The following is a 115,343-nucleotide window of genomic DNA, read 5'->3' as shown; positions in this document are numbered from 1 at the left end:
GAGCTTGCGCATCAGGGCGACGATCTGGATGTTGGCCGGGCAGGAAACCTCGCATTTGCCGCACATCGTGCACTTCCACGGCCACTGGCTGTCAACCAGTTCCCGGTCCATGCCGAGGACCGCCATGCGGACGACCTTCCGGGGATCGAGACCGTCGACACCGGCAATCGGACAGGCGCTGGCGCAGGTGCCGCAGGTCAGACAGGCATCGGCCCAACTCGGGTCGATGGCGATCTCGCTGTGATGCCCATCCAGTTCCATCGGTGCGATCTGCTGCTCGGCCCTGGCCTCCATCGTCTTGACAGTGGCGAGATCAATATAGCTGTCCGGCCGGATATGCGGTTCGCGGCCGAACTTCTGACACAGGGACTGGTAATCGTCGAACTTCATAAGATACTTGCGCCCCGGCCCTTCCTTGGCAGGAAGAGTCCCGGCGGCGATCCAGTTTCGTATGGTGTTCCGATGCACACCAAACTCCTCTGCCATTTCGCTGACTCTAAATTCGTACATCATGCAGGATCACCTCATTGAACTTATTCAGAAAGAATTTGTAACACCTTCTCACACGCTACAGGAATGGCAGCCGACATCGCCGGCGAGAGTCCCGGGGTGATTTCTTCGGGAATGCTTTCGACCTGGGCAGCCAGGATAAAGACGCGCACACCGGTATGCTGTTCCAGTTCGACCAGCAGGTTGACGGTGGGAAACTGATGGAGGGAAAAATCGTGAATTTTCTTCGGAGGAATTGCCGAGGTGTCCATGAGAAAGACATCGCCCGGCTGCCGGTCGGGAAAATCGACCGCATCGAGGACGATGATCCGGTCAGGCCGGCCCTCTGCCGTCAGGATATAATCAAAAAGATACTCGCGGATGCCGGTGCCGGCGTCGATCGCCTCCACTCCCGGCGGCAATTGATATTGGGAGTTGAGGGCGTCAATCACTGCCGGACCGTAGCCGTCGTCACCCATGACGACGTTGCCGCAACCAAAGATCACAGTCGAGATATTTTGTTGTGCCATTGTGCAAACAGTGCCTCTTGTTAATTTTAAAGCGACGTTACCATTGCTCCATACCAATATCAAGCGAAATTATCAGTATTGATCCGAACCATATATTTTACTGATATCGAGGTCGTTTGTTTCCCGGAAAGAGCGAATAAGCAGCTGAACCTGCAACAGAAAGGTGAAGACATGACCGCAACCGACGGTGTCCGGCAGAACTTCCACCCGCCGCCAGCCGCCCGCTACCTGATGGAATAACCACCAAATAATTCAATCAGTTACATTTTAGTCCGATTATTTAGACGGTATTTTCGATAGATCCGGAAAAACCGGCTCCGGGAGGGGAGAGAAGAGAAACGGCGGCATGACACATCGGTGCGATAGGCACCGGCTTCTACCCGAGCGGGCACATGACCACGAAGGAGACGATGCAGGGACGACGCGACCGGCGACAGGGCCGGTTCGCCCTGCCGTCGCTCGGCCTCAGCGATAGCCGGAGGGGTTGGCGATCTGCCAGCGCCAGGTGTCCTCGCACATCTGCCTGACATCCCGTTCGGCTTGCCACCCCAGTTCTCTCGCCGCCCTGGCCGGATCGGCGTAGCAGACGGCGACATCTCCGGCCCGGCGGGGGGCGATGCGGTAGGGGATCTTCCTGCCGCTGGCCTGCTCGAAGGTGGCGATCATTTCGAGCACGCTGCAGCCACGGCCGGTGCCGAGATTGTAGACGACGACGCCGGGCCGCCGCCGGAGCCGGAGCAGGGCCTTTTCATGTCCGAGGGCGAGATCGACCACATGGATGTAATCACGAACCCCGGTGCCGTCCGCAGTGGGATAGTCGTCGCCGAACACCGACAGGCACTCCCGCCGCCCCACCGCCACCTGGGCGATATAGGGCACCAGATTGTTGGGGATGCCGAGCGGGTCCTCGCCGATCCGCCCGCTTCCATGGGCCCCGACCGGATTGAAATAGCGGAGGAGGATCACGTTCCAGCGGGGGTCGGCGACGTGGAGATCGCGCAGGATCTCCTCGGTCATCAACTTGGTCCGGCCGTAGGGGTTGGTGCAGGAGAGGGGAAAGTCCTCGGTGATCGGCACCGTGGCCGGATCGCCGTAAACGGTCGCCGACGAGCTGAAGACGATGTCCCTGACCCCGTGGGCGGCCATGACCTCGCACAGCGCCACGGTGGCGCCGAGGTTGTTGCTGTAATAGCGCAGCGGCTGGTCGACCGATTCGCCGACCGCCTTCAGCCCGGCGAAGTGGATGACCGCGTCGAACCGCGTCGGGGTCGCGCGGAAGATGGCATCCACCGCTCCCCGGTCGCAGAGATCGGCCCGGTGGAAAACCAGGTCCCGGCCGCTCAGCTCCACGACCCGACGCAGTGATTCCTCGTTGGAGTTGCAGAGATTGTCGATCACCGTAACCTGATACCCTGCCTGCAGCAATGCAAGACAGGTATGGCTGCCGATGTACCCCGCCCCTCCGGTCACCAAGATATGCATGTTTCCCCCACCGGTTTCTGCGTGATCGATCCCTGCCGCCGACGTGGATGCCGGATCAGATCCTCATAGTTCACTTCAATCACAGGAAGGCCATCATAGCCGGATCCCCGCCGGCGGGCAACAGGAAAGCCGGACAGCTCAGTGCCGGCCCATGTTTAGGCCGGGCCATGTCAAAATAGTTTAGCCAGGGTCGGCGAATGAGGTATATAATTCAATCGATGGCCACTTTGCCGGAATTTACCTACCCTATATTGGAGAGGAATATGCCGCGGCCCGGCAGGATCCTCGAACCACCAGAATAACAGCGACATGCAGGACGCCCAGCGCATACTCGAACTTCGCCGGCTGCTCAACGAGCACAGCCACCGCTATCACACCCTCGACGCGCCGATCATCTCGGATGCGGAATACGACCGGCTGTTCCGGGAACTGCTCGAACTCGAGTCCCGCCATCCGGACCTGGTCACCGAGGACTCGCCGAGCCGGCGGATCGGCGGCGTCCCCTCAGACAGCTTCACCCAGGTCCGGCACCGTATTCCGATGCTCAGCCTGGAGAACGCCTTCACCGCTGCCGATATCCTCGCCTTCGAGGAACGGCTGCTGCGCTTCCTCAACCTGAGCGAGGCGCCGGCCTATGTCATCGAACCCAAGCTCGACGGCCTCGCCGTCGAGCTGGTGTATCAGGACGGCCTGCTGACCCGGGGCTCGACCCGCGGCGATGGCCAGACCGGCGAGGATATCACCGACCAGATCCGCACCGTCAAGTCGATCCCGCTGCGCCTGCATCGCCCGATCAACGGCATGCTCGAGGTCCGGGGCGAGGTCTACATGGAAAACGACGGCCTGGCGCAACTGAACGAACAGCAGCTGCAGGCCGGCCGCCCCCCCTTCGCCAACCCGCGCAACGCCGCCGCCGGCTCCCTGCGCCAGCTCGACCCGGCGATCACCGCCAGGCGGCCGCTCAAGTTCTTCACCTACGGGGTTGCGACCCCGCAAAACACCGGCTGCAGCGGCCAGTACGACCTCCTCGACTACCTCGCCGACCTGGGCCTGCCGGTCAACCGCCTCACCCGCCGCTGCCCGACGATCGCCGAGGTCATCGCCGGTTTCGCCGAATTCGCCGCCCTCCGTCACAGCCTGCCGTATGAGATCGACGGGATGGTGATCAAGGTCGACTCCTTCCAGCTCCAGGAACGGCTCGGCAGCAAGGTCCGGGCCCCGCGCTGGGCCATCGCCTGCAAGTTTGCGCCCAAGCAGGAGACCACCCGCCTGGTCGACGTCGAATTCCAGGTGGGACGGACCGGGGCGATCACCCCGGTCGCCATCCTTGAACCGGTCAACGTCGGCGGGGTCACGGTCAGCCGGGCCACCCTCCACAACCAGGACGAACTGACCCGCAAGGACCTGCGGATCGGCGATACCGTCCTGATCCAGCGGGCCGGCGACGTCATCCCCGAGATCGTCATGGCGATCACCGAACAACGCGATGGCTCGGAAGCACCCGTCGTCATGCCCACCCTCTGCCCGGCATGCGGCCAGCCCCTGACCCGGCCGGCGGGCGAAGCGGTGACCCGCTGCCAGAACCTTCACTGCACCGCCCAGCGGCTGCAGGCATTGATCCACTTCGCCTCGAAGGCCGGCCTCGATATCGAGGGACTCGGCAAGAAAAATGTCGAACAGCTCCTCGACCGGGGGCTGATCAACGACATTCCCGACATCTACACCCTCGATCAGGGTTCGCTGGAAAACCTCGACGGCTGGGGAGCCAGGTCGGCGGAAAACCTGATCGCCGCGATCAGGGCCAAGACCCGGCCGCCGCTCGGTCGTTTCCTCGCCGCCCTCGGCATCCGCTATATCGGCGAGATCAGCGCCGCGGTCCTGGAGGCCCACTTCCCCTCGCTGGCCCGATTGCGCGAGGCGAGCCGGGAACAGCTTCTCGAGATCGAGGGCATCGGCGAGCAGGCGGCCGCGAGCATCATCGACTTCTTCGACAGCCGGCGCGGCCGGGAGCTGCTGCAGCGCCTCGAGGCCATCGGCGTCGAGCCGGTGCCGGCGGTCGTCGACACCTCCAGCCAACCGCTGGCCGGCCATGTCATCCTGTTCACCGGCAGTCTCCAATCGATGTCTCGGGATGAGGCGAAGAAGCTGGTCAAGGAGCATGGCGGCCAGATCGCGACAGCGGTGACTCAGAAGACCACCCACATCGTTGCCGGCGACAAACCCGGTTCGAAAATCAAAAAGGCGGAAGAGCTTGGCAAACAGATCCTGAGCGAGCAACAGTTTCTGTCCCTGATCGGATCCAGATAGATCCATCCCCCGAGGTTCGTCTCAGGGCGGGAAATAGAGCTGGGCTCGGCACTTCCCTGGAGGAGACAGTGAAAAGTTCTGCGACCCGATGGCAGTACTGGAAGAACGTTCTTTTCCCCTTCCTCCACTGGCGGCACCTGATCACCCCCCGGACCCTCAAGGCCGATATCCAGGCCGGCCTGATCGGCGCGGTCATCGCCCTCCCCCAGGGCGTGGCCTTCGCCGCCATTGCCGGCATGCCGCCGCAATACGGCCTCTATGCCGGGATGGTGCCGGCGATCGTCGCCGCCCTGTTCGGGTCGTCCTGGCACCTGGTCTCGGGCCCCACCACCGCCGCCTCGATCGTCATGTTCTCGGTCCTCAGCGAGCATGCCGCGCCGGGCAGCCCCCATTACATCGAGCTGGCGCTGACCCTGACGATCATGGTCGGCCTGATCCAGCTGAGCATGGGCCTGGTCCGTTTCGGCGCCATCGTCAACTTCATCTCCCACTCCGTCGTCGTCGGGTTCACCGCCGGGGCGGCGATCCTCATCATCGTCAGTCAGCTGAAGCACTTTCTCGGCCTCCAGCTGCCCCGCACCACCGATCTGCCGCACACGCTCGGAGCTGTGGTCAGTCATCTCAACGAGCTCAATCCCGCCACCCTGGCGACGGGATGCGCCACCATCGCCGCCGGCCTCCTTGCCAAACGTTTCGCCCCCCGATGGCCCTACATCATCATCTCCATGCTCTGCGGCTGCGCCACCGGGCTGTTGATCCAGCGGATCGCCGGGGCGGAAACGGCCAACATCGCCTTTGCCGAGGCCCTGCCGGCATCGCTGCCGCCGCTCTCGGCGCCGGTGATCACCCTGGAGAACATCCGCCTCCTCGCCCCCGCCGCCCTGGCAACGACCCTCTTCGCCCTGACCGAGGCGGTCTCGATCGCCCGCTCGCTGGCCGACAAGACCGGCCAGGATCTCGACGGCAACCAGGAGTTCATCGGCCAGGGGCTGTCCAATATCGTCGGCAGCTTCTTCTCCGGCTACGTCGCCACCGGCTCCTTCAATCGCTCAGGCCTCAACTTCCAGGCCGGGGCCAAAACGCCGCTCTCGGCGATCATTGCCGGATTGGCGCTGATCGTCATCGTCATCCTCGTCGCCCCGCTGACGGCCTACCTCCCCCTCTCGGTGATGGCCGGCATCCTGCTGCTCGTCGCCTGGGGCCTGATCGATGTCGTCCATATCCGCAAGATCCTGCAGGCCAGCACCTATGAAAGTCTGATCCTCATTTCGACCTTCATCGCCACCCTCTTTCTCGAACTCGAATTCGCGATCTTCCTCGGTGTCATGCTGTCGCTGGTCCTCTACCTCAACCGGACATCCCACCCCCACATCCGTATCCGGGTGCCGGACCCGCGGCTGCCGACCCGCCCGTTCACCACCGACACCCGCCTGCCGGAATGCCCGCAGTTCAAGATCGTGCGGATCGACGGCTCCCTCTATTTCGGGGCGATCAGCCATGTCCGCCAGGTCCTGCAGGCGATGCTGCGGGAAAATCCCGGCCAGATCCACATGCTGATCGTCGCCAGCGGCATGAACCTGATCGACATGACCGGCGCCGAACTACTGCTCGACCTCGACCGGACCCTCCACGCCAAGGGCGGCCACCTCTACCTCTACAACGTCAAGGAAGGGGTCTGCGATCACTTCAAGTTTGTCGAATATCTCCTTGAAATCGGAGCGGAGAACATCTATGAATCAAAGGCCGAGGCCATTGCCGGGATTTTCGACGCCCTCGACCGCGATATCTGCATGCGCTGCCGGGCCAGGATCTTTCTCGAATGCACAAACGTCCCCTATATTGCCGACGAACCGGTGGTTATCGATCCGGGACCATTGTCGTCGTGAGTTGCGGCAGGGATCACCCCCGGACAACGAACAACGGAGACGCGATGAAAACGATTGATTTACGCAGCGATACGGTAACCAGGCCGACCCCGGCGATGCGCCGGGCGATGGCCGCCGCCGAGGTCGGCGACGACGTCTACGGCGACGACCCGACCGTCAACCGGCTCGAGGCGACCGCCGCCGAGCGGCTCGGGTTCGAGGCCGCCCTCTTCACCTGCAGCGGCACCCAGGCCAATCTCGTCAGCATCATGACCCACTGCGCCAGGGGCGAGGAATATATCGTCGGCCAGCAGGCCCATACCTATAAATATGAAGGCGGCGGCGCCGCCGTGCTGGGCAGCATCCAGCCGCAGCCGCTGGACTTCGAGGCCGACGGGACGCTCGATCTCGAGCGGGTGGCCAGGGCGATCAAACCCGCTGACTTCCATTTCGCCCGGACCCGGCTGCTGTGTCTGGAAAATACCCAGGGAGGCAAGGTCCTGCCCCTCGATTATCTGAAAAGGGCCGGGGAATTTGCCAGGGCGAGGAAACTGCGACTGCACCTCGACGGCGCCCGCATCTTCAATGCGGCGGTACAACTGGGGATGGATGTGCGGGAACTGACGGCACCCTTCGATTCGGTGTCGGTCTGTCTGTCAAAAGGGCTTGGGGCCCCCGTCGGATCGATGGTCTGCGGCGGCAGGGAGTTTATCGGGGAGGCGAGGCGATGGCGCAAGGTCTGCGGCGGCGGCATGCGGCAGGCCGGCATCCTGGCGGCGGCTGGGCTGTACGCCCTCGACCACCATGTCGACCGACTGGCCGATGACCATCACAACGCCGGCCTTCTGGCCAGGGGACTGCGGAAGTTTGCTGCGATACGGGTGGATCCGGCCACGGTGCAGACCAACATGGTCTTTGTCGGCATCGAGGTCGATCTCTGTCGGAAACTGGCTGGCCACCTGCAGGCCGAGGGAATTCTCATCAGCCCCGGCAACCCGCTCCGGCTGGTGACCCATCTCGATATCAACCGTCGCGATATCGGCCGTGTACTCAAGGCCGCCGCCACGTTCTTCCACCGCCAGGCCTGAACAGGTCCGGTCCGTCGCCAGAGTGACGAAGGCCTCGAGTCAGGATTTTTCCCATCAATGCGCACATCCCCCCTCAAGGGGGATATGCGCAGGGATGTGTTATTTCACTTTCTTGACGTTTGCTGCAGCCGGTCCTTTCGCCCCGGAAACAATGTCAAAGGTCACCCGATTACCTTCCTCAAGCGACTTGAACCCGTCTCCCTGGATTGCCGAATGGTGGACGAAAACGTCGTTGCCGCCATCCTGAGCGATAAAACCAAAGCCTTTTGCATCATTAAACCACTTCACTGTTCCTTCAGCCATTGTACTGCTCCCTTGTACTCGGTCACTCGGTGACCTCTTTGTTCTCAAACCGGCCGATCTGCGATCTTCCGGCAAGCCGCCCGGAACGCCCGGACAGCCATTTCTCCCAGCGATTACAGGCCGAAATCAAACGATCTCGCCCGTCCCCGCCTGGTCTTTCCCCGCGTATCGCCACCGCCCACCGGGGCGATCGGGGATGCTTTTTTCACTGCCTCGACCGCAACCGCCGGTTGTCGGGTCGGACGTGCAACCTTTTTGATGGACACCGCGGTGCCAAGCGTCTTCTGGATCTGCCTCACCAGTTGGGTATCGTCACCGGTGGCGAAGGTAAACGCATCGCCGACGCAGGTGGCCCGACCGGTCCGGCCGGTGCGGTGGGTGTAGGCCTCGAAGGTATCCGGCATATCGAAATTGATCACATGGGACAGCCCGGACACATCGATGCCCCTGGCGGCGATGTCGGTGGCGACCATGATGGTGAAGGTCCCCCGCTTGAAGCCTTCCAGGGCCTGCTGTCGCTTCGGCTGCGACATGTTCCCCTGCAGGGCGGTGGCCTTGAAACCGGCCTTGTCGAGGGCCTGGGCCAGGCTCCGGGCCTTATGCTTGGTCCTGGTGAAGACCAGGGCGTTACGGATCTCGGGCCGGCTGAGGATTTCCTGCAACAGGGCGGACTTGCCGGTCTGCTCGACCTGAAAGATCGAGTGGCTGACCGTATCGATCGGCCGCTGGTGATCAATCTGCACCGTTACGGCGTCGGCGAGGATATCCTCGACCAGATGGCGCACCTCGTGCGGCATGGTGGCCGAAAAGACCAGAGTCTGCCGTTGCTGCGGCACCTGCTTGATGATCCGGCGGATATCCGGTAGAAACCCCTTGTCGAACATGTGATCGGCCTCATCGAGTACCAGCATCTCGACATGGCGCAGATCGACGGCCTTGTCCTGCAGGTGGTCGAGGAGTCGGCCGGGACAGGCGACAATGATCTCCACGCCCTCCCGCAACTTCCGTGCCTGCACGGATTTGCTCACCCCACCGTAGATGACGGCGCTGCGGATCTTGGTCCCTGCCGCCATCTGGGCGAAATACTCGTGGGTCTGCTCAGCCAATTCGCGGGTCGGGGCGATGACCAGGGCCCGGACTCCGTTCTTACGATGCTCGAGGCAACGCTGCAGGATCGGCAGGACAAAGGCTGCCGTCTTACCGGTACCGGTCTGGGCCAGGCCCAGGACGTCGCGTCCGGCAAGAACGGGGGGAATAGCCTGCTGTTGAATCGGGGTTGGACTGGAATAGCCGCAGGTCTTGATGGCGGCGGTGATGTGGGGGTGAAACTGAAATACTGAAAAACTCATTCAAACTCCTGGCACCCTTTCGTGGTGCTGTATATATGCTTTTCCCGCTTCCATCCCGAATGGAAGGAAAAGGGACGCCATCTCATTCTCAAAAATTGAAAAAGAAAAATGTTTTCAGCACAATCGATCATCAACGGGGAAGCGGGACATCCGTTCTGCATTGCAATCCGTGCCGATGGCAGATGGTTGTATGGTGAAGGAGGCAAGCGCTGCGGATCAGAAACGTCGCCCCTTTTTCTTCGGGGGCTTGGCTTCATTGCAGACGAGGGTCCGGTGTTTATAGACCTTGCCGTTGAGATCCTCCATGGCCTTGTGGCCTTCTGATCTGGTCGACATCTCGACAAAGGCAAAGCCCTTGGAACGACCGGAAAAATGATCGGTAACCAGATTTGCGGCAACAACGCTGCCATAGGTCCCGAACAGGGTCACGAGTTCCGGTTCGGTGATATCGAAGGGAAGACTACCGACAAAAAGTTTCATACTGGATCTCCTTTAACGTAGTCAGCAGAAACTTTGGCGGCATCAGACGGTGTAATATCGAGACACTGCTGGAGGCGGGAAAGAGTATGCTCAGAATAATTGGAAGGTTCTCAATATAAAAGGGTTGATCAATTAATGCAAGATAATTCGGCAGTCGGGATTACAACTCGCTGCCGGCGGGAATTCCGCCCCAGGACCCGCCGCAGTCTCCACCAGGAATGCTGATCATTTCGCCGCGAACAACCGCAGGAACGACTGGGGCACAGCGCTCTCAAACCGGCAGGGGGCGTTGTCGACGGGATGGATGAAGGCCAGGACCTGGGCATGCAGACCGAGACGCCTGAGGGGATTGGCCGTCGCCCCGTACTTCTTGTCCCCCACCACCGGATGACCGATATCCTGCAGGTGGACCCGGATCTGATGCTTTCGTCCGGTCTCGAGGGAAAGACTGAGCAACGAGTAATCGCGATTACCCTTGATCGTCCGGTAATGGGTGACCGCCCGCTTCCCCTGATCCGGTTTCCGGCTCGAATAGACTTTGAACGCGGCACTTTCCGTCAGCCAGGAGATGACGGTCCCCTCCGGCTGTTCCATCTGTCCCTCCACCACCGCCACGTATGTCCGCTCGGTGATCGTCGACATCCAGGTCTCCTGGATCCTGTCCCGGATGCCCTCGTTTTTGGCGAAGAGCAGCAACCCCGAGGTTTCCCGGTCGATGCGGTGAACGATGAATATCTTGGCGGCAGGGTCCTGTTCCTTGACATACTCACTGAGGATACTGTACGCCGTTCGGCGTTTTTCCGTCTCAGTGGCAACCGTCAGCAACCCCGCCGGCTTGTCGATGACAATCAGATCGCGATCCTCGAAGACGATTCGGATCCCGTGGTAGAGCCGGTTAAAGGGGATTTTCTCCCAGCGCACCCTGACCTGCTGCCCCCCATGGAGGGGATGGTCGAATTGCGTGACGACCTTGCCGTCGACCGAGACCTGCCTGTCGCGCAGGACGGCCTTGATGGCGTTCCGGCGCTTCGCCGGGACACTGTCGACCAGGTATTTCAACAACTCCGTCTCGCCCTTGACGATCAGGAGAAGCTCTTCCTTATCTTTCACACTACTATGATGTGGACTTCCAGGTTTTTTTATCATCACGTCCATGAGGTGGTTGGAGGGGAACTACGGCGACGCGCCTTGAGCGGTATCACCGTATTGATGAGGCGTGTCGGATGGAACAGACGGCGCAGACGGAAGCGCCCCCATCCTTATCCAGCCTCTCGGCGAAACATTCGACGATATCGACCATCCATGCCTGCCGGAGGGAACACCAGTCGCCGCTCCAGAGCCAGTGTATCTCCCGCAAAAAGACCGAGGGGAGGCAGAATTCCCGCTCGATGGTGGGGGGGCGGAGGATGGTCAGCAACTCCGGCAGGGTCGGCAACCGCCAGTCGCTCCGGCCGGCCCAGCCCTGCCGGTTCAGCTGCTCCACATACTCTCCCGCCTGTCTCCAGTCAAGCGGGAATTCCGAGCCCTGCCCCTGCCACAGCAGCCTGGTCAGGGGATCGAGCACGAGCCGGTCGCCCCCTGACCGCAACTGATGCGCCCGGTAAACGAGCGGCCGCATCAACCGGTCGAGGCCGACTTCCACCTGCGCCTGGCAATAGCGGATCCGTCGAGCCTCCCGGCGCACGACCACCGCCGGGCCCCGGTCATCCTCGTCCTCCTCGAACCGGCACCCCTCCGCCGAGGTCGCCTTCCAGGCGGCAAAGACATCCTCCAGGGCCAAACGCATCTGCCTGGCTGTGGCGAACCGGTGCGACGGCTCGGGGGCGAGGCCGGACATGATCCACTCGTCCCAGCCTGTTCCCAAGTCCGGCCGCAGGCGGCCCGGCAGCGGTACATGCCCCTGCCCCGGGACGGCCAGTCGACCGGTCAGGAGCCGGTAGCCGAGCATCGCGGCGCTGTAGAGATCGGCCCGCTCATCGGCCGCCTCCGGCCGGACCCCCTGTTCCGGGGCGGCGTAGAAGGGTGAGCCGACCTGCAGCCCCTTGATCCCCATCCGCTCTTCTCCGCGAACCCGGGAAAGGCCGAAGTCGATGATCTTGACCCGGTCGTCACCGGTCAGCATCAGGTTGAAGGGCTTCAGATCCCGGTGCACAATCCCGGCGAAATGAAGGCGCTCCAGTCCCTTCAAGGTCTGCCGCAGGTAGCGGGTGGTCTTGGCGACTGAGATGGCGCGCGAGGGTCGCTCGACTTCGTAAGCTTCCCCGATCATTGTACCGAGCGAATGGGCGTAGTATTCGAGGACGATGAAAGGGTGGCCGCCCTCCTCGTCGCAGTCCACCACCTCGGCGACGTGGGCATGGGCGATGCCGCCCATGATCCGGGCTTCCTCGAAAAAGACCTGCCGCAGCAGGTCCTCACCGGCCAGATCGACCAGCAGTTCGTCCCGGGGGGCAAGGATCTTCAAGGCGACGATCCTGCCGGTGCGCGGCGCCCTCACCTTGTATACCGTGCTCATGCCGCCCCGGCCGAGACGGCCGATAACCTCGTATTTGCCGATACGATTCATGACCGACACACCCTCTCGGCATAGGCGTCGGGGAACCCCAAGCGACGGATCTTGTCGGCAGTGATCCGGCAATCGTAAGGAACAAAGAGCACCTCGAGCATCCGGGTTACCGAGTCCCACACCAGGTACTTGGCCCTCCTGTCGCCGTCGCGCGGCTGGCCGACACTGCCGGCATTGACGATATGCCCCATTTCCGCCGGGAGCCGGATCGCCCCTTCGGCCAGCGGCACCCGCACCGTCTCTCCCTCCGCCTGCCGCACCAGCCGCAGGCCGTGGGTATGGCCGACAAAATAGAGTGTTGCCGGGGAGGAGGCAAAGAGGTGGGCGATCCTCCGATCGGATTGATTGAACAGGTAAAGAAAGACCGATTCGGGCGGAAATCCGTGGACGAAGACCGCATCGGCCAACTGCAGCGAACGCGGCAGGCTGCGGCAGTAGGCCAGACTCTCAGCGGAGAGCAGCTGCTCGGTCCTGACGCTGTTCTCCCGGGCCTGAAAATTCATCCACTGTCTCGCCGCCGCCGAGAGCAGTGCCGCCTCGTGGTTGCCGAGTATCGACCGGCATCCCAACCGTCGCACCAGCTGGACCACTCCTTCCGGATCGGGGCCATAGCCGATCATATCCCCCAGGCAGACGATCCGTTCCACCTCCCGGGTCCGGATCTCGGCCGCAACCGCTTCCAAGGCCTCCAAATTTCCATGGATATCTGAAAGAACCGCGATCCGCATAGCCCTGCCGATTGGTTGTCGATGTTGTCGAGGCGCACCTTCCATCTCCAGACTAGACCAAAGCAAAGTCGAGAGGCAAGCCTTTTCCCCGCCTGCGAGCCCCGCCGAATCACGATACATCCCACTTTGCGGGACTTGACACGCAGGGAAGGCCATCTTATCTTCTATCTCCAAAATGAGATTTAATTATAATTTCAATCCACTGCAAACATTCACAATGGGTCTGGCCAGACAATGGGTCTGGCCAGCTATCCAACAGTCCATCCATAACCAACAGGAGGTGCAGCTATGCGAACACGATTTCATGATCTGCAGCGGATGTTATCTTCAATGGATACCCTGCGGGACACCTTCAGTCTGCTGACCGGCGAGGCACATGACCGTCTGCCGCGTCTGGAAGGCGATTGGGGCATCCCTGACGGCTGGCCCAGGATGAACCTCTACGATACCGGGGAACAGCTGGAAATGCGTATCGAACTCCCCGGATTCTCCCGGGAAGACATCCAGATCAAGGTCCAGGGCAATTATCTCGAGATCAGCGGCTCACGCAAGGCCGCCGGCCCGGAAGGCTATACCGTCCACCGCCAGGAACGGGAAAACCCGACCTTCACCCGAAGCATGACGCTTCCGATCGAAGTGGACAGCGGTCTGGCTTCCGCTACGATCAAGAACGGCATACTCAGTCTTGTCCTGCCGAAAAGCGTTGCGGCACGACCGCAGCAGATAACCATCCGCTGATGCAACAAGATGATCTGAACAGGAGATCTGCCATGACACAGAAAAATCCCATCGCCCAGACTGATAAGACTGCCGTGGAGAAACCGGAAAAGCTCACCGTGCTTATCCCCAGCGTCGATATCTACGAAAACAACGATGAATATCTCGTTTATGCCGACCTGCCGGGAGTGAAGAAGGAGGATGTCAACATCGATCTCGACAACGGCCAGCTGACCCTGGTCGGCAACCGGTACGTCGAGGCGGTCAAGGGACAGCTGATGGAAGAATTCAGTTCCGCCCAGTATCGCCGGGTTTTCTCCGTCCCCCAGGGAATCGATCTTGCCCGAGTCGATGCCGAACTCACCGACGGCGTCCTCAAGCTGCACCTGCCTAAATCGGAGGCGGTCAAACCGAAAAAGATCGAGATTCGCGAAGGATAACCGGCGGCAACAGTCTCCCGCACCGGGCGGGTGTCGATTTCGTCAGGGCACCCGCCCGCCCCGGCGCCGGATCAGGTTCCGGTGTTTTTTTTCGCGTCGAGTTCGTCCCAGCGGCTGTACAAGCCATCAATCTCCTGCCGGATCTGCTCGAGATTCTCCCAGCACTCGGCCAGACGGGCGGGATCGGCGACCGTCTCCGGCAGCCCCATCGTCTCCTGCAGTCCTTCCTGCACGGTCTCGGCGGCTTCAATCCGTTCCTCGATCTGATCATACTCGCGCTGTTCCAGGTATGAAAGCCGGCCGGCCTTCTTCGGCACCGGTTCGTCGGCCCCCCTGACCTTCGCCGGTGCCGCCGGGGGACGGTCGGCCCTCTCGATCTCCTCGATATGGGACAGCCACTGTTCATAGTCGGCATACCAGGCCACCCCGCCTCTTCCGTCGAAACCGAGGATCTGGTCGCAGACCGAGTTGAGCAGAAACCGGTCATGAGTGACCAGGACGAGGGCCCCGGAAAACTCCTGCAGGCTTTCCTCGAGGACATCGAGCGAGGGGATGTCGAGATCGTTGGTCGGTTCGTCGAGGAGCAGGATATCGGCCGGTTCCCGCATCAGCGCGGCGATCAGGATGCGGGCCTGTTCACCACCCGAGAGTTGCCCCACCGGCGTCTCCAACTGGTCGACGCGAAAGAGAAATTTCTTCGCCCAGGACACTACATGGAGGGATCGCCCCTGATAGACGACGGCGTCGCCATCCGGGGCCAGGGCTCGGCGCAGCGTGATCTCCGGGTCGATCGTCTCGCGCCGTTGGTCGAAGCTGACGATACGAACTCCGTCGGCCGGCGCCAGGACCCCGACATCCGGCCGCAGGCCCGAAGGATCTGCGGAGGAGGCGAGGATCTGCATCAGGGTAGACTTGCCGCAGCCGTTTCTACCCAGCAGACCGATCCGCGAACCCGGCGAGAGCTGGATATCGAGGCCGGAGAACAGCGTTTTTCCGGCAATTGATTTGGCCAGGTTCGAACCCTCAAGCAGTTTCTTCGTTTTCCGGCCTGTCGCCTCGAAATCGATCTGCACCGCCGATGAGGCGCGGTTCCGCATCCTGACCTGACTGAGTTCGCCCTGGAGCCTGCCGGCCTCGTCAATCCGGTACTTGGCCTTGGTCGCCCGCGCCTTGGGTCCGCGACGAAGCCATTCCATCTCGCGCCGGACCTTGTTGGCAAGGCGCTCCTCCTCCTGGGTCTGGAGCGCTACAAAGGCCGCCCTTGCCTCCAGAAACCGCGAGTAGCTGCCATCAACCTGAAAAATCCCGTCCGGGTACATGGCCGAGAGCTCAATCACCCGGTTGGTGCAGTTTTCGAGGAACTGGCGATCATGGCTGACCAGCAGGAAGGCGGATACCCCCATCCCCTGCATGCCATTGAGCAGGCCCTCGAGCCAGAGGATGCCCTCGATATCGAGGTGGTTGGTCGGCTCATCCATCACCAGCACGTCCGGGGAGACAAGGAGCGACCGACAGATGGAGAGCCGCTTGCGCCAGCCCCCGGACAGCTCACCGACCGGGACCGTGTCCGCCCTGAACCCGGCAAGACTGAGCAGGGTCTGCACCCTGGTATATCGTTCCGTCTCGGTGGAATGGCCATCCTGCAGTGCTTTGAGCAGATTATCGGTGGCGGTCGCTTGCTCGTCAAATATATCGGCCTGGGCAAGATAGCCGATCCGTGCATGTTTCTGCCGGACCACCTGACCAGAATCCGCATCTTCAACACCGCAGAAGATCCGCAGCAGCGTTGATTTCCCCGAACCGTTGGGGCCGACCAGCCCAATCCTTTCCCCCGTCGCGATCGACAGGTTGATATTCTGAAAAAGCCTGCGGGCGCCATACGATTTGCTCAGGCCTTTGCCGATGATCAGATTGGCCATTGTCGCCTCTTGTCGATCGATTGGAGGTCGGCATCGGTGATGATTTTCACCGATGCCGACACAGGGGCGCGGTCGGCATTCACCGGCCGCAACAGGTCATACTGGAAGATAACCAGATTCAATTTTAACATGGTCCCACCCGGGTGGGTTCGTTGTCCAGTCACGCATCGGTCCTTTTATTGTTGAACTATCGGCCTGTCAAGAGTATAAACTATGGAATTTTCCTGGCGACCCCTATCCTGTTGATGGTATAGGTTATTCAATCATCACACCTGATTGTGTGGTAGATACATGCTAACCAGTACGGAATTAATGAATGAGCAGTCATTTTTACATCATCCTCACCAGCGACAGCGGCAAGACCTGCCGCCTCCCCATCCATAGAAAAAGTTTCACCGTCATCAGCGGCATGGCCCTGCTGACACTTGCGGCTCTGGTTGTTTCATCTTCTTTGACCATGGGCCTCTTGGGCACCAACCGTCACTACGCCCAAAAGATCGGCCATCTCAACGAGCAGCTCCGGCACAGCACACAGCTCCTTGCCCGCCAACAGCAGAACTCGGAGCAGCTGAAGCAGCAGATGAGCCTTGAAATTGCCAATCTGGAGATGGCCAAGGCAAGGCAGGCCGCCTCGTTTTCCGAGGAAAAAGACGAGATCATCGCCTCCACCGTCTCAGAATTGAATACCCGGACCGAATACATCAAAGAGGTCATGGATTCACTCGGCCTCAAGATCAAAAGGAGCTCTTACGCCCGGAAGGACAGCGGCGGCCCCTTCGTCCCCAGCGGCAACAGCGAACAGAACCAGCTGATGGTCAAGACGGACAAGTATCTCGAGACAATCCGTTATACTCCCTTGGGCAAACCGGTTCCCGGCTCCATTTCCTCCGGCTTCGGCTCTCGTCTGGACCCTGTCAACAATGACGGCGCCTATCACACCGGCCTCGATTTCCGGGCCGGCAAAGGCGACAAGATCTTCGCGACCGGCGCCGGGATTGTCACCATGGCCGGTTGGAATGGAAATTATGGAAATAATGTCCAGATCGACCATGGCAACGGCTATATCTCGAGTTTTGCTCACCTCGACCGCTTCAGGGTCAAGAAGGGGGATCGAGTCGAACGAGGACAGATCATCGGCCTGGTCGGCAGCAGCGGCAGAACCACCGGCGCCCATCTCCACTATGAAGTTTCACTCAACAGCAAGACGATCAATCCGGAAAAGTTGATCAAAGTCGCCGGAGTTACCCTCCCCGCCCCTCGCCCTTCGATCAAGAAATAACATGAGCTTATTCGGCAAAAAACACGAAATCGACCAGAACCTGAACCAGGCGGCCGATGCGGAGGCCATATCCTCGCTCTTTGACAAAAATATGGTCATCACCGGGACAATTTCCTTCAAGGGTAAAGCCCGTATCGACGGTACCATCAACGGCGATATCACAGAAGGAGATCATCTCATACTCAGCGAGAGCGGAAAAATCACCGGCAACATCAGGACGATCTCCTTCAACTGCTACGGCACCCTCGAAGGTGATGTCCAGGCCAGCAGCGTTATTGCCAGAAAGACCTGTTCGATTCACGGCAGAATCGAAGCAGCGAGCCTGACGGTCGAACCTGGTGCGGCGATCGATGGCGAGATCAGAGCTACAGCCAAAGACAGAGGCCAAGGCGAAGAGAGAGTGCAGGGCTCATCGTCGACTTCATCTGCCGTCACCGTCGATTCCGACACCCCATGAGCAGCATCCCCCGCAAACCTCCGGGCACCCGTACGTTGACCGAGATGGCATTCATCCCGCGCATCAAGTGTCCTCATTGCGGCAACGATCTCGAATTCTTTGAAATCAGTGAAGATGCGGTAGTCGTTACGCACTACGTCCAGAATCCGGACAGCAGTTTTTCCATCGAAAACAGGAGCATTCAGTCAACAGGAGGCAGCCGACTCTTCTGTGGAAGCTGCGAGGAAGATCTGAGCGAGTTGCATGAACGTTTCTCCAATATGATATTCTAGCCGGTCGTAAAAAAGCAAAAAGGGGACAGATTTATTTTCATCAGTAAAAATAAATCTGTCCCCTTTTTGCTTTGGCATAAAAAAGGGCTGCCGAAAGGCAGCCCTTTTTTATATTCTTATCGCTCTGATTCTGGAATCAGACGCAACCGGTCGGTTTCGGAAGACCAGCCATTTTGCAGGCTCCCTTGCCAGGTCCCGACGGGAAGAGCTCATAGATCCGCTTGAGCGGGAATCCAGTGGTTTTGGAGAGAATACGGACCATCGGAGCAATACCGTTCTTCTTATAGTATTCCTGAAGGGCATCGATAACCTTGTGATGCTCATCGGTCAGTTCGGCAATACCTTCAGAACTTTTTACGTAGTCTACCCAATTGTCATTCCACTCTTCCATTCCCTTGAGCAGGAATCCATCCTCATCTACCTGGAAGGTCGAACCGTTGTGTTCAAGCGTTGGCATTTTAAAACCTCCTTAAATATTTTTCTGTGGCTCTCACCGTTGTTTGAGTCGGCTGAAAACTAATTACGCCTTATTACTATAGGCATAAAAGTTTGTCAAGTGAATGGAGAATCATTTATGATTTCGCCGCCTCTCGAAACAGGACCTCGAAATTGTTGATTTTCCAACAGTCCGTTGCCTGGTTTCGAGCCCGTGGTGCGGCGTAAATCCGGACGGATGGGATCGAAGGCATCCTGTTGTCCCATGAAGACTTGTGAAGCCACATTAATCGATATCTTGCATATGTTCAAATGCTTTTCCGCATTTTCCCGAGCCTCTTCACGAAGCTGTAAGATCTGTGTTCCTCTCTCCACCGTCTTGAACCCGGCTCTTGAGCCGGTTTTCCTTGCATGGAGGAAGAAGAAAGGGTAAATCCATGACCATCTGCGAAAAACGACCTAGGAGAAACTTCTCACTCCCCCTATTCAACGCCTGCATATCTGCCATTCCACAACAACCATGCTCCAGATACTTCGCAACAAGGCTCAATCGACATTCATACAGGTCATCGTCGTCATTATCGCCCTCGTGTTCATTTTCTGGGGGGTCGGCACCAACATGCTGAATACCAGGGAGGTTGCCCTTACCGTCAACGACGAAGAAATCACCTTCCAGCAATTCCAGGAGGCCTACGACCAGGCCATCGGCAACCTCGGCGGCCAGTTCGGAGGCGCCCTGCCGAAGGGTCTGGAAGAATCTCTCGGGATCAAGCAACAGGTGATCGAGCAGTTGATTCAATCTTCGCTGCTGCGCCAGGGTGCGGCTGATATGGGGATCAGGATCAGCGCCGAGGAAGTCCGCGACAGAATCACTTCCCTGCCCCAGTTCCAGCAGGCCGGTCAGTTTAATATGGAGCGGTACCAGGCCCTGCTCGCCGCCAACCGGCTCACCCCGACCACCTTCGAGTCATCCATGCGGCACGATATGCTTTCCGACCGGACCGTGCAGGATATCGGCAAGTTTGTCACCCTGGTCCCCCAAACCGACATCGAGGATCTCTACAGTCAGCAGAATGAAACGGTTTCCGTCCAGTTTGTCAGGATAGATTCCGCCTCGTTCAAAAAGGATATAAAGGTGGAAAAGTCTGATCTGCAGAAGTGGTTCGATTCGGTCAAGGACAACTACCGGACGGCCCCGGAGATCAAACTGAGATATCTCGCCTATACATTTGACGATCTCGGCCAGAAAATTACCGTCGACGACAAACAGATCCAGGCCCATTACGCCGACAATATCGATTCGTACAAGACACCGGAACAACGTCGCGCCAGACATATCCTGCTTACCGCAAGCGCAGAGGACAGTCCCGAACGCCACCAGGAACAGCAGAAGAAAGCTGCAGAAATTATTGGTACTCTCAAAAAGAACAACGACTTTGCATCGATCGCGAATAAATACTCCGACGATTCGAGCAAAGAGAACGGCGGCGACCTCGGCTTTTTCTCCCGCGGGAGCATGGTGCCGGAGTTCGACGCCAAGGTCTTTTCCATGCAGCCCGGAGAAATCAGTGATATCGTCAAGACCGAATTCGGCTATCACATAATCAAACTCGAGGAGGTCAAGCCTTCCGCCACCCGTCCTCTCGAGGAGGTTCGGGCAGAAATCGTTCAGACTATCAAAAATCGAGAGGCGAAACGGATGGCCTTTCAACTTGCCAACGCCGCCTACGAAGGGATCATCAAAGCCGGTAGTCTCAAGACCTACACCGACGCCCACCCGGACGCCGACCTGAAGGAGACGGATTTCTTCGTCCAGAAGCAGCCGCCGAAAGAGATCGGGGCCAACCAGAAGCTGCTGGACGCCGCCTTCGCCCTGAATAAGGGGGAATTGAGCTCACTGATCGAAACCGACACCGGCTATGCGATCCTGTTCGCCGTCGATAAAAAGCCACCCGTGGTTCCACCGCTGGAAACGGTCGAGGAAAAGGTCAAGGCGGACTTTATCTCCAGCAAAGCGCAGGAGAAGGCACGCGCCACGGCGGCCTCGATGATCGAGCAGCTCAAAAAGGGCAAAACCCTCGAACAGCTCACCACCGGGACCGCATTTCAGGTCACCGCATCCGGAGATCTCAGTCGCAGCGCTGCCAACCAGACCTCCTCCTTCCCCACAGACCTGCATGCCCAGGCTTTCACGCTGTCAAAATCTTCCCCCTTGCCCAAGGAGGTAGCCCAGGTCGGGGGGGCCTTCTATGTGTATGTCTTCCAGGAACGCAAACCGCCGGCAAAAAAAGCCGACGATCAGGCGATCCAGCAATACCGGGAGGCCCTTGTCCGTTTCAATCAGCAGCAGCTGTTGATCGCATGGATCCGCAATCTGGAAAATCAGGCCAAGATACGTCGTCATAAAAACCTGTAGCTATTGATGGACAAGGCGGGACACCACCTTGTCCGTCGCCTTCCTGCCTCGCCGCTCCTACCTGACAGGATGTCAGCGGCCTTCGAGCCGTCAACGGTCTGATTCTGCGGTCCTGGTGCCTGGCGAGCCGATACACGCTCCTCCCACTGGCGCCCGCCCCACCTCTGGTTCAACAGGGTCTTGGGGGGATCAAGGCCACTCCGCCTTTCCTGTAACCCATTGCCCTCTCCGCCGGAAATCGCAGAGACAGACTGTTGCAGGCCGGTCTGATCGCTTTTTCATTCTCTTGCCGGTGCTCCGATGATATAGTACTGTGTTCGCCTTTTCGCCCCTCCCGTGCAGCAGAAACTTCTACGCCCGGTTGCGGGCATTCACGTCTTCCGAGAATCAGCGCAATCATGCCGAAAGAGACAGAACTCCCTGACCAGTTCACCAGGCTATCACCCTTCGAGCAGTCTCTCCTCCATCTCCTATCCATCGTCTACGAGCCAGCCCATACCACCCTCCTGGTCAACTGCCTGCGAAAGATCGAACTCCATAACCCGCGAGGAAACCGGGCTACACCCGTCAACCTCAACCATTACCTCGCCAAGTTCGAACAACTCGGATTCCTGACCGCCGATCACCGGCTGGTGCCTGGGCTGGTGGAAATCGTCGCGAGAAAAACGCTGGCTGACGGAAATTTCTGCCGATATGCCGATATTATTCGAGAAGAGGCACCGGCATCGTACTACTATGGCAAATGGTCCACCCGCTGCTGGCGGGCGATGAGAGAACTGCGCATCGGCATCTACTGCCAGGATTTCGATCTCATTGAAGAGGCCGCATCATTCATCTCCAGCCAGTGTCGTGATCTGGTCTGTTCTTCCCCACCCATCGTCCAGGTCGTGACCGAGCCCTTCGACCCGGACTGGTTTGCCGGCCTGCCACTTTCCTTCAGGTTCTATCTTCTCAACGCGGTCCTCCGCCATGGTCAGGCAGCCCTGACGGGATTTCCGCAGATCCACTCCTACCTCGAAACGGAACACCAATCTCCGGTGCTCAGCCTGGATGAGCAATTGCCATTCAAACGTCTCCTCTTCAACCAGTACCTCCTGCAGGGAGATTTCGACCAGGCGGATATGCTGCTGCAGGCCAGCGAGACTTCATTCCAGGGGACAGGCGCCCGGGGCACCCTGCTCTTCCTCCGAGGCAGAAGCGAGGAGGCACTCACCCTGTTCGACCTGGATCTTCGCTTTCTTCAGGAGCTCAATCCGGGGACCGGCGCCGCATTTTTCGGCCCCTGCGGGCTGTTCCACATTCTCGCCCTGCTGCATGCATCGGATGGTAGCGACGACCATACCATCGCCGCTCAGATCGCCGCCGCCCTCACGCTCTTTCACACCGCGCCGGAAAACGATGCCTATGCCTTCCTCGCCGCCTTCGTCCATTCACGGATTGACGCCAACAGCGACCAGTCCCAGATCATCCTCTCCGATCAGGACAACCCGCACAGCCTCACCCTGGCCTTTGCCGCCCTCTGCCAGTACTGGATGACCAGCACCATTCAGCCGGATGTTGAGGCCAAACTGGTCACCGGCTACAATCGGGCGATCGATAGCGGATATTTTCTGCCGGCAATGATATATGCCGAAATCCTAGCAAAACTGGGCAACGCGCCGAATCCGGCCTTGTTCGATATCGTCGGACTGCGGACCACGACCGGAATGACCGGGCTGCTGGCCCTTTTTGAACCGGAAGAACCGTGGAAGCGGGCCCTCCAGGCCCTCATCAGCATCACATCGACTGAGGAGGAGGCCTCATCGCAGGAAAAGACCAGGCTCGTCTGGATGGTCGATACCGCCGGGACATCGATCTCCATCACTCCAAGGGAGCAGAAGCTGAGCCTGCCCGGAGGATGGGGCAAGGGGCGGCCGATCTCTCTCGCCCGTCTGCACCAGGCAAAACTCGGCTATCTGACACCGAAGGACCGCAAAATCTGCGCCGCGATCAAACGCATTCACAATCCCGAAACGAACAGCGCCAGCTACCATTTCGATCTCGAAAAGGCCCTGCTGGCAATGGTCGGCCATCCGCTGCTCTTTCTATCCAAGTCTCCGACGACACCGGTCGAATTCCTTGCCGGCGAGCCGGAGTTGCTGATCGAGGAAAAGGGGCAGAATCTCCTTATCCGTTTCGCCCAGCCGATAGGCACCGACAGCTATTCAATCTTTCAGGAAACCCCGAGCCGGATCAGGATCATCAGCATCAATGACAAGCATCGGGATATTGCCCGCCAGATCGGCAATGACGGCCTGCTGGTGCCGATATCCGCCAGCGAGCACGTGCTCAAGCTGATCGGCAACAGTTCCTCCTTCATGACCGTCCACTCGGCTATCGCCGGCGACAGGGCGGCAGGCAAAGAGAGCGATATTGAATTTGTCGAGGCCGATTCAACCATTTACATGCACCTGCTGCCCTATGGCACCGGTTTCCGGATCGAAATGTTCGTCAAGCCTTTTGCCAACGGCATGCACTATCTCAAACCGGGACAGGGCGTGGAAAACATCATGACCGAGATCCAGGGCCGGCGCATGCAGACCAAAAGAGATCTGGCCCTTGAGGAGGAAAAGGCCCGTGATGTCGAGGAGCTCTGTCCGATTCTCGACCTAGCCATCGATTTGGAACATGAGACCGATCGGGAGTGGCATCTGCAGGACCCGGAGGACTGCCTGCAGGCCCTGCTCGAACTCCAGGCGATCCGTGACAAGGTGGTCATCGAATGGCCGGAAGGGGAAAAGCTGAGTATCGCCTACCAGGCCTCGTTTGAAAACCTCAATCTCAAGGTGCGGACCAACCGCCAGAACTGGCTGGCCATCGACGGCAGCCTGCGGCTCGACCAGGATCATGTGATCAGGTTGAAGGATCTGCTCTCAACCATCAAGTCCACCACTGGACGGTTCGTCGAGATCGGTGCCGGCCAGTTCGTCACCCTCACCCAGGAGTTCAGGAAACGACTGGAGGACCTCAGCATCTATGCCCACGGATTCGACAATGACGAGTTGCTGATCCATCCGCTGGCCGCCCTGCCGCTCGAAGACCTGATCAGCCAGACCGCGATCAGCACCGACAACGGCTGGAAACAGCAATTGGAGAAGATCCGCGCCTGCAGCGACTTTCACCCGGAGGTGCCCTCCACCCTGCAGGCGGAATTGCGCGACTACCAGAAGGAGGGCTTCTATTGGCTGGCCCGCCTCGCCCAGTGGGGGGTAGGCGGCTGCCTGGCCGACGACATGGGGCTCGGCAAGACCCTGCAATCACTGGCGATCATCCTCCGTTTCGCCGCCGACGGACCATCGCTCGTGGTCGCCCCGACCTCGGTCTCGACCAACTGGATGTCAGAGGTCACCCGTTTCACCCCGACGCTGCAGATCAGGACGCTCTGCACCAAAGACCGGAACGGGGTCATCAGCGACCTCGGACCGTTCGATCTGGTGATCACGACCTATACGATGCTGCAGCAGGAAATGGATCTGCTCTCCGCCGTTTCCTGGCAGGCCATCATCCTCGACGAGGCCCAGGCGATCAAGAACGCCGCGACCAAGCGATCAAAGGCGGCGATGGCCCTGCAGGCCCGGTTCAAACTGATCACCACCGGCACCCCGATCGAAAACCACCTCGGCGAACTCTGGAACCTCTTTCATTTCATCAATCCCGGCCTTCTCGGTTCGGTCAACAGTTTCAACGAACGTTTTGCCATCCCGATCGAGAGGTATCAGGACCGGGATGCCCGTCTGAAGCTGAAGAAGCTGATCCGACCGTTCATCCTCCGGCGGATCAAGTCCGAGGTGCTCGAAGAACTGCCTGCGCGAACCGAAATCACGCTTGAAGTGGAAATGAGCGAGTACGAGACCCACTTCTATGAGGCATTGCGTCAAAACGCGCTGGAAATTCTGGAAAACAACAAGGACAAGAAAAAACGACACCTGCAGATCCTGACCGAAATCATGCGCTTGCGCCAGGCCTGCTGCAGCCCGCGGCTGCTCGATCCCCACAGCCGGATCGTCAGTTCCAAGCTGAGGGTCTTCACCGAGATCGTCGAGGAGTTGATCGAGAGCCGCCACAAGGTGCTGGTCTTCAGCCAGTTCATCGGCCATCTCCAGCTTATCAGGGAATATCTCGACAAGCGGAAAATCTCTTACCAATACCTCGATGGAAGCACCAGCACCCGGCTGAGAAAAGAGCGGGTCGAGGCCTTTCAGGCGGGAGAAGGCGATCTCTTTCTCATCAGCCTGAAGGCCGGCGGGCTCGGGCTCAACCTGACCGCCGCCGATTACGTGATCCACATGGATCCATGGTGGAATCCGGCCATCGAGGACCAGGCCTCGGATCGCGCCCACCGCATCGGTCAGACACGCCCGGTAACGATCTATCGGCTGGTGTGCAAGGACTCGATCGAGGAGAAGATCGTCAGACTGCATCAGGAAAAACGCGATCTGGCCGGCAGTCTCCTCGAGGGCAGCGATCTGAGCGCCAGGATGAGCACGGAAGATCTGCTCGATCTGATCCGGCTGGCGTAGACCTCAGCCCTCCGCCGCTCCGTTCCGCAAAGCCATCGAACAGGCCCCTTGTCATCCGTTCTTCAAATTCGCCAGGATGAGACTGAAAAATGCATGATCCACTTTTTCAAACCGCCAGCCGAGATGGCCGGCACAACGGGCGCAGAAGGCCGGCCGCCAGGAATAACCCGCGAACCAGGTAAACTGATTGCTGGCCTCGCTGCTGACCAGACAACCCGGAGCCCGGCGGAAGCAGCCCAGCTCAAAGACCAGGCCGGCGGGATTGAAAAAGGTATGGGTATGCGAACCGTTGACGGCGATCCGGTCGTTATCGCTGGAGATACGATGGGCGCAGGTTCGACAGAAGATACCCGGGTTCTCTCCCTCCCGTTCCTCCTCCCGGTCATCGGAGAGCACCGTTTCATCCCGACGGCCGGCCGGTTCCCCCCGCAGGAGATACCGCCTCGGGTCCTCTCCGCAAAACGGCTCGTACGGCCGTCCGGCACCGCCGATCACGGCTTCTCCTTCACGTGGCCGTCACCTTCGAAATCTCAGGCCCGGTCCTCGGCATAGTAGCGGACAATCGCCTGGATAAGCTCGGGGATGGTATAGATCGGCGGCTGGACATCCACCTTCAGACCGCTGTCGGTCACGGTCTTGGCCGTGATCGGCCCGATCGCGGCGATCTTGACGTTGTGCATGAGCCGCTCGAGTTCCTGCTGATCGGCCGCATCGACCATGGTCAGGAAATTCTTGACCGTCGACGAACTGGTAAAGGTCACCATATTGACCTTGCCGTTTTCGAGCTCGGCGCGCAGGACATCCTTACGCCCCTGCGGCGGGACATTCTTGTAGACCGGGGCCACGGTCACCCGGGCCCCGGCGCCGCGCAGCGTCTCCGGCAGAATCTCCCGGCTCAGTTCGGCCCGCGGGATAAGGATGTTGCGCCCCTCCACCCCCTGGTCGAGGAGGCTCTCCGCCAATCCCTCGCCGGTGTAGGAGGCAGAGGGGATCAGGTCGGCCTTGACGCCGTACTTGAGCAGCAGTTCGGCGGTGCTCTTGCCGACCACTGCTATCCCCGGTCCCTTGAGATTGCGGGCATCCATCCCCCGGGCGTACAGCCGCTGGAAAAAATAGTCCACCCCGTTGAGCGAGGTAAAGACGATCCAGTGGTACTCGTCGAGGCGTTCGAGCTCACTGTCAAGGATCTCGTAGGAGTCGGTGGGCTGAATATTGATGGTGGAATACTCGAGACAGTCGGCACCGGCCTCCTCGAGCCCGGCGACCAGGTCGCTGGCCTGCTCGCGGGTACGGGTGACGATGATGCGTTTGCCGAACAGCGGCCGTTTTTCAAACCAGTCGATGGTGTCCCGGAGTTTGACCACTTCGCCCACAATCACCAGCGATGGCGGCTTGATCCCGTTTGCCCTGACGACCTCGACGATCGTGTCAAGGGTCGCCACCACCGACTGCTGCTCCGGAGTCGAGGCCCAGCGAACGACCGCCACCGGGGTCTTGGGATCGCGCCCGTTGTTGATCAGGTGGTCGACGATGATCGGCAGGTTCTTGATCCCCATATAGATGACCAGGGTCCCCGCCCCTGTCGCCAGACGGGCCCAGTCGATATTCGAGTTTTCCTTGGTCGGATCCTCATGGCCGGTGATGAAGGCCACCGAGGCGGTATAATCGCGATGGGTGATCGGGATACCGGCATAGGTGGCGGCGGCCGTGGCGGAGGTCACCCCCGGCACGACCTCAAAGGGCACGCCGGCGGCCGCCAGCTGCTGCACCTCCTCGCCGCCTCGGCCGAAGATGAAGGGATCGCCTCCCTTCAGCCGGACCACCATCTTGCCCTGCATGGCGTAGTCCACCAGCATCTGGTTGATCTCTTCCTGGGTATGGGTGTGCTGCACGCCGCCCTTCTTACCCGCATAGACCAGTTCGGCGTCCTTCGGGATATGGCGGAGCAGCCTGGTGCTGGCCAGGTAATCATAGATGACGACTTCCGCCCGCTCGAGCAGCTGCCTGCCCCGGACCGTAATCAGGCCGGGATCCCCCGGGCCTGCCCCAACCAGATAGACCTTCCCCGGTCCGTGTTTTTTCGCTTGATCTTCCATACCTGACTCGAATAGCGACAAGATGTCGCAGTTGTATGTTCCCTGTCCGCCGACTGCCCTGGAAACCGAGCAAAAAAGGGGGCATCCCTTCACGCAGGCATGCCCCCTTCCACTCTTTCGATTTGATATCCCCGGTTTCCGGTGATTACACTCCGGCGAGATTACAGTTCCTTCATGATCAATTCAGTGACAGCCCCGATCGACACCGAACCATCAACCGAGATCACCTTCGGTCCCTTGGTCTGCTTGAAGTAGTTGACCGCAGCCATGGTGCCGGTGTTGGTATCATAGTAGATGTTGTGGCGCTTGTTGATCGCCTCCTCATCCTGATCATCGGCACGGGTCTTGAGGTCACCGCCGCAGACACGGCAGACCAGCTTGCCGTCTTTTTCCACCGGTTTGATCGCCTCGAAGGCGATGTGATTGGGATGATTGTTGTCGTTGACGCAGAGCCGGCGTCCCATGATGCGTTCCTTGGCGATCTGGCGATCGAGAACAATCTCGATGACGTAATCCAAGGCCAGGCCGTTCTCTTCCAGGGTCTTGGCCAGGGTGATGGCCTGATCCTTGGACCGCGGGAAGCCGTCGAGGATCCAGCCGTTCTTGCAGTCATCCTTCTGGAGACGGGCAACCATCATCGGGATGGTGATATCGTCCGGTACGAGGTCGCCGCGATCGATATATTCCTTGGCCTTCTTCCCGAGTTCCGTTCCGCCGCCGATATGCTCACGGAAGATGGCACCGGACTCGATATGCGGGATGTTATATTTTTTCTGCACAATGGCTCCCTGAGTCCCCTTGCCGCTGCCATTCGGTCCGAAGAAAAGAATATTCTTGCCCATGATCGTTCTCCTTTTTTCCATTGATGATAAAATATCTTTCGAATGCTCTCAGAGCAACACAACCGGTGATCTTCACACGGAGGGAACGACGGTCGCTGATCAGCCGTGGCATACTGCCCAGCTCCATCCCGCGGCATACGAATTCCCGGCCCCGAAGCGGCCTGATGAAGAATTCGAGCAATCGGGAAATATAGCCGATAATCCGAGGCGAGGCGAGAAAAATATCGTTCGAAGATTTTGACTTTCAACGGCAAAGCGGGTATTTTCGACGTTTACAACTGACCGACCATCGACACCGCGATGCCGTCATCCACAGCAATGCGTTGATTCCGGAACAACGGTATCCCGGAAGCATCGGCACATCTCATCTCTAGCATACAGAATCGAATGAAACAAATTCGTGTAGGTCTTATCGGCTTTGGCACCGTCGGCAGCGGTCTTGCCCAGACTCTGTTCGAACAGCAGGAGCGGCTGCGCCGGAAGGTCGGCACCGACATCATCCTCGCCCGGGTCGCCGACATCAATATCAATACGCTCCCCGACCACTTCAGCAACGTCATCCTCAGCCGGGATGCCAACGACATCTTCGCCGACCCCGCCATCGATATCGTCGTCGAACTGATCGGCGGCATCGAACCGGCCAGGACCTTCATCCTCAAGGCGATCGCCAGCGGCAAGCATGTCGTCACCGCCAACAAGGCCCTGCTCTCCATCCATGGCCGGGAGATCTTCGACGCCGCGGGGGCCAAGGGAGTGGAGGTCGGCTTCGAGGCCAGCGTCGGCGGCGGCATCCCGGTCATCAAATCGCTGAAGGAAGGGCTGGTGGCCAACCGTATCGAGGCGATCCAGGGAATCATGAACGGCACCGCCAACTATATCCTCACCCAGATGACCGATCACGGCACCCCCTTTGCCGAGGTGCTGAAAGACGCCCAGGCCAAAGGCTTCGCCGAAGCCGACCCCACCTACGACGTCGAAGGGATCGACACCGCCCACAAGCTGGCGATCCTGATGACCATCGCCTACGGCCTGCATGTCAAGCTTGATGACATCACGATCGAGGGGATCAGCAACATCCGCCCGATCGACATCGACTTCGCCCGTGAATTCGGCTATCGGATCAAGCTCCTCGCCATCAGCCGCAACCACGGCGACCATGTCGAGGCCCGGGTCCACCCGACCATGGTCCCGGTCGACCACATGCTCGCCAATATCAACGGCGCCTTCAACGCCATCCAGTTCACCGGCGACACCGTCGGCGACGTCCTGCTCTACGGTCTCGGCGCCGGCATGATGCCGACCGGCAGCGCCGTGGCGGCCGACGTCGTCGACATCGGCCGCGACATCATCGCCGGGTCGATCAACCGGGTGCCGGCCCTGTCGTATCTGCCGCAGTTCATCGGCGAACCCACCATCACCCCGATGAGCCGGCTGACCTGCCCCTACTATTTCCGGGTAACGGCCCTGGACCAGCCCGGCGTCCTCTCGACCATCTCCGGCATCTTCGGCAAATACCGGATCTCGCTCAAGTCGGTGATGCAGAAGGGCCGTCAGAACGATGAACCGGTACATATCGTCTTCCGCTCGCATCGCGCTTCCGAGGAGGCGGTCGAAAAGGCGATCGCCGAGATCGATGCCCTGGCCTGCTGCACCGTTCCGACCGTCAAGATCCGCATCCTCGTTGAAGACAAATAACCGCTCGGAGTATCGATGAAATACCTGATCCTGGTCGGCGATGGCATGGGCGACCACCCCCTCGACGAACTGGGCGGCCGGACCCCGCTCGAGGTTGCCGCGACCCCGATGATCGACGAACTCTGCCGCAATGGCGAATTCTTCCTCAACCGCACCGTTCCCGAGGGATTCCCTCCCGGCAGTGATGTCGCCAACCTGTCGCTGCTCGGCTATGCGCCGGAACGCTATTACACCGGTCGCGCCCCGCTGGAGGCCGCGGCGATGGGGATCCGTCTGGCCGATGACGAAACGGCATTCCGCTGCAACTTCGTGACCCTCGACCGGTCGGACGACGACAACGTCACCATGGTCGATTTTGCCGCCGGCCATATCTCCACCACCGAGGGACATGAACTGATCGCCGCCTTGGAGAGGGAATGCGCCGACGAGACCTTTCATTTTCATCCCGGAGTCAGTTACCGCAATCTGGTCGTCGTCAGGGGCGCGTACCCCGAACTCGCCACCGTCCCGCCCCATGACTGGATCGAAAAGGATGTCACCGCCCATTGGCAGCGCTATCTGGCCGATACCACATGGCGGAATCTGCTGCAGCGGGTGACGGCCACCCTCGCCGCCCATCCGGTCAACCGGCAGCGGATCCGGGACGGGAAGAACCCGGCCAATGCCGTCTGGCTGTGGGGCGAGGGGCGGATGCCGACGGCCCCGACGCTGCAGGATCGCTTCCAGATCCGCGGCAGCATGATCAGCGCCGTCGACCTGCTGAAGGGGCTGGGAGTCATCGCCGGGCTGGCGGTGATCAACATCCCCGGCGCGACCGGCTATCTCGACACCAACTACGAGGGCAAGGCGCAAGCGGCCATCTCCGCCCTGGCGAGCGGCGAGGATTTCGTCTTCGTCCATCTCGAGGCCCCGGACGAGGCCGGCCACCAGGGGTCGGCCATGGCCAAGATCCAGGCGATCGAGGATTTCGACCGCCGGATCGTCGGGCCGATCATCAGCGCCCTGCGAACCGCCGGCACCGATTTTCGCGTCGTTGTCACCATGGACCACTTCACCCCTATCGCCCTGCGGACACATACGTCGGACCCTGTGCCCACTCTGCTGTACGATTCCAGAGAGACCCAGCCGAAATCGGGCCGCCCTTTCACGGAAAAGGAGTGCCTGATCCACGACCAACACCAGCGAAACTCACTGTCGGGGGCTGAAATGTTCATGAACAAGCTGTTCTGCCGGTAATACTGCATTATGATTGAAGCAAAGCACAAACATATCCATCGCTGCACCTGTCGTGTGCTCTATGGCGATACCGACGCCGCCGGCATCGTTTACAACGCCAACTATCTCAGGTACTTCGAGATCGGTCGGACCGAACTGATGCGGGAATGGGTCTGCTCGTATCGCGAGATCGAACGGATGGGCATCGTCCTGCCGGTCACTGAATGCTACTCGCGCTTCAAGGCCCCTGCCTACTACGACGATCTGCTGACCATCGAGACCACGGTCAGTGAATTGAAAAAGCTGACCTGCCGCTTCAACTACCGGATCTGCCGCCACGCCCCGCAGGCCGAGCGGCCACAGCTGCTGGTCAAGGGCTACAGCGTCCATGCCTCCGTCACCCGCGACGGCAAACTGACCCCCTTGCCGGTGGATATCGTCGAAAAGCTGCAGTCAGTCCTGGCGTGAACGGAGGGGCGGATTGACGGCAAGCGGTCCCGGCATTCGATCAGGCCCAAATTAGCCATTGACATTCCAGGCTGACGAAGTATATTGATACCTCTCAACGCGGGGTGGAGCAGTCTGGTAGCTCGTCGGGCTCATAACCCGAAGGTCAGAGGTTCAAATCCTCTCCCCGCTACCAACAAATTCAAGGGGTTACAAGTTAAATGCTTGTAACCCCTTTTTTGTTTCAAAAATCTGTAACCGCATTGTAACCGTATTTGTTTGACGACCTCCGAAGCAAAAGGTCGGGCGTTTGAATCGCCTCCCGTCCACAAAATAAATTAAAGGGGTTAAGTCCTTAGAGGCTTGACCCCTTTTTTGTGCATATGAATTTTGTAAGCATTTTGTAGGCAGATTTTATCAATACCGATCAATCTCTTTTTTTCAGTGCAAAGAATTCCTTCTTCTTCGTATCCACCGAAATGACGGGTTGTTTTCGCTGTTGAAAGGCAACCGCCTGCTCATTGATGTAGGCGAACTGCTGGTCTCGATCAGGGTGATTTGCCGAGCCTTCTTTGGTCTTTCGTTTCGCTTGTAAGCTATAACCCAACTCCGCCAACAGGTCGGCAACTTTCTGCCTTCCCACCACATGACCTTGCTCAACAAGCGCAGCAGCGAGTTGTCGGGTGCTTTTACATGTCCAGCGAAGCGGGGACTCCGGGTCACCCCGTGTGACCGGGTCTACCAACAGCTCAAGATCCCGACGCAACGTGGGGTCGTACTCGTCAATTGGCTTGCGCCCGCCACCCACCGCACGAATTCGTTTCTTCTTCTCCAAACCTTTCGTTTCGCGCAACTCGACAAGGTCTTTTAGCCCTTGATGAATTGTCGTGCGTGACAGCCCTGTCGCCCGTGCAACGAGTGAGATTCCGCTACGACCCAGTACTTGGGCTTCGGCTGCAGCCCAAAGCCGACGAGTTTGTTCGTCAAAGAGAGGCGCAAGTAAATCCAGCTTTTCGCGTACCGATGTTTCTGTGTGAATATCCATCTTCACAGCATAACCGTCAATCCGTGTTTGTTCAAGTTATATGTGGACAGACACTAATTGAGCATGGTGCCGAGAGTTCGACCATAATCCTGGCATGCCTTTCTCCCCTCGTCGGAGTCGACGCCGCTCTCACGCAGGTCGAATGGGCCGAGGTTGGTCATGTCCATGGCAAAGACATGTTCCATCGTGTCAAAGATGACTCCGGGCGCCTCGCCACTGTGGGTACTTGATCCGAAGGCCCCACCAACCTTCCCCTTGAGCCCCGCTTTCTCAGCCAGGAAAAGGAACGTCTCGAAGTTCCTTGTCATGCTCTTATGATAGGTTGGGCAGCCGAAGATATACCCATCAAACCCTTCGAGGTCTTTTTCACTTTTGATATCGACGATTTTCTTCATTTCCACGACATTTCCACTCAGGCGTACCCCCTCCGCGATGTACTCCCCCATGGTTTCTGTCTTACCGGTCCTGCTGTAATACGCTACGAGTACCTTCTTCATACGATCTCCCCTTGTTGAGTGTGGGCACGATACTTTTTCGTGCGGTGACGGCTTGATTTCTCTTGATACGGGTGGACGACGTTTTGATTATAATCGATAATGATTTTCATTATGATCTATTTACCAAAAATAGCAACGAATCTCAAATGCAAAAAATTCCTGCTATTATTTTTTTTGACAATATATTGTAAAATCAAATCACTAGATTACCTAATTATACACATCATTTGTGAAATTTCATTCTGGCATCAAACACCCCCATCGCGGCCAGGTCGAGCCGCATGACAGCGAACGCATCGGCGCCAGGCACCATCCGGCTGCCGATGACGATGGAAGATCTTGATCGCCGGTGGTACATTGTCTGATGTTGAATGCGTTTCAATCAGGGGTTGGTGCATGGCGCCAGGACCAAACCGAACAGTGGCTCAGCCCAGGGAGGACTGAATGTCGAACGACGAAATATATGACGTGATCATCATCGGTGGCGGACCGGCCGGGCTTACCGCCGGCATTTATGCCAAACGCGCCGCGCTGAAGACCGTTCTCATCGAACGCGGGGTCTTCGGCGGGCAGGTGGCCATCACCAAGGGGGTAGAGAACTATCCTGGATTTATCGAGATCGGCGGATTCGAACTGTGCGAGAAATTTCTCGACCATGCCAAGGCATATGACCTCGAGATACTGCAGAGGGAAGTCGTGGCAACGGAACCGGGAGTTGAATACCATTCGGTTCGCCTGGACGACGGGACGGTTTTACAGGCCCATGCCGTCATCCTGGCGGCAGGAGGTACCGCCAAAAAGTTGAACACGCCGGGAGAACTGGAAAACTTCGGCAAAGGGGTATCCTATTGCGCGACCTGCGACGGCTTCTTTTTCCGGGGCAAGACCGTCGCTGTCGTCGGCGGCGGCGATACCGCCCTCGAAGATGCGCTGTATCTGGCAAAGATCACCGAGAAGGTCTATCTCATCCATCGCCGCGATGCCTTTCGGGGCAGCCGCATCCTGCAACAGCGGGTGTTTGCCGAGCCGCGGATTGAACTGATCCTGGATACGGTGGTCACCCGAATCAATGCCGACGCCGCCGGGGTGTGCGGCATTTCGCTGCAGAACCGGCAGACCGGAGCGGAAAGAGAAGTGGCGATCGAGGGGGTGTTCATCTTCGTCGGTTTTGCGCCGAACAACCAGCTGGTCCCCGCCGGCATCAAAATCAACACCGCCGGTTATGTCATCACCGATGAAAAATGCGAAACCAGTATCGCCGGGGTGTTTGCAGTGGGGGATCTCCGCCAGAAGTATGCCAACCAGATCGTGCTCGCCGCGGCCGACGGCTGCACTGCGGCCCTGGCGGCGGCCCATTACGTGGAAACCCGCAAAGGGGCGGCGAAGTGAATTCGATTGTCGAGCGGGACTGATCGCGACGGCAATGCCGGTCAACCGGCATTGCCCGCCGCAACGCGGGCGGGCGGGCCGGCGACAAGCGACCGCAGAGGCTGTCGGCAATCACTCATGGGTCACCCTGTAGACTTCTTCAATCGTGGTGATTCCCTGGAGCACCTTCATCGCCCCATCCTGACGCAGCGTGATCATCCCCTCGGCAACCGCCTGCTGTTTGATGAGATTGGCGTCGGCGGTGTTCAGGACCAGACTTTTCATTGACTGACTCATCAGCAGCAATTCAAAGATGCCGCAGCGCCCCCGGAAACCGGTATGGTGGCATTTGCTGCAGCCGCGCCCCCGATAGACCTTCCGCCCCGAGCCGACAATGCTGTCATCGAGGCCGAGTTTGGCCAGTTCTTCCGGCAGCGGGGTGTATTCCTCCTTGCACTGAATGCAGATCATCCGCACCAGTCGCTGAGCGAGGATGGCGTTGATCGACGATGACAGGAGGAAGGGCTCGATACCCATGTCGATCAACCGGGTAATGGCGCTGGCGGAATCATTGGTATGGAGGGTCGAAAACACCAGATGTCCGGTCAGGGCCGACTGGATGGCGATTTCCGCCGTTTCCAGATCGCGGATCTCACCGATCAGGATAACATCCGGGTCCTGCCGGACGATGGAACGTAGGCCGGAGGCAAAGGTCAGATCGATCGCCGGGTTGACCTGGACCTGACCGATGCCGCTGATCTTGTACTCGACCGGATCCTCGATGGTGATGATATTGATGTCGGTCTTGTGAATCGTGGTCAAGGCGGCATACAGGGTCGTGGTCTTGCCGGAGCCGGTCGGGCCGGTTACCAGGACAATACCGTGGGCCGCATGTATTTCTTCGGTGAACGGCTGCAGCCGGTCATCCGGCATGCCGAGTTCGGAAAGGGATATCAGCACCGACGATTTATCGAGCAGACGCATGACCACCCGTTCCCCGGCCGAGGTCGGCAGGGTCGAGACACGCACGTCGATTTCCTTGTTGCCGATCTTCAACTCGATCCTGCCGTCCTGGGGCAGCATCTTGACATCGATCTTCAGCTTGGCCAGGATCTTGATGCGCGACACCAGGGCCGACTGGACATGCTTGGGCGGACTGAGCATGTCGTAGAGGATCCCGTCGATCCGCTGCCGGATCTTGAGGCTGTTGGCATACGGTTCGATATGGATATCGGAGGCATTGCTCCGCACCGCCTGCGAGAACATGAAATTCACCAGGCGGATGACCGGTTCCTCGCTGGTATCGTCGAGCAGGTCGCCAACCTCCTCGATCGCTGAAAACAGGGCCTCGGGATCTTCGTCATGAATATCCTGCATCACCTCTTCAGCGGTATTATGACTCATGTCATAGGCGTAATTGATGCTGTTCAGAATCGACTGGGAGGGGCAGAGGACCGCCCGGGCCGCCTCCCAACCGAGTATCCGCCGTACATCATCCAGTTCCTGATAGAGGAAGGGATCATTGATGGCGATATAGGCATCATCGCCATAGGCAACCGGCACTATCTTGAATTTTTTCAGGAAACCGATGGTCAACCTGGAAGTGAAGTCGCTCTGGATCTCGGTGGGGAGCACCGGGACATATTCCATATCGAACTGGATTGCCAGGGCCTCCAGCAGATCAGCTTCATCGATCTCCTTATGCCTGATGAGGATATCGCCGATCCGGCCGCCACCGGATGCCTGGTCTTCCAGGGCGGCCTGGAGGGCGGAGGAGGAGATATATCCCCTGTCCACGAGTTGCTCTCCAAGCCTCTTGGCCTGATATGAAGCCGCCACCGGTGGTTCTTCACCGGCGACAGTTTCAGCTCGCGACTGCCCCCCGATCTCCTCGACGACAACGGTGGTGTCGATCTCACACAAAAATATGTTTTTGCATTTCGGACACTTGACATGCCTGCCGACATACAGGTCATCGACCGAACCTTTCAATCCACAGTGGGGGCATTGCATTTTCATCGCCAGACTCCCGCTCGGCCAGGCGTCCTGACACCCCTCACCGACAGGCCCCGTAAACCGCAGGCCACAGTCGATTCAGCCAAATTGTGTCGTATATTCAATTGAACAGCCATACGCTATACATATCCTTCCGTCCCTTTCTTTCAGGTGCATCGAGAGATTGAGGCCGCAATTTCACATCGCCCCGCCCGTGGTTGGATCATGTTGACGAGGCATCATCTTTCTCTGACTGCTCTTCTGCAATTTCTCAATATTGTCCTGGGCAATCCGCACCAAAGGCAGTCCTGCCTTACTGGGGTCGGTCGAGGTGGGTGCGATCGATGCCGTTCCCGTGGCAATGACCGCCTGATACATCTTGAGTGCCTCTGCCGGTTTCTTTTCCGATTCGTAGACGACGCCGAGGTTCAACAAGGCATAGGGGTTCTTCGGATCATTGTCCAGAGCCTTGACGAAAAATTCCTTCGCCACCTGATAATTGCCCTTCACCAGCTTCTCAAAGCCCATTTCGGTCAGCGCCATGCTGTGCTCGGTATTCACCACCTTTCGGCCCTTGTCATGGAGCTGCGGCACCTCTCTGCCGACCTCGCCTTCCTTCTTCAAGGTCATGCCGGACAAGTCCGCAGGGTTGCGGATGATATGCGGGGTGATGAAGATAAACATGTTGGTCATAGTGCTGTTTTTGCTCGAAGACTTGAAAAGTCGACCGAGCAGCGGGATATCACCGAGAAGCGGCACACTCGTTTCGCCGTCGGAAGAATCCTGACCGATGATGCCGCCAATGACCACCGTATCGGTATCGTTGAGGATAACGGTGGTGTCGGCCGTCCGTTTAAGGGTGGTCGGACGGAAATCACCAGCGTCACCGCCTTTCAGCTTGATCACCTCGGTCTGGATCTCAAGACGCAGGGTATCCGCCTGGTTTATATGCGGAGTGATCGTCATTTTCGTCGAGACATCCTTGTATTCATACGAGTTGAAAACCTGGTTGTCCGTGCCCTGGGTCTGTTCTTCCCTGGTGAGATAGGGAATATTTTCACCGACACTGATCTCAGCCTTTTTATTGTCGGTGGTAAGTATCTGCGGGGTCGATATGATGTCGACAGCGCTATCGTTTTTATAGGCTCGCAATATTGCAGCAATGTTGGGAAAAGTGACCCCGCCAATCTTGATTCCCTGCTTCAGGACACCGAGGGAAAAGCCGCTTGCCAGACTGGGGTCAGTACCGTCTATACCGCCGATCAAATCGAATGGTGCATCTGCATTGCCGCTGAACCCCGTCACTGCCTGTCCTGTGCCGTCGGCGAATATTCCACCGGTTATCCACTCAACCCCGACCTCAAAGGATTTAGTGGTATCTACCTCCATGATCAATGCCTCGAGGTAGACCATGCGCCGCGGGATATCGAGCTTTTTGATCACGTCCTCGATGACCTGGTACTCTTCCTTCGAGGCAGTGATGACGAGGGAATTGGTTTCGGGATCGGCGGTGATCTTGACATCCTTGGAGATCGCCGGCATCTGCACGGCTGTGGCGTCATCCTTGCCGCCGGATTTGGTGCCCTCGGGCAGGACATTGAGGACTTTGATCAGCTCCGCGGCACTGGCATTCTGGAGATAAAACACATGAATATTGCCTTCTCCCCGTTCAACCTCCGTATCGAGCATCGCAACCAGACCTTTTATTCGTTCAATATCGGTGGTGCTTGCGACCACGACCAGGGAATTGATCCTCTCGTACGGCACAACCTTGATCGATGCCGCCACTGAAGCCGCGTCTTTTCTGGCCCCACTCTGCTGGTAAATGGAGCCGATTACCTTGGCAACCGCCTCGGAGGTCGCGTGTTTCAAGGGGATGACCGCCATATCCTCCTTGAAGAACTCCACATCGATGGCCTCGATGATGGCGAGAAGCCTCTGCATGTTGGACAGTGTTTCAGTGACGATCAAGATTCCGGATTGTGTGTGGGCAACCATCACGGAGGTTTTGGAAACCAGCGGGGTCAACACTTTTTTCATTTCTTCCGGCGAGCTGTATTTCAACGGGATCAACTGGGTCACCACCCGGTCCTCCGGCGCCGCGGTGATTCCATCCAGCTGGGTCTCGATGTTCTGGGACCTGGCATCCGCCGAAGGCAATATCTTGATGATCGAACCGGCAGTGACAGTGGTGTAGCCATGAACGTCGAGAACGGATTCAAAGACACGATAGGCCTCATCTTCCGAGATCTTGGTCGGGGAAACGATTGTCACATTTCCCTGCACCGATTTATCGACAACAAAATTTTTACCTGTTAATTCACTAATATACTTTATAAACACCCGAATATCGACATTATCGAAATCAATGGTGATAAACCGCTGATGGCCACTTTCGCCCGCCGGTTGATCAATTTCGGCCGTTTCCTCAACCCCATACACCGGCGCGCTTGTCAGACCGATAAAGATGATGAAAACGAGAAGTCGCTCAATGAGTAATCGATTCATAACGGTTTTGAATTATTGTGAAGGTTGTCCCGGAAGAGGAGTATATGTTCTCCGATTCGGCCGGATTATCCTGGGGCGTCTTCCAGGTGGAGCTGGCTGGGGGTTCTCGAACTGCTGCGGCTCTGCCCCCTGCAACTCCGGCTCGACGGTCCGGGGTGCCATCCCCGGCAACATCTGGCCCTGTCGCGCTGCAGAAGCAGCCGCTGGAGTTGGTGTCATCGGCGTATATTTGGCAGCTTCGGTCATGTCAAGGACTTCATCCCTGCCATTGGAGGTCAGGACAACCTTTTTTCTCAGTATTTCTTTGACCTCCGCCCCCTGCACAACATCACCCTGCTGATATATATCCTGATTTTTCGTTTCTTTTTCGAGGATAATCGCCCTGCTCTCCTCACCGGCGCTGACTATGGTTCCCATCAGAACAAGCGAGAGAGATGTCGGCTGCAGATCTGCGGCCGACTGCCCGCCGGCTGATTTCGTTTTGTCGGCGGAAGGCGGGGGCCCGAAGAGATTGCGTTCGAGGACCTTGCGGACATTTTCGTCGGCGGTGCGTTGAGTTGAAGAAGCCTCTACCTGCTTCTTTTGCGGCACCTGGGGAACAACGGCGGTTTTTTCGACCGGGGCTCGCAGCTTCCTCTCAACCACAGTATAAAACCCCTCAACCGCCAATACACAAGCCAGGGTGATCAGCAACAGAGGAAGAAAGGTTGAGATCCGGATTTTCATTATGCTGAACCTCAATAGCCAAACTGGAATGCCGGGTTCTGTAAATTTCCGGCAACCTGAAAGGGAATTGTCGTTTTTTTAAACTGTTTTTGTAAATATATCAACTCATTACGAGCTGAAATATTATCTCTCGTATAGGCTGCCTGCAGCGCAAAATCTCCCTTGGCGGTCACATTGCTCAGGTACCATGGGGTGATCATTTGTACCATGCCGGTAAAATCGGCAGTCATTTCAATCCCATTTGCCTTCCCTCTCACGATTTGCAATCGATGTTTATCATACTGGATATTCATCTCGACCTGCTGCAGGTCGATCTCCTTCATGGCAAGCACAGGCTGCAACAGAGCGATTTTTCCTTCCCGCAGTTTGACTTTGCCAACCGCCTTTCCATCAAGGTACTGATTTACCACGGCCGAATAGGTTCCGGTGTAATCAAGTCGACCTGAGAGATTCCGCCCCAGCGTTTCATTGACAGGCTTCATCGCCGACAGGTCCAGATTCTGTATCGTCAACGGATCAAGGGAAAATTGACGGTTGCCCTGCCCGGCCTGCAAAATCCCGCTGAAATTACTGGAATAACTCTGTCCGCTCAAAACGAATATACTGCCGAAATCTCGCCATGGGGAAGAGAGATTGAGCGAACTCAGTTCAAACAACGGCGTATTCGGCCCGTCCGGCAACAGGAATGCAACTTTATCAAAACGGATTCCGAACGGGAATTCATAGGTGATTTTTCCTATCGTGCACTTGGTGCCATTGAACAGACTCTCAGCTTTTCTTATGCAATACTCTTTGAATTCCTTCTCCGGAAAGCGGACATAGAGCAACACTGCACTCAAAACAACCGCATAGCTGCAATAGAGGAACCATCGAATACTCGCCGCCGATCCTGTTGTCATGTCCCAGCCTTTTCGATATAGGTGACAATCTGCATGGTCACATCGATATATCCTTTGGTCTTGCCGCTTTCCTGAATCGCAATTCGCCGAAGGCTGACGACATTTTCAGTCGATTCAACCAGTTTGAGGAAATTTACGAGCCCTTCCAACGTGGCTTCCTGCAATTTCAATTCAACCAGCGATTCCTGCAGAGGACCTTCGCCGGTTGCGACCGAAGGCTTCATGTACTGGATGGCATCCTTGATTTTTGCCTGATCCGCCATTCTGTCCACATACGTAAAAAGTGCAAAATCGCGGGATCTTTTTGCCAACCGGTCCTTGATTCCCCCTTCCCGTTTTTTGACCAGCAGATAATCCTGCCGTAATTTCTTTATCTGCTCCAGATCCTCCTGCCTTTGCTCAACGGAATTCTGCAGCCGGGCCCGGGCATCAACGTATGGGGAAACGAGTAATTGATAGACAAAAAAGAGCAGCAGAACGATCGACACGCCCAGCAGCAGTATTTTCTGCCGGTACTCCAGCTGATCGAATCCGCTTTTCTCGCGGAGAGTCTGCAGGTCCGGAAATGACGGGCGCGTTCCCATTCTGTTACTGCCTCAGTACAAGTTTTATCTCGAAATCGATCGTCCCGCTTTTCACCGATGAATTGGCAGAGCTGATTTCCACCTTCGAAAAATATGGGGATTTTTCCAGTTCCTTTTGAATCGAATCGACAATATTGAACGTTTCGGTTGTTCCTCTCAGGCGGACATCACTCTGGTCGGCGGTCAATTTGACGATCTGCACCTGCAAAGCGGGTGGAATCCGAGCGGATATCTCGGCCAGAAGATCCAGCAGTCCCAACCCGCCATTGGTTGCGCCTCCGGCCATATACGCATTTTTGGCCTCGTCGATCCGTACCTGTATCTGCTGCACAGGATTGACAATCCGCTTCACATCCGGCAGGGTCTGGGTGAAGATTTCACGTATCTGGGTGTCCAAGGCCCTTTGTTTCTTCTTCAACTGGGCATGATCATGCCAGATGAAGGCGACGATCAGCAGTGCCAGCACAGCCAGCGGTATCGCGGCAAGCCGTGTATATCTGCGCAGTTGTTGAGTCGATCCTTTCTTCCTGAATGCATCCTTTCTGAAATTGAACTCCCGGCCCTGTTTCCCTGGCGACAGAGCGAGGGCCAAGGCTCTGTGCATCACCCCCTGGTGCCGGCAGGAGATCGCTTCATCCGCCACTTTCAGCAACGGTAATGCCAGCAGATCGCAGCTTTTGACCTCGAGACTCAAGGTCGTCTGCAGCGCCTCAGCCAACCCGGGATACGTCACGAGAGGGCCGGCGAGATACAGCGGGATATCCTGGCCCCGCATGCCGATCCTTGCCGCCTGGATCGCCTGCCGCACAGACCGGACAAAGGTTGCGAAAACGGTCGAGAGGTTCTCGGGGCGGAGCACGGAGATCCCGCGACCGTCTTCCGTCAGCCCGAAACCTGCCTGGAGTGCGGTATCGAAGACCAGCGGCCGCATGACGGCAATCTTCCCTGCCAGGATCACCACCAGCACCGCCCGACGGAAGCCGACATCGAGGTAATAGTAATCTTCCGGAACGTCGGCAAGACCGCTGATCGCGTTGGCGCCGAATGTCCCGCTGATCCCGATGATCTCCGGATCACACGACTGACCTTGCAGAAACTGCAGTTGCCCGGCAAGAAAGGATTTCTCGGCCATTGCCGTGATTATCCCTGCTTCGCGCTCTTTACCGCTGGCAAACAGATAGTCGAACACCATCCTGTCCGCCTCGACAGGAGCATTTTCGGCGAGTTCTCCCGGCAGGATCTTGTTGATCTTGCGGGCATCGGTGAAAGGAAAATTGAAGTTGCGGTAGTAAAAATATTCCGCCCCCAGGGCGACCCGACATTCCCCTGTGGTGTATCCGACCTGGGCGATAACCTCGGCGACCGCCGTTTCAACGGATTGCAGCCCGACATCGGCACATCCGCAGGCCGTCACCTCAAGGGACTTGGCCACCGGCCGCACCAGTACCCCGGTTACGAGATCATCGTGAATATCAAGGGCAAAAACCGTATTCGCCATCAGTTCACTCTACCCTTCGGTTCAATTCAATAATTTTTCCCTGCTGTGCCCTGCGGATCACTGCGGTAACCTTCCGTTTCATCGTATCAAAACTCCCCTCAGCTACAATGGAAAAATAACTGCTTGCCATGGTTAAGGATGCAGCATCAATCACCACATCCCCAGGCCATGACGGTACGTTCAGATACCATGCGGCGGCCTCCGACAGGAGATCCTGATTTTCCTTCTGCCGCCGGAACTCGTCCAGACTTGCGGCCAGTTCCCTGGTAATCTGAGGATTCAACGCCTGTATCACCTCCGGCGCTGCCGTATTGAGGTTGATTTTGCCGTCGTCGCCGTACACCGTCACATAATCTTTCAAGGCTTTTTTGCCTTCAACCCCATAGAACAGGGCCCGGGTGATACCCTTGACCAGCAGTAGATCGTCGATAAAATTCATGGGACCGTTCTGACAGGCATATCCGGGGGAGAGTAACTGATAGTAGCTGCTCTCGGCCCCGAATTCCAACTCCATGTCATCGGTGTCGAGCCAGTCGACGAGTGAATCGACGATTCCCCTCGCCTCAGTCTCGTCCTGGACGGCGAATTCACCTGATATCAGCAGGTTGGTCAATATCTCCCGGGTGCCGGTGCCGATCGCGCCGCTCGCGATGAGGCTGTTGATCTGCACCTTTCCCGACAGATCGATGACCGACAGTTTCAAGCCCCCCTCCTCGAACAGGCCAGAAAAATCGGTTAGCTCGAGCGTCGCCCAGCCATCGAGGAAGGTGTCAAACGAGGCGTCCTTCCCATCCTGCTCAAGCAGAGCAGACGCAATGGCAATTCCCGAGCGGGCAATCGCTCCGAGCTGCTCACCGCTCTTCAGATTGGCCGCGGCCAGGTAATGCTGCCGCATCGACCGGCCGAACTCAAAGGTCACCACAATCAGCAGACTGATGATGATGATCGTGACAAGCAGGGCCATGCCCCGGTCATCCCCCAGGGGAGTCCGTCGTCTTCCGGTCACGGCGTTTCCGCTCCATGCGGCAAGGGGAGGGCGACTGCGGTTGTAAAAACGGTATTCTCTTCGGTATCGGCCGATTTCGCAAACCGCAGGGTCAGTCGGATCATCACCGGGAAATTTCCGGTCCGCGTACCATCCTCCTCAACCATCCCCCTCTCGCCGCTGTCCCATTCCTCATGTTCATTCCCCTCCGTATCAACATAACTGTACTGTATTTCAGCAAGACTGTCACAAAGGAGAAATCCTTTCTCCTCATCAATCTCCGGCCCGACACCAGGACGCACAGGCACATCGATGCGATACAGCTGCAACAGGCCGCTCTCTTCGTCCACCTCGGTCGCGTACCGGATCATTGCATAGCCCGCTGCCCGCTCCGTCCTGCTGAAGACCAGATGTGCCGCCGAGGTGAAGGTCAACCGGTCGGATCGACCGGTTGCCCCCTCATTCCGTTCTCCCTGCAGCGAGCCGCCATTGCCGAGGTGCACCGACTCCAGGTCGCCGGTTATTCGTTCCAGGGCGATGCGGGCCATGTTGCTGAATTCCACCACGGACTCCGTGCTGTCCGTCACCCGGAAGGTCGACCTGTAGGCGCCATACACCGAGGAGATGACAATGGCGAAAATGAATATCGCCATCAGCAGCTCCAGAAGAGTGAAGCCGTCCTGGCGTGTCTGTCGAGGCCGAGGGTTCAGCGGGTGTTCTCCTTTTTGATGTAGCATCTGAGTGTGTAGCTGAGAACTGCATTGTCCTGCGAAACGGTCAGGTCAAGGCGCTGCAGCGGTTCTACCGGATCCGCCGATGTGGGCAGAAACTCCGACAGATCGGCATCCTGGACTTCAACCTTCCAGACAAAACCTGGAAAATCGTCGCCGAAATCGCCGTCTCCATCTTCGAGAGGGGTTACGCCGCTCTCATACTCCGCCAGTTTGGCTTTCGCCAGGGTGGCGGCATGGATATTGAATTGAGCTTCGGTTGCAAGGGACAGGCTTTGCGCCTGGGATCCAAGGATGGCGGAAAGGCTGATCGCCAGGATCGCGATCGCGATCAGGACTTCAAGAAGAGTAAACCCCTGTTGTTCCGACAGGGGCGGGTGGGACACCGGTATCTTCGAAGGAGGGTTCACGCCGTTAATCTATCACTCCATCTCCACATAGCTGTCGGTAATCCGGACATTCCCGAGAAAAGGAGAGAACAGCATGGTCAGGACCTCGTCTTCGTCATTTTCCAGGTGGATCATGGTTTCGTCGATGTATCCCTGTCGGCTGACCCAGAGCTGCGGTCGGCCTTCATCCATTTTCCCTTCGGATTTGGTCCAGATATCGACGATCCGAACGGGTTGCGTCAATTGCAGCGCATCGGTCTGGACCTCATCCGGATCCTCCGGTGCCGCTGCCGTCTCCTGGCGATACCAGATGCGGTTTTCCGATAGGTCAAAGGTGATGACGTAGGCCTGCTGGTCCCGAATCGCTTTTTCCCGCACCGCCTTGATCAGCCCGATCACCTGCCGGGAGGAGGCCTTGAGCGGATCGGTCAGGATTGAATTTTTCAAGGTCGGCGCCGCAACCGCCAGCATCACGGATATAAGGGCACAGACCACCAGTAATTCAAAGAGCGTAAAGCCCGAATCGTCGCGGCCAATTCCTGTCCGCCACGACTCGGCGGCCCACCTCCCCGCCAGCGGCTTCACCAGCACCGGCTATTCAATTTCCCAGTTATTGATATCGGCGCTGTCGCCCTCGCCCTCAGCCTCCCCGTCGATGCCGTAGGAACTGAGATCGTAATCGCCATGCACCCCGGGACTGAGATAGACAAAATCATTTCCCCACGGATCCAGAGGGACCTTGCTCTTTTCGAGATAACCGCCGTCTCTCCATTTCGGCGGCAGTATGCCGGCGGTCGGCGGTTCAACCAACGCCTGCAACCCCTGTTCCGTCGAGGGATATGTGCCGTTATCGAGTTTATAAAGATTCAAGGCGGTTTCAATCCCCTGTATCTGCATCGCCGCCTTGGTTCGCTTGGCCTCCTCCGGATGACCCATGATCTTCGGGCCGACATAGCCGGCAAGAATACCAATGATGACGAGGACAACCAGAAGTTCAATCAGGGTAAATCCAGCTTCGGCAGAATGGCGCCTCAGCCCTTGCAACGTGGGGAGAGATCGATTGGTCATGTTATGTTTCTTGGTTTTACGTTTGATTTCAAGGAATACACCGCTACGCCGCAGATCAGCGCGGCGAGCAGCATCAGGGTAATTTTCACCCAGATGGCGAACTCCAGCATCAGATAGCTGAAGGCAACCCAAGGCCACAGGCATACCCTGACGACCTGCTTCAGGACGTCGTTGCCTTCGATGACTTCGGCAATCATTGGTGAAAACTGGTAATACCGGTCGATCAAGGCCTGTCCCAGCCCATTGCCGCGCAGGTAACGGTCACGGAAATTCCGCAGCACGACCACATGCGCATCGAGCACCGAACCGTAGGCCGCAGTGGCGATGAAACAGGCATCGCTGGTTTCGAACGACAACTCGTTGCCGTAGATGACCGTCTCGTCGGAAAGTACCGCATAGGCCCTGACATAATATCTCGTATTCGGGGTAATTTCGACAATATTGCTGCCGAACGTTCCCACTCCGGACCCGTCACTGGTCTGACCGTAAAGAACAGTCTTGTAATTGAAGGAATTTTCCTTGGTTACCGGCGGCAGTATCGAATCAGTCGAGTCGTCGTCCGTCGTGTCGGTCGTATCCGTCGTCTCGGCAGGCCGGTACACCGGATGCCGGGCCGTACCATAGCATACCCCTCGCTCCGTGACCGTCGGAATGGTACTGGCCGAACCGCCTGCGATCTGGACAATCTCCCCGCCCGATATTGCACTGTTCCGGCCAATGTTGGTGATCGGGGTCGTAGCGATGTGATAGTAGGTCGAGGAGACACCGCCAGCCGTCAAGGCTGTCGATTCGGCAAGGGCCGACATCGCCACCGCACTGTATTGCAGCAGGACGAAATCGTTGTCGTCCCCGTTGCTGGAATAACCGGCGGCGAGGACCTTCCCGTCCGGCAGCACTGCCAGTGCCCGGCCGGCATCGTCATACAACGACACCGTATCGGCGATATAGGTGGCGATGGCTTCATCGACGGCGGTTTCCGGGGAAATCCCGTCCCCGGTTTCCGACGAAGCGCCCTCTTCCACGGCCGTCGCTGCCTGATTCCCGACCGCGGTGTTCGAGGGTGATGCGGCAGCGTCGGAATCTGTGGTCGTGCCGGCAGTTTCTGTCGCCGTGCCAGTCGCTCCCGTCGTGGATGCCTCATCGGCCGTATTTTCAGCACCGTAGCGTAGCAGTATGAAATCCTTGCCTTTCACCGTTTCAGTATAGCCGGTCACCAGGATGGCGCCGTCCTTCTGCACCGCCACACCGTACCCGACGCTGTCGTAGCCCAGATCGCTGCGTACCATCCCGACGGTGCCGAAGCTCGTGTCTATCTGCCCGCTGGTGAGGAACCGTCCCATGATCACCTCTCGATATTCACCATTATCGTAGGTGCCGACCACGACCAGCCGGCCGTCATCCTGGGCGGCCATATCATAGATTATCGCCTCTCCTTCCATGTCGGTGATCCGGACTTCGCCATTGGTGCCAAACGATTCATCGATAGCCCCATCGGCCTTGAGCCGGAAAAGGCTGGGGCCGGCAACCCCCTCCGGTTTGCTGTAACCGGCAAGCAGGATCGAAGTATCGCTCTGCACCACCAGGGAATGCGCTGCGGTCTCATACCCGCGGTCGATAAGCACGAAGCCATCCGTGCCGAAGGCGGTGTCCAACTTTCCAGACGGGTCGACCCGGGCGATCATCGCCTGCAGACCGGTGCTGCCGCCGGCCGTCCCCGCCACCACAATATCGCCATCCGGGGCAACCTGCAGGTCATGGGCATTACCGGATTTGCCGTCCAGCGGCAGGACGAGTCTCCCGGATGTGCCGAAGGAAGTGTCCAGAGAGCCGCTATCGGTGAGGCGAACCAGGAAAACTGCCGAGCTTGCCTCATTCGCTCCATTGTCAGCGGTGCCGGCGATAACGATCTTGCCGTCCTCCTGCACCACAATGGCCTGCGCCATGGCATTCCCGTCGCCGGGGTTGAAGGTGGTATAACCGGTGGAGTGAAACGAGGTATCGAGCTTGCCGTCCGGCTGATACCTGGCAACCGCAACATCCTTCAACACGGAATTCGTGCTGAAACCGGCCAGCAGGATCTTACCGTCGGGTTGGACCGCGAGGGCCAGGGCCTCATCATCGTCAATACCAAAATCGGTAACGACCCTGCCCTGGTCCCCGAAGGCGGGATCGAGATTGCCCCCTGCATGAGCGGATACGATCGACAGAAAAACCGTCACCACCAGCAGCATGACTATCCGCCGGAATTCAGTTTTGATTTCGCACATATTCATCCCACCTTCGATTCCAGTATTGGAAAACGTTCTGATATCGTCCACAAACAGCCGCATTTCAGCTCTATGGATGATATCAAAAAGTCACCTGCCCAGGCAAGGATGTTGAACACCTTTTATCGAGTGCTGATCGCAGGATAACAGCCTGATACGACAACAATGGCGCATGGCGTGATCCGCTCATGACATTACTACCCATTGATATCACTAAATATAATCTGTCATTGACGGCAACGCCGCAGCTCCTGAATGATACATACACTACCTAATATATATAAACAAATCCATTATTGTGGTTTTTCGTTTCACGCATAATTCTATGTACAGACACAGTCGTCACCGGTCCACACGTGTTTCACTTTCAGCCGCGGCAAATCATCGCGGCAGGAGGGCCCGACGCGTCAGCAGCATCGACTGAAGCCATTGCAAAACACCCCGCATCCAATGATATGATCGTACAACGATCCTGTCGCATCGCGCATGACCATATTTCCTCAAGGAGGAGGCACTATGAAACACATCTCATTCGTCCTGTTTCTCATCGTGGCGGTGCTGTTGCATCTGCCACCGACGGCAACAGCCGCCCCCCCGGAGCGGTTGAGGTACATCGTGGTTCTGCATGACGACGAGCAGTTACCGGCAACGACGGCCAGAGACATCGCCGGCAAGGTCGGCGGCGAGGTCGGCTTCATCTACCAGCATGCGTTGAAAGGTTTTTCGATCACCGTGCCCGAGCAGGCGGTGGCCGGCCTGGAGAAGAACCCCAGGGTCAAGTATGTGGAGACCGACAACCTCAGGTACACCTTTGCCCAGACAATCCCCACCGGCGTGCAGCGGATTTTCGCCGCCGCCAATCCGGACATCGATATTGACGGCAACGACGACGCTCGGGTCGACGCCGATGTGGCCGTCATCGATACCGGGATTGACCTGCAGCATCCGGATCTGCAGGTGATGAACGGCGTCAATTGCACCGGCACCCTGTTCAATACCAAATGCGTTGCCGGCGGCGATGACGACCACTACCACGGGACCCATGTGGCCGGCATCATCGGGGCTCTCGATAACGGCATCCAATCTGAGCAGTGACCTGGAATGGTTCGACAATGGGGTAAAATTCGGCACCGGCGGCTCATCCGGCATCGTTCCGAGTCCCGGCACGCATTCCATCACCGCCACGGTCACCGATTCCGGCGGCCTCGTCGGCAACGACAACATCACCGTCACTGCGACCGACACGACCGGAATCACCCTGGACGTCCGGGCCTACAAGGTCAGGTCGGTCAAACACGCCGACCTGACCTGGAGCGGTTCCGGCTCCGACCAGGTCGACATCAAACGCAACAACACCATCTTCACGATCACAAACGTAGGCGCCTACAAGGACACCCTTACCAAAAGCACGGTCTCCGCCACCTATCAGGTATCCGAGAAAGGAACCGCTGCCTGTTCGAACAGCGTGACGGTCGGTTGGTAACGAGCGCCGCCGGTCCAGGCCTTGAAAAGGTCGGCGGCAAAAATTACGGCCTCCCTTCCCATGGCAGCGAAAGCGCCACGGGCCGGGAGGCCTGTTTTTTCTTCAATCCGTCAAACCTCGCATGTCCCCGGCGGCGCCGGGGCCATGCAGTCGGGCTTGATCAATTCACACTGGGAAAGGTATGACATTTGGTGCAGTCCAGACCTTTCGCGATGTGGGTCTTGTGGGCGCCGCTGCTCCACGATTTGCTGTCATGGCAGCTGCTGCAGAGTTGACTCTGGGGCTGCACCAGACCGGTCGGCGTCGGGGTATGGCAGCTGTTGCAGGAGATATTCCTGTTCCGATGATTCTGATGCATGGTTTCAAACGGCTGACTCTTGCTCTCATGACAGAGGGTACATGAACTGACCTTCGCCGGCATCTCGTGGTAGCCAAGGGCGGCGAACGGGATCATGCCCTTGCCGTCGGGAGTGGCCCCCGTATTGTCGTGGCACGAGGTGCAGGACGGGGCCTTGCTCTTCGGATCGACGCCGTGGGTGATCAGCATCTCGGCATCGGCCTCGACCAGGGTGTAATTACCGGTCATACCCTGATCTTTCATGCCCTCCTCGACGGCGGTATCGAAATTGCCGGTCATGAACATCCACATGATCGCCGGCGGGATGATCTGGCCGCTTTCATGCAGCGGCATGATGGTGAAATGGCGCTTGATCGGCACGATCTTCGATTTGCCGTCGAACGGCGCGCCATTGGCCTTGGCCATCGGATAGATGCCCTGGGCGTCGGCCTTGATGGTCTCGCCGACATTGTAGACATTCGAGGTGCCGTCAAACCACGCGTATTCCGGTTTGACGTTGGCCTGTTTGACCTCCTCGCCGACAAAGCCGCCCTGGCCCGAGCAGAAGGCCCGATTCCAGACCGGGACCCGCCAGTCACGGGACATCTCGGTCGCCCCGCCCTTGGCATAGGTCTGGATATGACAGGTCTGACAACTCACCTGGCCTTGGGCATGCCGGTTCAGGGTGGTGTTGGAGTGCGGCGCCGCGGTGTGACACGACTGGCAGGTGGGATTCGGCGCCTCGGTCGCCCGCAGGTCGATGCCGCGGCCGCCGATCTTGTGGTTGGCCGATGCGTGACAGCTGACACAGGTCAGGTTGGCGCCGGCCTTGGAAAGATGGACATCCTGGTCGACGGTGGCATCTTTGCTGTTGACCCCCATGTCGCCGCGTTTGACCCAGTCGCCGCCGCCGGCGGTGGCATGACAGCGCAGACAGGACTGGTTGGTCGGCAGATGGACCGTCCGGGCGAGGTTGACCATGGTCGTGCCGGCCGGCATCTTGGCGTAGTCAGGCACGGTGGTATAGTTGCCCTGGGCATCCTGCTTCCCGAAAATATAGGTCTTTACCTGTTTCAACACATTCGTCACCGTGACCGAATTATTGGGGTCCTCAACGGTCTTGCGCTGATAGGTGTCACTGTGACACATCAGACAATCGACATCGGCGGCCTCCGGCGGATGCGGGGCATTACCGTCGGCCCGGACATGACAGGAGTAACAGGCCCCTTTCGACGACACCGCGTAGGTGCAGAAGGTGTTGATGCCGCCGACGCCCTTGCCGAGTTCTTCGCCATTGGTATTGGTCAGATCCGGCGTCGGCCCCGCCCATTTCATGTGCACGCTGCTGAGCATGTCATTGGCTTCCTCCTGGTGACAGCTGATGCAGGTCGACGGGCCGTTGTAGGCGGTGATGGTGTTATGGGCCGGAATCGGCCCGTCCACCAGTCCACCGCCGGGCGGAGGAGTGCCGGGATCCGGAGGCGGTTCGGTGCCGACATCGGATGACTCCTTGACGGTAAACTGGGCACTCTGTCTGACCTTGCCCGATCTGTCCTGCAGGACACAGGTATAACTCCAATTTCCCGCCGGCTCGTTGGCCGGGATAGTGTAATCGAAGTCGGCGGTCAAGCCATTGATCGTCATTTTCTGTTTGGTCACCTCTGTGCTGCCCGACTGTCTCTGCGGATTATTGATAATAATCTGCGCTGAGCTCAGTGGAGAACGCCAGCCTCCGACCCCGGTACATTCGAACTGTACCGGTTGGCCGAGCGTCGCCTCAACTGGAGTCGTTGTCATCTGGATGGATCTGTCCGCAGCGAGACAGCTGCTCCCCACCAAGATGCACAAGGATGCCATGACCAAGGTTTTTTTCTTCATTGATCCTCCCCGTGATCGTTGTCGATTGATGCCAAAGGCGCATTCTCGCCAATGACTCTGTGAAATCTGGACAGTACGTTTCTGACTGCAAGATAGATGCCACGGCGTGGCACCTCACCTCGTGCGGACCCGAAAGACCCTATTGATATTATTAATAATCAATGCGTTACACGATCAACTTTGCATGTATCCACACCTTCGCTCTCGCGACAATTTCGATTTGTTATTTTTTCCTTTATTATCAGTACGATTACCGACCATGACAAACAATTGCCCCACCATTGTTCTCATGTGAATTTAAGACGTTAAGTATTTAATGATTTTCTGACACTCGTACGCGGGACCGACCGGTCAAAATCCTGATTTTTAACCGTGATAATTCATAAATTTGTACGGAACAGGTGCATCATCTCCGACCACCGGGCGGAGAGACAATCTTCACATATCTGAAATTGTAGTGTTTCCAACATGAATGGGGATAAGCAAGCCGGCAAGAAAACGATATTGCGATCGTTTTTGAATATACATCCGGACCAAATCGAGCGCCGGTGCCGTGACACTCCCGACACCATTCTTCGGCCACCGGGAACAGTAAAACCTGAGAGGCAATGTCATGAAAAACAGGACGGTGATCGTTCGATGAACCTCGAAGCGCGATCACGATGGTGTTGGCTATGCAGAAATTCTGTTTATCAGGTAATTATATGGAAATAGACGATCAATTCAAAAATTGAAGACAACTGATTTATAACAGCCGAAGATTGTCAATGGATCATCTGGTTCATCTCAAAGATAGGCAAGAGAATGGAAATGACGATAAATCCGACCGCCAGACCCATGGCCGTAATCATCAGCGGCTCGAGCAGCGAGGTCATACCTTTGACCGCCGCTTCGACATCACGTTCATAGGCATCGGCGATCTTGTTGAGCATCACCTCGAGGCTGCCGCTCTGCTCTCCGACGGCAATCATCTGGACGAACATCGGCGGAAACCAGGGAGAGGCGGCCAGCGCGACAGTCATGCTCTGTCCCCGCTGCACATGTTCCATCGCCGAATCGACAACCTCGGCGATGCGGACGTTGTCGACCAGCGTCCGTACAATCCGCATCGCCACCATGAACTCGACGCCGCTGCGGTTCATGCTGGCAAGGGTCGAGGCGAACCGCGCCAGGATGATCTTCTGCGCCACCGGCCCGATGACCGGCGTCCTGAGTTTGATGAGATCCCACAGGGATCGCCCCTTGGCCGTCTTCACGAACATGCGCAACAAGATGACCACCGCCAGGCCCACGCCCAGCAGCACCCACCAGTAGTTTTTCAAAAACGAACTGGTGCCGATCAGAAACAGGGTGGGCAGGGGCAGGGTCTGCTCCATGTCCTTGAAGACCTGGGTGATATTGGGAACGATATAGGTGATGAGGATGAACAGGATGGCGGTGCCGATGATGGCCATGAACACCGGATAGTACATCGCCGCCCGCAGACGCCCCTTCAATTCCTGCTGTTTCTCACTGAAATCGGCCAGTTGCTCGAGAACGACATCGAGCGACCCCGATTCCTCCCCGGCCCGGATCATGTTGATATAGAGGTGGGGAAAGAGTTTCGGATGCTCGCCCATGGACTGGGCCAGGGTCTTCCCCTCGCTCACCTTGCCCTTGATCTGGGCCAGGACCTTCTTCAAGGCGGTGTTGCGGGTCTGCTCGACGAGCGAGGACAGGGCTGTATCCAACGGGATGCCGGCGCCATGCAGGGTGGAGAGCTGCCGGGTGATGACGTACACTTCCTCAGGGGTTATGCGGTTGAACAGGCTGGTCGAGAACCAGGACTGGGAAGCTCCGCCCACCCTTGCCTTACTTTCCTTTAGTGATACCGGGTAGTTGCCCCCTGAGCGCAATTTCGCCCTGGCCTGGGACTCACTATCGGCTTCAATGATCCCTTTCAGATTCTTGCCTCGCTGGTCGAGGGCATTGTATTCGTAGACAGGCATGACACTCCGGGATATCGTTATGATTATCCAAAGCGGAGCGATTGATTTCAGCCTTCACTGCCGCTTGCAGGGCACCTCTGCGCCCCTTTTCCTGGGACAGGTTGATACGGAGAAGAATCCGCCATCCGGCAGGAACCGTCAAACTCTTTTTTCTGCCACCATGACCAAGGGTTTACCTTAAGGAAATTATTTCCTATACTGATGCATCAAGTTCAACAAAAATCAGCATCCCAGGCCCGAGGCGTACACTCACTCTGCAGTGGCACTATGCCAGTTTGACACATACCGTCCCGAATGTATACACACTATTTCGGCCTGAACGAAAAACCCTTCGCCATCACCCCAAACCCGCGCTATCTCTATATGAGCGAGCTCCACCGGGAGGCGTTGGCCCATCTCATCTACGGCATCCAGCGCGACGGCTGCTTCATCCTGCTGACCGGGGATGTCGGCACGGGGAAGACCACCGTCTGCCGCTGCCTCCTCGAGCAACTGCCGGAAGATACGGATATCGCCATAATTCTCAACCCCAAGCTCACCGCCATCGACCTGCTCAAAACCATCTGCGAGGAGCTGTCCATTCCGGTACCGCTCGAGTCTCCCACCAGCAAGAGCTATATCGATGCGCTCAATCGTCATCTGTTGCGGACCCATGCCGAAGGGAGAAGCACGGCGCTGGTCATCGACGAAGCGCAGAATCTCGAGGCCGATGTCCTGGAGCAGCTGCGGCTGCTCACCAACCTTGAAACCAATACCCAGAAACTGCTGAAGATCATACTCCTCGGCCAGCCTGAACTGCGCACCCTGCTCGCCGGTCCGCTGATGAGCCAGGTGAATCAGCGGATTACGAGCCGATATCACCTCCAGCCGTTGCAGCCAGCCGATGTCCGGATCTATATCCAGCACCGCCTCAGGGTGGCAGGGGGCGGAACCCGGCGCCTGTTCACGGACCGGGCGATAAAGCTCGTTGCCCGGCTTTCCAAAGGCATCCCGCGGCTGATCAATCTCATCTGCGACCGGGCGCTGCTCGGCGCCTACGCCGAAAATGCCGATCGGGTCAGCTGGAAGATCATGCGGAAGGCCGGCCGGGAATTGCTCGAGAGCGGCCGGACATCGATGTTCTCCCGCCGGTTTATCCTGATCACGGCGATCACCCTGGTTCTAATCGGCATCGGCATGCCGGCAGCTTATCACTATCTGAAGATGCCTTCGATGGAGACCTTCATGAAGGTATGGCAGCCGCAGAACAATACAACCCCGGAGGGAACCAAACCGAATACGGACCGGAAGTCGAGTGACACGTCAACTACCGAGACCAGCAATCGGCAACCTGCCCCGAAGACGGATCAAGACGAAAAACAGCAGTCCTCGTCGATTTCGATTGAACAGACCGTATCGAAAATGGAGATAAAACCTGACCAGAAAACGGTTCGGGACAAATAGGTAGAGAACGCCATGTCATACATACTCGATGCTTTGAAAAAATCGGACCAGGAAAGGAAACAGGGCGAGATACCCACCCTGGAAAGCATCCATACCGATCTGACCTCCTCCCGCATCCAGAGGTCGGCGAGGCAACGAAAACGGTTCCTCCTGCTCTTCTCCGCATCTCTTGTATTGATCGGCGTCGGTCTGTGGCAATGGCGTTCTCCATTATTCACTTCGCAGACTGCCGAGCAAACAGCTCCGGCAGAGCAGACTGCCGAGGTCGGGAATCCGACCCTGCCGCCGCCTCAAAACGCCGGGCCAAACACCACCCGCCAGCCTGCCGAACCGGCACAGAATCCGGTGGCGGAGGTTGCGGCGCCGGCTCGGGAGGTTGCACCGCCGCAACCACAGGTGCCGGTCCAGGTCAGGAAACCATCGACGTCGGTGACTGTCGCCAAGCGCATCGTGGTTCCGCCGGCCGAGCAGATTCAGCCCGCCACGCCGTCCCGGGTTGTTCGACCATCCTCCCCGCCCCCTTCCGAGACCACTGCAACCCAGGATGACAGCCCACCGTTGTTGAAGGAATTACCGATCGAGATCCGGAAATCGATCCCGGAAATTTCCATGGCCGGCCATGTCTACTCCGAGATCCCGGCCCGGCGGATGATCATGATCAACAACAAGATCGTCCGCGAAGGTGAGCGGGTGGGCGATCAGCTCAAGCTTCTTCGCATCACCTGGGACGGGGTCATCCTCCGCCACGTAAGTACGGATTTTCAGATAAAACTCTAACTACGGTCTGAAAATCTTCTACACCGAGGGGCCGTTCCGGAATACCGAAAACCACGCAGGGTATTTCGAACGGCCCTTTTGTTTTGCAGGACACCGAAGCATGCAACCGGGGTGGACAGCGCACATCCCATCCACCGTCACAGGCCGGAGACGGACCATTCAACCACAAGGAGGGAACATGAAAAGAGGGATTCTGTCTGTCGCACTGATCGCATTCCTGTTGTCCTTAGCTGGTGTCTGTCCATAAATCGTGAATTTCGAGTAAGCGTCGCCACACCCTGACTTACTATATGCGCATCAATTCACCATCGACTATGCCGATAGTTTTTCCCTGTTGTCGGGCGCATATTTGTCGGCCCCAATGGCCTGCTCAAGACGCACTTCTCCCAAACAAGTCGAGATCGGACAGTGCGCCTGCGTCTTCAGGCCAATTGTTTGCGGGCCAATGTCAATAAATTTGCCGAAACGATCGAGGCCCAGACAGGAGTTTCGGAGATAACCACTTCCCTTCCGGCAAATCCAAATAAAACCAGCGAGTTGTCGCACTCGGTCTCGTAAGACCCTCCAATAAAATCAAATTGCCCGTGCGTATTGCCCATAAATACTGGGGTTACGCAATATTTTGCTTGACATGTAAGACCCTACTGTTAGTATACCAGTATGGCGCATTTTCACATAAAAACCAAAAAGGGAAGACCCTACCTCTACGTCCGGGAAATTGCCAGGGTCGATGGCAAGCCCAAGGTCATCTCCCAGATCTACATCGGCTCGCCGGAAAAGGTTGCCGGCTTGCTTGGCGGCAAAGAGGCCGATGTCCTGAGCTTGAAGGTCGAAGAGTTCGGCTCTCTCTGGTTGGCGTATCAGATCGACCGGGATATTGATCTCTGCGGCATCGTCGACAATGTCGTTCCCAAGGCAGAGAGGGAGACGGGGCCTTCGGTCGGCGAGTATTTTCTCTATTGCGTGCTGAACCGGATGGTGCAGGCCGTCAGTAAAAACAAACTTGCCGATTGGTTCAGAAAGACAGCCATTCAACATATCCGGCCGGTCGAGTTGGACGAACTGACCAGCAAGCGCTACTGGGAAAAATGGGAGCGGGTGAACGAAACCGACCTCCACACGATTGCCCATAAGTTTTTCGAGCGCATCTGCCAGGCCGAGGCGCCGGCCGCCGACTGCCTGCTCTTCGACACCACCAATTACTACACCTACATGGCCAGTCAAACCGAATCGCAACTCGCCAGGCGCGGCAAGAACAAGGCCGGCAAGCATCATCTGCGCCAGATCGGCCTGGGACTGCTGGTCGCCCGGGATTCGCGGTTGCCGCTCTATTATAGCGTCTATCCCGGCAATATCCATGACAGCAAGCATTTTGAGGCGGTGATGGACGATATGTTCGGTGTTGTCTGTGGCTTGAACAAAACGAAAGAACGGCTCACCGTGGTTATCGACAAGGGCATGAATGCCGATGACAATTATGCCTGGATTGACGGGCATCCCCGGATTCATTTTATCACCAGCTATTCGACATATTTCGCCCAGGACCTGGCGGCAACTCCGCTGGATCGTTTTGAACCTGCCGATACGGCGGAAAATCGTCGACTTCTCGAGGAGGGTCGGTCAGATGAATGTCTGCTCGCCTTTCGGACCAAGGGCGAGTACTGGGGTAAAGAGCGAACCGTGATCGTTACCCATAACCCGGCGTCTGCCCGTAAGCAGGCCTACACCTTTGCCGATAAACTTGAGGCCATGCGTCAGGAACTCTTGGCCATACGGGCCAAGGTGAGAGACCACGCGCCGCACTGGCGGAACGAGGAGACCGTGCGAGAGCGGTATGTTCGGTTCTGCGAACAGCTCCATATGGCGCCGCAACTGTACGAACTGGAATTCAGCCAATCACCGGACGGCCTGGCGCTGACCTTTCGCAAAAATGTCTATCTGGTCAGCCGGAAACAGGCGATGTTCGGCAAAAACATCATTATTACCGATAATACGGATTGGCCCACCGGCGATATCATCGAAGCGAGTCTTGCCCGCTGGCAGGTGGAGGACCGGTTCCGTCTCAGCAAGGACAACGATCTGGTGGGCACCAGCCCGGTCCGGCATTGGACTGACAGCAAGATCAGATGTCATCTTTTCACCTGTGTGGTGGCTATGACCTATTTGCGCCGGATCGAGTTGAAGATGGCTGCTGCCGGACGAAAACGTTCGATCGAGGAGGTTATGGACGACATGCGGCATCTGCATTATGTCCTGAGGGTAAAGAAGGGGGGCCGGACACCTGAGCGGCGCTTGGAAACTCCCAGTAAGACCCAAAGTGAAGTCCTATCGGCATTTGGCTACCACGTTGACGAGAGTGGGGTCTTACAGGGTCCCGTTGGCTAAACCCTTATTCAACGCGGGCTCGCGGCCATTCGTGCCGATTATCCCCGAAACTCCTGCCATACATTCACGCGCAAAGCGGTGTATTCGATTATCGGAAAGAGTCTTGTGTAAAATGATCTGCGACAGGTTCTGTCATTTCGACCGGGAGAAATCTCATCGCCTTGAAAACCGAGATTTCTCGCTATCGTTCGAAATGACAGGGTGGACGCTCGAAATGACAGCGGCGGCGGCATCTCGGCCTTCGCCCTTCCGGGAACAGCGAGGTTTCTCGCTGCCGCTCGAAATGACAGCGACGACGGCAGGTCGGTCGGTCCTCCGGTGTCCCTGAGATCTCCAGACAGGATCACCCCCTACAGAAGAATCTTTACAACCCCGGCGGCGGATGGTATCACTGGGGCCGATTGCCCCGGCAGTCTGAGCCCCCGCTTCAGGGCGGATCAGGCGAATGCCCCGCCCCATCGACGTAACGCACCACCAGGATCGAAACCGATTATCGGGAAACGCCCATGTCACAATCGAAAACAACAGCACCGAATGCCCCCCCGGCTCAACCGATGCTCCAGGCCATGGTCTGGTATCGGGAAGAACACTGGGAGACCTTGAAGAAACTCTTCACCGACGCCGATCGCCTGCCGAAGACATACGGCGATTGGCTGCAGAGAGCGGAAGAGATGAAGACTCAGGTTCAGGCGGCCGGGGATATCGTCATCAAGGTGTATATCGATCCGGAGACCTTCCCGGCCTGGTGCCGGCACAAGGGACTGGCGATGGATGCCGAAGCCCGGTCGCAGCTGGCCATCGAGGTCGCCCAGAGCCAGTCGTTCAGCCTCTGAACCGCCCGAGCGCCCGCCCCCGGGCCGCCCTAGCGGCCGTACCCCCTGTCGGGGGGAAGATTGTGTCCCCTCGCGGTCGAGGTGGCGAGGACATCGCAGCGTTCGTTACGGCTGTTGCCGGCATGGCCTTTCACCCAGACGAAACGTACCGCCATCGCCTCCGCAAGCCTGAGAAGCTCCGCCCACAGATCGGCGTTGAGGGCCGGATGACCGTCCGACCGGCGCCAGCCCCTGTTTCTCCAGCTGCGCGCCCAGCCCTTTTCGATGCCGTTGACGACATAGCTCGAATCCGAGTGGACGACCACCGGCCGGCCTGACCCCTCGAGCTGCTGCAGGGCAACGATGCAGGCCATCAGCTCCATGCGGTTGTTGGTCGTCAGGCTGAAGCCGCCGCAGTATTCCTGTTCCTCGGCGCCATCGACGATGATGACGCCATACCCGCCCGGGCCGGGGTTGTTGATGCAGCCGCCATCGGTGAAGACGATCACCGTATCGGCAGCGGCAGCAGCGTTCTCTGCCGCGGCAGCCACAGGTCGCGGTGTTCGCGCCGACCGCGGCGCATACAGGGGCGCCTCCAGCCAGGCCTCGGCCTCGGCGCGCGAGGCGAACCCCTTGAATTTCGCGCCTGGAAAGCCCTTCACCTGCCGCTCGGCCTCCGGCCACTGGCTATAGACGCCCGGCTCCCGCCCGGCCGCCACCGCATAAAATTTCTTTCCCATTCCGTCCTGAACTCTCCTTCGTTTCCTGTTCCGTCATCCGCCCTGCCCCTATCTGGCGACAACTCCGACAACCTCGTTTCCCCGCTCATTGAAGACCAGCGAGTCGAAACAGAGCGTGTTGGCCATGGCGATCCCGCGGCCATGGTTGTCGGTTGCCCGGGCCGGATCGAATTCCAGGTACCGCCGCCAGTCGAACCCCTCCCCGTCGTCGGTGATCCGGATTGAGCAGGCATCCTCCCGGCGCTCAAACACGACCTCGACCTTGCGACCGCTGTAGCGCGGATCGGAGAGACGCCTGGCTATCTCGTCATCCCAGGCATTCTCCCTGATCAAGCTGCCCTTGACCTCGTAATCTATGGCGAGATTGCCGTGTTCGACGGCATTGATCAGCATTTCCGATATGCCGGTGAGGGCCCGCTCCGGCACGGGAAAAAAATTGGCCAGCAGGGCCGCCAGGCTCTCCCCCTCTTCGATCGTCCGGAACGTGCAGTTGAGGGCCTGAACGAGTCCGAAGCCGACCTTCCACTGGTTCATTTCGCTCCGCAGTTGCCTGAAGAGCTTCACCCGTTTGGCGGCGGCCCCGACGACCGACAGCAGGGTATCGTTGTCCAGCGGTTTGGTCAGGTAGTAAAATACCCCCGCCCGTATGCCCTCGACGATCTCTTCCGGCCGGTCCGCCGCCGTCTGCATGATGACCGGGATGTAGTGCAGCCGCTCATCGGCCTTCATCGCGGCGCAGACGGCGAGACCATCCATCTCCGGCATCATCCGGTCGAGCAGGACGATGTCGATCGAGCCGGGCTCACTGTGCAGTTGATCGAGCGCGTCCCTGCCGTTGACCGCCGTCCGGACCACGTACGCATCATGGCGACCGAGCAGGTTCTCGAGCAGCAGCAGCGAGACGGGATTGTCATCGACGGCCAGGATCTTGATCCGTTCCCCGCCATAATGCTCAATTTTCATCTCAGCCTCCTTGGCCATCTCCGCCTGATGGTGAACCAAAGGGAACGGAATCGGCACGATATCGATCCCCACCGCCGGAGAAACCGACCGCAGCCCCGGTCAACGGAGCGAGTGGTTCTGTATCGTCCATATTCAAGCGACACAGAGGGACAGCCAACAAAAAGGCTGCATCGCCCGGTTGGACGTGCAGCCTCGTCATTGCTCCTGCACACTGCAGGCACTCAGCATCCCTTGATGCCTCAGCCGCCGATTTTCTTGGCCTCGCTCTTGTCGGACTCCGGGACACCTTCCTTGGTCAGCGCCCCGGCGATGGCGTCACGGGAAACCTTGATCTCCACGCCTTTCGCCACCTCGAGGGTCACGACCTTGTCCGTCAGGCCGGTGATCTCGCCATGAATTCCGCCCTTGGTGACGATCTTGTAGCCTTTTTTCAGATCACTCAGAAACGCCTGGTGCTGTTTTGCCTGTTTCTGCTGCGGCCGGATAAGCAGAAAATAGAAGACGACAAAGATGAGAATCAACGGGATGAACTGGCCGAATGCGCCCAAGCCCCCGCCTGCGGCAGCCCCGGCAACGGGATCGGCCGCAAAAGCAACTCCTGTCATGGTATTTCCTCCGAAGATTGAAATGAAATGCGGACGTGACCAGCAATATCGCCGCAACAGACCGAAAATCTATTGTCCTGGTGGTCGGGCAATGATAATCACTGATCGGTCAGCCTGCTATAAAAATCTTTCCTGAACCGGCCATAACAGTCGGCCTCAATCGCCTTGCGGATCCGGTCCATGAGGTCGATGTAGTAATGGAGGTTGTGGATGGTGTTGAGATGGTAGCTGAGGATCTCCCGGCTGACGAACAGGTGCCGGAGGTAGGCCCGCGAATAGTTCCTGCAGGTATAGCAGGTGCAGGACGGATCGAGCGGCGCCGGGTCGTCCCGGTAGCGTGAATTCTTGATCACGACCTTGCCGTGGGAGGTGAACAGGGTGCCGTTCCTGGCGTTCCGGGTCGGCATCACGCAGTCGAACATGTCGATGCCGCGCCACACCCCCTCCACCAGATCGGCCGGGGTCCCCACACCCATCAGGTACACCGGATGGTCGGCGGGCAGGGCCGGGACCGTCGCCTCGGTCATCTCGTACATCAACGTCTTCGATTCGCCGACGCTGAGCCCGCCGATGGCATAGCCGTCGAAACCGATATCGACGAGGGCCGCCGCCGCCGACTGCCGCATGTCGGCATACATCCCGCCCTGGACGATGCCGAACAGCAACTGGTCCCTCCTGCTGTGCGCCTGGCGGCAACGCCGGGCCCAGCGGGTGGTCAGGTCGGTGGACACCCGGGCCTGCTGCCGGTCGGCGGGATAGGGGATGCAGGTGTCGAGGCACATCATGATGTCGGAACCGAGACTCTCCTGCACCTGCACCGCCCCTTCTGGGCTGAGGAACAGCTTCGAGCCGTCGAGGTGCGAACGGAAGGCCGCCCCTTCCTCGGTGATCGTCGCCAGATCCTTGAGGCTGAAGATCTGGAAGCCGCCGCTGTCGGTCAGGATCGATCCGGGCCAGTTCATGAAGCCGTGGAGACCGCCGAAGCGCTCGATCAGTTGATGGCCGGGCCGGATGAAGAGATGGTAGGTGTTGCCGAGGATGATTTGGGCCCCCATCTCCAGCAGATTCTCCGGGGTCACCGCCTTGACGGTGGCCTGGGTGCCGACCGGCATGAAGACCGGCGTCTGGAAGATGCCGTGCCTGGTCCGGACCTCGCCGCGCCTGGCGGCACATTCGCTGGATCGGGAATGAAGGGTGAATGGGTTCATGGAGTTCCTGGTATTCTGGCGGACAGCGATCGGCGTCAGGGCCACTCGGCAGAAGAGGGCTAAGCCTGGCGCCGGCTGATCGGTTGTTCATGGTTATCGGCCGGAATGGCCGATCTTACCTGACAGGCGGCCGGCCGTAAACTTTTTTCCAGCCAGGGTCGAAATTCAGCCGGCCGAGCGCCCTTCAGTCTTTTGTTTTGCCTTTGCGCCGTGTATTAAGCATACTCTGTCGATCCAGATCAACCTCAAAACGGAATACCTGCCGGCCATGAAGACCATAGTCCTGATTGAAAACGATATTGTCGAGTTGGAATCACTCGTGGCCATCTTCAAGAAGTGGCAGAAGGAAATCAATGTCCTGACTGCCCGTGAAGAAGAGGCGGCGATCAACATCATTTCCTCCCAGCAGGTCGATCTCGTCATCTGCAATCTGTCCCTGCCCGGGAAAAATGAACTCCAGGACATCTCCCGCCTCACCGCCTCCTTTCCCTTTGTCCCCTGCATCGCCATCGCCAGCAAGGGCAAGGACACTTCCAGCCAGGCGGTGAAGATGGGGGCCAGCCGCTGCCTGGAGAGCCCCATCGAAACGGAACGGCTGCTGGACCAGGTGACCGAGTTGCTTGAGCTCAGTTCCAGCGGCACCGTCAAGGGCATCCCGATCCACAGTTTCCTGCAGATGCTGGAGAGTGAACGCAAGACCTGCACCCTGCCGATCCACAGCAAAAAGGAGACCGGCATCCTCTACATCCGGGACGGTGAGCTGATCGGCGCCGAGCCCCCGACCCTGCGAAACGAAGAGGCCGCCCTCGCGATCATGAACTGGGACGAGGCGGTGATCGAGATCAAATACCTCAACGATCTCAGGGAGAACATCGATCGCTACCTGTTCTCGATCGAGAATATATCCACCTGACGGCCGGCCCCGGTTATCTCCCGGCAAAAATCCGGCGTATCGTCTCCTCCTGGCTGACGATGCTGTGCATCAGGGCGAACTGGGTCACGGCCCGCTCCAGGTTTTCCCCCCGCCGGCGGACCCGGAAATAGGTGTCGCCGCGCAGATGGTCGGTGAAAAAGCGCAGCCCCAGCTCGAAGGTGATCAGGGTGATCGCCGGGCCGGCCAGGTCGCGATCGTGCCGGCCCAGCAGTCCGCCCATCTCGGCCGAGTAGCCTTCGAACCACGCCCGGCAGGTACCGACATCGAAGCCGACGGCCGCGGCTGCACCGCCCTCCCCGCCCCGGTTGCAGCACGATCGCAGACAATCGCCGAGATCGTGGTGCAGCAGGCCGGACCCGACGGTATCGAGATCGATGAGGCTGACGACCTCGCCGTGGTCGTCGAACAGAAAATTTTCCACCTTGGGGTCGCCGTGGACGATACGGGCGGATAACCGCCCGTCGGCGCAGGCCTCCTGCAACAGCGCGGCCTGCGGCCGCATGATCTCCACCTCCATCATGCACCGGCGTTCCAGGGCGGCGGGGCGGTCGTCCCGGCCGGCCACCACCCGGTCGTATTCCGCCAGGTAGCCGGGCAGGACGTGGAAACCGGGCAAGGCGATCTCGAGGCCGTCGCTGCGCAGGTCGTCGGTGAAGCGGTGGAACCAGCCGAGACAGCGGCCGATCGCCGCCGCCTGAGAAGGTCGGGCAAGGCGGCTGACCGCCCGGCCGTCGATCCAGGTCTGGGCCCGCCACACCCCGCCGGACGCATCGGTCCACCAGTCGTGTCCGGCCCGCGTCTTAATGAGAGTGGGAAATCGGAAGGGGCCGCCGGCCTGCCCGGATTTCTCGGCCAGGCATTCGGTAACCAGGGAAAAATTACGGACCACGGCGCGGGGATCGGCGAAGACCGCCGGATTGATGCGCTGGAGGACGAAGGGGGTGCCGGTCGTTGCCACCAGATAGGTGCAATTGATGTTTCCCCGGCCAAGTTCCCGCACCTCCACCATATCCCCGGCAAACTGCACGGCAACGGCGGTCGCTTCGAGCATCGCCGCCTGCCCCTTGCCCGTCAGGTCCGCGGCTGGCCGGCTGCCGCTCGTCGCCAATCAGGCCGTCCGGGTGCCGGCGAGCGCTGCCCGGCCGTAATGGACCGCCCCGAGCAATGCGGCGTTGCCCCTGGTAATGAGCCGGACGGGGATGGCCGTCATCAGCTCCTCCATCTTGTCCTTGCGGCGGAACGCCTCGAGCAGGCCGGCGAACGAAACGTGCCCGGCCAGGCGGGGGACGATGCCGCCGCCGATATAGAGACCGCCCCGGGCATAGGTTTTGAGCGCCAGGTTGCCGGCCTCGCTGCCGAGAATGGAGAGAAACAGCTCGATGGTGCGACGGCAGAGCGGGCATGGCGCCTGGGCCAGGGCGGCATCGGCAACGACCGGGGTCCGGTCGACAGCCCCGGCAAGCGCTTCGGCCACGGCGTCGCTCTCCTGCCCGCGCCCCGTCTCCTTGAGAAAATCATAGAGGCGGGCGATACCCGGACCGGCGATCAGGTCCTCGTAACTCACCGGCCCTCCCCGCCGCATCATCCAGCGCAGCAGGTCGAGTTGCTCGGCGTCGACCGGGGCAAAATCGGCGTGGCCGCCTTCGCTGCCCCGGGGCATAAACGCCGTGTCTGTCCGGACGAGCAGCCCTTCGCCGAGCCCGGTGCCGGGGGCGATGACCGCGATCATCTCCCCGCCTTGACCGTCCCCCGGCTGCAGTTCGATCCAATCCTCATCCCCGAGAATGGGGATCGAGGCACAGACGGCGGTCAGGTCGTTGAGCAGGACCACGCCGGCAAAGCCGAAGGCAGCCTCCAGCCGCTTCGCCTCGATGATCCACGGCAGGTTGGTGACGGTCGCCTTGTCCTTCCCGGTCACCCCGGCGACGGCAAGACAGGCGAATCGGGGCCGGAGACCGCACTCTCCCAGGAACCGGGCGATGATCTCCTCGATCCCGGCATGGTCGCGGCTGGGATAGCGCCGGCTGGCCAGGGGTCGGCAGTCATCGCCCGCCAGGGCGAACACCGCCAGTTCGCATTTGGTGCCGCCGATATCGGCAGCGAGAAGCGTCGTCATATGCTGGGGCCTGTCTCCATGCCGGGAGTCCCGCGACGGAATGCTGCCGATTCCGCCGTCAACCGTCCAGGGCGCGGATATCCCAGGCCTCGGTCCGGCTGTTGTTGTCGGGGTTTTTGACGATGGTGAACTCGAAGATCTGCGAGGTGTCGAGAAACATGGCGTCATTGACATCGGCGGCCTTCGAGCAGTGGAAGAACACCGATTCCGGGATCAACCCTTCCGGCCGCAGGCGGTAATAGCGCATGAAGCCGAAGCCCCGATCGGGGTTGTAGTTGATCGGGATGCCGCGCTGGCGGTTCTCCCCCGGCGGCGCCTGAATGGGCAGCAGGCCCGGGATCAGATAGCCGGAAAGATAGCTGTCGGCGGCCTCCTTCAGCTCGGAGCTGACATACTTGAAACCGATGACCTCCACCCGGCAGCCCATGTTCTGCAGGGCCAGCACCAGGCGGATGAAATCGCCGTCGCCGGTCAGCAGGATGACCCGATCGAGGTTGCGGGCCTGATGCAGGGCATCGATGGCCAGATCCATGTCGGCGTTGGCCTTGGTGGTGAGGATGCCCTCGTCGTCGACGAAATGCTTGACATATTTCTTGATCACCCGGAACCCGCACTGGCGCAGGACCTCGTGGTAGCGGTAGAGCTTCTGCCGGTACTCTGCGTCCTCCTTGGTCCGGGCCCGGTCTTCGGCCAGATAGGAGTTGGCCCGCAGCAGCACCGATTTGCCGACGCCGGCCAACTCCACCAGGACGTCGTAGCGCATCCCATAGCCGCCGCACAGCCGGATGTTCTCGGCATCGACATAGATTCCAGTCTTCAGCATCGGGTTCTATCCGCTCCGCCTTCGGTTATTCCCATTCGATCGTCGCCGGAGGCTTCGAGGAGATGTCGTAGACGACCCGGTTCACCCCCCGCACCTCATTGATGATCCGGCTCGAGATCGTCCCCAGCAGTTCGTAGGGGAGTTTCGACCAGTCGGCGGTCATCGCGTCCCGCGAGTCGACGGCGCGCAGGGCGATGACGTTCTCGTAGGTCCGGCCGTCACCCATGACCCCGACCGTCTGGATCGGCAGCAGGACCGCGAACGACTGCCAGACCTGGCGGTACCAGCCGCTCTTCTTCATCTCCTCGAGGACGATGACATCCGCCTGGCGCAGGACCCGCAGCCGCTCGGCCGTGACCTCGCCCATGATCCTGATCCCGAGGCCGGGACCGGGAAAGGGCTGGCGATAAATGGCCTCCTCGGGCAGGCCGAGCTCGAGGCCGAGTTCGCGGACCTCGTCCTTGAACAGCTCGCGCAGCGGCTCGATCAAGTGGAGCTTCATGATCTCCGGCAGGCCACCGACGTTGTGGTGCGACTTGATCGGGGCCTCGCCGCGGAAGGACACCGATTCGATGACATCCGGGTACAGCGTGCCCTGGGCCAGGTAACGGACCTCACCGATCTTGTGGGCCTCGTCCTCGAAGATTTTGATAAAGCCGAGACCGATCCGCTTGCGCTTGATCTCCGGGTCGACCACCCCCTGCAGTTCGCCGAGAAAGTAGTCGGTGGCATCGACATCGATGACGTTGAGTTTGCTCTTCTCCTTGAAGAAGCGCAGGATCGTCTCCGATTCGCCGGTCCGCATCAGGCCGTTGTTGACATGGATGCAGGTCAACTGATCGCCGATGGCCCGGTGGACGATGGCGGCCACCACCGACGAATCGACACCGCCGGACAGGGCGCAGAGGACCCGGTCGCCGCCGACCCGATCCTTGATCGCCGCCACCGTCAACTCGATGAAGGAATGCATGGTCCACGACGGGCTGCAGTTGCAGATGCCGAAGATGAAGTTGCGGAGGACGTCGTTGCCGATCAGGGTATGGGCCACCTCCGGGTGGAACTGCACGGCGACGAAGGGTTTGGTCCGATGCCTGAGAGCGGCGTAGGGCGAATGGGCGCTGGTGGCGGTGACGGTGAAATCATCGGGCAGCAGCTCGATGCGATCACCATGGCTCATCCATACCTGGTAATGGATCTCTTCGGATTCAAGGCCGGCGAACAGGCCATCCGTCTGGTGGATCACCAGGTCGGCCTTGCCGAACTCGCGCTTTTCCGCCCTCTCGACCCGGCCGCCCATCTGCTGCATCATCAGCTGGGCCCCGTAGCAGATCCCGAGGATGGGAATCCCCAGATCGAACAGCGCGGGATCCGAATGCGGGGCGTCGGTATCGTAGACCGAGCAGGGACCGCCGGAGAGGACAATCCCCGACGGCTTGAGGGCCTTGATCTTCTCCAGCGGGATCGAGAAGGGGTGAATCTCGCTGTAGACCTTCTGCTCCCTGATCCGTCGGGCGATCAGCTGGGTGGTCTGCGACCCGAAATCGAGGATGAGTATCTTTTCGCTGTGGATATCCATGGTTCTCACATTTCCCATGTGGGAGAGGCGACAGCCGGCGTTGGACGACGGCGGCACCGCTCCCGCGGTTGATGAAGATCAGGCTGTCCGGTAGTTCGGCGCCTCTTTGGTGATGATGACATCGTGGACATGCGACTCGCGCAGGCCGGCGGCGGAGATGCGGACGAACTTGGCCTTCTGCTGCAGGTCGGCGATCGTCGCCGCGCCGACATAGCCCATGCCCGAACGCAGACCGCCCAGCAATTGGTAGATGACGGAGATGATCGAACCGCGGTACGGCACCTTGCCCTCGATGCCTTCGGGCACCAGTTTCGAGGTCGAGGTGATCTCCGACTGGAAATAGCGGTCGGAGGAACCCTGGCTCATCGCCCCGAGCGACCCCATGCCGCGGTAACTCTTGTAGGTCCGGCCCTGGTAGAGGAAGGTCTCGCCCGGGGTCTCGTCGGTGCCGGCCAGCAGGCTGCCGATCATCACCGAATGGGCGCCGGCGCCGATGGCCTTGGTCAATTCCCCGGAATGCTTGATTCCGCCGTCGGCGATAATCGGGATGCCATGCTTGATCGCCTCGCGGACGCAGCGCTGGATCGCTGTCATCTGCGGGACGCCGACGCCGGCGACGATCCGGGTGGTGCAGATCGAACCGGGGCCGACCCCCACCTTGACCGCATTGGCGCCGGCCTTGATCAGGTCGGCGGTCGCCTCGCCGGTGGCGACGTTGCCGGCGATGATCGACAGGTGCGGGAAGGCCGCCCGCACCATCTCGACCGCCCGCAGCACGCCGGCGGAATGGCCGTGGGCCGAGTCGATGGCGACGACATCGACGCCGGCTTTGACCAGCCGCTCCGCATGCTCCTCGATCGTCGGCCCGACCCCGAGGGCCGCCCCGACGATCAGCCGGCCGTACGTATCCTTGGCCGCCAGCGGGTATTTCTTGATCTTCTCCAGGTCCTTGATCGTGATCAACCCCTTGAGCTGGCCCTCGTCATCGACCACCAGCAGCTTTTCGATGCGGTGCTCATGCAGCAGGGCCTTGGAGTGTTCGAGATCGATGCCGACCTTGGCCGTCACCAGGTTCTTGCTGGTCATGACATCGGAGACCCGCAGGTCGTTATCGGAGACGAAGCGCAGGTCGCGGTTGGTGACGATCCCCACCAGCCGCCCCTCGTGCAGCACGGGCAGACCGGAGATCTTGTAGGTGCTCATGATCTCCTGCACCTCGGCCACCGACTGGTCCTGGCGGACGGTGATCGGGTCGATGATCATCCCGGATTCCGACTTCTTGACCTTCTCGACCTCGAGGACCTGCTGATCGATGCTCATGTTCTTGTGGATAATGCCGATCCCGCCCTCCCTGGCCATGGCGATCGCGGTCCGATGCTCGGTCACCGTGTCCATCGCCGAACTGACGAGCGGGGTGTTGAGGGCGATGCTGTCGGTGAGCATCGTCGCCAGCGACACCTCGGTCGGCAGGACGTCGGAGGCATCCGGCAGCAGCAGCAGATCATCGAAAGTGAGTGCCATCTCAACTGTATCTGGTAACATAGTCCCTCCTTTTGCGGGATTACCGGCTCAGGTCTGCGGCATCCGGCGGCGTCTTTCTCTGCCGTCCGCTTCGACCTTCCGCCTTCGATAAGGCTTTTTGAAGTAAAGCATACTTCAACGAAATCTCAAACCCCCGGTGCAATCATCCGTATTCAAGGGGCCAGGGAGTGAGTATAATTGTACTAGCAACCGTCCGGAATCTTCCGTGCCCTACAGGACATCATATGCTTTTGGAAATAAATCCAGAAAACCCGCAGCTCCGGCTGATCCAGCAGGTCGTGGAAAAGCTGCACAACGGAGCGGTCATCGTGTCGCCGACCGACACCGGCTACGGCATCGGCTGCGATATCTTCAATCCGAAGGCGATCAGGCGGGTCCAGCAGATCACCGGGCGGCCGGAAAACAAGCCGTTCTCCTTCATGTGTTCCGATCTCCGGCATATCAGCGAATACGCCCACGTCTCGAACACCGCCTATCGTCTGCTGAAAAAATGCCTCCCCGGCCCCTACACCTTCGTCCTGCCGGGGACCAAGCTGGTCCCCAAGATCATGCTCACCAAGCAGAAGACCGTCGGCATCAGGGTGCCCGGCCATCCCATCAGCCGTCTCCTCATCGCGACGCTCGGCCATCCGCTGCTCAACGCCAGCGTCCCGACCGCCGACGACCAGCCGGCCCCCGGCGAACCCTTCCTGATCGACGAACTCATCGGCAACCGGGTTGACCTGATTATAGATGGGGGCCAGATCATTCCCGACCCCTCCTCGGTGGTCGACCTGACCCATGATACCCCGGAGATTCTCCGGGTCGGCAAGGGCGATATCAGTCTTTTTCGCTGATCAGCCGTTCTTTCAGCGACTTGCTCATGGTAAAGTGGAGCGTCCGCCGCTCCGGAATATCCATTACTACGCCGGTTCGGGGATTCTTGGTATTGCGCGGCCTTCGTTCCCTGGTGGAAAATGACCCGAACCCCCGCAGTTCGATCCGTCGTCCCTCCTTGAGGGCCTCGGCCATGGTCTCGAGGATAATGTCAACCGCCAGCCCGACATCCTGTTTCTGCTGGCCGAGTTCCACGCTCACCTTGTCGACGATATCTTTTTTCAACATTTCAGTCTCTCTCTCTCGTCATCCTTCCAACATCCCGCAACGCCCCGTCCAGGTATAAAAAAAGGTTGTTCCACCATTCTCTCTCCGGTGGAACAACCTTTTACCGACGGTTGCCTGCAGCCCGCAAATTGCGATTATTCTCCTTCCGACTGATTGCCGCTTTCCGCGGCAGCCTTCAACAGGTCGCCGAAGGTCGAGGGCGAGCTGTCCGTCTGATCCTTTTCGTGCTGTTTATAGCTTCCCACCGCCAGCGCTTCGCCATCTCCCTCGAGGGTCTTGACGGAGAGGCCGATCTTGCGGTCCTTCGCCGAGACGTTAATGACGATGGCCTTCAGCGTGTCGCCGACCTGGTACATGCCGACCGGGGTCTTGACCTTGTCCTTGCTGATCTCGGAGACATGGACCAGCCCCTCGATGCCTTCTTCGAGTTTGACGAAAATCCCGAAGTCGGTGACATTGGTGATCGTTCCCTCGACCACCGTTCCCGACGGATACTTATTATAGGCAGCCTGCCACGGATCGGGGACCATCTGCTTGATACCCAGCGAGAAGCGCTCGTTTTCCTTGTCGATCTTCAGCACGACGGCCTGGATGGTCTCGCCTTTGGTGTATTTTTCGGAAGGATGCTTGATGCGCTCGGTCCAGGACAGGTCGGAGACATGGATAAGGCCGTCGATCCCCTCCTCGATGCCGATGAAGACGCCGAAGTCGGTGATGTTCTTGATCTTGCCCTCGATGATCGAGCCGACCGGATAGTTCTCGGTGACCAGATCCCACGGGTTCGGCTGGAGCTGTTTCATGCCGAGCGAAATGCGTTTGGTCTCGGTCTCGATATTGAGCACCATGACTTCGACCTCGTCGCCGACCGCAACCATCTTGGAGGGATGACGGGGCTTTTTCGACCAGGTCATCTCGGAGACATGGATCAGGCCCTCGACACCCTCTTCCAGTTCGACGAAAACACCGTAGTCGGTGATCGATACCACTCTGCCGGTGGTCTTCTGGCCGACCGGATAGCGGGAGATCACCGTCTCCCACGGGTCCTCGCGCAGCTGTTTGACGCCCAGCGATACCCGGTCGTGCTCCTTGTCATATTTCAGAACCTTGACCTCGAGCTCCTGGCCGACCTTGTACAGCTTCGACGGATGCGAGACGCGCCCCCAGGACAGGTCGGTGATATGACAGAGACCGTCCATGCCGCCCATGTCGATGAACAGACCGTAATCGGTGATATTGGTGACGGCGCCCTTGATGATCTGACCCTCCTGGAGCCTGGACCGCATCTTCTCGCGCAGCTTGTTGCGCTCCTCCTCAAGGATGGCGCGGCGGGAGATGACGACGTTGTTGCGCTTGCGGTTGAACTTGAGGATCTTGAACTCGAAACTCTGACCGATCAGGCCATCGAGGTCCTTGACCGGGCGGAGGTCGATCTGCGAATAGGGCAGAAATGCCGGAACGCCGATGTCGACGGACATGCCGCCCTTGACCCTGCTTTCCACCTTGCCCTCGATCGTCCCATCATTTTCCTGGATCTTGGCGATATCCTCCCAGACCTTGATGGCGATCGCCTTTTCACGTGACAGCAGCAGACCGCCCTCTTCCTTGCGCCGCTCGACGAATACCTCGAAAGCATCTCCTATCTTGATCTCGGATTCACCATCCAGGCGGAATTCGGATTTGGCGATATAGCTCTCCGCCTTGTCACCGACATCCACAAGGAAAAAGTCGTCGACACTGCCAATGATGGTTCCTAACGCCACATCACCGACAGCGATCACCTTGTTGTTCTCTTCCATCTCGAAAAGCTCGGCAAAGCTCAGCTCTTCACTGCCATTATCCAGGGTTGATTGGTTCAGATCTGTCATGGATTCGCTCGTTTTTCGGCCAACTGGGCCAATGCGTTGAGGTTGCGACACACCCTGTCCCAGACAGGATGCATCAAACAAAGAGAGGTCGCGCTCCGGAAAGAAGGCAACCTCCGCTCTACAGTGGAACACTATTTTATACCAAAAAAAACATCGGCAGACAAGTACTACTTGCCCAATCCCTCATCTATTGCCGAGGCCTGGTTTCGAGGAACCGTTATGCCGAACTGCTGCCGGACGCGCCACCCTGCGAACCCGGCCGTCTTCTTCTCCGGCCCGATGGCTGCCGGCGCGGTGCCTGTTCCCCCCGCTCCTGACGAGGGGCCGCGGCGCCTTTGGGCGGCGGCTGGAGAAGCCACTCGTCGGGCATCACGCACTCCAGCTTCCTGCCGATATACTCTTCGATGGCCGGAAGATAGAACGCCCCTTCCTCACAGGCAAAACTGACTGCGGTGCCGACCGCCCCGGCCCTCCCCGTCCGGCCGATGCGGTGGACATAATCTTCCGGCTCATACGGCAGGGTATAGTTGACGACGTAGGTGATCCCCTCGATATGAATGCCGCGACCGGCAACATCGGTCGCCACCAGGACATTGGTCCGACCGGTCCGGAAGTTTTCCAGACGGCTGGTCCGCTTGACCTGCGGCACCTCGCCGGACAACAGCAGACATTCGACGCCATTGCGCTGCAGGCGGTCGCTGAGCCGCTTGGCCTCGTTCTTCATATTGGTAAAGACGATGATGCGTTCGTCCCGATGCCTGGCTATGAGGTTGTACAGCACGGTATATTTTTCATCGGCCGTAACCAGGTAAACGATCTGCTCGACCGTGGCGACGACGACCTGCTCGACCTCTGCCTCGACCGTTCGCGGATGGACGCACCACTGTGATGCCAGGTGCTTTACGTCTTCGGACACCGTGGCCGAGAAGAGCAGGGTCTGGCGCTCCTCCTTTTTCGGCATGCGGCCCATGATCCGGCGGACATCGGGGATGAAGCCCATGTCGAGCATGCGGTCGGCCTCATCGATGACCATGATCCCGCAGCCGTCGAGGGAGAGAATGCCCTTGCCGAGGAAATCGAGGAGCCGGCCGGGGGTCGCGACGACGATATCGGTTCTCCCCCGCGTCAGGTCGTTCATCTGGGCCTGGTAGTCCGTCCCGCCAAATACCGCGGTGACCCGGAGTCCCGTATACTTTGCCAATGCCGCCCCGTCCTTGGCGATCTGCAGCACCAGCTCGCGGGTCGGCGCGATCACCAGCGCCCGCGGCCGCTTCCCCTCGCCCGCATGGCCGTCCCGCAGCAGGCGGGCAAGAATGGCCACGAGGAACACCGCACTCTTGCCGGTGCCGGTGTTGGCCTTGCCGATCAGGTCATGTCCGGCCAGCACATCGGGCAGGGATTTCTCCTGGATCGGCGTGCAGTAACGAAAATCGAGCTCGGCGATCCCGTGCATGACTTCGAGGGGGATATCGAAATCATGGAACCGGCTCTGCCCGGCGATCGGCTCGACTGCAAACTGGTCGATGGTCCAGGCGACCGCCGTCTCGGCGGCCACAGGCAGTTGATCGGCCCGTCTTTTCCTTCTCCGGCCCGGCCGACCCTGCCTCTCGATCTGCTGATTGTCCAGGTCGACCTGCCCGGCCGGAACCGTCAGGGTCGACAGATCTTCAGCCGGTCTCTCGACAGACTGCCGGCGACCAAACAGTCGCTTTGATTGCAGGCGGCCAGCCCGCGCCAGATTCCGTATTTTTCTCCCCGCAGAGAGAATGATTTTTTTTATCATATCGGGTGATTATTACCAAAAAATGAAATTCGGGCGACACACCCTGGGGCCATCCCCCTTTGCTCCGGCCTTACCAGCCCGAGCCAGGAAAGACAGTTCGGCAATCAATGAGCAACGGCCGAAGTCGTCAGGCTCATTCGCCTCAGATCGACTCCAGCCGTGGAAAAAAACGCAATTGAGACTGCTATCTCCCGGCCAGGCGCAACTCCTCCATCAGTGGGCCGAAAAGTGTCTCATATTCCGGGATCGTCTTTCGCAGCAGCAGGGAAAAGCGCTGGATGTCCTTGTCGTTGACCACGAGGTTGGCCGAACAGGCCAGTGCCTGCAGATTATACATGGTGTTGAACTCGCTGCCGATCAGAACATAGAAGATATACCTCCTCTTCGCCATGTTCATCGTTCTCATATAACTATGGAACGTCCCCTCGAGTCCGGATTTTTCAAACTGTGAATGGAGTACCACCGAGGCGTAATTGACGAACTGCATCCTGGTCATCCCACCCTCGGCCGATTCCCCCAGTTCCACCTTGTAGCCGAGTTTTTCGAGATCGGCGACGACAATATCACGTGCCGGCACGCCGGCCATCAGCACCAGGGCCCGCGGCACCTCCTCGACCGTTTCGGTCTCTTCATAATCGCCTTCCTTGAGCCAGGAGATATCCGGTGGATCAGGAGGTCGGATGGCGGTTTTTTTCTGACTGACCGGAACCGAAGCCCCCGCCATCGACGCATCGATACCGAACGGTTGCGCGCATTGGATGCACTTGACTCGCAGTTGCTGACCCGGCGCCAGGGCCTCGAGGCCGCTCTGGATCTTGCCGCCGAGTTTCATCTGTTTTCCGCAGTGCGGACAGTTCACATTCATATCGCCCTCTCCTCCGGCCCCTTGTGGACTTCATCCTCGTTTACCATAAGCTGCTCAACCCCATCTACCTTCGAAACCTGCCGGCCTGCTGTTCTTCCTCCTCCATCGCCAGACCGGTCAGCGACGTGGTCGCCTCGCCGCGTTCCGCCTTCACCCGGTCGAGGCCGCGATTCATCTCGTTGCGATGCGAACAGTAGGTGATCGCGGTCTGCTCGGTCACCAGGTTCCGGCTGTACAACTCGAGGATGTGCTGGTCAAAGGTGCGCATGTCGAGGGCCGAACCTTCCCTGACGATGTTGTAGAACGTCTTTTCTTCAGTCTCGCCGTTGACGATGAGGTCTTTAACCCGCAGACCGGTGCAGAGGATCTCCATCGCCGCCACCCGGCCGCCGCCGACCTTCGGCAGCAGGCGCTGACTGACGATCCAGCGGATGGTATCGACCAGGCGGTTGCGGATCTGCGGCTGTTCCTCCTGCTGGAACATGCTGAGGATACGGTTGATCGTCTGGCCGGCATCGATGGTATGCAGGGTCGAGAGGACCAGATGGCCGGTCTCCGCCGCGGTCATCGCTATCTCCATGGTCTCGCGGTCACGCATCTCGCCGACCAGGATGACCTTCGGCGCCTGGCGCAGGGCGGCGCGCAGACCGACGGCGAAGGCGCTGAAGTCGCTGCCCAGCTCGCGCTGGTTGAAGGTCGCCTTGCGCTGGGGATGGACGTACTCGATCGGATCCTCGAGCGTCACCACGTGCACGGCCCGCTCCTGGTTGATCCGGTCGAGCAGCGCCGCCAGCGACGTCGTCTTGCCGGTGCCGGTGGCGCCGGTGAACAGGATCAGGCCGTTGATCTCCCGCGCCATCTTGTCGAATGCCGGCGGGAAATTCATGTTCTCGATGGTCGGGATCTCGGATTCGAGCTTGCGCAGGACGGTGGTGTAGTAGCCCTTCTGGCTGAAGATGTTGACCCGGAAGCGCGCCTTGTTGCCCAGCGCATACGGCAGGTCGCACGACCCGTGCTCCACCAGGTCGGTCAGCAGCCGTTTGTTGTTGCCGATCAGGTTGAGGGCAAAGGTCTCGGTCTGGAACGGGGTGAGTTCGCGCACCGGCGGCTCGACCGCCACCGGGACCAGTTGGCCCGCCGACTCGACCTGCAGGGTTTTTCCCACCGTGATGTTGAGGTCGGACACGTTGCCGTGGGACTCGAGCATCGCGGTAATCCAGTAATCGATTTCTGTCTTTTTCATCGCCGCCTCCTGAAAAAATGTGCAATACCACTAATTTTCATAGTATATTGCGGACAAAGAAACAAGAAATATACCGCATGTTCATTTATTTTCTGCTGTTTCCGGCCGAAATCACGACCGGATCGGCAGACCGCACAGGGAGTCCAGCATGGCAATTCCACTCCGCAGCGCCACCACCACCCAGGGCCGGAGGATGGCCGGCGCCCGCAGTCTGTGGCGGGCCAACGGCATGACCGAGGACCAGATCGGCCAACCGGTCATCGCCATCGTCAATTCCTTCACCCAGTTCGTCCCGGGTCACGTTCACCTGCATGACATCGGCCAGGAGCTGAAGAAGATCGTCGCCCAACACGGCTGTTTCGCCGCCGAATTCAACACCATCGCCATCGACGACGGCATCGCCATGGGCCATGACGGGATGCTCTATTCCCTGCCGTCGCGCGAGCTGATCGCCGACAGCGTCGAGTACATGTGCAACGCCCACACCGTCGACGCGATGATCTGCATCAGCAACTGCGACAAGATCACCCCCGGGATGCTGATGGCGGCGATGCGCCTCGACATCCCGGCCATCTTCGTCTCCGGCGGGCCGATGGAGGCCGGCGTCGACGGCGACAAGCGCTACGACCTGATCGATGCGATGGTCATGGCCGCCGACCGCAACATCGACGACGCGACGGTCGAGCGGGTCGAGCGTTGCGCCTGTCCGACCTGCGGCTGCTGCTCGGGGATGTTCACCGCCAACTCGATGAACTGCCTCAACGAGGCCCTGGGCCTGGCCCTGCCGGGCAACGGGACGGTGCTGGCGACCCACGCCGACCGCCGCCGCCTGTTCCGCACGGCCGCCGGACGCATCGTCGAGATGGCCCGGGCCTGGTACGACGACGAGGACGCCTCGGTCCTGCCGCGGACCATCGCCAGCCGCGCCGCCTTCCTCAACGCCATGGCGCTCGACATCGCCATGGGGGGGTCGTCGAACACCGTCCTCCACCTGCTGGCGATCGCCCAGGAGGCCGGCGTCGATTTCACCATGCAGGACATCGACCAGCTGTCGCGGCGGGTGCCCAACCTCTGCAAGGTCGCCCCGACCTCTCACTTCCACATGGAGGACGTCAACCGGGCCGGCGGCATCATGGCCATCCTCGGCGAACTCGACCGGGCCGGACTCCTCGACACGAACGTGTCCCGGGTCGACAGCCCGACACTGGCGGCCACCCTGAACACCTGGGACATCATGCGGCCCTCGCACAGCGAGGCGGCGGACACCCTCTACCGCGGCGCCCCCGGCGGCCGGATCAACCTGACTCTCGGTTCCCAGGACAACCGCTACCCCGAGGCCGATCGCGATCGCGAAGGCGGCTGCATCCGCGACCTTCCCCACTGCTACAGCCGGGACGGCGGCCTGGCGGTGCTGTTCGGCAACATCGCCGAGCGCGGCTGCATCGTCAAGACCGCCGGGGTCGACCCCTCGATCTTCGTCTTCAGCGGCACGGCCCGGGTCTTCGACTCCCAGGAGGCCGCCTGCGACGCCATTCTCGGCGGCGGCATCACCGCCGGCGATGTGGTGATCATCCGCTACGAGGGACCGAAGGGCGGACCGGGGATGCAGGAGATGCTCTACCCGACCTCCTACCTCAAATCGGTCCATCTCGGCAAAGCCTGCGCCCTGGTCACCGACGGCCGTTTCTCGGGCGGTACCTCCGGCCTGTCGATCGGCCACGTGTCGCCGGAAGCGGCGGCGGGAGGGGCGATCGCCCTGGTGCAGGACGGCGACCTCATCGACATCGACATCCCGCAACGGACGATCAACGTCAGGGTCGCAGCGGATGTTCTCGTCGCCCGCCGGCAGGAAGAAGAACAGAAAGATCGCCGGGCCTACACCCCGGCCGACCGCAACCGTACGATCTCCAAGGCCCTGATGGCCTATGCCCTGTTCGCGGCGTCGGCGGACAAGGGGGCGGTCCGTATTTTACCAGAGAATTGAACCATGAAGATTATCGATTGCCGGGGCCTGAACTGCCCCGAACCGGTCCTGCAGACCAGGAAGGCCATGGAGGCCGGGGCGCCGGAGGGGCTGGCGGTCATCATCGACAACGAGGGCTCGAAAGACAACGTCGAGCGCTTCGCCCGCAGCCAGGGCTGCACCACCGCCGTCACGGTCCTTCCCGACGGCCAGTTCCGGGTCGAGATCAGCGGTGTCGAGACGAAAGCACCCTCCGCCGAGGTCGACCCCGCCGCCTTCACCTGCACCCCGGCCGCCATCGGCCCGGTGTGCATCATCCCGGCCGATTCGATGGGCCGGGGCAGCGAGGAACTGGGTTGGGCCCTGCTCCAGAACTACGTCAAGACCCTCGGGGAGCTGTCGCCGCTGCCGAGCAAAATCTTCTTCTACAACGGCGGAGTGAAGATCGTCGCCACCGACAACAAGGCGGTCGAGGCGGTGATCGAGATGGAGAAACGCGGGGTCGAAATCTGGGCCTGCGGTACCTGCCTCGAGTACTTCCACCTGGAAAAGGAGCTGAAGGTCGGGAGAATCACCAATATGTTCGACATCGTCAACACCATGGCCACCGCCGGCCGGATCATGAGCCCGTATTGAGCAGGTCCCGGAAGACGTCCTCGCCAAGTCCCGCCCGACCTGGCCGGTTGAGCAGCCATTCCAGCCAGGTCATGGTCCGGTCGTACCCTCCCCGGTCAAAATTCACCGACAGCCGGTTCATATACCCGTGCCGCCAGGGAACGGCGGCACAGTGCACCCCCGGTCTGCCCTGCAGCCGGCTGATCAGCCCCGGCACCGAGAAATGCGGCTCATCCTCCGGGAAGATCAGCAGACAAGGGCAGCGGGGAGCGGCCGTCACGGCATGCCGGATCTGGCCGCCGTAAAAGCCGACGGCGAGTGGCACGGCCTCGCCGGCAGCGGCAACCACCTGCCACAGGGCCGCGGCCCCGGCGCTGAAACCGATGCAGACGGGCATGTCCGCCCGCCCTTCCAGGTGCCCCCGCACCTTGTCGGCATAGGCGGCAACGCCGCCCTGGCCCAGGAAGAACCCATAGGCCCGTCCCTCATCGTCAAACCAGGCGGCATCGGCATACGGACCGATGATCTCCGCTTGATGTCCCCACTCGTTGCATTGAGCGGCGATCGTCCTCAGGGGCTCGGTCGTGCCGAAGATATCGGCCGCTACCAGGATGCGCATCGCATTTTCCTTTATCGGGCTTGATGCCGTCCCGCCATATCCTGGATTGGCCGACGGAGGATTGACAGACACATTTTGTTTATACTACCATTAACCTCGACTCGTCTCCACACTGCCGGCGGCATGAACCGCCATCCTCCCAAGCCCCAAATTCCTTGAGGTATTCCGGCTGCAAATCGAATACAATATCCCATGCTCAATACAGACCGCCTCTCGTTCTCCAGTGAAGGGATGACCCTGTGAAACCGACAAAAACTGAAAACCCGGAATATTTCCATCACGTTATCGACTGCCAATATGCCTGTCCGGCCCACACCCAGGTGCCCGAGTATATCCGCCTGATCACCGAAGGCCGCTACGATGACGCCTATATGGTCAACTGGATTTCCAACGTCTTTCCCGGCATCCTCGGGCGGATCTGCGACCGCCCCTGCGAGCCGGCCTGCCGTCGCGGCCGGGTGGAAAAGGAACCGGTGGCCATCTGCCGCCTCAAGCGGGTGGCGGCAGACTACAAGGAATCGATCAAGGCCCGCCTGCCGGTCGCCCCGGCGGCGAAGAACGGCCGCCGGATCGCCCTGATCGGCGGCGGCCCGGCATCGCTGACGGTCGCCCGCGACCTGCTGCCGCTCGGCTACCAGGTCGACCTCTTCGACAACCAGAGCGCCGCCGGCGGCTTCATCCGCACCCAGGTCCCCTCCTTCCGGCTCCCCAAGGAGGTTCTCGACGAGGAGGTCAACCAGATCCTCGACATGGGCGTCACCTGTCATTTCGATCACTACGTCGGCAGCATGAAGAAGATGCTCGGCCAGGGCTACGACGCGATCTTCGTCGGCACCGGCGCCCCCCGCGGCCGCGACCTGGCCGACCTGCCCGGCCGCCGGGAGGGGGACCCCTTCATCCACATCGGCATCGACTGGCTGGCGGCGGTGCTCTACCGCCATGTCCACCGGATCGGCACACGGGTCCTGGTCATCGGCGGCGGCAACACCGCCATGGACTGCTGCCGCACCGCCCGGCGACTGGGCGGCGAGAAGGTCAAGGTCGTGGTCCGCAGCCCGCGGGCCGAGATGAAGGCCTCGCCGTGGGAGATCGAGGACGCCCTGCACGAGGACATCCCGATCCACGACCAGCTCTCCCCCCTGGAGTTCGTCATCAAGGACGGCCGCCTGGCCGGCATGCTGTTCGAGCGGGTCGAGGGCCGGGTGGACGATCAGGGCCGGCGCCGGCTGCTCCCAACCGGCGAGGCCCCGGTCTTTCTGCCCTGCGACGAGGTCCTGCTGGCGGTCGGCCAGCAGAACGCCTTTCCATGGATCGAGCGGGACATCGGCATCGCCTTCGGCCGCAACGGTCTGCCGGTGCTCGACGAGATCACCCACCAATCGACACTGCCCCGGGTCTTCTTCGGCGGCGACGCCGCCTTCGGCCCCAAAAACGTCATTACCGCCGTCGCCCAGGGACACCGGGCGGCGATCTCGATCCACCTTTTGTGCGAGGGCCGCGACCTCCATCAGCGGCCGCACCCGCGGGTCAACCTGACCGGCCAGAAGATGGGATACCACGATTGGATCTACGACAGCCATGTCACCGACGACGAGCGCCAGATCGTCCCGACCGTCGAAAAGGTCAAGTCCCTGAAGGACCGGCTGCTCGAGGTGGAACTGGGATTCGACCGGGATCGGGGCCAACTGGAATCGAGGCGCTGCCTCAACTGCGATGTGCAGACGATCTTCATCGCCCAGACCTGTATCGAGTGCGACGCCTGCACCGACATCTGTCCGGTGACCTGCATCAACTTCATCGCAGGCGGCGACGAGGACGATCTCCGCCGCCGCCTCCAGATCCCCGCCGACAACCGCGAGCAGACCCTCTACGTCTCGCCGGTGCTGCCCACCGGCCGGGTCATGGTCAAGGACGAAAACGTCTGCCTGCACTGCGGCCTGTGCGCCGAACGCTGCCCGACCGCGTCATGGGAGATGTCGAAATTCACCTATCACGAGGCCCAGGCGGAGGATGTATGAGCAGGATTGAAAAAATCAACGATTTCGTCGTCCGTTTCGCCAACGTCAACGGCACGGGTTCGGCCAGCGCCAACAACCTCTTCGCCATGGCGATCTACCGGATGGGCGTGCCGGTCACCCCGAAGAACATCTTCCCCTCGAATATCCAGGGACTGCCGACCTGGTACGAGGTCCGGGTCAGCGGCCGCGGCTGGCTCGCCCGCCGCGGCGGCATCGACCTGACGGTGGCCGTCAACGGCCAGACCCTGGTCCAGGACTATAACGAAGTCCTGCCGGGAGGTTATTTCCTCTACGATTCGACCAAGCGGCTGCCCGACGACTGCCGGCGCGACGATCTCACCATCATCGCCATCCCGCTGACCCAGCTCTGCAACGATGCCTTCACCGATCCCCGGCTGCGCCAGTTGCTGAAAAACATCATCTACATCGGCGCCCTGGCCCGCCTGCTCGCCATCGACCATGCAGTGCTGACCGCGGCGATCAGCAGCCAGTTCGCCAAGAAACCGCAGCTGGCCGAATCGAACCTGCTGGCCCTGGAGATCGGCTCCACCTACGTCCGCGACCACTTCGACGGCGCCTGCGGCCTGCGGGTCGAACCGCTGCCGGCGCGCGGCGAGACGATCCTGATGGACGGCAACAGCGCCCTCGCCCTCGGTGCCATCTACGCCGGGGCGACGGTGGCCGGCTGGTATCCGATCACCCCCTCGACCACCATCGTCGAGGCCTTCGAGCGCTACGCCAACCGTTATCGGATCGAACCGGAGACCGGCCGCAAACGCTTCGCCGTCATCCAGGCCGAGGACGAACTGGCGGCGATCGGCATCGCCATCGGCGCCTCGTGGAACGGGGCGCGGGGCTTCACCGCCACCTCCGGTCCGGGACTGTCACTGATGGCCGAGTTCCTGGGGCTCGCCTACTACGCCGAGATCCCGGTGGTGCTGATGGATGTCCAGCGCGCCGGCCCGAGCACCGGGATGCCGACCCGCACCCAGCAGTCCGATATTCTCGACGCCGCCTACGCCTCGCATGGCGACACCAGACACGTCCTGCTCTTTCCCGGCGACCCGAAAGAATGCTTCGAGATGGCCGTCGACGCCTTCGACCTCGCCGACCGGCTGCAGACCCCGATCATCGTCATGAGCGATCTCGATCTCGGCATGAACGATCATCTCAGCGCCCCGCTGGTCTGGGACGACAACCGCCGCTACGATCGTGGCAAGGTCCTCGACGCCGCCGCCCTCGATGCCCTGAAAACGCAGTGGGGCCGCTATCTCGATGTCGACGGCGACGCCATCTGCTACCGCACGTATCCCGGCACCCATCCGGGCAAGGGGGCCTATTTCACCCGCGGCACCTCGCATAACGAGTATTCGGCCTACACCGAGGACAACACCATCTACCGCCGGGGCATGGAGCGACTGGCACGCAAGTGGGAAACGGCCAAGCGCCTGATGCCGGCCGCGCAGGCAACGATCCGCGACGCCGCCGCCGCGATCGGCGCCGTATTCTACGGCACCACTACCCCCGCCGCCGCCGAGGCGATCGATATTCTTGCCGCCGAGGGTCTGGCGATCAACATGCTGCGCCTCAAGGCCTTCCCCTTCGGGCCGGAGGTGGCGGCGTTCATCGACCGTCACGAGCGGATTCTGGTCATCGAGCAGAACCGCGACGGCCAGATGCGCCTGCTGCTGCTCAACGAGGGCAATTTCCCGCCCGCCAAGCTGCAGTCGGTCGTCAATTTCGACGGCCTGCCGATCACCGCCGCCACCATCGTCAACCAGATCAGGTCCCTGCTGTCGAGACCGGCGACGGCCGGTGACGGCAACGCCAACCGAGGAGAGAGACCATGACCTTTGTCCGCCCCAGTTTCCGCCACCCCAGCCAGCCGACCAACGCCCTCGGCTATACCAGAAAGGACTACGAGGGGGCGATCTCCACCCTCTGCGCCGGCTGCGGCCACGATTCGATCAGCAACGCCATCATCCAGGCCTGCTTCGAGATCCCGCTCGAACCGCACAAGGTAGTCAAGATGTCCGGCATCGGCTGCTCGTCGAAGACCCCGGCCTATTATCTCGGCCGCTCGCACGGGTTCAACTCGGTGCACGGGCGGATGCCGTCGATCGCCACCGGCGCCAACATGGCCAACCGCGACCTCGTCTACCTCGGGGTCTCGGGCGACGGCGACACCGCCTCGATCGGCATGGGCCAGTTCATTCACGTCCTGCGGCGCGATCTCAACCTGACCTACGTGGTGATGAACAACGGCTGCTACGGCCTGACCAAGGGCCAGGACTCGGCCACCGCCGACCGTGGTTCCAAGAGCAAGAAGGGGATCCCCAACCCCTTCGAATCGATCGACCTGTGCGAGATGGCGATCCAGCTCGGCGCCGGCTTCGTCGCCAGGGGCTTTTCCGGCGACAAGCAGCAGCTGGTGCCGCTGCTGAAAGCGGCCCTGCTGCACCAGGGCATCGCCCTGATCGATGTCATCTCCCCCTGCGTCACCTTCAACAACACCTCTGGGTCGACCAAGAGCTACCAGTACGTCCGCGATCATATCGAGGCCACCGGCACCTTCGACTTCATCCCGCTGCGCCAGGAGATCGTCGTCGAATACGACGAGGGCGCCACCCAGGCCGTCACCATGCACGACGGCAGCGTCATCACCCTGCACAAGAGCGTCAGCGGTATCGATGTCACCAGCCGCCGCCATGCCCTCGACCTGCTCGAGGCCGAGCGGGAGCAGGGCCGGCTGCTGACCGGCATCCTCTTCCTCGACCCGGAGAGCGAGGACACCCACGCCATCCTCAAGACCTCGCTGACCCCGCTCAACCAACTGTCCCGGGAGGACCTCTGCCCCGGCGCCGCCGCCCTCGACGAGGTCAACGGTCATTTTCGCTGAGGATCTTCCCAGTAACCAATCCATACCATTACATAAACCGCTCTGCATGTCTCTTCTCACCCTCATCGGCATCGCCGTCGCCCTGGCGATGGACGCCTTCGCCGTCGCCATCGCCGTCGGCATCAGCCTCAAATCGATCCACTATCGTCAGGTCTTCCGCCTCGCCTGGCACTTCGGTCTGTTTCAGGCGATGATGCCGGTGATCGGCTGGGCCGCCGGAACGACGGTCCGGTCCCACATCCAGGACTACGACCACTGGATCGCCTTCGCCCTGCTGACACTCGTCGGCGGCAATATGCTGCGGGAGGCCTTTTTCGGCGACGAAGAGGAGAACGGGGCCGGGAAGGATGCCACCCGCGGCCTGACCCTGGTGGTCCTGTCGGTGGCGACCAGCATCGATGCCCTGGCGGTCGGTTTTTCCATGTCGCTCCTCAACCTGGCGATTGCCACCCCGGCGCTGGTCATCGGTCTGGTGGCCGCCGTCTTCACCGTCAGCGGTCTCTACCTCGGCAACCGGGTGGCCAATTTCAAACGGTTGAGCAGCTACGCCGAAATCCTCGGCGGCCTGGTCCTGCTCGCCATCGGCGTCAATATCCTCCACGACCACGGGGTGTTCTGAACCCGCCCGGCGACAACGGCACACCGATCCGTAATGCAATCGGGGCCCGAATCCGGTACACTGTGTCCTGCAGCAATTCGGCGCGGCAAATATGCCGCCGCCGGCCTCGTACCTCTCCGAACACCGACGACGGCACCACGTGAACATATTCCCGGCCTTCCGCCTCCTTCTGCTCTTCATTATCGTCCTGCCGACCTCGACCGCAGACGTGGAAGCGGCAGCGATCAAGGATACCGTCTCTACCACGACCCTCGAGATGTACGCCAAGCTCCCCGGCGCCGGGACCCTGCCGGCCGCCGAGGATGAACGCCTCATCCGGGCCCTGTCCTACACAGGGATGCGGGCCTTCCGGGCCATCTGTTCCCTGCCGGCGATGACCAGGGACCAGGCGGCCGCTGCCCTGCGCCGGCTGCCGACCCGGAAAATCCGCTATGACCACATGCCGCTGCTCGAGAAGTTGGTCACGATTGACGGGGTGACCGTCGACGACTGCCGGCGGCTGATCGAGCGGCTGGCTCCGGTCGATTTCGTCACCGCCAGGGCCCTCGCCGGCCTGGCCCACGTTGCCGCGATGTCGGTCGACGACCTGTTCCGGCTGATCGACCGAGTCGAGCGCCTCGACGAACCCGGCCGCTGGGCGGCGGGCGGGCTGTTTGCGGTGACCGCGATCACCGCCGCCGAGACCGAACGGGGGCTCGAGCTGATCGACGAGTTGCGGGAGCGGCAGCGCTGGGCCGCCGAGCAGCAGTGCCGGATCAAAGGGATCACCGCGCCGGAGGCGCTGGCCGGGCTGGCACGGCTCCGGTTCCTGAGCGAGAGCGAGGCCTGGAACGCTCGCGCCCTGTTCATGCAGCCGGACATGACCGCCGCCCTCGCCGCCGCCTGGCTGCGGGGATATTTCACCATCCCCCGGCAGGAGCGGGAACGGGCCTTCCTCCAGATGTCGCCCGCCGACCGGACGACCCTCCTCCGGATCTTCGCCGCTGCCGCCGATTATCCGCTGTGGCGGATCAACAACCTGCACGACATCACCGACGACCGCGGCCGGGAGATCGGCAGCGGGATGCTGGCCGGCTCTTCCGGCGACCGCCTCCTCGGCCTGCTGCACCGGCTGCAGCCGGCGGTGCAGCAGCAGTACGGGGCCGGGATGCGCCGGTTGCTTGCGGCCGGCAGCCGCGGCGAGGCGATCGCCGTCCTCCGCCGGGCGACGGCGGCGGCGAGAAAGCAGGCGGCCGTCGACCTCACCAGCGCCAATATCTATGTCCTCCTCGCCCATGGCAGCGACCTCTACGACTCCTCCTTCCGTGACATCCTGGTCCCGGTGCTGAAAGAGCGGATCGTCGCCGGCTTCGGCGGTGACCTGCTGGCGTTTCTCGTCGCCACCGACCCCGAGAGCGTCTTCGCCTCCGACTGCATCGCCAGCCTGGCCCAGAAGGGCAAACTGACCGTCTTTCTCCCGGCGAACCCGGTGAAGCAGAAGCAGGTCCTCGACCTGGTCGCCCGCTCGGCGCTGCACAACGAGTTCAGCCTGATCCTGTTCTCGGCGACCTTCGGCCATATCCTCGAAACGATCGCCCCGCCCGCCCGGTCCTACCTCATCGACCTGCTGCTCGACGCCGCCAACAGCACCAACGGCCTCTTCTCCCGCCAGGTGCGGATCATCCTCCAGTACTATCTCCACGAATACCCGGCCCTGCTGTCGCCGGCCGACAGGACCGGAATCGGGGCGATGGTCGCGACCCTCGGGCCGATCGATCTCGCCCCCTACACCCGCCCGCCCTTCGCCGAGTGGATCGCCGACGGCCGCCTCCAGAGCCTGTCGGTGTTCCAGGACGATGATGACGGCCGCTCCTCCTACCTCTCCAACAGCCGGACCCTCGCCGCCGGCGGTTACCGGCCGCGCCTGTCGGTCACCTACTCCCTGCCCGGCCTGTCGGCCCCCGCCGCCGCCGCGGCCCATTCGGCCATAGCGGCGGTCGCCACCGGCGGCGCGGGACTGGGCCGGCTGCTGCAGCTCGCCGCCGCCCACCCCGTGGTCATCGACTGGACCAGGTCGATGAACGGGGTCGCGATCAGCCATTCGGTCTTCGTCTACCAGGGCGAGGCGACCCAGCGGCACCTGCTCGCCCGGTTCCTCAAGAGCGGCAGCGAGATGTTCGCCCAGCGCGGCCACAGCTACTGGCGCCGGGAACAGCTGCTCGATCCGATCCAGGATCTCCTTGCCGCCGGCACCGTCACCGCCGCCGACCTCCGGGCCAAGCAGCGTTTCCTCAGCATCGGCTCCTGCGGCGGCATCCGCGCCTATTCCGAGCTCAACCGGATGTTCCATAACCATGTCGACATCCTGGCCACCATCGGCACCGGCAAGACAACCATCAACAACCCCTACAACCGCCAGTTGTTCGAGGTCATCGCCCGCCACCGGGGCCGACTGAGCTGGGAGGAACTGGCCCGGCAATCGGCCGCCATCATCAGCGCCAATCTCGGCGACGACTACCTGCAGCCGGGTTCGCTGCCGGCGATCCTTCATAAAATCATGGACCGGAAACCGCAAACCGATGCCCCTGATCAAACGCGCCGAACTGCCGCCACTGCTCGCTGACCTGCAGGGCCAGGAGCCGCCCCGGGTCTGCCTCTGCCTCGGCGAACGCTACCTCGCCCGCGAGGCGGCCGACCTGCTGCAGCAGGCGATCGTCGCCGCCGCGCCGGCGACGGTGCACAGCATCGACGGCGACGTCGAGGATCCGGCGGTGACCCTGATCAAGCTCACCAGCTTCTCGCTGCTGCCGGGGCGGCAGATCTTCCGGGTCGGCGACAGCCGGATCTTCCAGTCGAAGACCACGGCCGCGGCGGTCTGGAACCGGGCCGTCCAGGCGAAAGAGAGCGGCCATCCCGAATCGGCCGTCCGGCCGCTGCTCTCCCTGCTGCAGATCGGCGGCATCGACCGTGAATCGGCCACCCCGATCACCGATATCGACGCCGGCCAGTGGCAGACCGCCTTCGGTTTCGCCCGGCCGGTCGGCGACCTGAGCTGGGCCGACGGCCTGGCGGCCGGGGCCGAGCGCGGCGCTGGAGCCGGCGGCAGGGAGGCCGGCATCGCCGAGCGGTACATCGCCGCGATCGAAAAGGGCCTGCCGCCGGCGAATATCCTGATCCTCACGGTCGAGGAGGCCGACCGGCGCCAGAAACTCTTCACCACGATCAAGAAACACGGACTGGTGGTCGATTGCGCCGTCGCCACGGGCTCGGGGGCCGCTGCCCAGGGGGAGCAGAAGGATGTCCTGCGCCGGCTGGTGCAGCAGACTGTCGCTGAATTCGGCAAGAAGATCGAACCGCGGGCCCTCGAGCTCCTGTTCGAACGGGTCGGCTTCCAGCCGGTGGCGGTGGTCATGGAGACCGAAAAACTGGCCCTTTACGCCGAGGATCGCCCGCTCATCACCGTTGCCGACCTCGACGCGATGGTCGGCAGGAGCCGGGAAGACGCCCTCTACGAACTGACCGACGCCTTCGGCAAAGGCCAGGCGGGACGGACGCTGGAGATCTTGAACCGCCTCCAGGACAGCGGCACCCATGGTCTGGCGATCCTCGCCACGATGCGCAACTACCTCCGCCGCCTGCTGATCTTCCGCTCCCTGCAGCTGCGGACCGAGCCTCGCTGGCACCACGGCATGAACCCCCGCCAGTTCCAGAACGACTACCTCCCGGCGCTGAAGGAGACGGGGCAATGGCCGGAGCTGTTCAAGGGCCACCCCTACGCCCTCTTCATGGCCTTCACCACCGCCGCCGGTTTCTCCTGCCAAGTCCTCCGGGATATTCTGGAGATGCTGCTGGCGGCGGAGTACCGCCTCAAGGGGTCGCCGCTGCCGCCGCGTCTGGTCCTCGAGGAACTGTTCCTCGCCATGCTGCGGGCGAAAGAGCACGGCAGGGAGAGAGGCTGAAGGCGGGACCGGAGGTCTGCGCCCTCTTTCGATGTTGAAAATGTCTTTTTCGTTATTATGATAGAAAAAGACTGGACGGATTTACCGGCAACCACGCCTATTCGACAACAGACCACTATCGATGTCAGGAAAGAAAGAAGCGCTGCAGGGCTCGGTCGCGACCAAGGACCGGACGGAGATCACCGAACCGCCGCTGTACAAGGTGCTGCTGCACAACGATGACTACACGTCGATGGAATTTGTCGTGTCGATCTTGATCGGGATATTTCATAAATCCCCGGCCGAGGCGACGAGGATCATGCTCAATGTCCATGAACAGGGGATTGGCATCGCCGGAATATATACCCAGGAGATCTGCGAAACGAAGATAGATAAGGTACACAGCCTGGCGCGGCTGAAGGAATTCCCGCTGCGCTGCTCGATGGAGAGGGCCTGAGCGTACAAGATAAACCGCAGCACAGACGGTATGCATATGCTGAGTAAAACATTGGAAAAGGCCCTCATACGGGCGATCAGGGAAGCCAAGAACCACAATCACGAGTACGTCACCGTCGAGCACCTGCTCTACGGCCTGCTCCATGACGAGCTGACGTCGTTTATCATCAGCGAATGCGGCGGCTCGACCGACACCCTCAAGGAAAAGCTCGAGCAGTATTTCGCCGCCGAGATCCCGAAGCTGTCGTCGACCGGGTCGGCCGAACCGGCCCAGACCATCGCCTTCAACCGCGTCCTGCAACGGGCCGTCGCCCACGTCCAGAGCTGCGGCAAGCAGGAGGTCGACAGCGGCGATGTCCTCGTCTCGATCTTCGCCGAGACCGAATCGCACGCCGTCTATTTCCTCAGTTCGGTCGGCGTCGGACGGATGGCGGTGGTCAACTTCATCTCCCACGAACTGCCCGAGGGGCTGCAGAAGGAGCCCCTGCCGCGGCCGCCGGAAGGGCCGGACACCAGGGAACAGGTGGCGGCGGAGAAATCGCTCAAGGACTTCACCGTCAACCTGGCCCAGCTGGCCGCCGAAGGCCGGCTCGATCCGCTGATCGGCCGCGAACTGGAGATCGGCCGGATCATGCAGGTGCTGTGCCGGCGCAAGAAGAACAACCCGCTCCTGGTCGGCGAACCGGGAGTCGGCAAGACGGCGATGGCCGAAGGGCTGGCCCTGCGCATCCATGAGGACAAGGTCGCCCGGGCCGAGGGCCGCAGGGCCATCGTCCCCGACCTGCTGCAGGATGTCGAGATCCACCTCCTCGACATGGGGGGACTGGTGGCCGGCACCAAGTACCGGGGCGATTTCGAAAAGCGGCTGAAGGGTGTCATCCAGGCCATCGAGAACAAGGACAACGCCATCCTCTTCATCGACGAAATCCACACCATCGTCGGCGCCGGGGCGACCAGCGGCGGTTCGATGGACGCCTCGAACCTGCTCAAGCCGGCCCTGCAGTCGGGCCTCCTGCGCTGCATCGGCTCGACCACCTACGAGGAGTACAAAAACCAGATCGAAAAGGACCGGGCCCTGTCCCGCCGTTTCCAGAAGATCGATATCGAGGAGCCCTCGGTCGATGACACCTGCCTGATCCTCAAGGGACTGCGGGGAAAATATGAAAAGCACCACCAGGTCCGCTACTCGAAGGGCGCGGTCCGGGCCATGGCCGAGTTGGCCGACCGCTACATCAACGAACGCTTCCTGCCCGACAAGGCCATCGACGTCATGGACGAGGTCGGGTCGATGTTCCGTCTCGAGGGCCGCAAAGGGGCGATGGTCAGGGTCGTCGATGTCGAAAAGGTGGTATCGAAGATCGCCCGGATCCCGGCCAAGACCACCACCACCTCGGACATCGGCTCGCTGAAGGAGCTCGGCACGGGACTGCGCCAGGTCGTCTTCGGCCAGGACGAGGCCATCGATGCGGTGGTCGCCGCCGTCAAGCGGTCGCGGGCGGGCTTGGGCAACCCCGATTCGCCGACCGGCAGCTTCATCTTCGCCGGCCCCACCGGCGTCGGCAAGACCGAGGTCGCCCGCCAGCTGGCCCGGGTGCTGAATGTCCACTTCGAGCGTTTCGACATGAGCGAGTACATGGAGAAGCACGCGGTCTCCCGCCTCATCGGCTCGCCCCCCGGCTATGTCGGTTTCGACCAGGGCGGTCTGCTGACCGAGGCGATCCGCAAGCACCCGCACACCGTGCTGCTGCTCGACGAGATCGAAAAGGCCCACCCGGACATCTACTCGATCCTGCTGCAGGTCATGGACCATTCGACCCTGACCGACAACTCGGGACGCAAGGCCGATTTCCGCAATGTCATCCTGATCATGACCACCAACGCCGGAGCGCGGGAACTGACGACCCGGAGCATCGGCTTCGTCACCGGCAAAAAGGGCCGCGACCAGTCGGCGATCAACCGCGTCTTCGCCCCCGAGTTCCGCAACCGGCTCGACGCCATCGTCACCTTCCGGGCCCTGAATCACGAGGCGATGGAGAATGTGGTCGACAAGCTGATCCGGGAACTGGAAGGCCAGCTGGCCGAGAAACGGGTCAGCATCAAGCTGTCGGCAGCGGCCAAGTCCTGGCTCGCCGAGAAGGGCTACGACCCGGATTTCGGCGCCCGGCCGCTGCGCCGCCTGATCATGGCCGAGATCGGCGATGTCCTGACCGAGCAGATCCTGTTCGGCGAACTGACCCGGGGCGGCGAGGCCCGGGTCGACCTGGACGATGGGCGCCTGCACTTCATCTATACGCATTGACGCAAGACAACGCCACAGGGCCGTCCCCCCGGACGGCCCTTTCCTTTTCCCCCGCCAGGAGCACGCCCATGACCGACTGTCTCTTCTGCAAAATCGCCGTCGGCCAGATTCCGGCCGAGATCGTTTACGAGGACGACGATCTGGTGGCCTTCCGGGATATCGCCCCGGTGGCCCCGCAGCACATCCTGCTCATCCCCAGGAAACATATCGTCGGACCGTCATCGATCGCCGAAGAGGACGACCAGCTGATCGGCAGGATGATGCGGATTGCCGGCAAGGTGGCGGCGGACAACGGCATCGGCAACGCCTTCCGGCTGGTACTGAGCAACGGGGCGGATGCCGGGCAGCTCGTCTTCCACATCCACATGCATATCATCGGCGGCCGGCCGCTGCACTGGCCGCCGGGTTGATGAGCCGCCCGACCCGGGCTCAGGTCTCGGATTCGGACCGATCCCGGCGATAGCCGACGATATCCTCGATCGTCAGGACACTCATCCGATGCCGCCGGGCAAAATCGACGATCTGCGGCAGGCGCGCCATGGTCCCGTCCGGGCTGGTGAGTTCACACAATACCCCGGCAGGACCGAGACCGGCCAACTGCATCAGGTCGACGGTTCCCTCGGTATGACCGCGCCGGGCCAGCACCCCGCCGTTTTTCGCCCGCAACGGGAAGACGTGGCCGGGTCGGCTGAGATCGGTGGGCCGGCTGTCTTCGGCGGCGGCGACCTTGATCGTCCGCACCCGGTCCCGGGCCGAAACCCCGGTGGTCACCCCGGTTTTCGCCTCGATCGAGACGGTGAAGGCAGTCCCATGACGGCTCTCATTGGCAACAACCATCGGCGGCAGGTCGAGGCTGTCGGCCTTTTCCTCGGTCAGGCAGAGGCAGACGATGCCGCTGCACTCGCGGATCAGCATCGCCATCTGTTCCTCGGTCAGATGTCTGGCCGAAAAGATCAGATCCCCTTCGTTTTCACGGTCCTCGTCATCGACGAGCAGTATCCCCCGACCCGCCTGCAGAGCGGCCAGGGCTTGATCCACCCGCTGTCGCGGGTCACCGAATTGACTCAATAACGACTGATTCATGGTAGATTGCTCCTTCTTTGTTACCTGAACCAGGGCATACCAGGAAGGCGGCCGATGCGGACGCACGGCCGTACAGTGAAGCGGAACGCGACTGCGCCCCACCGTGTCATTCTCTTCCATCCGGACTGTCACCGTCGGCTCTGGCCTTGCACCAGATCTGCTTGACCCTGTCTTTCGCAACAGGCGCTCGCGGGCTCTCCGGACCAGCCGGAATACCGCCGGTGGGGAATCGCACCCCGCCCTGAGAATTGCAGTATCTGCAGCCAATGGCCCCTGGTCTTCCAACCTGCCCGGGCTCATCGGATGCGTGGATGTTGTTCGATCGTCAAATCATGTCATTTTCCCATAGGCAGTTCCCCCCGCAGATCAATTTTTTGTTCAGACGTCGTGCAGATCACCACGCCGTTGGGCACCTCCCAGCATAAAGACATTCGCCGCAAAGTCAAGAGCCACAAAGTATCCCCGACGGGCCTGCCCCGGCGTTTCCGCCGGAAGACGCCGAACTGGCTGTTGCCCATTCCGCCGCTGGCGGGTATACATTGCCCATGCAGACTCAATCGACCGCACCTTCCCTCATCGATCTCCTCACCCCGCTGCTCCCGGACGTCCCGCTGCCGCTGCTCCTGCTCCTCCTCACGGCTGCCCTGGTCCTCCTCCTGGCACTGCTCGCGGCGATGCTGTTCCGCCATCGCCGCCTGCAGCGGCGCCATCAGGCCCTGGCAGAAGACCTGGCGGCGCTGCAGTCCACGGCCGGCGACGCGGAACGGCGGATCGTCGAGCAGAAGCTGCGGATCGTCGAACTGGAGACCCGACTCGCCGGCGAGCGGCAAAACGCCGGCGACAAGCTGAGCCTGCTGGAAGAGGCGCGGGAGGAACTCCGCCTGCAGTTCGAATCGCTCGCCCACCGGATCTTCGAGGAAAAAAGCGAAAAATTCGGCAGCCAGAGCCGGGAGCGGCTCGAGGCGATCCTCCAGCCCTTTCACCATCAGCTGACCGCGTTCAAGAAGGAGATCGGCGACATCTACGCCAACGACACCCGGGAGCGGACCTCGCTGAAGGACGAGATCCTCCGTCTCCGCGACCTCAACCGGCAGATCAGCACCGAGGCGGTCAACCTCACCCGCGCCCTCAAGGGCGACAAGAAGATCCAGGGCAACTGGGGGGAGATGGTGCTGGAGAGGGTGCTCGAGCAATCCGGCCTCCGCCGCGGCCAGGAATACGACTGCCAGGAGAGTCTGCGCGACCGGGACAGCCGCCTTTTCCGCCCCGATGTCGTCGTCCACCTGCCGGAGGGCCGGGACATCGTCATCGACTCGAAGGTGTCGCTGGTGAGTTGGGAACGGTACGTCGGCGCCGAAGAGGAGCCGGCCCGCCAGCGGGCCCTGAGCGAGCTGGCCGCCGCGGTCCGCGACCACCTGACCTCCCTCGGCGGCAAGAATTACAGCGACCTGGAGGGGATCAGGTCACTCGATTTCGTCATCATGTTCATGCCGATCGAGGCCGCCTTCGTCGCCGCCATGCAGCAGGACGAACGGCTCTTTGACGAGGCCTTCCGCCGGGGGATCATCGTCACCACCCCGACCACCCTGCTGGCCACCCTGCGCACGGTCGAAAACATCTGGCGCTACGAGCACCAGAGCCGCAACGCCCAGGAGATCGCCAGGCGGGCGGGGCTGATCCATGACAAGCTGTGCAGCTTCGTCGAGGATATGGAAAAGATCGGCCGCCAGCTCGGCAGCTGCCACCACACCTACGAGGCGGCGATGGCCAAGTTGAGCCAGGGGCGGGGCAATCTGATCGCCCAGGCCGGCCAGCTGACCGAACTCGGGGTCAAGGCGCGAAAGGAGCTCTCGCGCGCCGTCATCGACAGGACCGATCTCGAGTTGAAAAACTGACCCTCCCGCCGAAAACGCCATCCATCCTCAGTCGATGGCATGGGCCATCAGCCGCAGGTACTCGTCGCGCAGCCCGTCCCGGTCGGAGAGCAGCCGGTTCTTGGCGAAGCCGCAGAGGTTCTCGCGGCAGTACTGTCCCTGGGACAGATAGTCGAGGATGATCTTCGGCACATCGTAATGGTGGATGGTGGCATGGGTCTTGACCTTGCCGTCCTCGATGAACAGGATGCGGTTGAGATGGAGGCTGTCCTTGCGGTTGTCGAGATACCGCAGCTTCTTGTAGGTCGTCAGCCCCTGCAGCGGCGGCACGTGATCGCTGACGAGGATGATCAGGCTGTGGGGATCGATCTTCACCAGCCGTTTGACATAGGCGGCGACCGCCTGTGACCGGTAGTAGAACAGGTTGGCCACCCGTTCGAGGGTGGGATCGCGATAGCGGGAGAGCAGCTTCAGCAGGTAGGGCCGCTTGTCCTGGTTCAGCACATACGGCAGGTGACCGAACATCGTCAGCACGTAGTTGAACAGCGGCGGCGCGTCCTTATCGCTCAGGGCCTCCTCGACGAACTGCAGGTTCTGGCGGAACAGCTCGCCGTCGAACATGTAGATCTCGCCGGTGGTATCGCCGGTCGACAGGTAGGTGGTGGCATCGTCGACATACTCCCTGGGGAAGTACATCTCGCCGAACCCTATCCCCTCGTAGGCGCTGACGGCGTTGAAAAAGGTCGGTTTGAAGGAGTTGGTCGCCACCGTCCGATAGCCGGCCAGTTGCAGGGTTCCCGGCAGGCAGTAGGCGGGAACGCCGGTGAAGGAATTGAACTCGACTCCGGCCAGCTCCTGGAAGGCCGGCACCCCGCACAGCACCTCGAACTCGGCCTGGGACGTCTTGCCGCCGAAGACCGGGGACACCGAGAAACCCATGCGATCGCCGAACAGCCGGCGGAAATCGGGGTGGACCGGGTCCCTGGTATAGATCGCCCCCTTGAACAGGGTCGGATCGACAAAGCTCTCCATCACCACCAGATGGACATTCCGCTTCGATCCCGTTTTTTTCAGCCACTCCGCCCGCTTTCTGGCCTCCAGTTCGTAAGCGGGCCGATCCTGGAAGGTGGCGGTCCGGTTCAGTGAGATCCGCCGTTCCGCCTCGCGGTAGACCAGCATGACGAAGCGGCCGTTCAGTTCGACCGGCATCTCGTCGGACCAATTGACCACCCACAGTCGCATCAACCTGTAGCTGCGGACGACCTTTTCAGGTGAATACTGGGTCGCGGCGACGACTAGGACCAGCGGCAGCAGACCAAGGACAATGGCCTTCGGCCGCCGATAGTTGATGCACCAGAGCATGCCGCAGAACGTGATAACGGCGGCGAGGACGATCAGGGCCAGGAAGGTGGTCGAGGTGACGTTGAGCAGTTCCTTGACCTCGGTCAACTCGACAAACCGGAACACCTTGCCGAGCAGCAGGTAGTAGATGTCCTGGCCGATATAGGCGAGCAGAATCGGGGCGGCGGCCAGGAAGGCCTGCCAGCGGGACGGGCGGACGACGGCATTGAGATACCAGTAAATATAGAAGAGCAGAGCGATCTCGAAATACTGGTGGCTGAGAAAGGTCCAGCCGCCGTTTAACCCCCCGAGCTGCTCGACCAGCGCCGTATACAGGGTGAGGAAAAGCAGAAAGAGGGTGTAACGGTTGACGAGCAGGGTCCGCAGGATCCCGACTATCGTCCGTTGTCCCCGGAAGGAAGACGAGGGTGGGGCTGAATTCAACATACAGGCTGATTTCTCCGGGAAACATCGGGTGCAATCACGATCGGAACGTCGCCGCCGGTCGCCGTCGGCGCCGTCGGGCGGCAGCTGGATATCATCCAGGCTACTGTATTCTCCCTGTCTCAAGGCGACAAGGGAAATTCCCCTCGAAATCCGAGAGGGCGCCGATTTCAAGCAGGACCAGAGACACCGGCATGGTCATCGAGGTGATTTTACGCATGGACATGGTTCCGACGGGTGAAGGTTGGTGTTGATTTCCCTGGCGTGCGACTGCGTACGTCACAAGATAAGGAGGAACCATTCCCATGGCAAAAGAAATTGTGCCCCGCCGTCCGGATTCCCGACCGATGCCCATCGCGGTCGTTTTCGAAGCCGCTCCCGCCCCGCCCTCCGGGCCTCCGGAAGTGCGGCGACTTGAAGTTGCCAAAGCATTTGAAACATGGTACTTGGATTTTTCAGCGTCAAGGGGTAGGGGAACGCCGCATCAAGGCCGTTGGCGGATTCAGCGTTGACCCGAGGCCAGGAAGAACAGGAGGAGACCATAGTGCTCTTACATCACCGTTTCATCGAGGTCGCCAAGAGGCTGTACAAGAAGACCGGGATCCGTGATTTCTCCACCGGCAACGATTTGACCTACGGCCGCGCCCTGCTCGCCAGCATTCTCCTGTCGCGGATTTTCCGCAAGCTCGAAAAGGGCTTCATCGGTGTCATGATCCCGACCTCGGCCGGCTGCATCCTCGTCAAGTGCGGGATCCTGATGAGCGGCCGGACGCCGGTGATGATCAACTACTCTACCGGCGCCGAGCACAACGCCCGCTATGCCCGGAACAAATGCGCCTTCAGGACCATCATCACCTCCAAGGCCCTGCTGGAAAAGATCGACTGTCCCTATGTCGAGGGGATGATCTACATCGAGGACATCATGGCCGGGCTGACCGGCCTGCAGAAGGCCGTCGCCGCCCTGATCTCGAAACTGCCGGCGGCGCTGATCAAGAAACTGGTCCATGGCGGCAATCCGAACGACACCGCCGTGATCCTCTTCACCAGCGGCAGCGAAAAAGACCCGAAGGCGGTCCAGCTGACCCACAGGAACATCCTCGCCAATATCGAGTCGGTCACCCCGACCTTCGAATTCAGGGAAGACGACATCTTCATGTGCACCCTGCCGTTCTTCCATGTCTTCGGGCTGACCACCAACCTGTGGCTGCCGATCTACCACGGCATGACCCTGCTCACCTACGCCAACCCTCTCGATTTCAAGAAGATCTGCACCATCGTGCGGGAGGAGCAGGCCACGTTTCTGATCGGCACCCCGGCCTTCTTCTGGGGCTACCTGCGCAAATCGGAGGAAGGGGATTTCGCCAGCCTGCGGATCGCCCTGGCCGGGGCCGACAAGTGTCCCGACGCCCTGCGCGATGGGTTCAAGACCAAGCATGGCGTCACGCTGCTGGAAGGCTACGGCGCCACCGAGTGCTCGCCGGTCATCTCCACCAACACCCCGGAGTTCAACCGCCCCGGCAGTGTCGGCAGGCCGATCCCCGGAGTCGAGGTCCGCATCGAGAACTACCAGACCGGCGAGACCTGCGGCCCGGGCGAGGACGGTCGCATCCTGATCAAGGGCGACAACGTGATGAAGGGCTACTTCGACGATTTCGAAGAGACCTTCATGCATATCCGCGGCGGCTGGTACGACACCGGCGACATGGGCAATATCGACGCCGACGGCTACCTCTGGCATGTCGGCCGGCTCAAGCGCTTCGTCAAGATCGGCGGCGAGATGGTATCGCTGGTGAAAATCGAGGATGTCCTGGAAAAGACTCTGCCCGAGGATGTCGAGTGCTGTGTGGTCGAGGTCCCCGACTCCATCAAGGGGGCCAGGATCGTCGCCGTGGTCACCGCGAAGCTCGACGAAAAGGCCACCCTGAAGAAGATGGCCGAGCACCTGCCGCCGATCGCCCTGCCGAGGACCTTCCTGGTCTACGAAACCCTGCCGAAGATGGGCAGCGGCAAGATCGACTTCCGCACCATCACCGAACTCGCCCGGGAGAAGCTGGCCGCCTGACGGCCTCGGCCGTCACTCTCCTCCTACAGCGAGGCGATGCAGTCGGCGAGTTCGTCATGAAACTCGTCGACCGTATCATAGATCACCGATGTCCCGACAGAAAAATGCATCAGGATGTCGTTGAGCCGCTCCGGGATATAGGGATAGATCTTCTGCAGGTTGAAGACCCGGTCCCGGGCGAGCAGCGACATATCCTCCATCCGCAGCGAAGAGAAGACTTTCTCGCCCAACTCCGGGTCCTCCAGGACATCCTGGCCACGGAAATTGCGGCGGCCGACGATGTAGAGCAGGCAGTTGCCGAGGCCGAACAGGTCCATCGCATACGGCCGTTCCGGCAGGTAGAAGTCGTAGTCGAAATCGATCCACGAGAAGTGGCCGCTATCCCAGTCGACGAAGATGTGGTCGCGGCGGATGTCGCCGTGCTTCAGGCCATGGCCGTGGAGATAGGCGATCGCCTGGACCGAGACGAGGAAACGCTGCAGGACGCCGACCAGGTGGTCGCGGAAATATTCCTCATGGCTCTCGCCCAGGCGCTGGAGATACTTGTCCATCCGCTTTCCCTGCACCACATCGAGGATCCGCACCAGGTTGTCGGCATCGTCGAGGGCTGAATAGCCCTGCATGAAGGCCGGGTTGCCCCGCACCAGCTCGAGGACCCGCGCCTCCTTCTCCGGGTTGCGGTAACAGGTGACCGTGAGATCGCCGAACTTGATCGAGTAGGTCTCATGGAAGACCAGTTTGAGGATGTTCGACTCGCCGGTCTCCAGGTCATTGACCTTCGGCACCCACTGCTTCGGTTGCTCGTCGATGCCGAAACGCCCCTCGCGCATGTAGCCGACGACCAGGAACCAGCGGTTGTCGACGAGGATGATGTCGCCGTAGTCGATGCTGCTGAAATCACTGGTGTCCCGCCAGATCCTCGGCTGGCGGCGGAGGCTCCTGACGGCCGGATGGTCCTTGAGCCGCGGCAGGATCCGCAACGGGAAATAGCTCAGGTCGATCATCGGCTACCCCACGATCCAGGCGGTGAAGTCCCGGGCATGCCGGGCCAGGGCGTTGGAGATCGAGCCGAAGAGGAACTCCTCGGCCTTCGACACCCCGCGCTTACCGGTCACCACCGTGCCGAATCCCCCCTCCTTGCGGATGTCCAGGACGGTCTGGCTGATCGTCTTGCCCTCGGCCATGCAGATCTGCTGGCTGATATCCCTGCCGTTGATCCCCATCCCCTCGAGGATGATCGATGCATCCTGGAGAAAAAGACCGGCCCGTTCGTCCTTCAGCATCTGGTAGCGGTCCAGCTGCCCCCCCTTGATATAGAAATCAGGCGGCGGTTCCGGGTAGACGTGGAGGAGATGGATGTGCTTCGTCGCCAGTCCGCGGGCCATATTGCCGACATAGCGTACGGCGCGCCGCGACGTCTCCGACTTGTCCATTGCGATCAGAAATCTCTGCCAGTCATCCATGTCTTCCTCTTAAGGAAAAGGTAGTCACCCCCGCACCGCCACCGGACGGTCACAGCTGTTCGAGCCCCGGCCGCCACTTCTCGAGCAGCTTGATCAACTCGAAAATGGTCTGGTGGGTGGGGGCCGCGATCCCGTGCTCTTCGGCGTAGCGGCAGATCGCCCCATTCTGGGCGTCGATCTCGGTGCTGCGCTCGTTGAGGATGTCCTGCAGCATCGACGAAAGATTGTTGGTGCTGCGCCGGCAGGCCTCAAAGAGCTGTTCATAGAGATCGCTGCCGGCCAGATCGATATTGCAGGCCTCGGCCACCCGGCGGCCCTCGTCGAGCAACCTTTTCATCAGGGTGATGGACTCCATCCGGTCGATCAGGCAGCCGTTCGGGACCTTGAGCAGCGAGGACAGCGGATTGATGGCGGCATAGACGATGACCTTGCACCACAGGCGGCCGATCACCCGCCTCGACATCCGGGTATCGATCCCGCAGTCGTTGAATATCTTTTTGATCGCCTCAACCCGCGGTGACAGCCGACCGTCGAGTTCTCCGATATAGGTCGTGCCGCTGCCGCCGTACCGTACCGTGGCCCCGCCGAGCGAGGTCCCCGACATGAAGGTCATGCCGGCCAGGATGTGGTCGGTCGGGACAATCCGACCGGCCGCCTCGATGTTGCCGAGCCCGGTCTGGATCGCCAGCAGCGGGCAGTTGTCCGAAACCAGGTGGGCGATGCTCTCGACGGCGACCCGGGTGGAATAGGACTTGACCATCAACAGGACCAGGTCGCATTCCTTGATCGAGGACCCGTCGCTGATCGCCTTCACCGGCACCATGGTCGCCGCCTCGGGGTCCTCCTCGTCACAGGCCAGGACGCCGATGCCATGATCCTGCATCGCCCCGACGATCTCGCGGTCGATATCGACCAGCGTCACCTCGTTGTTCCCCTTCGCCAGAAAAGAACCGAAAAGCCGGCCGATCGCCCCGCCACCCACAATCACAATCTTCATATGCCCTCTCCCGCGTCGAATTGCCCGCCGCCGGCCATCGCCATGATCTCTCCACCGTTGCGGCCTTTGTTCATTGTATAGTGACCGGCGCCGAAAAGTAAATAGCCGTTTCGACCGAGGCCGAACCATCGCTCCGCGCCCCTGCGCCCCATGATCAGCCCGGTTTTTTTGGCGGCAACGGCTAAAAGAACCTGGCAATTTGGCGGCGAAGCAGGTAGTCTTTAATGATATTGATTATCATAATGAATCCGCAGCCCGTCTCTACGCCGATGAACCTTCCATTCCCCGCCGTCCTGCGTCGCCTGTCCCGCTCGCCGATGATCGACGTCTTCATGCTCCTGGCGCTGGGGGCCGGGATCGGCACGGTATTCGTCTCGGGGTCGCAGGGCATCGGCTACAACTGGCAGTGGTACCGGATCCCCCGCTACCTGTGGACCATCGATGCCGGCGATCTCATCGCCGGACCGCTGGTCCACGGACTGCTCGTCACCCTGCAGCTGTCGGCGTACAGTCTCGTTCTGGCCCTGGCGATCGGCCTGACCGCCGCCGTTCTGCGGCTTTCGCATTCCCCTCTGGCGTCGCTGCTGGCCAGGATCTATGTCGAGCTGATGCGGAATACCCCACTGCTGATCCAGATCTTCTTCATCTATTTCGTCCTCGGTCCGCTGCTCGGACTCGACCGGCTGCCGGCGGCACTCCTCTCCCTCAGCCTCTTCGAGGGGGCCTATATCGCCGAGATCCTGCGCTCGGGCATTCTGTCCGTCCCGCACCAGCAGGTCGAGGCGAGCTACAGCCTCGGGCTCGGGACCTACGCCACCTACCGCAAGGTCATCCTGCCCCAGGCATTTCGCACCGCCCTGCCGCCGCTGGCCAGCCAGACGATCTCGCTGGTCAAGGATTCGGCCCTGGTCAGCACCATCGCCATCTACGACCTGACGATGCACGCCCAGGCGATCATCGCCGAGACCTTCCTGACCTTCGAGATCTGGCTGACGGTCGCCGCCCTCTACCTGATGATCACCATCTTCCTGTCGCTGGCGGCCGGGGCCCTGGAACAACGACTGAAACTGCCTTGACATGAAGCCGATCACCTTCCGGTCCCGGCATTCACCCCATTCAATCAACCACAGGAGATGACGATGAAGAGAACACTGATCCTTACCCTGGTCCTGCTGGTCGTGGCGATGACCGGCACGACCTTCGCCGCAACGGCCCGGCAGCAGCTCACTGCCGAGAGCACCATCGAGCGGGTCATGCAGAAAGGGGTCCTGCGCGTCGGCATGGACACCTTCCAGCCCTGGGCGATGAAGGACAAGAACGGCCGGCTGATCGGCTTCGAGATCGATGTCGCGACCCGCCTGGCCAAGGATCTCGGGGTCAAGGTCGAATTCGTCCCCACCGCCTGGTCCGGCATCATCCCCGCCCTCCTCACCGGCAAGTTCGATGTCATCATCGGCGGCATGGGCATCACCCCCGAGCGGTCGCTGAAGGTCAACTTCACGCTCCCCTACGACTACTCCGGCATGTCGCTCGTCGCTCACCGCCACAAGGCCGCCGGCTTCACCCAACTGGCGGACTTCAACAAGCCGGAGGTGCAGATCGCCGTCAAGTTGGGCACCACCGCCGCCGCCGCCGCCAAGAAATACCTGCCCAAGGCCACCCTGCGGATGTTCGACAACGAGACCCAGCTGTACCAGGAACTGCGCAACGGCCAGGTCCATGCGGTGGTCGAGAGCGCCCCCCGGCCGGCCTTCGAGGCCGCCGACTACAAGGAGACGCTGTTTCTGCCCTTCACCGAGACCTTCACCAGGGAACCGATCGCCTTCGCGCTGCCCAAGGGTGATCCCGACACCCTGGCCTGCTTCAACAGCTGGATCACCCTGGTCCAGCTCGAAGGCTGGCTGCAGGAACGGCACGACTACTGGTTCGGCGCCAAGGACTGGGCCAGCCAGGTCCAGTAGATCGTTCATCACCTTGCCCGGAGGGAGGGGATCCGAACGTCGCCCCCTCCCTTTTCAGCTTCAACGCCAACGCCCCCATGCCACGACTGCAACGACAGCTCGGCCGTCTCGATTGGTTCGTCCTCGCCGGGCTGATCGGTGCTGCGGTCTTCCTCCTCTACCGGATGTTCTTCAACCTGAACTACAACTGGAACTGGGGGATCATCCCGACGTACCTGGTCCGCTACGACGACGAGCAGCAGCGGTGGGTGGCCAACGCCCTGCTCGAAGGCCTGGTCACGACGATCCGGTTGAGCGTCTGGGGAATGCTCCTCGCCCTGGCGCTCGGCGTCATCCTCGGGGTGATGCGAGTCGCGACCCGGCTCGCGCCGCGGCTGCTCAGCCGCGTCTACATCGAATTTATCCGCAACACCCCGGCCCTGGTCCTGGTGTTTCTGTTCTACTACTTCGTCAACGACCGCCTCCTCTCCCACTTCGAGATCGACGCCCTGATCCGCCACAGCCCGGCCGCCGTCCGCCGGGCCCTGACCCTGGCCGCCGGCGACCCGACCCTGATCTCGCCCTTCATCTCCGGGGCGATGACGATCGGCCTGTTCCAGGCCGCCTACATCGCCGAGATCGTCAGGGCCGGCATCCAATCGATCCCGGCCGGCCAGTGGGAGGCGTCGCGCTCCCTCGGCCTGCCGAAGTTCCTGGTGCTGCGACTGGTCATCCTGCCCCAGGCCATCCGCGTCATGCTGCCGCCGCTGGCCGGCGAATTCATCAATACCATCAAGTATTCGTCGATCGTCTCGATCATCTCGATCCAGGAACTGACCTTCCAGGGGATGCAGGTCATGGCCTCGACCCAGGCGACAATCGAGATCTGGATCACCATCACCGCGATGTACCTCGTCCTTTGTCTCGGTCTGTCGCTGGCGGTGCATCGGCTCGAACGGAAGTACCGCCGGACCCTGCACTGACGGGCGGCAGCGAAACCTATGCAGCCGTTCCCCGCCCCCCACACCCCGGAGCCGCCGATGTTGAAATCACCGTCCCCTTTTTCCATCGCCAACATCAGGCTGTTCATCCTGTTCCGGATCCTGTTCAATTCCCGCTTCTACTATCCGGTCTTCACCATCCTGTTCCTCGATTACGGCCTGACCATCGAGCAGTTTTCCCTCCTCAATACGGTCTGGGCGATCACCATCTTCTGCGCCGAGGTCCCCACCGGGGCCCTGGCCGACATCATCGGCCGCAAGCGGCTGGTGGTCACCACCTCGTTTCTGATGGTCGCCGAAATGGCCCTGATCTGCTTCGTGCCGCTGGGCAACGGCACCCTGATCTTTTCGGTCTTCCTCGTCAACCGGATTTTGAGCGGTCTGGCCGAGGCCCTGGCCTCGGGGGCCGACGAGGCCATCGCCTACGACTCGCTTGCCGCCGAAGGCGATACCAGGGACTGGCCCCGGGTCCTCAGCGTCCAGATGCGTCTGCGCTCGGTCGCCGCGGTCGTGTCGATGGCGGTGGGGGCCCTGATCTACGACCCGGTGATGGTCAACCGGCTGCTGTCCTGGATCGGCGCCGATCTCCAGGTCGACCAGCAGACCACCATGCGCTACCCCATCTTCCTGACCCTGCTGCTGGCCATCGGCGCCTGCGGCGTCACGCTGCGCATCCGCGAGGCGGCCGCCGGTCCGGGACAACGCTTTCGCCCGGGGGATATCCTCCGCACCATGACCGAGACCGGGCGGATGACCCTGGCCGCCGGACGGTGGATCGCCCGGACCCCCTTCGCCCTCGCCGTCATCCTCTTCGGCATGGTCTACGACCACATCCTGCGTCTGGTCGTCACCCTGACCAGCCAGTATTTCCGCCTCATCGCCCTGCCCGAGGCGAGCTTCGGCCTGATCGGGGCGGGGATGTCGCTGCTCGGCATCGTCTCGCCCAAGGTCGCGGAACGGATGGTCGAGCGATTCTCACCGGCCGCCAACGTCCTGTGGTTGACCGGCCTGACCCTGGTTGCCCTGAGCGCCACCGCCGCCTTCTTCCCCTACCTCGGCCTGCTGCCGATCGCGCTGATCTTCTTCCTGATGATGCTGGAGTCGTTTTTCAGCAGCCACTACCTCAACCGGATCACTCCCTCGCACCAGCGGGCGACCGTCCTCAGCTTCAAGGGCATGGCCTTCAACCTGGCCTACGGCCTGATCGGCATCCTCTTCGCGGTGCTCGTCGGCGAGCTCCGGCGCCGCGGCGCCGGCAGCTCGCCCCTGCCGCCCGCCGATGCCGCCTTCATCGGGGCGATAGGGTGGCTGCCGTGGTACGCCCTCGCCATCCTCGTTCCGATCATCGCCGTCTTCAGCCTGCGCCTCGGAAAATCCGCCGAGATCAGCCGAAGAGGCTGAGCCGGACCGCCGGATCGTCGATTTGCCGCCCCCGGCCGCAACCATTTGCAGTTTTGCCGAAAACCACGCTATAGTTACAGCACAATGATCGCCTGACGTTTCCGCCAGGCGGTGGGCACGATGAGAGCTTGATTCCCAGCGAATCTTCACCGACAAGGGACACACAGAACATGCTGAAACGATTTTCGATCTCGCTCGAGGAAAATCTGCTCGAAATTTTTGATAATCACATCCGGGCCCGGAGCTACACCAACCGCTCCGAGGCCATCCGCGACCTCATCCGCAAGGCCTTCGTCAAAAAGGAGTGGCAGGCCGACAAGGAGGTCATGGGCGTCATCAGCCTGGTGTACGACCATCACCAGCACAAGCTGCAGGACAAGGTGACCGAGGTCCAGCATGGCTATCACCATCACATCGTCTCCACCACCCATGTCCATATGGACCATGACAACTGTCTGGAGGTCATCATCGTTCGCGGCAAGGCCAAAGAGATCCAGGAATTGTCGGACAAGCTGGTCGCCCTGCGCGGCATCCGTGACGGCCATCTGGCGATGAGCAGCACCGGCCGGTTCCTGCACTGACGCCGAACCGCCGCCCCCGGCGAACAGCCCCCGGCAACGAGCCGGAAGGTGATCAGGAGATGGCCAGCAGCAGCGCGCAGAACCCGGTGATCAGCCCGAGCGCCGCCCAGTCGCCGGTCCCGGTCCGCCACTGATGGCCGGTGCGCTCCATCCCGTAACAGCGGGCCTCCATCGCCGACGCCAGCCGGTCGGCGGTGACGAAGGTCCGGCGCAGCAGGGGCATGCCGAGATGGGTGATGCGGCGCAGCGGGTTGCGGCGCTGTTCGATGGCGCGGGCGCGCAGGGCGTCGTCGAGTTCCGCCGACTGGGCGAGGATGACCGGGATGAAGCGCACCAGCAGGCCGATCATCGTGGCGACCTGCTGCTGCGGAATGAAGGGGATCGGGCGGAGATACCACTCGACCGCCGCCCGGATATGCGACGGCCGGGTGGTGACGGTGACCAGCAGGCCGAAGAGGGCGATGACGAGCAGGCGCCCGGCCAGCACCAGACCGGCCTCGAGACCCTGTCGAGTGCCAGGAAGCCAGGGGTGAGCGACCACCGGTTCGCCCGGCGTCGTCACCGCCCGCGCCGCGACGATGCAGCCCAGCAGGACCAGGTACCATTTCAGGCCGCGCAGGCAGTGCAGCGGCGAACAGCGGGCGGCGGCCAGCAGCACCAGGGCGGCGGCCAGGGCCAGGCCGAGGCCCGGGAAGCCGGTCCGGAGGCTGACCAGGCTGAACAGCGCCAAGGCCGCCAGCTTGATCCGGGCATCGACCCGATGGACCACGGTGCGCCCGGAGTGGAAGCCGATGATCATTGCAGCCACGACTCCACCATCCCGCCCAGCCTGATCGCGGCCGGCAGCCGGATGCCGTAGGTCTCGGCCGCAAGCACCACCGTCTCCGGCGGGCCGTCGACGGCGATCCGGCCCCGCTGCAGGATGATCAGCCGCTGGGCATGGGCCAGCACCTTTTCCAGGTCGTGGACACAGACGATGATGGTCCGGCCGCTCGCATGCAGGGCGACGATACGGGCGAGGACCTGGCGGACGCCGTCATAGTCGAGATTGGCGAAGGGCTCGTCGAGGACGATGACCTCCGGCTCCATCGCCAGGACCCCGGCGATCGCCAGGCGGCGCTTTTCCCCACCGGACAGCAGATGCGGGCTGCGGTCGCGCAGCGCCCCGAGGCCGACCAGCTCCAGCGCCGAGTCGACGGATTCCCGGATCCTGGCGGCCGGCCAGTTGAGATTTTCCGGGCCGAAGGCGGCATCGTCGGACACCGTTTCGCCGACGATCTGGCTGTCGGCGTCCTGGAACACCATCCCGACCGTCCGCCGGGCGTGGAGCAGGTCCTGCTCGACAGGGACGCCGGCGATGCGCACCGTCCCCTCCTGGGGCCGCAGCAGGCCGTTGAGATGCTTGAGCAGGGTGCTTTTGCCGGCGCCGTTGGCCCCGGCAAAGACGACGAAGGAACCGCGGGCGATCGTCAGGTCGATCCCCTCCAGGCTGGGGCGGCCGTCCGGATAGCGGTGGTACAGACCTGAAATCTTTATGATATCCATCACCATCCGGCGGTGTTATTCCGCCGGCTCGGCCTGCGACCGGCCATGATCCGGCCGGCGGCCAGAGTGCAGCAGCGGCCGGACGCCCTTGACGATGGCATAGGCGGCGGCGATCTTGACGATGTCGCCGGGGATGAAGGGGTACATGCCGACCGCCAGGGCCTTGCCCAGGCCGAGGCCGAGCATCATCTGCAGCCAGGGCACGCCGATGGCGTAAATGATCAGGCTGCCGACGACCATCCCGATAATCTCCGCCACCGGCCGCTGCCGGAACGTCTCCGAGATCCGGCCGACGACCCAGGCGGCGATCAGAAACCCGAAGAGGTAGCCGCCGCGGGGGCCGAACAGATGACCCAGGCCGCCGCCGCCACCGGCGAATACCGGCAGGCCGCAGGCGCCCGCCAGCAGATACACGGCGACGCTGGCCGCCGCCCAGCGGCTGCCCAGCAGCAGCGCCGCGACCAGGACAAACAGATTCTGCAGGACAATGGGGACCGGGCCGATCGGGATGACGATGTAGCCGCCGACGGCGATCAGCGCCGCCAGCAGCGAGGCGAGGACCAGGCGGTGCAGGTCCAGCGGTTGATTGGGCATGGCATTCCTCATAAGGGGAGAATGGTGTGCTGGTGCTTGAAACGAGACGGTCCGGCGTCCCGCCTGCTCCTTGCCTACGTGTGAAAACAATCGCCGTAAAAGACGGTACGGCGGGCGCCGTCGGCCATTTCCAGGATCAGCCCGCCCTCGTCATCGATATCGACCGCCAGCCCTTCGCAGCTGTCCCGCAGGGTGGTGATCGCCACCCTCCGGCCAAGGGTGATGGTGCGCTCCCGCCACTGCTGCAGGACATCAGCGCGGGAAAAGGCCGCCATCCGCGCCTCGAACCGATCAAGAAAATCCGCCAGGATCTCGGCTCGATTGCTCCGCCGGCCGGTCAGCTGCAGCGCCGAGACCGCCGGTTTGTCGGCAATCTCCGGCCGGTTGTTGAGGTTGAGGCCGATGCCGACATTGATGAAGGCGACCTGATCGGCCTCGACCTCCATCTGCGACAGGATGCCGGCGATCTTGCGCCCGTCGACCAGGACATCGTTCGGCCACTTGACCCGGGCGGCGATGCCGCAGCAGCGGGCCAGGGTTGCCACCAGATCGAGGGCCACCGCCAGATTGATCACCGGGCACACCCTGGGGAGCAGGGTGGGTCGCAGCACCATGGAAAAATACAGGCCGCCTTCCTCCGACTGCCACTGGCGCTGCATCCGGCCGCGCCCCTGAAGCTGGCGATCGGCGACAACCACGGTATAGGGGGGACAGCCGGCGCGAGCCAGGTCCATGGCCCGGTTCATCGTCGAATCGAGTTCGGGATGATAATGGATCAGCGCCGAGCGGGGACCGAACAGCCACGGGAAGGGGGTATCGGGGATGGTCAGGAGGCGGTAGCCCCTGGCAGTGGATTCGATCGCCAGGCCGCTCTGCTTCAGTTGACTGATATGCTTCCACACCGCCACCCGCGAGACCTCCAGCCTCCGGCTGATCTCCTGTCCCGACAGCGGTTGGGAAGTTTCACGCAGCATTTCCAGTATGCGTTTTTTCATCGTCTCGCCGATAAATGGTTAACCAGTAATATGCAGATGGTTAACCATTTGTTCCGGTCGATGTCAAGCGTCGCGTGAGGGGCGTTTCCTCCGCGCCAGAGACGCCGGACCCTGATCGGTCGACAGCCGGCGGTCATTATGAATGAACGTCGCGCTCTTCATATTGAGCTTTCAAGAGTCGAAGGACAGTGTTACAATCCGGGCCTCGATATTCCGGGCCTGCGTGCGCCCTATTCCGGGCCTGCGTGCGCCCGGGAAGATCGCGGAGAAGTTCCCGACGAACTTTTCTCCGCTCCGTACACCCCACTAGGCGCGTCGATGGTGCAGTCCGCCGGTGTTCCACAGATAAATTGACACAACCCGATGCAATCAATACCATTCGTCTCCGTCCATGGTGGTCACAGCGGCCAATTCTGCCACCATGCCACCAACACCCTGGAAGAAATCATCCAACAGTATATTCTCCTGAAATTCCCTTGGGTGGGGATCACCGAGCATGTGCCGGCCATTCGCGACGCCCTGCGCTATCCCGACCAGATCGCGGCCGGACTCACCCTTGAATTTCTGATGACCCGCTTCCGCGAGTACATCACTGAGTGCCGGCGGCTGCAGCGGAAATACGCCTCCGAGATCAGGATCTTCACCGCGATCGAGATCGAGACTTACAGCGGCTATGAACAGTTCATCCCTGACCTGATCGCGACCTTCCAGCCGGACTACCTAGTCGGTTCCGTCCATTTCGTCGACGATATGGGCTTCGATTACTCCCGGGAGCAGTATGACCGGACCGCCGCGGCGGTCGGCGGCAAGGACGCCCTCTACTGCCGCTATTTCGATCAGCAGTACGAGATGATCAAACTCCTGCAGCCGGCGGTGGTCGGCCACTTCGACCTCATCCGGATCTTCGACCCCGAGTACCAGTCCAGGCTCCGGCAACCGGCGATCATGGAGCGGATCCGGAGAAACCTGGCCCTCATCCGGGATCTCGACCTCATAATGGACTTCAACCTCCGCTCCCTGCTGAAGGGGGCGAGCGAACCCTACATCTCCAGGCCGATCCTGCAGATTGCCAGGGACATGGGGATCGCCGTCGTCCCCGGTGATGACTCGCACGGCCTGGACTCGGTGGCGGCGAACATGGACACAGGGGTCGCCATTCTGGCGGCAATGGGGTTCGACACCAACTGGCGTCAACCCAAACTGCTGACCTGTTGATTCCCGACCCGGCCGCCGCCGCTCACAGCGGCACCCGACGCTTGCCGATACCGCCGTATCGTGCCTGGCCGCCGAGCGGCCACAGCGCCGCCCCCCTCACCTTTTCGGTTTTTGCCCTATGTCCGCCAACCTCAAAGTACTGTTCGCCCTGACCCTGATCCATTTCACCGGCGACTTCTATACCGCCTTCATCAGCCCGCTGTTTCCGGTGTTTGTCGACAAACTCGGCCTGTCCCTGACCCAGGTCGGCGTCCTGGCCGGGACGATGCGGCTGCTGGCCTTCATCATCCAACCGACCGTCGGCTACCTCGCCGATCGCAATCCCACCCGGGCCTTCATCTTCACCGGCCTGGCGCTGACGATCGTCTTCGTGCCGCTGGCGGGTATCGCCCCCAATTTCCGGCTGCTGCTGCTGTGTGTCGCCCTCGGCTCGATCGGCTCGTCGATGTTCCACCCCTCGGTCACCGGGATGGTGCCGGTCTATGCCGGCTCGAAGGCCGGGTTCTCGATGTCGCTGTTCAACACCGGCGGCACCCTGGCCTTCGGTCTCGGGCCCCTGTTCATCACCTGGTACGTCGCCACCTTCGGCCTGACCGCCATGCCGTGGACGATGGTCGCCGGACTGCTGGTGCTGCTCTATCTGGTGAAGGTGATTCCGCCGCCGCAGAGCGAAGGGCTCAAGCGCTCGGGGTTCTTCGGGGCGCTGAAGGAAAGCCTGGGCGACGCCTGGAAGGTCGTCGCCCTGATCTGGCTGGTGATGTTCCTGCGGGCGATCGTCGGTCAGTCGTTTCTGACCTTCATGCCGGTGCTCTACGTCAAGGAAGGGTTCAGCGTCGTCGCCGCCGGGGCCATCTATTCCCTGTTCACCGTGTCGGGCACGGTCAGCGGCCTGCTGTCCGGCCACATCTCCGACCGCATCGGCTTCAAGCCGGTCTTCCTGTTCTCCTACCTGCTGATGGCCCCGGCCCTCTGGCTCCTGCTGCAGCTGAGCGGCAACTGGGTCTACCTCGGGTCGGCCCTGGCCGGCGCCATGGTCCTGGCCCCTCTCCCCCTGGGGGTGACGATGGCCCAGACCCTGGCCCCGAAAGGCCGGTCGATGGTGGCGAGCCTGATGATGGGCTTTGCCTACGGCCTCGGGGGCGCCATCACCCCGATCGTCGGCATACTGGCCGATACCTACACCATCCGCCCGGTATTGCTGGTGATCGCCGCCATCCCCCTGCTGACCCTGCCGATCATCGCCCTCTTCCCGAAAACACGCAGCAACGGCTGAGGCCTGTTTCTCAGGCGATAACCACGAAATCGGCCGCCGTTATATTTTGTGGTTTACTGGTCAGGGTCGCGAATTGAACGGCTGTACCGCCGCTGCTGCCGTCAGTATCGTAGAGCAGAGCGCCGGTGGTCGTGTTGTAGAGGACGTAGTCGTTGGAATCTGCAGCCAACCCGGTAGCCGACGCCCTGAACATTGCCGGGTCCAATACTCCTGTAGTCAGTTTGGCAAAGATGGTTCGATCCAGACTGATGGTATCGTCTATATGGGAAAAATCACCGATACTGTCGTTGTTGGCGGCAGCACTCAGCGGAGAATCAAAAGCAAAGGTGTCCGCCCCGGCACCTCCTGCCAGGAAATCATTGCCGCCCGCACCGTTGAGAATATCATTTCCACCCCAGCCATTCAGAACATTTGCCGCAGTGTTGCCGACAACGGTGTTGTTCAGATTATTGCCATTGCCGTTGATCGCTGCCGTCCCGATCAGCCTGAGGGTTTCCATGTTGGCACTGAGCGTGGAGCTGACAGTTGAAAATACGGTGTCGATCCCGGCGTTGGCCGCTTCCCAGGTGAGATCAGCGGCCACATCGACATAATAGATGTCATTGCCGAGGCCTCCGGCCATGGTGTCGGTCCCTGCCCCGCCATAAAGGATATCACCTCCACCGCCGCCGGAGAGGATATCACTCCCCCCTCGGCCATTCAGAAAATTGGCGGCATCGTTGCCGACCAGACTATTGTTCAAGGCGTTGCCTGTCCCGTTTATGGCGGCTGGGCCGAAGAGTGTCAGGTTTTCGATATTGGCCCCCAGGGTCCAGGTCACTGAAGAAAATACCTTGTCGATCTCCGTCCCCGAGGTGCTGGTCTCCGTCGTCACATCGCCGGTATTTTCGACAAAATAGGTGTCATTGCCGGTGCCGCCCACCATGGTGTCGATGCCCGGACCACCGTTGAGGGTATCGTTGCCGGCGCCACCGGAGAGAGTGTCGTTTCCCGCCCCCCCTTTGAGAACGTTCGCCGCATCGTTGCCGGTCATGGTGTTGTCGAGTGGGTTGCCGGCGCCATCGATTGCTGCAGCGCCATTGAGTGTCAGGTTTTCAAAGTTCGCCCCCAGTTTCCAACTGACAGACGCGAAGACGGCATCGATCTCCGTCGGCAAGGTGCTCGTCTCCGTAATCACGTCGCCGGCGTTGTCGACATAATAGGTGTCGTCGCCGACGCCGCCCTCCATGGTGTCGATACCCGCAAATCCCTGAAGGATGTCATTGCCGGCTTCACCTTTGAGGATGTTGTTCGCGTTGTTGCCCAGAATGATATTGTCCAACCCGTTACCGGTGCCGTTGATTGCAGATGTGCCGGCAAGCGCCAATTGTTCAAGATTCGCCCCCAAGGTCCAGGAAACTGAAGAGATCACCGTATCAATCTCTGTCGCCGAATCGCCTTCTTCCATGACAACGTCACTGGAGCTATCGACAACATAGGTGTCATTCCCGGTGCCACCGATCAGGATGTCGTTGCCGGCCTCGCCATACAATTGATCGTTGCCGGCGCCGCCGCCGAGGATATTGGACGCCGCGTTCCCGATCAGGATGTTGTCCAGTTCGTTGCCCGTACCGTTGATCGCCGCCGGGCCGTCGAGACGCAGATTCTCGAGATTCGCCCCCAGGGTCCATCTGATGGTGGAGACCACCGTATCGATCTCGGTTACTGTCGTGCTGTCCTCGTTGATCACGTCGCCGACGCTGTCGACATAGTACCAGTCGTTGCCGGCACCGCCGGTCAGGGTATCGTTGCCGACTCCACCGTACAGCTTGTCGTCACCATCATAGCCATAGAGTGAATTATCCGCGGAGTTGCCGACGATGGTATTGTTGAGTGCATTACCGATCCCGTCGATCGCCTGTTCTACCCATTCTCCGGTCACTTGGTTTTTTGTGCCGGTGAGATACAGCTGCTCGAGGTTGGCCCCCAGGGTCCAATCGACGGTGGATATCACCGAATCTGTCTCGTCCGCCGCCTCGCCATCTTCGGTGATCACGTCGCCGGTGCTATCGACATAGTACCAGTCGTTGCCGGCGCCGCCGATCAGGGTATCGTTGCCGGCGCCGCCATCGAGGTAATCGTCGCCGGCGCCGCCATTCAATACATTATCGGCGGTATTGCCGATAATCACATTGTTCAGCGCATTGCCGGTGCCGTCGATCGGCGCTGTACCTGTAAGGACCAACTCCTCGAGGTTGGCACCCAGGGTCCAGGTCACCGTCGACAGGACCCTGTCGTATTCGCCGGGGACAAGCCCCGTTTCGCTGATGACATCGGTTTGGCTGTCGACAACGTACGTATCGTCACCATCGCCACCGACCAGGGTATCGTTGCCGGTCCCGCCGTCGAGGTAATCGCTGCCGTCTAAACCAGACAGAGTGTCATTGCCGCCCAATCCCTCCAGAATATCGTCTTCTGCCGTACCATTGATAGTGTTGTCAGTTTCATCACCGGTTAAATTAGCCATAGCTTTCCTCGATATTTTATTTGCTCCAATTACACAACTGAGCCGACCCGAGCCGGTCCCTGAAAGTTTCCTGGAAATATTTCAATGTATTCGCTTGTGCTTGGATAAGCGAAACCAGCGCGGCAATGCCATGGCAGAGCAAAGGTATTGCCTCCGTCCGAGAAAAAGGACATCTTTGTTCACAGGTCCTGGTGGATATTCACAATGGAGACTGACCTTTCAAGCAGCCGATACTATCCGATGAAAAGAGGACCAATTTCTACGCTAGACTATCACGAGAAGAGTCTTAATGCAAATCTCCCTTCTGCCGTTCTGTCGATGTCCAAACGATTTCAAAATTTCTCACCCCATATCATCCTGATTTCACGAACCATCTGATAAATAACGGGCATCAATGCCTGATGCCGGTCAAGACACGGACACAGATACATCGCTCTTTTCCCTCGGAAATCGGTGGATGCGGTGAAGTTCCTTTCGCCATGCCTTACTGGCGGCAAGGTCGGCAACCGATTGGCCTGATACACGTCATGGGTATCCGCCGACCCGGGGCGAAAAGATGATAATCGGCCTCAACTAGAGCTTGCTTTTCGCTGCGGCTTCATTTTACCTGAACAGGT

97 protein-coding genes, 1 tRNA gene, 1 pseudogene and 1 riboswitch (1 of these 100 only partly in view) are annotated in these 115,343 nt (G+C 60.4%); of the genes and pseudogenes, 43 read left to right on the top strand and 56 right to left on the bottom strand.

Features of this window, described 5'->3' with window-relative positions; all coding sequences use genetic code 11:
• From ACWGKN_RS03815 to galE, 3 genes are all read right to left on the bottom strand, one after another.
• Positions 1-510: the beginning of a 4Fe-4S dicluster domain-containing protein gene (locus ACWGKN_RS03815; protein ID WP_424254609.1), read on the bottom strand. Its footprint begins 948 nt before the window's first position; the window shows 510 of its 1,458 coding nt (coding positions 1-510); its start codon is at positions 508-510; its stop codon lies off the left edge, out of view.
• A 23-nt stretch (positions 511-533) separates the two neighbouring features.
• Entirely contained in the window at positions 534-1,019 is a 486-nt protein-coding gene (locus ACWGKN_RS03810; RefSeq protein ID WP_035232632.1) for a hydrogenase maturation protease, read from the bottom strand.
• A 465-nt stretch (positions 1,020-1,484) separates the two neighbouring features.
• Entirely contained in the window at positions 1,485-2,501 is a 1,017-nt protein-coding gene (galE, locus tag ACWGKN_RS03805) for a UDP-glucose 4-epimerase GalE (protein ID WP_035232633.1), read from the bottom strand.
• 309 nt (positions 2,502-2,810) lie between these two features.
• On the opposite strand from galE, the gene ligA reads away from it, so the two are divergent.
• The 3 genes from ligA to ltaE all read left to right on the top strand — a co-directional run bounded on the left by ligA (position 2,811) and on the right by ltaE (position 7,761).
• A complete protein-coding gene (gene ligA, locus ACWGKN_RS03800) occupies positions 2,811-4,808 on the top strand; it encodes an NAD-dependent DNA ligase LigA (RefSeq protein ID WP_452094710.1) in 1,998 nt (665 codons plus the stop codon).
• A 68-nt stretch (positions 4,809-4,876) separates the two neighbouring features.
• Positions 4,877-6,694, top strand: coding sequence for a sulfate permease (locus tag ACWGKN_RS03795; RefSeq protein WP_052160260.1), 1,818 nt, complete (start codon positions 4,877-4,879; stop codon positions 6,692-6,694).
• Positions 6,695-6,738: 44 nt separating this feature from the next.
• Positions 6,739-7,761 carry a low-specificity L-threonine aldolase gene (gene ltaE, locus ACWGKN_RS03790; protein ID WP_035232635.1) on the top strand — a complete coding sequence of 341 codons (1,023 nt, stop codon included), beginning with the start codon at positions 6,739-6,741 and terminating at the stop codon, positions 7,759-7,761.
• Positions 7,762-7,860: 99 nt separating this feature from the next.
• Here ltaE and ACWGKN_RS03785 read toward each other — a convergent pair whose 3' ends face one another.
• The 6 genes from ACWGKN_RS03785 to ACWGKN_RS03760 form a co-directional block, all read right to left on the bottom strand.
• Positions 7,861-8,064 carry a cold-shock protein gene (locus tag ACWGKN_RS03785; RefSeq protein WP_035232636.1) on the bottom strand — a complete coding sequence of 68 codons (204 nt, stop codon included), beginning with the start codon at positions 8,062-8,064 and terminating at the stop codon, positions 7,861-7,863.
• 113 nt (positions 8,065-8,177) lie between these two features.
• Positions 8,178-9,413 carry a DEAD/DEAH box helicase gene (locus ACWGKN_RS03780; protein ID WP_452094709.1) on the bottom strand — a complete coding sequence of 412 codons (1,236 nt, stop codon included), beginning with the start codon at positions 9,411-9,413 and terminating at the stop codon, positions 8,178-8,180.
• A gap of 216 nt (positions 9,414-9,629) precedes the next feature.
• Entirely contained in the window at positions 9,630-9,893 is a 264-nt protein-coding gene (locus ACWGKN_RS03775; RefSeq protein ID WP_035232637.1) for an RNA recognition motif domain-containing protein, read from the bottom strand.
• A 225-nt stretch (positions 9,894-10,118) separates the two neighbouring features.
• Positions 10,119-11,003, bottom strand: a complete 885-nt coding sequence (locus ACWGKN_RS03770; protein WP_424256185.1) for an RluA family pseudouridine synthase — start codon at positions 11,001-11,003, stop codon at positions 10,119-10,121.
• A gap of 88 nt (positions 11,004-11,091) precedes the next feature.
• On the bottom strand, positions 11,092-12,459 hold the full coding sequence (locus ACWGKN_RS03765; RefSeq protein WP_452094708.1) for a protein kinase domain-containing protein: 1,368 nt from the start codon (positions 12,457-12,459) through the stop codon (positions 11,092-11,094).
• Positions 12,456-13,187, bottom strand: a complete 732-nt coding sequence (locus ACWGKN_RS03760) for a metallophosphoesterase family protein (RefSeq protein WP_035232639.1) — start codon at positions 13,185-13,187, stop codon at positions 12,456-12,458. Before ACWGKN_RS03760 ends, ACWGKN_RS03765 begins: the two co-directional genes overlap by 4 nt.
• 288 nt (positions 13,188-13,475) lie before the next feature.
• Between ACWGKN_RS03760 and ACWGKN_RS03755 the strand changes: the two genes are divergently transcribed.
• Together ACWGKN_RS03755 and ACWGKN_RS03750 are read left to right on the top strand one after the other, a co-directional pair.
• Entirely contained in the window at positions 13,476-13,925 is a 450-nt protein-coding gene (locus tag ACWGKN_RS03755) for an Hsp20/alpha crystallin family protein (protein ID WP_035232641.1), read from the top strand.
• Positions 13,926-13,957: 32 nt separating this feature from the next.
• Positions 13,958-14,344 carry an Hsp20/alpha crystallin family protein gene (locus ACWGKN_RS03750; protein ID WP_035232643.1) on the top strand — a complete coding sequence of 129 codons (387 nt, stop codon included), beginning with the start codon at positions 13,958-13,960 and terminating at the stop codon, positions 14,342-14,344.
• Between the two features lie 71 nt (positions 14,345-14,415).
• On the opposite strand, the gene ACWGKN_RS03745 is transcribed toward ACWGKN_RS03750, so the two are convergent.
• Together ACWGKN_RS03745 and ACWGKN_RS03740 are read right to left on the bottom strand one after the other, a co-directional pair.
• The gene (locus ACWGKN_RS03745) at positions 14,416-16,263 is read right to left on the bottom strand and encodes an ABC-F family ATP-binding cassette domain-containing protein (protein ID WP_035232645.1); all 1,848 of its coding nucleotides are present in this window, start codon (positions 16,261-16,263) and stop codon (positions 14,416-14,418) included.
• Positions 16,251-16,394, bottom strand: a complete 144-nt coding sequence (locus ACWGKN_RS03740) for a hypothetical protein (protein ID WP_424256184.1) — start codon at positions 16,392-16,394, stop codon at positions 16,251-16,253. Before ACWGKN_RS03740 ends, ACWGKN_RS03745 begins: the two co-directional genes overlap by 13 nt.
• 185 nt (positions 16,395-16,579) lie before the next feature.
• Between ACWGKN_RS03740 and ACWGKN_RS03735 the strand changes: the two genes are divergently transcribed.
• The 3 genes from ACWGKN_RS03735 to ACWGKN_RS03725 are packed head-to-tail and all read left to right on the top strand — an operon-like array spanning position 16,580 to position 18,271.
• A complete protein-coding gene (locus ACWGKN_RS03735; protein ID WP_052160263.1) occupies positions 16,580-17,542 on the top strand; it encodes a M23 family metallopeptidase in 963 nt (320 codons plus the stop codon).
• Between the two features lies 1 nt (position 17,543).
• On the top strand, positions 17,544-17,999 hold the full coding sequence (locus ACWGKN_RS03730) for a bactofilin family protein (protein ID WP_452094707.1): 456 nt from the start codon (positions 17,544-17,546) through the stop codon (positions 17,997-17,999).
• Positions 17,996-18,271 carry a hypothetical protein gene (locus ACWGKN_RS03725; protein WP_424256182.1) on the top strand — a complete coding sequence of 92 codons (276 nt, stop codon included), beginning with the start codon at positions 17,996-17,998 and terminating at the stop codon, positions 18,269-18,271. The genes ACWGKN_RS03730 and ACWGKN_RS03725 overlap by 4 nt, the downstream gene beginning before the upstream one ends.
• A 136-nt stretch (positions 18,272-18,407) precedes the next feature.
• Here the strand turns inward: ACWGKN_RS03725 and ACWGKN_RS03720 are convergent, their stop codons facing one another.
• Positions 18,408-18,728, bottom strand: a complete 321-nt coding sequence (locus tag ACWGKN_RS03720) for a TusE/DsrC/DsvC family sulfur relay protein (RefSeq protein ID WP_035232648.1) — start codon at positions 18,726-18,728, stop codon at positions 18,408-18,410.
• Positions 18,729-19,226: 498 nt separating this feature from the next.
• Between ACWGKN_RS03720 and ACWGKN_RS03715 the strand changes: the two genes are divergently transcribed.
• Entirely contained in the window at positions 19,227-21,122 is a 1,896-nt protein-coding gene (locus ACWGKN_RS03715; protein ID WP_452094706.1) for a SurA N-terminal domain-containing protein, read from the top strand.
• Positions 21,123-21,520: 398 nt separating this feature from the next.
• Positions 21,521-25,681, top strand: a complete 4,161-nt coding sequence (locus tag ACWGKN_RS03710; protein ID WP_452094705.1) for a DEAD/DEAH box helicase — start codon at positions 21,521-21,523, stop codon at positions 25,679-25,681.
• 51 nt (positions 25,682-25,732) lie between these two features.
• Here ACWGKN_RS03710 and ACWGKN_RS03705 read toward each other — a convergent pair whose 3' ends face one another.
• The 3 genes from ACWGKN_RS03705 to ACWGKN_RS03695 form a co-directional block, all read right to left on the bottom strand.
• Positions 25,733-26,176: a cereblon family protein gene (locus tag ACWGKN_RS03705; protein ID WP_052160264.1), complete on the bottom strand. Its 444-nt coding sequence runs from the start codon at positions 26,174-26,176 to the stop codon at positions 25,733-25,735.
• Positions 26,177-26,211: 35 nt separating this feature from the next.
• Complete coding sequence (cobA, locus tag ACWGKN_RS03700) at positions 26,212-27,777, bottom strand: uroporphyrinogen-III C-methyltransferase (RefSeq protein WP_035232656.1); 1,566 nt, start codon at positions 27,775-27,777, stop codon at positions 26,212-26,214.
• Between the two features lie 161 nt (positions 27,778-27,938).
• Positions 27,939-28,619 (bottom strand): adenylate kinase, encoded by a 681-nt coding sequence (locus ACWGKN_RS03695; RefSeq protein ID WP_035232658.1) that lies wholly within the window; start codon positions 28,617-28,619, stop codon positions 27,939-27,941.
• Between the two features lie 387 nt (positions 28,620-29,006).
• On the opposite strand from ACWGKN_RS03695, the gene ACWGKN_RS03690 reads away from it, so the two are divergent.
• The 4 genes from ACWGKN_RS03690 (at position 29,007) to ACWGKN_RS03675 (ending at position 32,172) form a co-directional block, all read left to right on the top strand.
• Positions 29,007-30,314: a homoserine dehydrogenase gene (locus tag ACWGKN_RS03690; protein ID WP_035232660.1), complete on the top strand. Its 1,308-nt coding sequence runs from the start codon at positions 29,007-29,009 to the stop codon at positions 30,312-30,314.
• 15 nt (positions 30,315-30,329) lie between these two features.
• A complete protein-coding gene (locus ACWGKN_RS03685; protein WP_052160265.1) occupies positions 30,330-31,550 on the top strand; it encodes a cofactor-independent phosphoglycerate mutase in 1,221 nt (406 codons plus the stop codon).
• A 9-nt stretch (positions 31,551-31,559) separates the two neighbouring features.
• Complete coding sequence (locus ACWGKN_RS03680) at positions 31,560-31,997, top strand: acyl-CoA thioesterase (RefSeq protein ID WP_452094704.1); 438 nt, start codon at positions 31,560-31,562, stop codon at positions 31,995-31,997.
• Between the two features lie 98 nt (positions 31,998-32,095).
• Positions 32,096-32,172: transfer RNA gene (locus tag ACWGKN_RS03675), tRNA-Met, on the top strand.
• A gap of 258 nt (positions 32,173-32,430) precedes the next feature.
• Here ACWGKN_RS03675 and ACWGKN_RS03670 read toward each other — a convergent pair.
• Both ACWGKN_RS03670 and ACWGKN_RS03665 read right to left on the bottom strand, forming a co-directional pair.
• Positions 32,431-33,021: pseudogene (locus ACWGKN_RS03670) on the bottom strand (ISAzo13 family transposase); the annotation flags it as partial.
• Positions 33,022-33,074: 53 nt separating this feature from the next.
• Positions 33,075-33,518: a flavodoxin domain-containing protein gene (locus ACWGKN_RS03665; protein WP_035231931.1), complete on the bottom strand. Its 444-nt coding sequence runs from the start codon at positions 33,516-33,518 to the stop codon at positions 33,075-33,077.
• Between the two features lie 444 nt (positions 33,519-33,962).
• On the opposite strand from ACWGKN_RS03665, the gene trxB reads away from it, so the two are divergent.
• Entirely contained in the window at positions 33,963-34,907 is a 945-nt protein-coding gene (gene trxB, locus ACWGKN_RS03660) for a thioredoxin-disulfide reductase (RefSeq protein WP_424253591.1), read from the top strand.
• Between the two features lie 111 nt (positions 34,908-35,018).
• Here trxB and gspE read toward each other — a convergent pair whose 3' ends face one another.
• The 12 genes from gspE to ACWGKN_RS03600 all read right to left on the bottom strand — a co-directional run bounded on the left by gspE (position 35,019) and on the right by ACWGKN_RS03600 (position 48,536).
• Positions 35,019-36,905, bottom strand: a complete 1,887-nt coding sequence (gene gspE / locus ACWGKN_RS03655; protein ID WP_424253589.1) for a type II secretion system ATPase GspE — start codon at positions 36,903-36,905, stop codon at positions 35,019-35,021.
• 174 nt (positions 36,906-37,079) lie between these two features.
• Positions 37,080-39,389, bottom strand: a complete 2,310-nt coding sequence (gspD, locus tag ACWGKN_RS03650; protein ID WP_452094703.1) for a type II secretion system secretin GspD — start codon at positions 39,387-39,389, stop codon at positions 37,080-37,082.
• A gap of 12 nt (positions 39,390-39,401) precedes the next feature.
• Positions 39,402-40,115, bottom strand: coding sequence for a type II secretion system protein N (locus ACWGKN_RS03645; protein ID WP_452094702.1), 714 nt, complete (start codon positions 40,113-40,115; stop codon positions 39,402-39,404).
• An 11-nt stretch (positions 40,116-40,126) separates the two neighbouring features.
• Positions 40,127-41,014, bottom strand: a complete 888-nt coding sequence (gspN, locus tag ACWGKN_RS03640; protein ID WP_035231924.1) for a type II secretion system protein GspN — start codon at positions 41,012-41,014, stop codon at positions 40,127-40,129.
• Positions 41,011-41,598, bottom strand: a complete 588-nt coding sequence (gspM, locus tag ACWGKN_RS03635) for a type II secretion system protein GspM (RefSeq protein WP_035231923.1) — start codon at positions 41,596-41,598, stop codon at positions 41,011-41,013. Before gspM ends, gspN begins: the two co-directional genes overlap by 4 nt.
• Positions 41,599-41,602: 4 nt before the next feature.
• Positions 41,603-43,096, bottom strand: a complete 1,494-nt coding sequence (gene gspL / locus ACWGKN_RS03630; protein ID WP_035231921.1) for a type II secretion system protein GspL — start codon at positions 43,094-43,096, stop codon at positions 41,603-41,605.
• A 4-nt stretch (positions 43,097-43,100) separates the two neighbouring features.
• Positions 43,101-44,102 carry a type II secretion system minor pseudopilin GspK gene (gene gspK, locus ACWGKN_RS03625; RefSeq protein ID WP_424253578.1) on the bottom strand — a complete coding sequence of 334 codons (1,002 nt, stop codon included), beginning with the start codon at positions 44,100-44,102 and terminating at the stop codon, positions 43,101-43,103.
• Positions 44,099-44,818, bottom strand: a complete 720-nt coding sequence (locus ACWGKN_RS03620) for a PulJ/GspJ family protein (RefSeq protein WP_424253576.1) — start codon at positions 44,816-44,818, stop codon at positions 44,099-44,101. Before ACWGKN_RS03620 ends, gspK begins: the two co-directional genes overlap by 4 nt.
• A complete protein-coding gene (locus ACWGKN_RS03615; protein ID WP_052160209.1) occupies positions 44,788-45,222 on the bottom strand; it encodes a type IV pilus modification PilV family protein in 435 nt (144 codons plus the stop codon). The genes ACWGKN_RS03620 and ACWGKN_RS03615 overlap by 31 nt, the downstream gene beginning before the upstream one ends.
• 12 nt (positions 45,223-45,234) lie before the next feature.
• The gene (locus ACWGKN_RS03610; protein WP_035231913.1) at positions 45,235-45,792 is read right to left on the bottom strand and encodes a prepilin-type N-terminal cleavage/methylation domain-containing protein; all 558 of its coding nucleotides are present in this window, start codon (positions 45,790-45,792) and stop codon (positions 45,235-45,237) included.
• Positions 45,793-45,795: 3 nt separating this feature from the next.
• On the bottom strand, positions 45,796-46,269 hold the full coding sequence (gene gspG, locus ACWGKN_RS03605; protein WP_052160208.1) for a type II secretion system major pseudopilin GspG: 474 nt from the start codon (positions 46,267-46,269) through the stop codon (positions 45,796-45,798).
• Entirely contained in the window at positions 46,266-48,536 is a 2,271-nt protein-coding gene (locus ACWGKN_RS03600) for a CFI-box-CTERM domain-containing protein (RefSeq protein ID WP_452094701.1), read from the bottom strand. Before ACWGKN_RS03600 ends, gspG begins: the two co-directional genes overlap by 4 nt.
• A 516-nt stretch (positions 48,537-49,052) precedes the next feature.
• On the opposite strand from ACWGKN_RS03600, the gene ACWGKN_RS03595 reads away from it, so the two are divergent.
• Entirely contained in the window at positions 49,053-49,631 is a 579-nt protein-coding gene (locus ACWGKN_RS03595) for a S8 family serine peptidase (RefSeq protein WP_424253571.1), read from the top strand.
• A complete protein-coding gene (locus ACWGKN_RS03590; protein ID WP_424253569.1) occupies positions 49,579-50,019 on the top strand; it encodes a hypothetical protein in 441 nt (146 codons plus the stop codon). The genes ACWGKN_RS03595 and ACWGKN_RS03590 overlap by 53 nt, the downstream gene beginning before the upstream one ends.
• Positions 50,020-50,179: 160 nt before the next feature.
• Here the strand turns inward: ACWGKN_RS03590 and ACWGKN_RS03585 are convergent, their stop codons facing one another.
• Positions 50,180-52,015: a multiheme c-type cytochrome gene (locus ACWGKN_RS03585; RefSeq protein ID WP_424253567.1), complete on the bottom strand. Its 1,836-nt coding sequence runs from the start codon at positions 52,013-52,015 to the stop codon at positions 50,180-50,182.
• A 983-nt stretch (positions 52,016-52,998) separates the two neighbouring features.
• Positions 52,999-54,222 (bottom strand): type II secretion system inner membrane protein GspF, encoded by a 1,224-nt coding sequence (gene gspF, locus ACWGKN_RS03580; protein WP_035231904.1) that lies wholly within the window; start codon positions 54,220-54,222, stop codon positions 52,999-53,001.
• Positions 54,223-54,516: 294 nt separating this feature from the next.
• Between gspF and ACWGKN_RS03575 the strand changes: the two genes are divergently transcribed.
• The 4 genes from ACWGKN_RS03575 to ACWGKN_RS03560 all read left to right on the top strand — a co-directional run bounded on the left by ACWGKN_RS03575 (position 54,517) and on the right by ACWGKN_RS03560 (position 59,660).
• On the top strand, positions 54,517-55,665 hold the full coding sequence (locus tag ACWGKN_RS03575; RefSeq protein WP_052160206.1) for an ExeA family protein: 1,149 nt from the start codon (positions 54,517-54,519) through the stop codon (positions 55,663-55,665).
• 12 nt (positions 55,666-55,677) lie between these two features.
• Positions 55,678-56,442 (top strand): general secretion pathway protein GspB, encoded by a 765-nt coding sequence (locus ACWGKN_RS03570; protein ID WP_424253564.1) that lies wholly within the window; start codon positions 55,678-55,680, stop codon positions 56,440-56,442.
• A 660-nt stretch (positions 56,443-57,102) separates the two neighbouring features.
• Positions 57,103-58,827: an IS1634 family transposase gene (locus ACWGKN_RS03565; RefSeq protein ID WP_452094700.1), complete on the top strand. Its 1,725-nt coding sequence runs from the start codon at positions 57,103-57,105 to the stop codon at positions 58,825-58,827.
• A 506-nt stretch (positions 58,828-59,333) separates the two neighbouring features.
• On the top strand, positions 59,334-59,660 hold the full coding sequence (locus tag ACWGKN_RS03560) for a hypothetical protein (protein ID WP_052160165.1): 327 nt from the start codon (positions 59,334-59,336) through the stop codon (positions 59,658-59,660).
• A gap of 29 nt (positions 59,661-59,689) precedes the next feature.
• On the opposite strand, the gene rnhA is transcribed toward ACWGKN_RS03560, so the two are convergent.
• From rnhA to tgt, 4 genes are all read right to left on the bottom strand, one after another.
• A complete protein-coding gene (rnhA, locus tag ACWGKN_RS03555; RefSeq protein ID WP_035231480.1) occupies positions 59,690-60,379 on the bottom strand; it encodes a ribonuclease HI in 690 nt (229 codons plus the stop codon).
• A gap of 48 nt (positions 60,380-60,427) precedes the next feature.
• Positions 60,428-61,342, bottom strand: a complete 915-nt coding sequence (locus ACWGKN_RS03550; RefSeq protein ID WP_035231584.1) for a response regulator — start codon at positions 61,340-61,342, stop codon at positions 60,428-60,430.
• Positions 61,343-61,581: 239 nt separating this feature from the next.
• Complete coding sequence (gene yajC / locus ACWGKN_RS03545; protein WP_035231482.1) at positions 61,582-61,947, bottom strand: preprotein translocase subunit YajC; 366 nt, start codon at positions 61,945-61,947, stop codon at positions 61,582-61,584.
• A gap of 98 nt (positions 61,948-62,045) precedes the next feature.
• The gene (gene tgt, locus ACWGKN_RS03540) at positions 62,046-63,155 is read right to left on the bottom strand and encodes a tRNA guanosine(34) transglycosylase Tgt (protein ID WP_035231485.1); all 1,110 of its coding nucleotides are present in this window, start codon (positions 63,153-63,155) and stop codon (positions 62,046-62,048) included.
• 268 nt (positions 63,156-63,423) lie between these two features.
• On the opposite strand from tgt, the gene ACWGKN_RS03535 reads away from it, so the two are divergent.
• Positions 63,424-64,068: a response regulator gene (locus ACWGKN_RS03535; RefSeq protein WP_035231487.1), complete on the top strand. Its 645-nt coding sequence runs from the start codon at positions 63,424-63,426 to the stop codon at positions 64,066-64,068.
• Between the two features lie 13 nt (positions 64,069-64,081).
• Here ACWGKN_RS03535 and ACWGKN_RS03530 read toward each other — a convergent pair whose 3' ends face one another.
• The 5 genes from ACWGKN_RS03530 to guaB all read right to left on the bottom strand — a co-directional run bounded on the left by ACWGKN_RS03530 (position 64,082) and on the right by guaB (position 70,146).
• Positions 64,082-65,197: a phosphotransferase enzyme family protein gene (locus ACWGKN_RS03530; protein WP_452094699.1), complete on the bottom strand. Its 1,116-nt coding sequence runs from the start codon at positions 65,195-65,197 to the stop codon at positions 64,082-64,084.
• Positions 65,198-66,205 carry a glucokinase gene (locus ACWGKN_RS03525; RefSeq protein ID WP_452094698.1) on the bottom strand — a complete coding sequence of 336 codons (1,008 nt, stop codon included), beginning with the start codon at positions 66,203-66,205 and terminating at the stop codon, positions 65,198-65,200. It abuts the gene before it with no gap.
• A gap of 58 nt (positions 66,206-66,263) precedes the next feature.
• Entirely contained in the window at positions 66,264-67,028 is a 765-nt protein-coding gene (locus ACWGKN_RS03520) for a LabA-like NYN domain-containing protein (protein ID WP_035231492.1), read from the bottom strand.
• A gap of 25 nt (positions 67,029-67,053) precedes the next feature.
• On the bottom strand, positions 67,054-68,604 hold the full coding sequence (gene guaA, locus ACWGKN_RS03515; RefSeq protein WP_424253384.1) for a glutamine-hydrolyzing GMP synthase: 1,551 nt from the start codon (positions 68,602-68,604) through the stop codon (positions 67,054-67,056).
• A 78-nt stretch (positions 68,605-68,682) separates the two neighbouring features.
• On the bottom strand, positions 68,683-70,146 hold the full coding sequence (gene guaB, locus ACWGKN_RS03510) for an IMP dehydrogenase (RefSeq protein ID WP_035231496.1): 1,464 nt from the start codon (positions 70,144-70,146) through the stop codon (positions 68,683-68,685).
• A 224-nt stretch (positions 70,147-70,370) separates the two neighbouring features.
• On the opposite strand from guaB, the gene ACWGKN_RS03505 reads away from it, so the two are divergent.
• Positions 70,371-70,982: an L-threonylcarbamoyladenylate synthase gene (locus tag ACWGKN_RS03505; protein ID WP_035231499.1), complete on the top strand. Its 612-nt coding sequence runs from the start codon at positions 70,371-70,373 to the stop codon at positions 70,980-70,982.
• Here the strand turns inward: ACWGKN_RS03505 and ACWGKN_RS03500 are convergent.
• From ACWGKN_RS03500 to ACWGKN_RS03480, 5 genes are all read right to left on the bottom strand, one after another.
• Positions 70,966-71,250 carry an HU family DNA-binding protein gene (locus ACWGKN_RS03500; RefSeq protein WP_035231501.1) on the bottom strand — a complete coding sequence of 95 codons (285 nt, stop codon included), beginning with the start codon at positions 71,248-71,250 and terminating at the stop codon, positions 70,966-70,968. The two genes, ACWGKN_RS03505 and ACWGKN_RS03500, sit on opposite strands and share 17 nt — an antisense overlap.
• A 134-nt stretch (positions 71,251-71,384) precedes the next feature.
• Entirely contained in the window at positions 71,385-73,115 is a 1,731-nt protein-coding gene (locus ACWGKN_RS03495; RefSeq protein ID WP_035231502.1) for a 30S ribosomal protein S1, read from the bottom strand.
• Positions 73,116-73,332: 217 nt separating this feature from the next.
• Positions 73,333-74,898 carry a DEAD/DEAH box helicase gene (locus ACWGKN_RS03490; protein WP_452094697.1) on the bottom strand — a complete coding sequence of 522 codons (1,566 nt, stop codon included), beginning with the start codon at positions 74,896-74,898 and terminating at the stop codon, positions 73,333-73,335.
• 184 nt (positions 74,899-75,082) lie between these two features.
• Complete coding sequence (locus ACWGKN_RS03485; protein ID WP_035231504.1) at positions 75,083-75,763, bottom strand: hypothetical protein; 681 nt, start codon at positions 75,761-75,763, stop codon at positions 75,083-75,085.
• A gap of 64 nt (positions 75,764-75,827) precedes the next feature.
• On the bottom strand, positions 75,828-77,006 hold the full coding sequence (locus ACWGKN_RS03480; protein ID WP_452094696.1) for a type IV pilus twitching motility protein PilT: 1,179 nt from the start codon (positions 77,004-77,006) through the stop codon (positions 75,828-75,830).
• Between the two features lie 148 nt (positions 77,007-77,154).
• Here ACWGKN_RS03480 and ilvD point away from each other — a divergent pair, with 148 nt between their 5' ends.
• Together ilvD and yedF are read left to right on the top strand one after the other, a co-directional pair.
• Positions 77,155-78,990, top strand: coding sequence for a dihydroxy-acid dehydratase (ilvD, locus tag ACWGKN_RS03475; RefSeq protein ID WP_035231509.1), 1,836 nt, complete (start codon positions 77,155-77,157; stop codon positions 78,988-78,990).
• 3 nt (positions 78,991-78,993) lie between these two features.
• Positions 78,994-79,605 carry a sulfurtransferase-like selenium metabolism protein YedF gene (gene yedF / locus ACWGKN_RS03470; protein WP_452094695.1) on the top strand — a complete coding sequence of 204 codons (612 nt, stop codon included), beginning with the start codon at positions 78,994-78,996 and terminating at the stop codon, positions 79,603-79,605.
• Here yedF and ACWGKN_RS03465 read toward each other — a convergent pair.
• A complete protein-coding gene (locus ACWGKN_RS03465) occupies positions 79,589-80,203 on the bottom strand; it encodes a hypothetical protein (RefSeq protein ID WP_452094694.1) in 615 nt (204 codons plus the stop codon). The two genes, yedF and ACWGKN_RS03465, sit on opposite strands and share 17 nt — an antisense overlap.
• Positions 80,204-80,442: 239 nt before the next feature.
• Here ACWGKN_RS03465 and ACWGKN_RS03460 point away from each other — a divergent pair, with 239 nt between their 5' ends.
• The 9 genes from ACWGKN_RS03460 (at position 80,443) to ACWGKN_RS03420 (ending at position 92,821) form a co-directional block, all read left to right on the top strand.
• On the top strand, positions 80,443-82,221 hold the full coding sequence (locus ACWGKN_RS03460) for an FAD-dependent oxidoreductase (RefSeq protein ID WP_035231515.1): 1,779 nt from the start codon (positions 80,443-80,445) through the stop codon (positions 82,219-82,221).
• Complete coding sequence (locus ACWGKN_RS03455) at positions 82,218-84,071, top strand: 2-oxoacid:acceptor oxidoreductase subunit alpha (protein WP_424253307.1); 1,854 nt, start codon at positions 82,218-82,220, stop codon at positions 84,069-84,071. Before ACWGKN_RS03460 ends, ACWGKN_RS03455 begins: the two co-directional genes overlap by 4 nt.
• The gene (locus ACWGKN_RS03450) at positions 84,068-85,120 is read left to right on the top strand and encodes a 2-oxoacid:ferredoxin oxidoreductase subunit beta (protein ID WP_035231517.1); all 1,053 of its coding nucleotides are present in this window, start codon (positions 84,068-84,070) and stop codon (positions 85,118-85,120) included. The genes ACWGKN_RS03455 and ACWGKN_RS03450 overlap by 4 nt, the downstream gene beginning before the upstream one ends.
• A gap of 46 nt (positions 85,121-85,166) precedes the next feature.
• Positions 85,167-85,739, top strand: coding sequence for a manganese efflux pump MntP (locus ACWGKN_RS03445; RefSeq protein ID WP_035231519.1), 573 nt, complete (start codon positions 85,167-85,169; stop codon positions 85,737-85,739).
• Positions 85,740-85,878: 139 nt separating this feature from the next.
• Positions 85,879-88,341, top strand: a complete 2,463-nt coding sequence (locus ACWGKN_RS03440; protein ID WP_452094693.1) for a hypothetical protein — start codon at positions 85,879-85,881, stop codon at positions 88,339-88,341.
• On the top strand, positions 88,298-89,677 hold the full coding sequence (gene holA, locus ACWGKN_RS03435; protein WP_052160169.1) for a DNA polymerase III subunit delta: 1,380 nt from the start codon (positions 88,298-88,300) through the stop codon (positions 89,675-89,677). The genes ACWGKN_RS03440 and holA overlap by 44 nt, the downstream gene beginning before the upstream one ends.
• 121 nt (positions 89,678-89,798) lie before the next feature.
• Positions 89,799-90,113, top strand: coding sequence for an ATP-dependent Clp protease adaptor ClpS (locus tag ACWGKN_RS03430; protein ID WP_424253312.1), 315 nt, complete (start codon positions 89,799-89,801; stop codon positions 90,111-90,113).
• 36 nt (positions 90,114-90,149) lie between these two features.
• Complete coding sequence (gene clpA, locus ACWGKN_RS03425; RefSeq protein ID WP_424253328.1) at positions 90,150-92,411, top strand: ATP-dependent Clp protease ATP-binding subunit ClpA; 2,262 nt, start codon at positions 90,150-90,152, stop codon at positions 92,409-92,411.
• A gap of 68 nt (positions 92,412-92,479) precedes the next feature.
• Complete coding sequence (locus ACWGKN_RS03420) at positions 92,480-92,821, top strand: histidine triad nucleotide-binding protein (protein WP_452094692.1); 342 nt, start codon at positions 92,480-92,482, stop codon at positions 92,819-92,821.
• Positions 92,822-92,840: 19 nt separating this feature from the next.
• Here the strand turns inward: ACWGKN_RS03420 and ribB are convergent, their stop codons facing one another.
• Positions 92,841-93,494 (bottom strand): 3,4-dihydroxy-2-butanone-4-phosphate synthase, encoded by a 654-nt coding sequence (gene ribB / locus ACWGKN_RS03415; protein ID WP_035231536.1) that lies wholly within the window; start codon positions 93,492-93,494, stop codon positions 92,841-92,843.
• A gap of 104 nt (positions 93,495-93,598) precedes the next feature.
• A riboswitch (FMN riboswitch) is annotated at positions 93,599-93,747 on the bottom strand.
• A gap of 292 nt (positions 93,748-94,039) precedes the next feature.
• Here ribB and ACWGKN_RS03410 point away from each other — a divergent pair.
• Complete coding sequence (locus tag ACWGKN_RS03410) at positions 94,040-95,389, top strand: DNA recombination protein RmuC (RefSeq protein WP_052160170.1); 1,350 nt, start codon at positions 94,040-94,042, stop codon at positions 95,387-95,389.
• Positions 95,390-95,416: 27 nt separating this feature from the next.
• Here ACWGKN_RS03410 and ACWGKN_RS03405 read toward each other — a convergent pair whose 3' ends face one another.
• Positions 95,417-97,156 carry an LTA synthase family protein gene (locus tag ACWGKN_RS03405; RefSeq protein WP_424253317.1) on the bottom strand — a complete coding sequence of 580 codons (1,740 nt, stop codon included), beginning with the start codon at positions 97,154-97,156 and terminating at the stop codon, positions 95,417-95,419.
• A 541-nt stretch (positions 97,157-97,697) separates the two neighbouring features.
• Here ACWGKN_RS03405 and ACWGKN_RS03400 point away from each other — a divergent pair.
• On the top strand, positions 97,698-99,215 hold the full coding sequence (locus ACWGKN_RS03400; protein WP_424253319.1) for an AMP-binding protein: 1,518 nt from the start codon (positions 97,698-97,700) through the stop codon (positions 99,213-99,215).
• A 23-nt stretch (positions 99,216-99,238) separates the two neighbouring features.
• Here ACWGKN_RS03400 and ACWGKN_RS03395 read toward each other — a convergent pair whose 3' ends face one another.
• Genes ACWGKN_RS03395 through ACWGKN_RS03385 form a run of 3 tightly spaced genes read right to left on the bottom strand, consistent with a single transcriptional unit; the run spans position 99,239 to position 101,675 of the window.
• The gene (locus ACWGKN_RS03395; RefSeq protein ID WP_035231549.1) at positions 99,239-100,219 is read right to left on the bottom strand and encodes a serine/threonine-protein kinase; all 981 of its coding nucleotides are present in this window, start codon (positions 100,217-100,219) and stop codon (positions 99,239-99,241) included.
• A gap of 3 nt (positions 100,220-100,222) precedes the next feature.
• Positions 100,223-100,678 carry a universal stress protein gene (locus ACWGKN_RS03390; RefSeq protein ID WP_424253321.1) on the bottom strand — a complete coding sequence of 152 codons (456 nt, stop codon included), beginning with the start codon at positions 100,676-100,678 and terminating at the stop codon, positions 100,223-100,225.
• Positions 100,679-100,727: 49 nt separating this feature from the next.
• Entirely contained in the window at positions 100,728-101,675 is a 948-nt protein-coding gene (locus tag ACWGKN_RS03385; protein WP_035231553.1) for a ketopantoate reductase family protein, read from the bottom strand.
• Between the two features lie 269 nt (positions 101,676-101,944).
• On the opposite strand from ACWGKN_RS03385, the gene ACWGKN_RS03380 reads away from it, so the two are divergent.
• The 5 genes from ACWGKN_RS03380 (at position 101,945) to nikR (ending at position 106,598) form a co-directional block, all read left to right on the top strand.
• Complete coding sequence (locus ACWGKN_RS03380; RefSeq protein WP_452094691.1) at positions 101,945-102,751, top strand: amino acid ABC transporter permease; 807 nt, start codon at positions 101,945-101,947, stop codon at positions 102,749-102,751.
• Positions 102,752-102,814: 63 nt separating this feature from the next.
• Complete coding sequence (locus ACWGKN_RS03375) at positions 102,815-103,636, top strand: transporter substrate-binding domain-containing protein (RefSeq protein ID WP_452094690.1); 822 nt, start codon at positions 102,815-102,817, stop codon at positions 103,634-103,636.
• 77 nt (positions 103,637-103,713) lie between these two features.
• Positions 103,714-104,598: an amino acid ABC transporter permease gene (locus tag ACWGKN_RS03370; RefSeq protein WP_452094689.1), complete on the top strand. Its 885-nt coding sequence runs from the start codon at positions 103,714-103,716 to the stop codon at positions 104,596-104,598.
• Between the two features lie 57 nt (positions 104,599-104,655).
• Positions 104,656-106,017 carry an MFS transporter gene (locus tag ACWGKN_RS03365; RefSeq protein WP_452094688.1) on the top strand — a complete coding sequence of 454 codons (1,362 nt, stop codon included), beginning with the start codon at positions 104,656-104,658 and terminating at the stop codon, positions 106,015-106,017.
• A gap of 131 nt (positions 106,018-106,148) precedes the next feature.
• Entirely contained in the window at positions 106,149-106,598 is a 450-nt protein-coding gene (gene nikR / locus ACWGKN_RS03360; protein WP_424252715.1) for a nickel-responsive transcriptional regulator NikR, read from the top strand.
• Between the two features lie 52 nt (positions 106,599-106,650).
• Here the strand turns inward: nikR and ACWGKN_RS03355 are convergent, their stop codons facing one another.
• The 4 genes from ACWGKN_RS03355 to ACWGKN_RS03340 form a co-directional block, all read right to left on the bottom strand.
• A complete protein-coding gene (locus ACWGKN_RS03355; protein ID WP_452094720.1) occupies positions 106,651-107,397 on the bottom strand; it encodes an energy-coupling factor transporter transmembrane component T family protein in 747 nt (248 codons plus the stop codon).
• Positions 107,394-108,143 (bottom strand): energy-coupling factor ABC transporter ATP-binding protein, encoded by a 750-nt coding sequence (locus ACWGKN_RS03350; RefSeq protein ID WP_452094687.1) that lies wholly within the window; start codon positions 108,141-108,143, stop codon positions 107,394-107,396. Before ACWGKN_RS03350 ends, ACWGKN_RS03355 begins: the two co-directional genes overlap by 4 nt.
• A gap of 15 nt (positions 108,144-108,158) precedes the next feature.
• Positions 108,159-108,737 carry a biotin transporter BioY gene (locus ACWGKN_RS03345; protein WP_452094686.1) on the bottom strand — a complete coding sequence of 193 codons (579 nt, stop codon included), beginning with the start codon at positions 108,735-108,737 and terminating at the stop codon, positions 108,159-108,161.
• Positions 108,738-108,811: 74 nt separating this feature from the next.
• Positions 108,812-109,732: a biotin--[acetyl-CoA-carboxylase] ligase gene (locus ACWGKN_RS03340; RefSeq protein ID WP_452094685.1), complete on the bottom strand. Its 921-nt coding sequence runs from the start codon at positions 109,730-109,732 to the stop codon at positions 108,812-108,814.
• 363 nt (positions 109,733-110,095) lie between these two features.
• Here ACWGKN_RS03340 and ACWGKN_RS03335 point away from each other — a divergent pair, with 363 nt between their 5' ends.
• Both ACWGKN_RS03335 and ACWGKN_RS03330 read left to right on the top strand, forming a co-directional pair.
• Positions 110,096-110,947 carry a histidinol-phosphatase gene (locus ACWGKN_RS03335; RefSeq protein ID WP_452094684.1) on the top strand — a complete coding sequence of 284 codons (852 nt, stop codon included), beginning with the start codon at positions 110,096-110,098 and terminating at the stop codon, positions 110,945-110,947.
• 118 nt (positions 110,948-111,065) lie between these two features.
• On the top strand, positions 111,066-112,220 hold the full coding sequence (locus ACWGKN_RS03330; RefSeq protein ID WP_452094683.1) for an MFS transporter: 1,155 nt from the start codon (positions 111,066-111,068) through the stop codon (positions 112,218-112,220).
• Positions 112,221-112,230: 10 nt separating this feature from the next.
• On the opposite strand, the gene ACWGKN_RS03325 is transcribed toward ACWGKN_RS03330, so the two are convergent.
• Positions 112,231-114,726: a beta strand repeat-containing protein gene (locus tag ACWGKN_RS03325; RefSeq protein WP_452094682.1), complete on the bottom strand. Its 2,496-nt coding sequence runs from the start codon at positions 114,724-114,726 to the stop codon at positions 112,231-112,233.
• Positions 114,727-115,343 lie beyond the last annotated feature (617 nt).

The organism is Desulfoprunum sp. (genome assembly GCF_053613775.1).
This window is presented reverse-complemented; position numbering and strand designations above follow the sequence as displayed.

Bases quoted from the DNA above. Each gene is read 5' to 3' on its own strand.
- ACWGKN_RS03810 (WP_035232632.1), bottom strand. From the start codon at position 1,019: ATGGCACAACAAAATATCTCGACTGTGATCTTTGGTTGCGGCAACGTC.
- galE (WP_035232633.1), bottom strand. From the start codon at position 2,501: ATGCATATCTTGGTGACCGGAGGGGCGGGGTACATCGGCAGCCATACC.
- ligA (WP_452094710.1), top strand. From the start codon at position 2,811: ATGCAGGACGCCCAGCGCATACTCGAACTTCGCCGGCTGCTCAACGAG.
- ltaE (WP_035232635.1), top strand. From the start codon at position 6,739: ATGAAAACGATTGATTTACGCAGCGATACGGTAACCAGGCCGACCCCG.
- ACWGKN_RS03785 (WP_035232636.1), bottom strand. From the start codon at position 8,064: ATGGCTGAAGGAACAGTGAAGTGGTTTAATGATGCAAAAGGCTTTGGT.
- ACWGKN_RS03780 (WP_452094709.1), bottom strand. From the start codon at position 9,413: ATGAGTTTTTCAGTATTTCAGTTTCACCCCCACATCACCGCCGCCATC.
- ACWGKN_RS03775 (WP_035232637.1), bottom strand. From the start codon at position 9,893: ATGAAACTTTTTGTCGGTAGTCTTCCCTTCGATATCACCGAACCGGAA.
- ACWGKN_RS03765 (WP_452094708.1), bottom strand. From the start codon at position 12,459: ATGAATCGTATCGGCAAATACGAGGTTATCGGCCGTCTCGGCCGGGGC.
- ACWGKN_RS03760 (WP_035232639.1), bottom strand. From the start codon at position 13,187: ATGCGGATCGCGGTTCTTTCAGATATCCATGGAAATTTGGAGGCCTTG.
- ACWGKN_RS03755 (WP_035232641.1), top strand. From the start codon at position 13,476: ATGCGAACACGATTTCATGATCTGCAGCGGATGTTATCTTCAATGGAT.
- ACWGKN_RS03750 (WP_035232643.1), top strand. From the start codon at position 13,958: ATGACACAGAAAAATCCCATCGCCCAGACTGATAAGACTGCCGTGGAG.
- ACWGKN_RS03745 (WP_035232645.1), bottom strand. From the start codon at position 16,263: ATGGCCAATCTGATCATCGGCAAAGGCCTGAGCAAATCGTATGGCGCC.
- ACWGKN_RS03740 (WP_424256184.1), bottom strand. From the start codon at position 16,394: ATGTTAAAATTGAATCTGGTTATCTTCCAGTATGACCTGTTGCGGCCG.
- ACWGKN_RS03735 (WP_052160263.1), top strand. From the start codon at position 16,580: ATGAGCAGTCATTTTTACATCATCCTCACCAGCGACAGCGGCAAGACC.
- ACWGKN_RS03730 (WP_452094707.1), top strand. From the start codon at position 17,544: ATGAGCTTATTCGGCAAAAAACACGAAATCGACCAGAACCTGAACCAG.
- ACWGKN_RS03725 (WP_424256182.1), top strand. From the start codon at position 17,996: ATGAGCAGCATCCCCCGCAAACCTCCGGGCACCCGTACGTTGACCGAG.
- ACWGKN_RS03720 (WP_035232648.1), bottom strand. From the start codon at position 18,728: ATGCCAACGCTTGAACACAACGGTTCGACCTTCCAGGTAGATGAGGAT.
- ACWGKN_RS03715 (WP_452094706.1), top strand. From the start codon at position 19,227: ATGCTCCAGATACTTCGCAACAAGGCTCAATCGACATTCATACAGGTC.
- ACWGKN_RS03710 (WP_452094705.1), top strand. From the start codon at position 21,521: ATGCCGAAAGAGACAGAACTCCCTGACCAGTTCACCAGGCTATCACCC.
- cobA (WP_035232656.1), bottom strand. From the start codon at position 27,777: ATGGAAGATCAAGCGAAAAAACACGGACCGGGGAAGGTCTATCTGGTT.
- ACWGKN_RS03695 (WP_035232658.1), bottom strand. From the start codon at position 28,619: ATGGGCAAGAATATTCTTTTCTTCGGACCGAATGGCAGCGGCAAGGGG.
- ACWGKN_RS03690 (WP_035232660.1), top strand. From the start codon at position 29,007: ATGAAACAAATTCGTGTAGGTCTTATCGGCTTTGGCACCGTCGGCAGC.
- ACWGKN_RS03685 (WP_052160265.1), top strand. From the start codon at position 30,330: ATGAAATACCTGATCCTGGTCGGCGATGGCATGGGCGACCACCCCCTC.
- ACWGKN_RS03680 (WP_452094704.1), top strand. From the start codon at position 31,560: ATGATTGAAGCAAAGCACAAACATATCCATCGCTGCACCTGTCGTGTG.
- ACWGKN_RS03665 (WP_035231931.1), bottom strand. From the start codon at position 33,518: ATGAAGAAGGTACTCGTAGCGTATTACAGCAGGACCGGTAAGACAGAA.
- trxB (WP_424253591.1), top strand. From the start codon at position 33,963: ATGTCGAACGACGAAATATATGACGTGATCATCATCGGTGGCGGACCG.
- gspE (WP_424253589.1), bottom strand. From the start codon at position 36,905: ATGAAAATGCAATGCCCCCACTGTGGATTGAAAGGTTCGGTCGATGAC.
- gspD (WP_452094703.1), bottom strand. From the start codon at position 39,389: ATGAATCGATTACTCATTGAGCGACTTCTCGTTTTCATCATCTTTATC.
- ACWGKN_RS03645 (WP_452094702.1), bottom strand. From the start codon at position 40,115: ATGAAAATCCGGATCTCAACCTTTCTTCCTCTGTTGCTGATCACCCTG.
- gspN (WP_035231924.1), bottom strand. From the start codon at position 41,014: ATGACAACAGGATCGGCGGCGAGTATTCGATGGTTCCTCTATTGCAGC.
- gspM (WP_035231923.1), bottom strand. From the start codon at position 41,598: ATGGGAACGCGCCCGTCATTTCCGGACCTGCAGACTCTCCGCGAGAAA.
- gspL (WP_035231921.1), bottom strand. From the start codon at position 43,096: ATGGCGAATACGGTTTTTGCCCTTGATATTCACGATGATCTCGTAACC.
- ACWGKN_RS03620 (WP_424253576.1), bottom strand. From the start codon at position 44,818: ATGCTACATCAAAAAGGAGAACACCCGCTGAACCCTCGGCCTCGACAG.
- gspG (WP_052160208.1), bottom strand. From the start codon at position 46,269: ATGACCAATCGATCTCTCCCCACGTTGCAAGGGCTGAGGCGCCATTCT.
- ACWGKN_RS03600 (WP_452094701.1), bottom strand. From the start codon at position 48,536: ATGTGCGAAATCAAAACTGAATTCCGGCGGATAGTCATGCTGCTGGTG.
- ACWGKN_RS03595 (WP_424253571.1), top strand. From the start codon at position 49,053: ATGAAACACATCTCATTCGTCCTGTTTCTCATCGTGGCGGTGCTGTTG.
- ACWGKN_RS03590 (WP_424253569.1), top strand. From the start codon at position 49,579: ATGTGGCCGGCATCATCGGGGCTCTCGATAACGGCATCCAATCTGAGC.
- gspF (WP_035231904.1), bottom strand. From the start codon at position 54,222: ATGCCTGTCTACGAATACAATGCCCTCGACCAGCGAGGCAAGAATCTG.
- ACWGKN_RS03575 (WP_052160206.1), top strand. From the start codon at position 54,517: ATGTATACACACTATTTCGGCCTGAACGAAAAACCCTTCGCCATCACC.
- ACWGKN_RS03570 (WP_424253564.1), top strand. From the start codon at position 55,678: ATGTCATACATACTCGATGCTTTGAAAAAATCGGACCAGGAAAGGAAA.
- ACWGKN_RS03565 (WP_452094700.1), top strand. From the start codon at position 57,103: ATGGCGCATTTTCACATAAAAACCAAAAAGGGAAGACCCTACCTCTAC.
- ACWGKN_RS03560 (WP_052160165.1), top strand. From the start codon at position 59,334: ATGTCACAATCGAAAACAACAGCACCGAATGCCCCCCCGGCTCAACCG.
- rnhA (WP_035231480.1), bottom strand. From the start codon at position 60,379: ATGGGAAAGAAATTTTATGCGGTGGCGGCCGGGCGGGAGCCGGGCGTC.
- ACWGKN_RS03550 (WP_035231584.1), bottom strand. From the start codon at position 61,342: ATGAAAATTGAGCATTATGGCGGGGAACGGATCAAGATCCTGGCCGTC.
- yajC (WP_035231482.1), bottom strand. From the start codon at position 61,947: ATGACAGGAGTTGCTTTTGCGGCCGATCCCGTTGCCGGGGCTGCCGCA.
- tgt (WP_035231485.1), bottom strand. From the start codon at position 63,155: ATGAACCCATTCACCCTTCATTCCCGATCCAGCGAATGTGCCGCCAGG.
- ACWGKN_RS03535 (WP_035231487.1), top strand. From the start codon at position 63,424: ATGAAGACCATAGTCCTGATTGAAAACGATATTGTCGAGTTGGAATCA.
- ACWGKN_RS03525 (WP_452094698.1), bottom strand. From the start codon at position 66,205: ATGACGACGCTTCTCGCTGCCGATATCGGCGGCACCAAATGCGAACTG.
- ACWGKN_RS03520 (WP_035231492.1), bottom strand. From the start codon at position 67,028: ATGCTGAAGACTGGAATCTATGTCGATGCCGAGAACATCCGGCTGTGC.
- guaA (WP_424253384.1), bottom strand. From the start codon at position 68,604: ATGGATATCCACAGCGAAAAGATACTCATCCTCGATTTCGGGTCGCAG.
- guaB (WP_035231496.1), bottom strand. From the start codon at position 70,146: ATGTTACCAGATACAGTTGAGATGGCACTCACTTTCGATGATCTGCTG.
- ACWGKN_RS03505 (WP_035231499.1), top strand. From the start codon at position 70,371: ATGCTTTTGGAAATAAATCCAGAAAACCCGCAGCTCCGGCTGATCCAG.
- ACWGKN_RS03500 (WP_035231501.1), bottom strand. From the start codon at position 71,250: ATGTTGAAAAAAGATATCGTCGACAAGGTGAGCGTGGAACTCGGCCAG.
- ACWGKN_RS03495 (WP_035231502.1), bottom strand. From the start codon at position 73,115: ATGACAGATCTGAACCAATCAACCCTGGATAATGGCAGTGAAGAGCTG.
- ACWGKN_RS03490 (WP_452094697.1), bottom strand. From the start codon at position 74,898: ATGATAAAAAAAATCATTCTCTCTGCGGGGAGAAAAATACGGAATCTG.
- ACWGKN_RS03485 (WP_035231504.1), bottom strand. From the start codon at position 75,763: ATGAATGTGAACTGTCCGCACTGCGGAAAACAGATGAAACTCGGCGGC.
- ACWGKN_RS03480 (WP_452094696.1), bottom strand. From the start codon at position 77,006: ATGAAAAAGACAGAAATCGATTACTGGATTACCGCGATGCTCGAGTCC.
- ilvD (WP_035231509.1), top strand. From the start codon at position 77,155: ATGGCAATTCCACTCCGCAGCGCCACCACCACCCAGGGCCGGAGGATG.
- yedF (WP_452094695.1), top strand. From the start codon at position 78,994: ATGAAGATTATCGATTGCCGGGGCCTGAACTGCCCCGAACCGGTCCTG.
- ACWGKN_RS03465 (WP_452094694.1), bottom strand. From the start codon at position 80,203: ATGCGCATCCTGGTAGCGGCCGATATCTTCGGCACGACCGAGCCCCTG.
- ACWGKN_RS03455 (WP_424253307.1), top strand. From the start codon at position 82,218: ATGAGCAGGATTGAAAAAATCAACGATTTCGTCGTCCGTTTCGCCAAC.
- ACWGKN_RS03450 (WP_035231517.1), top strand. From the start codon at position 84,068: ATGACCTTTGTCCGCCCCAGTTTCCGCCACCCCAGCCAGCCGACCAAC.
- ACWGKN_RS03445 (WP_035231519.1), top strand. From the start codon at position 85,167: ATGTCTCTTCTCACCCTCATCGGCATCGCCGTCGCCCTGGCGATGGAC.
- holA (WP_052160169.1), top strand. From the start codon at position 88,298: ATGCCCCTGATCAAACGCGCCGAACTGCCGCCACTGCTCGCTGACCTG.
- ACWGKN_RS03430 (WP_424253312.1), top strand. From the start codon at position 89,799: ATGTCAGGAAAGAAAGAAGCGCTGCAGGGCTCGGTCGCGACCAAGGAC.
- clpA (WP_424253328.1), top strand. From the start codon at position 90,150: ATGCTGAGTAAAACATTGGAAAAGGCCCTCATACGGGCGATCAGGGAA.
- ACWGKN_RS03420 (WP_452094692.1), top strand. From the start codon at position 92,480: ATGACCGACTGTCTCTTCTGCAAAATCGCCGTCGGCCAGATTCCGGCC.
- ribB (WP_035231536.1), bottom strand. From the start codon at position 93,494: ATGAATCAGTCGTTATTGAGTCAATTCGGTGACCCGCGACAGCGGGTG.
- ACWGKN_RS03410 (WP_052160170.1), top strand. From the start codon at position 94,040: ATGCAGACTCAATCGACCGCACCTTCCCTCATCGATCTCCTCACCCCG.
- ACWGKN_RS03405 (WP_424253317.1), bottom strand. From the start codon at position 97,156: ATGTTGAATTCAGCCCCACCCTCGTCTTCCTTCCGGGGACAACGGACG.
- ACWGKN_RS03395 (WP_035231549.1), bottom strand. From the start codon at position 100,219: ATGATCGACCTGAGCTATTTCCCGTTGCGGATCCTGCCGCGGCTCAAG.
- ACWGKN_RS03390 (WP_424253321.1), bottom strand. From the start codon at position 100,678: ATGGATGACTGGCAGAGATTTCTGATCGCAATGGACAAGTCGGAGACG.
- ACWGKN_RS03385 (WP_035231553.1), bottom strand. From the start codon at position 101,675: ATGAAGATTGTGATTGTGGGTGGCGGGGCGATCGGCCGGCTTTTCGGT.
- ACWGKN_RS03380 (WP_452094691.1), top strand. From the start codon at position 101,945: ATGAACCTTCCATTCCCCGCCGTCCTGCGTCGCCTGTCCCGCTCGCCG.
- ACWGKN_RS03375 (WP_452094690.1), top strand. From the start codon at position 102,815: ATGAAGAGAACACTGATCCTTACCCTGGTCCTGCTGGTCGTGGCGATG.
- ACWGKN_RS03370 (WP_452094689.1), top strand. From the start codon at position 103,714: ATGCCACGACTGCAACGACAGCTCGGCCGTCTCGATTGGTTCGTCCTC.
- ACWGKN_RS03365 (WP_452094688.1), top strand. From the start codon at position 104,656: ATGTTGAAATCACCGTCCCCTTTTTCCATCGCCAACATCAGGCTGTTC.
- ACWGKN_RS03355 (WP_452094720.1), bottom strand. From the start codon at position 107,397: ATGATCATCGGCTTCCACTCCGGGCGCACCGTGGTCCATCGGGTCGAT.
- ACWGKN_RS03350 (WP_452094687.1), bottom strand. From the start codon at position 108,143: ATGGATATCATAAAGATTTCAGGTCTGTACCACCGCTATCCGGACGGC.
- ACWGKN_RS03345 (WP_452094686.1), bottom strand. From the start codon at position 108,737: ATGCCCAATCAACCGCTGGACCTGCACCGCCTGGTCCTCGCCTCGCTG.
- ACWGKN_RS03340 (WP_452094685.1), bottom strand. From the start codon at position 109,732: ATGAAAAAACGCATACTGGAAATGCTGCGTGAAACTTCCCAACCGCTG.
- ACWGKN_RS03335 (WP_452094684.1), top strand. From the start codon at position 110,096: ATGCAATCAATACCATTCGTCTCCGTCCATGGTGGTCACAGCGGCCAA.
- ACWGKN_RS03330 (WP_452094683.1), top strand. From the start codon at position 111,066: ATGTCCGCCAACCTCAAAGTACTGTTCGCCCTGACCCTGATCCATTTC.
- ACWGKN_RS03325 (WP_452094682.1), bottom strand. From the start codon at position 114,726: ATGGCTAATTTAACCGGTGATGAAACTGACAACACTATCAATGGTACG.